Source organism: Pseudomonas sp. LABIM340, from assembly GCF_040017195.2.
GTDB lineage: Bacteria > Pseudomonadota > Gammaproteobacteria > Pseudomonadales > Pseudomonadaceae > Pseudomonas.
Genome location: NZ_CM200227.1, coordinates 6,144,562 through 6,258,846 on the forward strand (window position 1 = coordinate 6,144,562; position 114,285 = coordinate 6,258,846).

At 63.9% G+C, this 114,285-nt stretch carries 103 protein-coding genes and 2 tRNA genes (1 of these 105 only partly in view); 69 read left to right on the forward strand and 36 right to left on the reverse strand.

Going from position 1 to position 114,285, the window contains the following annotated elements; all coding sequences use genetic code 11:
* Positions 1-245: 245 nt before the first annotated feature.
* From secB to ABKS89_RS28295, 3 genes are read right to left on the reverse strand one after another with little or no spacing between them, the layout of a single operon-like run.
* Positions 246-728 (reverse strand): protein-export chaperone SecB, encoded by a 483-nt coding sequence (gene secB / locus ABKS89_RS28285; protein WP_017517171.1) that lies wholly within the window; start codon positions 726-728, stop codon positions 246-248.
* A gap of 37 nt (positions 729-765) precedes the next feature.
* Positions 766-1,020 (reverse strand): glutaredoxin 3, encoded by a 255-nt coding sequence (grxC, locus tag ABKS89_RS28290; protein ID WP_138213864.1) that lies wholly within the window; start codon positions 1,018-1,020, stop codon positions 766-768.
* Position 1,021: 1 nt separating this feature from the next.
* Complete coding sequence (locus ABKS89_RS28295; RefSeq protein WP_348588435.1) at positions 1,022-1,444, reverse strand: rhodanese-like domain-containing protein; 423 nt, start codon at positions 1,442-1,444, stop codon at positions 1,022-1,024.
* Between the two features lie 145 nt (positions 1,445-1,589).
* Here ABKS89_RS28295 and gpmI point away from each other — a divergent pair, with 145 nt between their 5' ends.
* The 4 genes from gpmI to ABKS89_RS28315 all read left to right on the forward strand — a co-directional run bounded on the left by gpmI (position 1,590) and on the right by ABKS89_RS28315 (position 6,689).
* A complete protein-coding gene (gpmI, locus tag ABKS89_RS28300) occupies positions 1,590-3,125 on the forward strand; it encodes a 2,3-bisphosphoglycerate-independent phosphoglycerate mutase (protein ID WP_348588436.1) in 1,536 nt (511 codons plus the stop codon).
* Between the two features lie 138 nt (positions 3,126-3,263).
* Entirely contained in the window at positions 3,264-4,565 is a 1,302-nt protein-coding gene (locus ABKS89_RS28305) for a murein hydrolase activator EnvC family protein (RefSeq protein ID WP_348588437.1), read from the forward strand.
* A gap of 27 nt (positions 4,566-4,592) precedes the next feature.
* Complete coding sequence (locus tag ABKS89_RS28310; protein WP_348588438.1) at positions 4,593-5,903, forward strand: S41 family peptidase; 1,311 nt, start codon at positions 4,593-4,595, stop codon at positions 5,901-5,903.
* A 3-nt stretch (positions 5,904-5,906) separates the two neighbouring features.
* Complete coding sequence (locus ABKS89_RS28315) at positions 5,907-6,689, forward strand: divergent polysaccharide deacetylase family protein (RefSeq protein ID WP_348588439.1); 783 nt, start codon at positions 5,907-5,909, stop codon at positions 6,687-6,689.
* A 139-nt stretch (positions 6,690-6,828) separates the two neighbouring features.
* Here ABKS89_RS28315 and ABKS89_RS28320 read toward each other — a convergent pair whose 3' ends face one another.
* The 7 genes from ABKS89_RS28320 to hisB form a co-directional block, all read right to left on the reverse strand.
* Positions 6,829-7,584, reverse strand: a complete 756-nt coding sequence (locus ABKS89_RS28320) for a substrate-binding periplasmic protein (RefSeq protein WP_138213858.1) — start codon at positions 7,582-7,584, stop codon at positions 6,829-6,831.
* A gap of 152 nt (positions 7,585-7,736) precedes the next feature.
* A complete protein-coding gene (locus ABKS89_RS28325; protein WP_431312044.1) occupies positions 7,737-8,492 on the reverse strand; it encodes a substrate-binding periplasmic protein in 756 nt (251 codons plus the stop codon).
* Between the two features lie 276 nt (positions 8,493-8,768).
* Positions 8,769-9,539, reverse strand: a complete 771-nt coding sequence (gene hisF / locus ABKS89_RS28330) for an imidazole glycerol phosphate synthase subunit HisF (protein WP_348588440.1) — start codon at positions 9,537-9,539, stop codon at positions 8,769-8,771.
* Positions 9,540-9,649: 110 nt separating this feature from the next.
* Positions 9,650-10,387: a 1-(5-phosphoribosyl)-5-[(5-phosphoribosylamino)methylideneamino]imidazole-4-carboxamide isomerase gene (hisA, locus tag ABKS89_RS28335; protein WP_054910490.1), complete on the reverse strand. Its 738-nt coding sequence runs from the start codon at positions 10,385-10,387 to the stop codon at positions 9,650-9,652.
* A gap of 40 nt (positions 10,388-10,427) precedes the next feature.
* Positions 10,428-10,688, reverse strand: coding sequence for a DUF2164 domain-containing protein (locus tag ABKS89_RS28340; protein WP_045215778.1), 261 nt, complete (start codon positions 10,686-10,688; stop codon positions 10,428-10,430).
* A 3-nt stretch (positions 10,689-10,691) separates the two neighbouring features.
* A complete protein-coding gene (gene hisH, locus ABKS89_RS28345; protein ID WP_081515338.1) occupies positions 10,692-11,330 on the reverse strand; it encodes an imidazole glycerol phosphate synthase subunit HisH in 639 nt (212 codons plus the stop codon).
* The gene (gene hisB, locus ABKS89_RS28350) at positions 11,330-11,923 is read right to left on the reverse strand and encodes an imidazoleglycerol-phosphate dehydratase HisB (RefSeq protein ID WP_015479330.1); all 594 of its coding nucleotides are present in this window, start codon (positions 11,921-11,923) and stop codon (positions 11,330-11,332) included. Before hisB ends, hisH begins: the two co-directional genes overlap by 1 nt.
* Positions 11,924-12,063: 140 nt before the next feature.
* Between hisB and panM the strand changes: the two genes are divergently transcribed.
* The 36 genes from panM (at position 12,064) to ABKS89_RS28530 (ending at position 54,472) form a co-directional block, all read left to right on the forward strand.
* Entirely contained in the window at positions 12,064-12,462 is a 399-nt protein-coding gene (gene panM, locus ABKS89_RS28355; RefSeq protein ID WP_138213854.1) for an aspartate 1-decarboxylase autocleavage activator PanM, read from the forward strand.
* 141 nt (positions 12,463-12,603) lie between these two features.
* Complete coding sequence (locus ABKS89_RS28360) at positions 12,604-14,838, forward strand: AsmA family protein (RefSeq protein ID WP_348588441.1); 2,235 nt, start codon at positions 12,604-12,606, stop codon at positions 14,836-14,838.
* On the forward strand, positions 14,835-15,902 hold the full coding sequence (mutY, locus tag ABKS89_RS28365) for an A/G-specific adenine glycosylase (RefSeq protein WP_138213852.1): 1,068 nt from the start codon (positions 14,835-14,837) through the stop codon (positions 15,900-15,902). Before ABKS89_RS28360 ends, mutY begins: the two co-directional genes overlap by 4 nt.
* Positions 15,899-16,171 carry an oxidative damage protection protein gene (locus ABKS89_RS28370; RefSeq protein ID WP_138213851.1) on the forward strand — a complete coding sequence of 91 codons (273 nt, stop codon included), beginning with the start codon at positions 15,899-15,901 and terminating at the stop codon, positions 16,169-16,171. Before mutY ends, ABKS89_RS28370 begins: the two co-directional genes overlap by 4 nt.
* Before the next feature lie 78 nt (positions 16,172-16,249).
* Positions 16,250-16,325 (forward strand) — tRNA-Phe (locus tag ABKS89_RS28375).
* 231 nt (positions 16,326-16,556) lie between these two features.
* Positions 16,557-18,890, forward strand: coding sequence for an LTA synthase family protein (locus tag ABKS89_RS28380; protein ID WP_348588442.1), 2,334 nt, complete (start codon positions 16,557-16,559; stop codon positions 18,888-18,890).
* A 283-nt stretch (positions 18,891-19,173) separates the two neighbouring features.
* On the forward strand, positions 19,174-19,947 hold the full coding sequence (locus tag ABKS89_RS28385) for an ABC transporter ATP-binding protein (protein WP_045215765.1): 774 nt from the start codon (positions 19,174-19,176) through the stop codon (positions 19,945-19,947).
* A 14-nt stretch (positions 19,948-19,961) separates the two neighbouring features.
* Positions 19,962-20,714, forward strand: coding sequence for an ABC transporter substrate-binding protein (locus ABKS89_RS28390; RefSeq protein ID WP_138213832.1), 753 nt, complete (start codon positions 19,962-19,964; stop codon positions 20,712-20,714).
* Between the two features lie 56 nt (positions 20,715-20,770).
* The gene (locus ABKS89_RS28395) at positions 20,771-21,466 is read left to right on the forward strand and encodes an ABC transporter permease (RefSeq protein WP_138213831.1); all 696 of its coding nucleotides are present in this window, start codon (positions 20,771-20,773) and stop codon (positions 21,464-21,466) included.
* Positions 21,463-22,155, forward strand: coding sequence for an ABC transporter permease (locus ABKS89_RS28400; RefSeq protein ID WP_138213830.1), 693 nt, complete (start codon positions 21,463-21,465; stop codon positions 22,153-22,155). Before ABKS89_RS28395 ends, ABKS89_RS28400 begins: the two co-directional genes overlap by 4 nt.
* A 69-nt stretch (positions 22,156-22,224) precedes the next feature.
* A complete protein-coding gene (locus ABKS89_RS28405) occupies positions 22,225-23,442 on the forward strand; it encodes a methyltransferase (protein ID WP_348588581.1) in 1,218 nt (405 codons plus the stop codon).
* 388 nt (positions 23,443-23,830) lie between these two features.
* Positions 23,831-24,310 carry a MarR family winged helix-turn-helix transcriptional regulator gene (locus ABKS89_RS28410; RefSeq protein ID WP_348588443.1) on the forward strand — a complete coding sequence of 160 codons (480 nt, stop codon included), beginning with the start codon at positions 23,831-23,833 and terminating at the stop codon, positions 24,308-24,310.
* On the forward strand, positions 24,307-25,788 hold the full coding sequence (locus ABKS89_RS28415) for an efflux transporter outer membrane subunit (protein ID WP_348588444.1): 1,482 nt from the start codon (positions 24,307-24,309) through the stop codon (positions 25,786-25,788). Before ABKS89_RS28410 ends, ABKS89_RS28415 begins: the two co-directional genes overlap by 4 nt.
* Before the next feature lie 14 nt (positions 25,789-25,802).
* The gene (locus tag ABKS89_RS28420; RefSeq protein WP_138213827.1) at positions 25,803-26,987 is read left to right on the forward strand and encodes an HlyD family secretion protein; all 1,185 of its coding nucleotides are present in this window, start codon (positions 25,803-25,805) and stop codon (positions 26,985-26,987) included.
* 13 nt (positions 26,988-27,000) lie between these two features.
* The gene (locus tag ABKS89_RS28425) at positions 27,001-28,539 is read left to right on the forward strand and encodes a DHA2 family efflux MFS transporter permease subunit (RefSeq protein ID WP_348588445.1); all 1,539 of its coding nucleotides are present in this window, start codon (positions 27,001-27,003) and stop codon (positions 28,537-28,539) included.
* A 74-nt stretch (positions 28,540-28,613) separates the two neighbouring features.
* Positions 28,614-28,689, forward strand: a tRNA-Thr gene (locus ABKS89_RS28430).
* Between the two features lie 321 nt (positions 28,690-29,010).
* The gene (locus ABKS89_RS28435; protein WP_348588446.1) at positions 29,011-29,988 is read left to right on the forward strand and encodes a glycosyltransferase family 2 protein; all 978 of its coding nucleotides are present in this window, start codon (positions 29,011-29,013) and stop codon (positions 29,986-29,988) included.
* Between the two features lie 4 nt (positions 29,989-29,992).
* A complete protein-coding gene (gene rfbB / locus ABKS89_RS28440; RefSeq protein WP_348588447.1) occupies positions 29,993-31,051 on the forward strand; it encodes a dTDP-glucose 4,6-dehydratase in 1,059 nt (352 codons plus the stop codon).
* Positions 31,048-31,956, forward strand: a complete 909-nt coding sequence (rfbD, locus tag ABKS89_RS28445) for a dTDP-4-dehydrorhamnose reductase (RefSeq protein ID WP_348588448.1) — start codon at positions 31,048-31,050, stop codon at positions 31,954-31,956. The genes rfbB and rfbD overlap by 4 nt, the downstream gene beginning before the upstream one ends.
* Positions 31,953-32,834 (forward strand): glucose-1-phosphate thymidylyltransferase RfbA, encoded by an 882-nt coding sequence (gene rfbA / locus ABKS89_RS28450; protein WP_348588449.1) that lies wholly within the window; start codon positions 31,953-31,955, stop codon positions 32,832-32,834. Before rfbD ends, rfbA begins: the two co-directional genes overlap by 4 nt.
* Positions 32,834-33,379 carry a dTDP-4-dehydrorhamnose 3,5-epimerase gene (gene rfbC, locus ABKS89_RS28455; protein WP_348588450.1) on the forward strand — a complete coding sequence of 182 codons (546 nt, stop codon included), beginning with the start codon at positions 32,834-32,836 and terminating at the stop codon, positions 33,377-33,379. The genes rfbA and rfbC overlap by 1 nt, the downstream gene beginning before the upstream one ends.
* Positions 33,379-34,197, forward strand: a complete 819-nt coding sequence (locus tag ABKS89_RS28460) for an ABC transporter permease (protein WP_348588451.1) — start codon at positions 33,379-33,381, stop codon at positions 34,195-34,197. The genes rfbC and ABKS89_RS28460 overlap by 1 nt, the downstream gene beginning before the upstream one ends.
* Positions 34,187-35,554 carry an ABC transporter ATP-binding protein gene (locus ABKS89_RS28465; protein WP_348588452.1) on the forward strand — a complete coding sequence of 456 codons (1,368 nt, stop codon included), beginning with the start codon at positions 34,187-34,189 and terminating at the stop codon, positions 35,552-35,554. The genes ABKS89_RS28460 and ABKS89_RS28465 overlap by 11 nt, the downstream gene beginning before the upstream one ends.
* Positions 35,551-38,865: a glycoside hydrolase family 99-like domain-containing protein gene (locus ABKS89_RS28470; protein WP_348588453.1), complete on the forward strand. Its 3,315-nt coding sequence runs from the start codon at positions 35,551-35,553 to the stop codon at positions 38,863-38,865. Before ABKS89_RS28465 ends, ABKS89_RS28470 begins: the two co-directional genes overlap by 4 nt.
* Before the next feature lie 68 nt (positions 38,866-38,933).
* Positions 38,934-40,316, forward strand: a complete 1,383-nt coding sequence (locus ABKS89_RS28475) for a DUF6056 family protein (RefSeq protein ID WP_348588454.1) — start codon at positions 38,934-38,936, stop codon at positions 40,314-40,316.
* A gap of 13 nt (positions 40,317-40,329) precedes the next feature.
* Positions 40,330-41,433, forward strand: coding sequence for an acyltransferase family protein (locus tag ABKS89_RS28480; protein ID WP_348588455.1), 1,104 nt, complete (start codon positions 40,330-40,332; stop codon positions 41,431-41,433).
* 16 nt (positions 41,434-41,449) lie between these two features.
* Positions 41,450-42,421 carry a glycosyltransferase family 2 protein gene (locus ABKS89_RS28485; RefSeq protein ID WP_348588456.1) on the forward strand — a complete coding sequence of 324 codons (972 nt, stop codon included), beginning with the start codon at positions 41,450-41,452 and terminating at the stop codon, positions 42,419-42,421.
* The gene (locus ABKS89_RS28490; RefSeq protein WP_348588457.1) at positions 42,421-42,819 is read left to right on the forward strand and encodes a GtrA family protein; all 399 of its coding nucleotides are present in this window, start codon (positions 42,421-42,423) and stop codon (positions 42,817-42,819) included. Before ABKS89_RS28485 ends, ABKS89_RS28490 begins: the two co-directional genes overlap by 1 nt.
* Before the next feature lie 491 nt (positions 42,820-43,310).
* Positions 43,311-43,484 (forward strand): adenylyl-sulfate kinase, encoded by a 174-nt coding sequence (locus ABKS89_RS28495; RefSeq protein ID WP_348588458.1) that lies wholly within the window; start codon positions 43,311-43,313, stop codon positions 43,482-43,484.
* Between the two features lie 188 nt (positions 43,485-43,672).
* Positions 43,673-45,463 (forward strand): sensor histidine kinase, encoded by a 1,791-nt coding sequence (locus ABKS89_RS28500; RefSeq protein ID WP_348588459.1) that lies wholly within the window; start codon positions 43,673-43,675, stop codon positions 45,461-45,463.
* Positions 45,460-46,854, forward strand: a complete 1,395-nt coding sequence (locus ABKS89_RS28505; RefSeq protein ID WP_348588460.1) for a sigma-54-dependent transcriptional regulator — start codon at positions 45,460-45,462, stop codon at positions 46,852-46,854. Before ABKS89_RS28500 ends, ABKS89_RS28505 begins: the two co-directional genes overlap by 4 nt.
* Before the next feature lie 586 nt (positions 46,855-47,440).
* Complete coding sequence (gene arcD, locus ABKS89_RS28510) at positions 47,441-48,892, forward strand: arginine-ornithine antiporter (protein WP_138213805.1); 1,452 nt, start codon at positions 47,441-47,443, stop codon at positions 48,890-48,892.
* Positions 48,893-48,908: 16 nt separating this feature from the next.
* The gene (gene arcA, locus ABKS89_RS28515) at positions 48,909-50,165 is read left to right on the forward strand and encodes an arginine deiminase (RefSeq protein WP_138213804.1); all 1,257 of its coding nucleotides are present in this window, start codon (positions 48,909-48,911) and stop codon (positions 50,163-50,165) included.
* A gap of 140 nt (positions 50,166-50,305) precedes the next feature.
* On the forward strand, positions 50,306-51,316 hold the full coding sequence (locus ABKS89_RS28520; RefSeq protein ID WP_065086518.1) for an ornithine carbamoyltransferase: 1,011 nt from the start codon (positions 50,306-50,308) through the stop codon (positions 51,314-51,316).
* Between the two features lie 69 nt (positions 51,317-51,385).
* Positions 51,386-52,318: a carbamate kinase gene (gene arcC / locus ABKS89_RS28525; protein WP_138213803.1), complete on the forward strand. Its 933-nt coding sequence runs from the start codon at positions 51,386-51,388 to the stop codon at positions 52,316-52,318.
* Positions 52,319-52,573: 255 nt separating this feature from the next.
* Complete coding sequence (locus tag ABKS89_RS28530) at positions 52,574-54,472, forward strand: beta-ketoacyl synthase (RefSeq protein WP_348588461.1); 1,899 nt, start codon at positions 52,574-52,576, stop codon at positions 54,470-54,472.
* Between the two features lie 74 nt (positions 54,473-54,546).
* Here ABKS89_RS28530 and ABKS89_RS28535 read toward each other — a convergent pair whose 3' ends face one another.
* A complete protein-coding gene (locus ABKS89_RS28535) occupies positions 54,547-55,371 on the reverse strand; it encodes an HDOD domain-containing protein (RefSeq protein ID WP_138214273.1) in 825 nt (274 codons plus the stop codon).
* Between the two features lie 194 nt (positions 55,372-55,565).
* Here ABKS89_RS28535 and ABKS89_RS28540 point away from each other — a divergent pair, with 194 nt between their 5' ends.
* Positions 55,566-56,105: a type 1 glutamine amidotransferase domain-containing protein gene (locus ABKS89_RS28540; protein WP_138213801.1), complete on the forward strand. Its 540-nt coding sequence runs from the start codon at positions 55,566-55,568 to the stop codon at positions 56,103-56,105.
* Positions 56,106-56,193: 88 nt separating this feature from the next.
* Positions 56,194-57,390, forward strand: a complete 1,197-nt coding sequence (locus tag ABKS89_RS28545) for a class I SAM-dependent rRNA methyltransferase (protein ID WP_081515305.1) — start codon at positions 56,194-56,196, stop codon at positions 57,388-57,390.
* A 177-nt stretch (positions 57,391-57,567) separates the two neighbouring features.
* Here the strand turns inward: ABKS89_RS28545 and ABKS89_RS28550 are convergent, their stop codons facing one another.
* Positions 57,568-57,882, reverse strand: a complete 315-nt coding sequence (locus ABKS89_RS28550) for a hypothetical protein (protein ID WP_348588462.1) — start codon at positions 57,880-57,882, stop codon at positions 57,568-57,570.
* Between the two features lie 376 nt (positions 57,883-58,258).
* On the opposite strand from ABKS89_RS28550, the gene ilvD reads away from it, so the two are divergent.
* The gene (gene ilvD / locus ABKS89_RS28555; RefSeq protein ID WP_138213799.1) at positions 58,259-60,097 is read left to right on the forward strand and encodes a dihydroxy-acid dehydratase; all 1,839 of its coding nucleotides are present in this window, start codon (positions 58,259-58,261) and stop codon (positions 60,095-60,097) included.
* A 66-nt stretch (positions 60,098-60,163) separates the two neighbouring features.
* Here the strand turns inward: ilvD and ABKS89_RS28560 are convergent, their stop codons facing one another.
* Positions 60,164-60,619 carry a pilin gene (locus tag ABKS89_RS28560; RefSeq protein WP_138213798.1) on the reverse strand — a complete coding sequence of 152 codons (456 nt, stop codon included), beginning with the start codon at positions 60,617-60,619 and terminating at the stop codon, positions 60,164-60,166.
* Positions 60,620-60,888: 269 nt separating this feature from the next.
* On the opposite strand from ABKS89_RS28560, the gene ABKS89_RS28565 reads away from it, so the two are divergent.
* Complete coding sequence (locus ABKS89_RS28565) at positions 60,889-62,280, forward strand: nucleobase:cation symporter-2 family protein (protein WP_138213797.1); 1,392 nt, start codon at positions 60,889-60,891, stop codon at positions 62,278-62,280.
* Between the two features lie 48 nt (positions 62,281-62,328).
* Complete coding sequence (locus ABKS89_RS28570) at positions 62,329-62,796, forward strand: metallophosphoesterase family protein (protein ID WP_348588463.1); 468 nt, start codon at positions 62,329-62,331, stop codon at positions 62,794-62,796.
* A gap of 256 nt (positions 62,797-63,052) precedes the next feature.
* Here the strand turns inward: ABKS89_RS28570 and ABKS89_RS28575 are convergent, their stop codons facing one another.
* Both ABKS89_RS28575 and ABKS89_RS28580 read right to left on the reverse strand, forming a co-directional pair.
* Complete coding sequence (locus ABKS89_RS28575; RefSeq protein ID WP_348588464.1) at positions 63,053-64,426, reverse strand: GTPase/DUF3482 domain-containing protein; 1,374 nt, start codon at positions 64,424-64,426, stop codon at positions 63,053-63,055.
* On the reverse strand, positions 64,419-65,804 hold the full coding sequence (locus ABKS89_RS28580) for a DUF2868 domain-containing protein (protein ID WP_348588465.1): 1,386 nt from the start codon (positions 65,802-65,804) through the stop codon (positions 64,419-64,421). The genes ABKS89_RS28575 and ABKS89_RS28580 overlap by 8 nt, the downstream gene beginning before the upstream one ends.
* A gap of 164 nt (positions 65,805-65,968) precedes the next feature.
* Here ABKS89_RS28580 and ABKS89_RS28585 point away from each other — a divergent pair, with 164 nt between their 5' ends.
* The 4 genes from ABKS89_RS28585 to ABKS89_RS28600 all read left to right on the forward strand — a co-directional run bounded on the left by ABKS89_RS28585 (position 65,969) and on the right by ABKS89_RS28600 (position 69,057).
* Positions 65,969-66,991: a hypothetical protein gene (locus tag ABKS89_RS28585; RefSeq protein ID WP_348588466.1), complete on the forward strand. Its 1,023-nt coding sequence runs from the start codon at positions 65,969-65,971 to the stop codon at positions 66,989-66,991.
* Positions 66,988-68,055, forward strand: coding sequence for a hypothetical protein (locus ABKS89_RS28590; RefSeq protein WP_138213792.1), 1,068 nt, complete (start codon positions 66,988-66,990; stop codon positions 68,053-68,055). Before ABKS89_RS28585 ends, ABKS89_RS28590 begins: the two co-directional genes overlap by 4 nt.
* 20 nt (positions 68,056-68,075) lie before the next feature.
* Positions 68,076-68,588: a dihydrofolate reductase gene (locus ABKS89_RS28595; protein WP_348588583.1), complete on the forward strand. Its 513-nt coding sequence runs from the start codon at positions 68,076-68,078 to the stop codon at positions 68,586-68,588.
* Positions 68,589-68,751: 163 nt separating this feature from the next.
* Positions 68,752-69,057, forward strand: coding sequence for a double zinc ribbon domain-containing protein (locus tag ABKS89_RS28600; RefSeq protein WP_171039391.1), 306 nt, complete (start codon positions 68,752-68,754; stop codon positions 69,055-69,057).
* A 35-nt stretch (positions 69,058-69,092) separates the two neighbouring features.
* On the opposite strand, the gene ABKS89_RS28605 is transcribed toward ABKS89_RS28600, so the two are convergent.
* Together ABKS89_RS28605 and ABKS89_RS28610 are read right to left on the reverse strand one after the other, a co-directional pair.
* Positions 69,093-70,883: an acyl-CoA dehydrogenase C-terminal domain-containing protein gene (locus tag ABKS89_RS28605; protein ID WP_348588467.1), complete on the reverse strand. Its 1,791-nt coding sequence runs from the start codon at positions 70,881-70,883 to the stop codon at positions 69,093-69,095.
* Between the two features lie 2 nt (positions 70,884-70,885).
* Positions 70,886-72,121 carry a 3-hydroxyacyl-CoA dehydrogenase gene (locus tag ABKS89_RS28610; RefSeq protein ID WP_348588468.1) on the reverse strand — a complete coding sequence of 412 codons (1,236 nt, stop codon included), beginning with the start codon at positions 72,119-72,121 and terminating at the stop codon, positions 70,886-70,888.
* Between the two features lie 104 nt (positions 72,122-72,225).
* Between ABKS89_RS28610 and ABKS89_RS28615 the strand changes: the two genes are divergently transcribed.
* On the forward strand, positions 72,226-73,125 hold the full coding sequence (locus ABKS89_RS28615; protein WP_348588469.1) for a LysR family transcriptional regulator: 900 nt from the start codon (positions 72,226-72,228) through the stop codon (positions 73,123-73,125).
* Between the two features lie 233 nt (positions 73,126-73,358).
* Here the strand turns inward: ABKS89_RS28615 and ABKS89_RS28620 are convergent, their stop codons facing one another.
* From ABKS89_RS28620 to hslO, 5 genes are all read right to left on the reverse strand, one after another.
* Positions 73,359-73,961: a nitroreductase family protein gene (locus ABKS89_RS28620; protein ID WP_348588470.1), complete on the reverse strand. Its 603-nt coding sequence runs from the start codon at positions 73,959-73,961 to the stop codon at positions 73,359-73,361.
* Positions 73,962-74,107: 146 nt separating this feature from the next.
* Positions 74,108-75,607 (reverse strand): flavin-containing monooxygenase, encoded by a 1,500-nt coding sequence (locus ABKS89_RS28625; RefSeq protein ID WP_348588471.1) that lies wholly within the window; start codon positions 75,605-75,607, stop codon positions 74,108-74,110.
* Positions 75,608-75,733: 126 nt separating this feature from the next.
* Positions 75,734-77,659, reverse strand: a complete 1,926-nt coding sequence (locus ABKS89_RS28630; protein WP_348588472.1) for a RecQ family ATP-dependent DNA helicase — start codon at positions 77,657-77,659, stop codon at positions 75,734-75,736.
* Positions 77,660-77,908: 249 nt separating this feature from the next.
* Positions 77,909-79,450, reverse strand: a complete 1,542-nt coding sequence (locus ABKS89_RS28635; RefSeq protein ID WP_138213784.1) for a phosphoenolpyruvate carboxykinase — start codon at positions 79,448-79,450, stop codon at positions 77,909-77,911.
* Positions 79,451-79,618: 168 nt separating this feature from the next.
* Positions 79,619-80,512: an Hsp33 family molecular chaperone HslO gene (gene hslO / locus ABKS89_RS28640; protein WP_348588473.1), complete on the reverse strand. Its 894-nt coding sequence runs from the start codon at positions 80,510-80,512 to the stop codon at positions 79,619-79,621.
* A 118-nt stretch (positions 80,513-80,630) separates the two neighbouring features.
* Between hslO and ABKS89_RS28645 the strand changes: the two genes are divergently transcribed.
* Together ABKS89_RS28645 and ABKS89_RS28650 are read left to right on the forward strand one after the other, a co-directional pair.
* Entirely contained in the window at positions 80,631-81,431 is an 801-nt protein-coding gene (locus ABKS89_RS28645; protein ID WP_348588474.1) for a phosphatase PAP2 family protein, read from the forward strand.
* A 150-nt stretch (positions 81,432-81,581) separates the two neighbouring features.
* Entirely contained in the window at positions 81,582-82,229 is a 648-nt protein-coding gene (locus tag ABKS89_RS28650; protein WP_348588475.1) for an HAD-IA family hydrolase, read from the forward strand.
* Here the strand turns inward: ABKS89_RS28650 and hslR are convergent.
* The gene (gene hslR, locus ABKS89_RS28655) at positions 82,220-82,612 is read right to left on the reverse strand and encodes an Hsp15 family ribosome-associated heat shock protein (RefSeq protein ID WP_192433180.1); all 393 of its coding nucleotides are present in this window, start codon (positions 82,610-82,612) and stop codon (positions 82,220-82,222) included. The two genes, ABKS89_RS28650 and hslR, sit on opposite strands and share 10 nt — an antisense overlap.
* 101 nt (positions 82,613-82,713) lie before the next feature.
* On the opposite strand from hslR, the gene rimB reads away from it, so the two are divergent.
* The 3 genes from rimB (at position 82,714) to ABKS89_RS28670 (ending at position 85,368) form a co-directional block, all read left to right on the forward strand.
* Positions 82,714-83,190 (forward strand): retropepsin-like aspartic endopeptidase RimB, encoded by a 477-nt coding sequence (rimB, locus tag ABKS89_RS28660; protein ID WP_138213779.1) that lies wholly within the window; start codon positions 82,714-82,716, stop codon positions 83,188-83,190.
* Complete coding sequence (rimK, locus tag ABKS89_RS28665) at positions 83,187-84,092, forward strand: 30S ribosomal protein S6--L-glutamate ligase (RefSeq protein ID WP_045215639.1); 906 nt, start codon at positions 83,187-83,189, stop codon at positions 84,090-84,092. Before rimB ends, rimK begins: the two co-directional genes overlap by 4 nt.
* A gap of 346 nt (positions 84,093-84,438) precedes the next feature.
* Entirely contained in the window at positions 84,439-85,368 is a 930-nt protein-coding gene (locus tag ABKS89_RS28670; protein WP_348588476.1) for a S66 peptidase family protein, read from the forward strand.
* On the opposite strand, the gene ABKS89_RS28675 is transcribed toward ABKS89_RS28670, so the two are convergent.
* Together ABKS89_RS28675 and ompR are read right to left on the reverse strand one after the other, a co-directional pair.
* The gene (locus tag ABKS89_RS28675; protein WP_081515287.1) at positions 85,365-86,684 is read right to left on the reverse strand and encodes an ATP-binding protein; all 1,320 of its coding nucleotides are present in this window, start codon (positions 86,682-86,684) and stop codon (positions 85,365-85,367) included. The two genes, ABKS89_RS28670 and ABKS89_RS28675, sit on opposite strands and share 4 nt — an antisense overlap.
* Before the next feature lie 61 nt (positions 86,685-86,745).
* A complete protein-coding gene (gene ompR, locus ABKS89_RS28680; RefSeq protein ID WP_024762186.1) occupies positions 86,746-87,486 on the reverse strand; it encodes an osmolarity response regulator transcription factor OmpR in 741 nt (246 codons plus the stop codon).
* A 221-nt stretch (positions 87,487-87,707) separates the two neighbouring features.
* Between ompR and ABKS89_RS28685 the strand changes: the two genes are divergently transcribed.
* From ABKS89_RS28685 to ABKS89_RS28700, 4 genes are all read left to right on the forward strand, one after another.
* Positions 87,708-90,050, forward strand: a complete 2,343-nt coding sequence (locus tag ABKS89_RS28685; protein WP_348588477.1) for a Tex family protein — start codon at positions 87,708-87,710, stop codon at positions 90,048-90,050.
* Between the two features lie 36 nt (positions 90,051-90,086).
* Positions 90,087-90,449: a PaaI family thioesterase gene (locus ABKS89_RS28690; RefSeq protein ID WP_405307451.1), complete on the forward strand. Its 363-nt coding sequence runs from the start codon at positions 90,087-90,089 to the stop codon at positions 90,447-90,449.
* Positions 90,450-90,614: 165 nt separating this feature from the next.
* Entirely contained in the window at positions 90,615-92,201 is a 1,587-nt protein-coding gene (gshA, locus tag ABKS89_RS28695; RefSeq protein ID WP_138213775.1) for a glutamate--cysteine ligase, read from the forward strand.
* Positions 92,202-92,344: 143 nt separating this feature from the next.
* Positions 92,345-92,791, forward strand: coding sequence for a hypothetical protein (locus ABKS89_RS28700; RefSeq protein WP_348588478.1), 447 nt, complete (start codon positions 92,345-92,347; stop codon positions 92,789-92,791).
* A gap of 7 nt (positions 92,792-92,798) precedes the next feature.
* Here the strand turns inward: ABKS89_RS28700 and argA are convergent, their stop codons facing one another.
* On the reverse strand, positions 92,799-94,097 hold the full coding sequence (gene argA, locus ABKS89_RS28705) for an amino-acid N-acetyltransferase (protein WP_138213773.1): 1,299 nt from the start codon (positions 94,095-94,097) through the stop codon (positions 92,799-92,801).
* Between the two features lie 180 nt (positions 94,098-94,277).
* Positions 94,278-95,417: an acetylornithine deacetylase gene (gene argE, locus ABKS89_RS28710; RefSeq protein WP_348588479.1), complete on the reverse strand. Its 1,140-nt coding sequence runs from the start codon at positions 95,415-95,417 to the stop codon at positions 94,278-94,280.
* A gap of 187 nt (positions 95,418-95,604) precedes the next feature.
* Between argE and ABKS89_RS28715 the strand changes: the two genes are divergently transcribed.
* From ABKS89_RS28715 to ABKS89_RS28730, 4 genes are all read left to right on the forward strand, one after another.
* A complete protein-coding gene (locus ABKS89_RS28715) occupies positions 95,605-96,969 on the forward strand; it encodes a CYTH domain-containing protein (protein ID WP_348588481.1) in 1,365 nt (454 codons plus the stop codon).
* 55 nt (positions 96,970-97,024) lie between these two features.
* Positions 97,025-98,809 carry a type IV pilus assembly ATPase TfpB gene (gene tfpB / locus ABKS89_RS28720; RefSeq protein WP_138213770.1) on the forward strand — a complete coding sequence of 595 codons (1,785 nt, stop codon included), beginning with the start codon at positions 97,025-97,027 and terminating at the stop codon, positions 98,807-98,809.
* A gap of 125 nt (positions 98,810-98,934) precedes the next feature.
* On the forward strand, positions 98,935-99,861 hold the full coding sequence (locus tag ABKS89_RS28725; protein WP_138213769.1) for an SPFH domain-containing protein: 927 nt from the start codon (positions 98,935-98,937) through the stop codon (positions 99,859-99,861).
* A complete protein-coding gene (locus ABKS89_RS28730; RefSeq protein WP_138213768.1) occupies positions 99,861-100,307 on the forward strand; it encodes an NfeD family protein in 447 nt (148 codons plus the stop codon). The genes ABKS89_RS28725 and ABKS89_RS28730 overlap by 1 nt, the downstream gene beginning before the upstream one ends.
* 166 nt (positions 100,308-100,473) lie before the next feature.
* On the opposite strand, the gene lgt is transcribed toward ABKS89_RS28730, so the two are convergent.
* Positions 100,474-101,274: a prolipoprotein diacylglyceryl transferase gene (gene lgt, locus ABKS89_RS28735; RefSeq protein WP_138213767.1), complete on the reverse strand. Its 801-nt coding sequence runs from the start codon at positions 101,272-101,274 to the stop codon at positions 100,474-100,476.
* Between the two features lie 20 nt (positions 101,275-101,294).
* Positions 101,295-102,077 carry a sulfite exporter TauE/SafE family protein gene (locus ABKS89_RS28740; RefSeq protein ID WP_348588482.1) on the reverse strand — a complete coding sequence of 261 codons (783 nt, stop codon included), beginning with the start codon at positions 102,075-102,077 and terminating at the stop codon, positions 101,295-101,297.
* 114 nt (positions 102,078-102,191) lie between these two features.
* On the opposite strand from ABKS89_RS28740, the gene ABKS89_RS28745 reads away from it, so the two are divergent.
* The gene (locus tag ABKS89_RS28745) at positions 102,192-102,938 is read left to right on the forward strand and encodes an NRDE family protein (RefSeq protein ID WP_348588483.1); all 747 of its coding nucleotides are present in this window, start codon (positions 102,192-102,194) and stop codon (positions 102,936-102,938) included.
* Here the strand turns inward: ABKS89_RS28745 and ABKS89_RS28750 are convergent.
* The 3 genes from ABKS89_RS28750 to ABKS89_RS28760 all read right to left on the reverse strand — a co-directional run bounded on the left by ABKS89_RS28750 (position 102,935) and on the right by ABKS89_RS28760 (position 106,846).
* Complete coding sequence (locus tag ABKS89_RS28750; protein WP_348588485.1) at positions 102,935-103,960, reverse strand: sensor domain-containing diguanylate cyclase; 1,026 nt, start codon at positions 103,958-103,960, stop codon at positions 102,935-102,937. The genes ABKS89_RS28745 and ABKS89_RS28750 overlap by 4 nt on opposite strands.
* A 95-nt stretch (positions 103,961-104,055) precedes the next feature.
* Positions 104,056-106,335: a phosphoenolpyruvate--protein phosphotransferase gene (gene ptsP, locus ABKS89_RS28755; protein WP_138213763.1), complete on the reverse strand. Its 2,280-nt coding sequence runs from the start codon at positions 106,333-106,335 to the stop codon at positions 104,056-104,058.
* A gap of 31 nt (positions 106,336-106,366) precedes the next feature.
* Positions 106,367-106,846: an RNA pyrophosphohydrolase gene (locus ABKS89_RS28760; RefSeq protein ID WP_017520843.1), complete on the reverse strand. Its 480-nt coding sequence runs from the start codon at positions 106,844-106,846 to the stop codon at positions 106,367-106,369.
* Positions 106,847-106,993: 147 nt separating this feature from the next.
* Between ABKS89_RS28760 and ABKS89_RS28765 the strand changes: the two genes are divergently transcribed.
* Positions 106,994-107,647 carry a histidinol-phosphatase gene (locus ABKS89_RS28765; RefSeq protein ID WP_151188673.1) on the forward strand — a complete coding sequence of 218 codons (654 nt, stop codon included), beginning with the start codon at positions 106,994-106,996 and terminating at the stop codon, positions 107,645-107,647.
* 29 nt (positions 107,648-107,676) lie between these two features.
* Complete coding sequence (locus ABKS89_RS28770; protein ID WP_348588487.1) at positions 107,677-108,207, forward strand: hypothetical protein; 531 nt, start codon at positions 107,677-107,679, stop codon at positions 108,205-108,207.
* Positions 108,208-108,224: 17 nt separating this feature from the next.
* Here the strand turns inward: ABKS89_RS28770 and ABKS89_RS28775 are convergent, their stop codons facing one another.
* From ABKS89_RS28775 to ilvA, 3 genes are all read right to left on the reverse strand, one after another.
* The gene (locus tag ABKS89_RS28775) at positions 108,225-108,692 is read right to left on the reverse strand and encodes a DUF2269 family protein (RefSeq protein ID WP_348588488.1); all 468 of its coding nucleotides are present in this window, start codon (positions 108,690-108,692) and stop codon (positions 108,225-108,227) included.
* Positions 108,693-108,702: 10 nt separating this feature from the next.
* The gene (locus tag ABKS89_RS28780) at positions 108,703-109,170 is read right to left on the reverse strand and encodes a DUF2269 domain-containing protein (protein WP_138213760.1); all 468 of its coding nucleotides are present in this window, start codon (positions 109,168-109,170) and stop codon (positions 108,703-108,705) included.
* A gap of 69 nt (positions 109,171-109,239) precedes the next feature.
* On the reverse strand, positions 109,240-110,754 hold the full coding sequence (gene ilvA, locus ABKS89_RS28785) for a threonine ammonia-lyase, biosynthetic (RefSeq protein WP_501730238.1): 1,515 nt from the start codon (positions 110,752-110,754) through the stop codon (positions 109,240-109,242).
* Positions 110,755-110,955: 201 nt separating this feature from the next.
* Here ilvA and rpiA point away from each other — a divergent pair, with 201 nt between their 5' ends.
* The 3 genes from rpiA (at position 110,956) to ABKS89_RS28800 (ending at position 114,210) form a co-directional block, all read left to right on the forward strand.
* Complete coding sequence (gene rpiA / locus ABKS89_RS28790; RefSeq protein ID WP_138213758.1) at positions 110,956-111,627, forward strand: ribose-5-phosphate isomerase RpiA; 672 nt, start codon at positions 110,956-110,958, stop codon at positions 111,625-111,627.
* A gap of 93 nt (positions 111,628-111,720) precedes the next feature.
* Positions 111,721-112,053 (forward strand): YegP family protein, encoded by a 333-nt coding sequence (locus ABKS89_RS28795; protein WP_081515266.1) that lies wholly within the window; start codon positions 111,721-111,723, stop codon positions 112,051-112,053.
* 213 nt (positions 112,054-112,266) lie between these two features.
* Positions 112,267-114,210: an autotransporter outer membrane beta-barrel domain-containing protein gene (locus ABKS89_RS28800; RefSeq protein ID WP_348588489.1), complete on the forward strand. Its 1,944-nt coding sequence runs from the start codon at positions 112,267-112,269 to the stop codon at positions 114,208-114,210.
* Between the two features lie 21 nt (positions 114,211-114,231).
* Here ABKS89_RS28800 and ABKS89_RS28805 read toward each other — a convergent pair whose 3' ends face one another.
* On the reverse strand, positions 114,232-114,285 hold the final stretch of the coding sequence (locus ABKS89_RS28805) for an SdiA-regulated domain-containing protein (protein WP_348588490.1). 870 nt of this gene lie beyond the right edge of the window; the window shows 54 of its 924 coding nt (coding positions 871-924); its start codon lies beyond the right edge, outside the window; it ends in the stop codon at positions 114,232-114,234.

A 114,285-nucleotide genomic window follows, 5' to 3' on the forward strand; every position in this document is an offset into this window, starting at 1 on the left:
CGCCGGGGATCACAGGGCCTCTCCGCCGCGGCGTTGGCTGCGCCCTGCTAGTGCGCATGCACCAAACTCGAACGCGCCGCCCTTACCCACAGCTGCCCAGAGCAACTGCGGGAACAGCCTGTGGATAAGCGTGCCTAGGCCTTGGGACCTGCAGCACGCACGACTCTGATCAAAAATCGACCACCCAAAAATCGCAGGCAAAGAAAAAGGCGCCCGAAGGCGCCTTTCTCGTTCGGCGTCAGTGATTACTGGGCCGGGATCTCGCCGGATGCCTGCATGCGGGCGATTTCCTGCGCGTACAGCGCATCGAAGTTCACCGGGGACAGCATCAGCGCCGGGAACGAACCGCGGACAACCAGGCTGTCCAGGGTTTCGCGGGCGTACGGGAAGAGGATGTTCGGGCAGAAGGCGCCCAGGGTGTGGCTCATGCTGGACGCGTCCAGGCCCTTGATCAGGAAGATGCCAGCCTGCTGCACTTCAACGATGAAAGCGGTTTCCTCGTTGTTCTTCACGGTCACCGAAACGGTCAGGACCACTTCGTAGAAGTCGCCATCGAGCTGCTTCTGACGGGTGTTGAGGTCCATGGCGATGCTCGGCTGCCACTCCTGACGGAAGATTTCCGGAGCCTTGGGGGCCTCGAAGGAGAGGTCGCGCACGTAGATGCGCTGCAGCGAGAACTGCGGGTTGTTGTCTTGTTCGGCTGCGCCGTTGCTGGCTTGTTCAGTCATTTCGGGACCTTCTTGTGCATCGTTTCAGAATGAGGAATTACGCCGAGAGCAGCGTATCCAGCTTGCCCGCGCGTTCCAGCGCGTAAAGATCGTCGCAGCCGCCGATGTGGGTTCCGTCGATCCAGATCTGCGGCACTGAAGTCCGACCCGCCTTGCTGGCCATCTCGGCGCGCACGCCAGGCTTGCCGTCCACGGAGATTTCCTCGTAGGCGACGCCCTTCCTGTCCAGCAGGGCCTTGGCGCGGATGCAATAAGGACACCACGCGCTGGTGTAGATCAAGGTCGACGACATCTCACTTCACCAGGGGCAGGTTGTCGCCACGCCAGCTGCCGATGCCGCCGGAGAGCTTGGCGGCGGTATAGCCGGCCTTCTGCAGCACGCTGCACCAGGTGCCCGAGTGCTGACCCATGCCATCGACCACGATGATGGTCTTGGCCTTGTGTTTGTCCAGCTCGCTCAGGCGGGCGTTCAGCTTGTCCGCCGGGATGTTCAGCGCGCCGACGATGTGGCCGGTGGCGAACTCCTTGGTCGGGCGGATATCCAGCACCATGGCCTGCTCGGCGTTGACCATGGCGGTCAGCTCGCGGGTGGACAGCGCGCGGCCGCCCTTGCGCATTTCGTGCAGGGCCAGCAGCACCAGCAGGATGACCAGGGCACCGACCAGCAGGTAGTGGTGGGTGGCGAATTCGATCAGACGAGGAAGAAACGAAGACATGCGCAGGACATCCAGACGTAAAAATGCCGGCCAGTATACACGCGCGTATCTGACGGCTGAACCCTGCCAATCATGGCGTCTGTCGGCACCAACCGGTAAAATGTCGGTCCTTTTCTGACCCCTATTCTCGGAAAGAGCCGTACCTATGACTGCAACGCGCAAACCGCTGGTCCTGATCATCCTGGACGGCTTCGGCCATAGCGATAGCCCTGAATTCAACGCCATCTACGCCGCGAAGAAGCCCAACTGGGACCGCCTGCTGGCCAACCAGCCGAACGGCCTGATCTCCGGCTCGGGCATGGACGTCGGCCTGCCCGACGGCCAGATGGGCAATTCCGAGGTAGGCCACATGAACCTGGGCGCCGGCCGTGTCGTCTACCAGGACTTCACCCGCGTCACCAAGGCCATCCGCGACGGCGAGTTCTTCCAGAACCCGGTGCTGACCGGTGCCGTCGACAAGGCCGCCGGTGCCGGCAAGGCCGTGCACATCCTCGGCCTGCTCTCCGATGGCGGCGTGCACAGCCACCAGGACCACCTGATCGCCATGGCCGAGCTGGCCGCACAGCGTGGCGCGCAGAAGATCTACCTGCACGCCTTCCTCGACGGCCGCGACACCCCGCCCAAGAGCGCCGAGCCTTCGCTGAAGCTGCTCGACGACGCCTTCGCCCGCATCGGCAAGGGCCGCACCGCCAGCATCATTGGCCGCTACTTCGCCATGGACCGCGACAATCGCTGGGACCGCGTCGAGGCCGCCTACAACCTGATCACCGACGGCGCCGCCGAATTCACCGCCGACACCGCCGTCGGCGCGCTGAATGCAGCCTATGAGCGCGGCGAGAGCGACGAATTCGTCAAGGCCACCCGCATTGGCGAACAGGTGCGCGTGGAAGACGGCGACGCCGTGGTCTTCATGAACTTCCGTGCCGACCGCGCCCGCGAACTGTCGCGCGCCTTCGTCGAGCCGGGCTTCAAGGAGTTCCCGCGCCAGCGCGAGCTGCACCTGGCCGAGTACGTGATGCTCACCCAGTACGCCGCGAGCATCCCGGCGCCCAGCGCGTTCAAGCCCGAATCCCTGGACAACGTCCTGGGCGAGTACCTGGCCAAGAACGGCAAGACCCAGCTGCGCATCGCCGAGACCGAGAAATACGCCCACGTGACCTTCTTCTTCTCCGGCGGCCGCGAAGAGCCCTTCGAAGGCGAAGAACGCATCCTCATCCCTTCTCCCAAGGTCGCCACCTATGACCTGCAGCCGGAAATGAGCGCGCCGGAAGTCACCGACAGGATCGTCGACGCCATCGAGCACCAGCGTTTCGACGTGATCATCGTCAACTACGCCAACGGCGACATGGTCGGCCACACCGGCGTGTTCGACGCCGCGGTGAAAGCCGTCGAGTGCCTGGATACCTGCGTCGGTCGGATCGTCGAGGCGCTGGACAAGGTCGGCGGCGAAGCCCTGATCACCGCTGACCACGGCAACGTCGAGCAGATGGAAGACGCCATGACCGGCCAGGCGCACACCGCGCACACCTGCGAGCCGGTGCCTTTCGTCTACGTCGGCAAGCGCAAGGTCAGCATCCGCGAGGGCGGCGTGCTCGCCGACGTGGCCCCGACCCTGCTGAATCTGATGGGTCTGGAACAGCCCAAAGAGATGACCGGCAAGTCGATCATCAGCCTGCTTTAAGGCCGATCATCTGGCGGGAACGTGAGCCATCTCCCGCCGGTCAGAGCAAACGCCCCACGCCATGCGGCCTGGGGCGTTTTTTTTAGCGCCCGCCACGGGCATACTAGCCCGGTCCAGAATCCAGGTGCCCGCCGCCCAATGCCCCGCGCCCTCCTCCCGCTGCTGCTGATCTGCCTCCTGAGCCCGCTCGCGGTCGTTGCCGACGAACGCGCCGACGCCCAACGTCAGCTGGAACAGACGCAGAAAGACATCAATGAGCTGAAAAAGAACCTGAAGAACATCCAGGACGAGAAGTCCGGGGTGCAGAAGCAGCTCAAGTCCACCGAGACCCAGATGGGTGACCTGGAAAAGCAGATCAAGCAGATCCAGGACGAGATGAAGAAGAACGAGGATGAGCTGCAGCGCCTCGACGGGGAGAAAAAAAAACTCCAGGGCGCACGCCTTGAGCAGCAGCGCCTGATCGCCATCCAGGCCCGCGCCGCCTACCAGAGCGGCCGCCAGGAATACCTCAAGCTGCTGCTCAACCAGGAACATCCCGAAAAGTTCAGCCGCACCCTCACCTACTACGACTACATCAACAAGGCACGCCTGGAGCAGCTCTCGGCCTTCAACGAGACCCTGCGCCAGCTGAGCAACGTCGAGCAGGAAATCACCTCGCAGAAGGACGAGCAGGTCGCCCAGCAGACCGCTCTGGAAGCCCGCCGGCAGGAACTGGCCGACGCCCGCAAGGCGCGCCAGGAGACCCTGGCCAAGCTCAACAGCGACCTGAAGGACGGCAGCAGCAAGCTCAAGGACCGCGAGCAGAGCCAGGACGACCTGAACAAGGTCCTCAAGACCATCGAGGAAACCCTCGCCCGCCAGGCCCGCGAAGCCGAGGAAGCGCGCCAGCGCGCCCTGGCCGCCGAGCGCGAGCGGGTCAAGCGCGAGCAGGAACGCGCACAGGAACTGGCCGCACGCGGCGAAAAGCCCCAGGCACCGTCAAAACGCCCCGACTACAGCGGCCCGCTGGTATCCAGCGGTTCAGGCTTCGGCGGCGCCTTCGCCGCCACCAAGGGCAAGTTGCCCTGGCCGGTGGATGGCCGCGTCCTGGCGCGCTACGGGAGCCCGCGCGGCGACGACCCCCGCGCCACCTGGGACGGCGTGCTGATCGGCGCCAACGCTGGCAGCACTGTGCGCGCCGTGCACGGCGGCCGCGTGGTGTTCGCCGACTGGCTGCGCGGCTCGGGCCTGCTGGTCATTCTCGACCACGGTGGTGGCTACCTCAGCCTTTATGGGCATAATCAAAGTCTTCTGAAGGACGCCGGCGATACCGTCAAAGCGGGCGATCCCATTGCAACCGTGGGAGCCAGCGGGGGTCAGAGTACCCCGGCGGTGTATTTTGCCATTCGCCATCAGGGCCGCCCGGCGGACCCTTCGACCTGGTGTCGCACGCAGGGATAAGCGGCGATCACGCATTAGGAGCCAAACATGTCGCAAGCTTTCCGTCTCACTACCCTGGCCCTGGCCTTGCTGCTCGGCGTCGGTGCGGTCCAGGCCGCCGACGCGCCGGCCGCATCTCCTGCGGCCAACGGCAAGGAGGCTCCGCTGCCGCTCGACGAGCTGCGCACCTTTGCCGAGGTCCTGGACCGGGTGAAGGCGGCCTACGTCGAACCGGTGGATGACAAGACGCTGCTGGAGAATGCCATCAAGGGCATGCTCAGCAACCTCGATCCGCATTCGGCCTACCTCGGCCCGGAAGAGTTCGCCGAGCTGCAGGAAAGCACCAGCGGTGAGTTCGGTGGCCTGGGCATCGAGGTCGGCAGCGAGGATGGCTTCGTCAAGGTGATCTCGCCGATCGACGACACCCCTGCAGCCAACGCCGGCATCCAGCCGGGCGACCTGATCGTCAAGATCGACGGCAAGCCGACCAAGGGCCAGTCGATGAATGAGGCGGTGGACAGCATGCGCGGCAAAGCCGGCTCGCCGATCACCCTGACCATCGTGCGCGGCGGCGGCAAGCCGTTCGACGTAACCCTCAAACGCGCTGTCATCAAGGTCAAGAGCGTGAAGAGCCAGATGCTCGAACCGGGCTACGGCTACCTGCGCATCACCCAGTTCCAGGTGAACACCGGCGAGGAGACCGTCAAGGCGCTGTCCAAGCTGCGCAACGACAACAAGGGCAAGCTCAAGGGCATTGTGCTGGACCTGCGCAACAACCCCGGTGGCGTACTGCAGTCCGCGGTGGAAGTGGCCGACGCCTTCCTCACCAAGGGACTGATCGTCTACACCAAGGGCCGCATCCCGAACTCCGAGCTGCGCTTCTCCGCTGACCCGGCCGACCCGAGCGACGGCGTCCCGCTGGTGGTGCTGATCAACGGTGGCAGCGCCTCGGCGGCGGAAATCGTCGCCGGCGCCCTGCAGGACCAGAAGCGCGCGATCCTCATGGGTACCGACAGCTTCGGCAAGGGCTCGGTGCAGACCGTGCTGCCGCTGAACAACGACCGCGCCCTGAAGCTCACCACCGCGCTGTACTACACCCCCAACGGCCGCTCCATCCAGGCCCAGGGCATCACTCCGGACATCGAGGTGGAACGCGCCAAGGTGACCCGCGAGAAGAGCGAGTTCGACGGCTTCAAGGAAGCGGACCTGCAAGGCCACCTGGCCAACGGCAATGGCGGCCAGGATCGTCCGACCACTTCCGGCAAGCCTCCGGTGGATCGTCCGCAGGATGGCGACTACCAGCTCAGCCAAGCCCTCAGCCTGCTGAAAGGACTCAGCGTCAGCCGCGGCAACAACTGACCGATGTGCCCGGCCCGGCTGCTTTTCGGCCTGTGTCTGGGCGCGCTGCTGTGCCTGCCGGTGGCCGCTGCGCCCCGGCCGGGCGGCGGCAAGCCGCTGGTCAGCATCGTCATCGACGACCTCGGGCAGAACCTGGCGCGCGACCGCCAGGTGCTCGACATCTCCCCCGCCATCGCCCTGGCGATCATCCCCGATACACCCCACGCCGCCGAGCTGGCGCGCGAAGCGCACCATCGCGGGCGCACCGTGATGCTGCACATGCCGATGGACCCGGCTGGCGGTGATTTCGCCTGGCGCCCGGAACTGACCCAGGAAGAGCGCGCGCGCCGTCTCGACGCCGCGCTGGCGAAGGTGCCCTACGTGCAGGGCGTGAACAACCATGAAGGCAGCCGCATGACCGCCGACCGCCCGGCCATGGCCTGGCTGGCCGCGGAGCTGCAGCGCCGCCATCTGTTCCTGCTCGACAGCCGCACCAGCGCCGCCACCGTGGCTGCCGCCGAGGCGCAGAAGATCGGCCTCGCCAGTCTGTCGCGGGACGTTTTCCTCGACGACGATCCGAGCGAAGCGGCGGTGCTGGAGCAGATGCAGCGCGGCCTCGCGCTGGCTCGCAAGCAGGGCACGGTGGTGATGATCGGCCACCCGAAGCCGGCGACCCTGGCGGTGCTCAAGCGCGTGCTGCCGACCCTGAAGGCTCAGGGATTCGAACTGGTGCAGCCGTCGCTGATGATCGCCGAGCGCGGCAACCGCGCCATGGCGGGGCATGGGCAGAACGGGATCTACCGCTAGACGTGGGCTTTTCGTAGGAGCGAGGGGGACGCCTAGTTCTTGCTCGCGAACAGCCCAGGCACCGGAGTGTCCGAGAGCGGTTCGCGAGCAAGCTCGCTCCTACAAAGAGCAGTCAGGCTTGGGCGCCCGGACTGCAGGCTTACAGGTAGTTATTGGTCGCCTGCTCGATGAAGCCATCGGCACGCATTTCGTCCAGCGCCTTCTGCAGCTTCGCCACCACTTCGTCCGGGGTGTCCTTGTTGATCGCCAGGTACAGCTGGGCCTCGTTGAAGCGCAGCACGGTCTGCAGCCCGGACACACCTTCCTGCTTGGCCAGGTAGCGCCCCACCGGGTCGGTGGTGGCCCACAGGTCGATCTCGCCAGTAGTCAGCTTCTTCACGTTCTCCTGGTCGCGCAGCGCGTTGAGCACCGGGATGCCCTGGCTCTCCAGGTTCTGGCTGACGGCGTCGTTCTTGTAGGCACCGAGCTTGTACTTGGCGGCGTCCTTGAGGTCCTTCACCTTGATCGAACTGCCCGGCGGCGCGAGCAGGACCCAATGGGTCTTGGCGATCGGCCCGACCCACTTGAACAGTGGCACGCGCTCAGGCGTGTAGGTGGTGGAAAACAGCCCGTAGTCGGGCTTGTCGAGGGCCAGCTTGTACAGGCGGTCCCAGGGGAAGCGCAGACTCAGGCTGTACTGGATGCCGGCGCGCTTGAACATCTCGCGGACGATGTCGGCGCTGATGCCGTCGATACCGTCGTCACGGGCAAAGTTCTTGTCATCCACCGCCATGTTGAACGGCGGGAAGTTCTCGGTGAGCAGCACCATCTTGTAATCGGCGGGCAACTCGGCGCGGGCCGTGGCGGCCCCCACTAACAGACCCAGGGTAAGGGTCTTGATCAGGACTTTCAGCATGGTCATACCGCTCGCTTGGTTATCGTTATTGGGCTTGCGGCATCCCTGCAGAGGGGACGGAATACTTTGCTCGTCTGCCTTCCGTGGCAAAACCGGCGCCGAGGGATGTCGGCGCCAAACACAAAGGCCGGCGAGTGGCCGGCCTTCGGGTGTTACAGGTAACTGTTGAGTACGTCGTCGACGAAACCTTCGGCGCGCATCTTGTCCAGCGCCGCTTGCAGCTTCTGCACCACGGCGTCCGGGGTCTCGCGGTTCAGCGCGAGGAACAGCTGGTCGCTGTTGAAACGCAGCACGGTCTTCAGGCCGGTGACGCCCACCTGCTTGGCCAGGTAGCGGCCCGCCGGGTCACCGCTGGCCCAGAGGTCGATCTGACCGTCGCGCAGCTTGGCGGCATTCTCCTGGTCACGCAGCGCCAGCACCGGCTCGAAGCCATGCTCGCTCAGGTACTGCGCCATGGCGTCACCCTTGTAGGCGCCGACGCGGTACTTCTTGGCTTCATCCAGGTTGTTCAGGCTGATGGGGCTGTCAGCCTTGGCCAGCAGGACCCAGTCGTCCGGGCCGATCGGGCCGACCCATTTGAACTGGCTCTCGCGCTCGGGCAGGCGCGCGGTGACGAACACCCCGTAGCCGGGCTTCTCCAGCGCCAGCTTGTAGATGCGGTCCCAGGGGAAGCGCAGGGTCAGGCTGTACTGCACGCCGGCACGCTTGAACATCTCCTTGACGATATCCACGGCGATGCCGTCGATGCTGTCTTCCTGGGCGAAGTTCTTGCCGTTGATGGCCATGTTGTAGGGAGGGAAGTTCTCGGTGAGCAGCACCACGCTGTAGTCCGAAGAATCCGTTTCAGCCCTTGCCGCACTGGCCAGAAGCAGGCCGCAGCCTAGCCATGCGAGCAGAATGCGCTTCAGCATCGAGATATTTCCTGCGTATGACATTTCTGAGAAGGCGCAGAGCTTACTCGGAGAATTGACGTCAATAAACCCTATGAATATGGCGATGGGACATAGATACGCCAGTATCCCGGTCCAAAAACGCCAGTACCTTGACCGGGATGCGCCATAACCTTGACCGAAGCCTTGAGCTAGCAAGCTTCGTGCGCAGGAAGGGGATGCGGCCACCGGACGCAGGAGAAGGACGGCCGAGGGTAGAGCCATCGGGCCGGGAGAACCCCGGCCCGGAAGGGATCAGCGCACGACGATGCCGCGGCTGGCCAGGTAGGCTTTTGCCTCCGGCACGCTGTACTCGCCGAAGTGGAAGATGCTCGCCGCGAGCACCGCGTCGGCCTTGCCCTCGATGATGCCGGCGGCCAGGTGCTCCAGGTTGCCGACACCGCCGGAGGCGATCACCGGCACGCCCACGGCCTCACTGATGGCGCGGGTTACGCCCAGGTCGTAGCCGCTCTTCACACCGTCCTGGTCCATGCTGGTCAGCAGGATTTCACCGGCGCCCAGGCCTTCCATCTTCTTCGCCCATTCGACTGCGTCCAGCCCGGTGGGCTTGCGGCCGCCGTGGGTGAAGATCTCCCAGCGCGGGGTTTCGCCAGGGCCCGACACTTTCTTGGCGTCGATGGCGACCACGATGCACTGCGAGCCGAAGCGCGCGGCGGCTTCGCCGACGAACTCCGGGGTGAACACCGCCGCGGTGTTGATCGAGACCTTGTCCGCGCCGGCGTTGAGCAGGTTGCGGATGTCCTGCACCGTCCTGACGCCGCCGCCCACGGTCAGAGGGATGAACACGTGGCTGGCCATGCGCTCGACGGTATGCAGGGTGGTGTCGCGGCCATCGACGCTGGCGGTGATGTCGAGGAAGGTGATCTCGTCCGCACCCTGCTCGTCGTAGCGACGGGCGATTTCCACCGGGTCACCGGCGTCGCGGATGTTCTCGAACTTGACGCCCTTCACCACGCGGCCGTTGTCCACGTCGAGGCAGGGAATGATGCGTTTAGCCAGTGCCATAGCAATGCTCTCGTAGGATGGGTGGAGCGCAGCGATACCCATGCTGCCCCACCCAGGGTCCTCATCGCCGGGCTGCACCTTGATCGCGGCGCACCCAGCCTGCGTTCAGATCAGCCTTTGAAGCTGTCGCACAGCGCCTGTGCTTCGGCGACGTCGAGGGTGCCTTCGTAGATCGCGCGGCCGGTGATGGCGCCGACGATGCCCGGAGTGCGGGCGTCCAGCAGCTTCTGAATGTCACCCAGGTTGTGGATGCCGCCCGAAGCGATCACCGGGATGCGCGTGGCGTTGGCCAGGGCCGCAGTGGCTTCGACGTTGCAGCCCTGCATCATGCCGTCCTTCGCGATGTCGGTGTAGACGATCGCCGAGACGCCATCGGCTTCGAAACGCTTGGCCAGGTCGATCACCTGCACCGAGCTCACTTCCGCCCAGCCGTCGGTGGCGACGAAACCGTCTTTCGCGTCCAGGCCAACGATCACCTTGCCCGGGAAGGCCTTGCACGCTTCGGCGACAAACTCCGGCTGCTTGACCGCCTTGGTGCCGATGATCACATAGCTGACGCCGGCACGGACATAGTGCTCGATGGTTTCCAGCGAGCGGATGCCGCCGCCGATCTGGATCGGCAGGTTCGGGTAGCGCTTGGCGATGGCGGTGACCACTTCACCGTTGACCGGCTTGCCTTCGAAGGCGCCGTTCAGGTCCACCAGGTGCAGACGGCGGCAACCGCCCTCCACCCACTTGGCGGCCATGGACACCGGGTCGTCGGAGAACACCGTGGCGTCTTCCATCAGGCCCTGGCGCAGGCGCACGCAGGCGCCGTCTTTCAGATCGATTGCGGGGATGATCAGCATGGGTTGAACCTGCTCGAATCCAAAGATGAATGGGGTCGGGTCAGCTCTTCTCGAGCGCCCACAAGTCGCTTTCGATGCTCTCGAACCGGTCTTTCAGGTGAGATTGCACGTCGAAGATCGCCTTGTTGTAGAACAGCGGGCCGAACTCGCGCAGGAAGAAGTCCAGCGCCTCTTCGGCCTCGAAGGAACCGACATCCAGCTCGAAGCGATCTTCGAGGAAGCGCTGGATCGCCCGCGCCGCACTCTGGCGCTGGGCGCCATCGAGCTCGAGGATCGCCGGCTTGTCCTTCTGGCGGGCCATGGCTTACCAGCGCCCGTCCCAGGCGGCGAAGTTCTGCAGCAGCTGCAGGCCATGGGTATGGCTCTTCTCCGGGTGGAACTGCACGGCGAAGCGCGAGCCATCGGCCAGCGCGGCGGCGAAATCGACGCCGTAATGGCCGCGACCGACCACCTGGCGCGGGTTACCGGCCTGGATGTAGTAGCTGTGCACGAAGTAGAAGCGCGCGCGGTCCGGGATGTCGTGCCACAGCGGGTGATCCACGCTCTGCGCCACCTCGTTCCAGCCCATGTGCGGCACCTTCAGGTGCTCGCCGTCCTCGTGCAGGTCCTTGCCGAAGAAGCGCACCTGGCCGGGAAACAGGCCGATGCAGTCGACACCGTCGTTCTCCTCGCTGCGTTCCAGCAGCGCCTGCATGCCGACGCAGATGCCGAGGAACGGGCGGTCCTGGCTGACCTCGCGCACCAGGCTGTCGAAGCCCAGGCGCTTGATCTCGGCCATGCAGTCGCGGATCGCGCCGACGCCGGGGAACACCACGCGGTCCGCCTCGCGGATCACGTTGGCGTCGCTGGTCACCAGCACGCGACCGGCACCCACGCGCTCAAGCGCCTTGGACACCGAGTGCAGGTTGCCCATGCCGTAGTCGATGACGGCTACCGTCTGCATTACAGGCACCCTTTGGTGGACGGCATCTGGCCGGCCATGCGCTCATCCAGTTCGATGGCCATGCGCAGCGCGCGGCCGAAGGCCTTGAACACCGTCTCGATCTGGTGGTGGGTGTTGTGCCCGCGCAGGTTGTCGATGTGCAGGGTGACGTTGGCGTGGTTGACGAAGCCCTGGAAGAACTCCATGAACAGGTCGACATCGAAGCCACCGACGCTGGCGCGGGTGAACGGCACGTGCATCTGCAGGCCGGGGCGACCGGAGAAGTCGATGACCACGCGCGACAGCGCCTCGTCCAGCGGCACGTAGGCATGACCGTAGCGGCGGATGCCTTTCTTGTCGCCGATGGCCTTGGCAAAAGCCTGGCCGAGGGTGATGCCGATGTCTTCGACGGTATGGTGGTCGTCGATATGCAGGTCGCCCTTGCACTCGATGTCCAGGTCGATCAGGCCGTGGCGGGCGATCTGGTCCATCATGTGCTCGAGGAAGGGAACCCCGGTATCGAAGCGGGCCTTGCCCGTTCCATCCAGGTCGATGGAAACCTTGATCTGGGTTTCCAGGGTGTCGCGCGCGACGGATGCCTTGCGTTCGGCCATCACCAGCTCCACAGCTAACACTGCACGTAATTATAAGAAGGGGCGGCATTATAGGCGCGCCGTGCGCTGCGCGGCTATGGGCGGTGGTCGGCGCTGGCCGATAGTCCTACACTGCGCGGCTCGCCTTTCGAGGATTGCCCATGCCCGTCGTCGTCCAGCACCTGACCCAGCCCAGCGACCAGGACCGCCAGGACCTGCTGAAGATCTACGCCGACGCGCCGCAATGGCTGCTGGCGCCCTTCGCCGATACCAATGAACTGGTCGAGCAAGGGCTTGCCGAGGGCCGGCTGTTCACCGGGCGCTTCAACGATCGCCTGCTGGGCGCCGCCTGGATCGAGCGCGACGCAGACACTTGGCGACTGTCCCGCCTGTGCGTGCGCCAGATCACCCGCAACCGTGGCGTCGCCCGGCGCCTGCTGGAAGAGGCGCAACGCCTGGCCGTCCTGCAGGGCGCTGCGCTGCGCCTGAGCGCTCCGCAAGACCAGCCCGAAGCCGTGCGCTTCGCCGAGCACCTGGGCCTGACGCTGCTGCCTGCCTGACCTGGCATCGCCGGGGAACCGCGCGGCAAGTCCCCGTTCAAACTTCGCAATAGCTGATCCCGCCTTTCCGGGCTGGGGCGCCGCTGCGTCATTGGTATACTTTCCCGCTACTCCACCCGCCGCCTGAACAAGGACCCGTACATGAAAGCGTTCGGCAAAATCATCGGCATCGTTGCCCTGGTCCTGCTGCTGCTCGTCGTCGCCGCCGGCTTCGTGCTGAGCCACTTCTTCGACCCGAACGACTACAAGGACGAGATCCGCCAGCTCGCCCGGGACAAGGCCAACCTCGAGCTGAACCTCAAGGGCGACATCGGCTGGAGCCTCTTCCCCTGGCTGGGCCTGGAGCTGCATGACACCAGCGTGGCGAGCCTGCAGACGCCGGACAAGCCGTTCGCTGATGCGCAGCTGCTGGCCATGTCCGTACGCGTGCTGCCGCTGCTGCGTAAAGAAGTGCAGATGAGCGACATCCGCGTCGAAGGCCTGACCCTGTCCCTGAACAAGGACAAGAACGGCGTCGGCAACTGGGAAAGCATCGGCAAGCCCACCCAGCCGACCACCGGCACGCCGCCCGCCGCACAACCGGCGCCGGCGCCGGCGCCGAGCGAGCCAGCCAAACCCGCAGCCGGCGAAGGCCACCAGGCGATGAAGCTGGACATCGACAGCCTCAGCGTGAAGAACGCCCGCATCGACTACGCCGACGCCCAGAGCGGCAAGAACTACAGCGTCGAAGGCATCGAGCTGACCACCGGCGCGATCCGCGAGGGCAGCAACATCCCGGTCAAACTCAGCGCCTACCTGGGCACCAACCAGCCGGTGATCCGCGCGCGCACCGAGCTGACCGGCAACCTGCGCTTCGACCGCGCGCTCAAGCGCTACCAGCTCGAAGACGCCAAGCTCTCCGGCGAAGTCTCCGGCGATCCGTTCCAGGGCAAGACCGCCAACTACAGCGCCCAGGGCCAGCTGGTACTCGACCAGGCCGCCCAGGTTGCCGAGTGGAACGGCCTACAGGTCACCGTCAACCAGTTGCGCGCCCTCGGCGAGCTGAAGGCCCGCGAGCTGGATAAAGAGCCCAAGTTCGACGGCGGCCTGTCGCTGGCGCCGTTCAACCTGCGCGAATTCCTCGAAGGCATCGGCCAGACCCTGCCGGAAATGGCCGACGCCACCACCCTCACCAAGCTGGAACTGGCCACCCGCGTCAGCGGCACCCGTAACAGCCTGGCCCTGAATGACATCATCCTGAAGCTGGACGACAGCGCCTTCAGCGGCAACCTCGGCATCGCCGACTTCGGCAAGCAGGCGATCCGCGCCCAGCTGTCCGGCGACAAGCTGAACCTCGACCGCTACCTGCCGGCCAAGGTCAAGAAAGCCCAGGACGCCACCAACAGCGCACGCAAGGCCGAAGTCGACGCCACCGCGCAGAACGCCATCAAGGGCGACACCCCGCTGCCCAACCAGCCGACCCAGCAGGCCTGGAGCGATGCCCCGCTGCTGCCCATCGCCCGCCTGCGCGCGCTGGACCTCGACGCCGGCCTGAACCTCGGCCAGCTGACCCTGGACAAGCTGCCCATCGACAACGCCGTGCTCAAGCTGCGTGGCCAGGGCGGCCTGCTCAACCTCGACGACCTGCGTGGCGAGCTTTACGACGGCAAGTTCAACGCCACCGCCACCCTCGACGTGCGCCAGGACGTACCGACCCTGCAGGCGAAGAAACACATCGCCGACGTACCGGTGGAGCGCCTGCTCGAATCCCAGGGCCAGAAGCCGCCGGTGAAGGGCCTGCTGGACCTTGACGCCGACATCACCACCCAGGGCAACAGTCAAAAGGCCTGGATCGACAACCTCAACGGCACCGCGCACTTCGTCCTGACCCAGGGGGTGCTGCTCAACGCCAACCTCGAACAGCAGCTGTGCCAGGGCATCGCCACGCTCAACCGCAAGTCGCTGACTGGCGAGCATGGCGGCAAGGACACGCCCTTCCGCGAGCTGCAGGGCAACCTGGTGTTCCGCAATGGCGTGGCCAGCAACCCTGACCTCAAGGCCAGCATCCCCGGCCTGACCGTCAAGGCCGACGGCGACCTCGACCTGCGCGTGCTGGGCATGGACTACCGCGTCGGCGTCACCATCGAAGGCGACAAGAGCGACATGCCCGACCCCGCCTGCGAAGTGAACAAGCGCTACGTCGGCATCGAATGGCCGCTGCGCTGCCGCGGCCCGCTGGAACTGGGCGCCAAGGCCTGCCGCCTGGACAAGGACGGCATCGGCAAGATCGCCGCACGTTTGGCCGGGGACCGGCTGAACCAGAAACTCGAAGAGAAGCTCGGCGACAAGGTCAGTCCCGAACTCAAAGACGCACTCAAAGGGCTGTTCAAGAAGTGACCCCGCAAAGCTTCAACTCGGCCGTGCTCGACTGGTTCGACACGCACGGCCGCCATGACCTGCCCTGGCAGCAGAACATCACGCCCTACCGGGTGTGGGTTTCGGAAATCATGCTGCAGCAGACCCAGGTCAGCACCGTGATGGGCTATTACGACCGCTTCATGACCGCGCTGCCGACGGTCGCAGACCTCGCCAACGCGCCAGAGGACGAGGTGCTGCACCTGTGGACGGGCCTGGGCTACTACACCCGCGCCCGCAACCTGCACAAGACCGCGAAGACGGTGATGGAACAGCACGGCGGAGAATTCCCCCGTGACGTCGAACAGCTCGCCGAGCTGCCCGGCATCGGCCGCTCCACCGCCGGCGCCATCGCCAGCATCTCCATGGGCCTGCGTGCGCCGATCCTCGACGGCAACGTCAAGCGCGTGCTGGCGCGCTATATCGCCTGCGACGGCTATCCGGGCGAGCCCAAGGTTGCCAGGCAGCTGTGGGAAGCCGCCGAGCGCTTCACGCCGCAGGAGCGGGTCAACCACTACACCCAGGCGATGATGGATCTGGGCGCCACCCTCTGCACCCGCAGCAAGCCGAGCTGCCTGCTCTGCCCGCTGCGCGAGGGCTGCCGCGCGCACTTCCTCGGCCGCGAGACCGACTTCCCGGTGTCCAAGCCGCGCAAGGCGCTGCCGCAGAAGCGCACGCTGATGCCGATCCTGGCCAACCGCGAGGGCGACATCCTGCTTTATCGCCGTCCGTCGACTGGCCTCTGGGGCGGGCTGTGGAGCTTCCCCGAACTGGACGACCTGGCCGCCCTCGACCCGCTGGCCCAGCGCCACGCCCTGCGCCTGGGCGAGCGCCGCGAGCTGCCCGGCCTGACCCATACCTTCAGCCACTTCCAGCTGGCCATCGAGCCCTGGCTGGTGCGCGTCGAGGACGCAGCCACCGCCGTGGCCGAGGCCGACTGGCTCTGGTATAACCTCGCCACCCCGCCGCGGCTCGGCCTTGCCGCCCCGGTGAAGAAGCTGCTCAAACGAGCCGCCGACGTGTTGAACGCAGGAGAAATGTCATGACCCGACTGGTGATGTGCCGCAAATTCAAAGAAGAGCTGCCCGGCCTCGATCGCGCGCCCTATCCCGGAGCCAAAGGCCAGGACATCTACGAGCACGTCTCGAAGAAAGCCTGGGAGGAATGGCAGAAGCACCAGACCATGCTGATCAACGAGCGTCGCCTGAACATGATGAATGCCGAGGATCGCAAGTTCCTCACCGCCGAGATGGACAAGTTCCTGTCGGGCGAGGAATACGCGCAGGCCGAGGGCTACGTCCCGCCCAGCGCGTAAGCTTCGGTATTATTTGAAAAATTTTTTCGCGGCACGCTTGACACCCCTTCCGAAAACCCTTTTAATGCGCGCCACGTTGCCCAGGTAGCTCAGTTGGTAGAGCAGGGGATTGAAAATCCCCGTGTCGGCGGTTCGATTCCGTCCCTGGGCACCAAGCCTTCCGAAAAGCCCCTGAAATCGCGAGATTTCAGGGGCTTTTTCATTCCGCTCCGCACAAGTCACTCCCCCGCCCCCGCACGCTCCCACGATTCGTATCGAATGTTTGCCTAACTGCAGTGTCTACTGGCACATAGCACATCGATCTTTCAGAATCATGACCATCCGGACGATTTCCACACTTCAGTGGGATACCCTCCGGGATTCGATGTTTCGTAGCGGAGTCACTGTGCGCAAACTCATAAGCTGGTGGAATTCCCGGGGCAACCTGGTTTCCCTGTCTGCCCTCTTCCTGCTGGTGCCGCTGATCGGCCGCTACAGCCTTGGCTGGGGCTCCCCGTTGGGCTACCTGTCGGACCTGGCGCTCGGCACCCTGCTGGTCGTCGCACTGCACAACCGACGACTGCTCATCGCCATTCCGGTCATGCTGGTCTGGGCGCTTTCGGTGATTGGCACCGCCGAGCTGGTCAGCGCCGTGGGCCGCATGCCTGCGCCGGAAGACCTGCACTTCCTCGCCGACCCGACCTTCGTCGCCAACTCCACCGAGGGCGGCGGCCTCAACCACCTGCACCTGGCGATCCTGATCGGCGCTGGCATCCTGCTCTGCGCGCTGCTCTGGCGCCGCCGCGAAAAGCCGCTGCCAGGCTACGCCTATGCTGTGCCGGCCGTGCTGCTGGCCGCCCACGCAAGCGTGCAGTACTTCCAGCCCAGCGATGCGGAAATGTGGAAGCAGTTCAACCTGCCGCACCAGCTGGTCTCCCGCGCCGTCACCAGCGGCGAAATGGCCTACCAGGACTGGCGCGACCGCGGCCAGCCGGAGGCCCGCCCGGACGTCACCGGCCTGACCCAGCACGACCTCCACGGCACTCCGCTGCTGGCTGGCCGCGGCCAGGCGAAGAACGTGCTGATCATCGCCATGGAAGGTATTCCCGGCGCCTACGTCGCCACCAACCGTGCCGCCCTGAGCAGCAGTTACGAAGAATCGATGATGCCGCGCCTGAGCACCTGGGCCGAGCGCGCCATGACCACCCCGGACTACGTGGTGCACAGCCACCAGACCATCCGCGGCCTCTACGCCATGCTCTGCGGCGACTACAGCAAGCTGGACAACGGCACGCCCAAGGGCGTCGAGCTGCTGGGCAATCCGACCCGCGCCGCCGAATGCCTGCCGGCGCAGATGCACCAGGCCGGCTTCAGCACCCACTTCCTGCAGGGCGCCGGGCTGCGCTTCATGGCCAAGGACAAGGTCATGCCAGCCATGGGCTTCGACAAGACCCTGGGCCGCGACTGGTTCAAGAAGAAGCCCTACCTGGAGTTCGCCTGGGGCATGGATGACAAGGCCTTCTTCGAAGGTGCGCTGGACTATGTCGGCCAGCTGCGCCAGAAGAAGCAGCCGTGGATGCTCACCCTGCTCACCGTCGGCACCCACCAGCCGTATTCGGCCACGCCGGAATACCTGGCCAAGTACCCGACCCCACGGCAGGCAGCCGTTGCCTACCTGGACGATGCCGTCGACGCCTTCCTCAAGGGCCTGGAAGAAAAAGGCGTGCTCAAGGACACCCTGGTGATCGTCACCTCCGACGAATCCCATGGCATCGACAACGTGCGCCTTGCCTCGGCCTGGGGCCTGAACCTGATCCTTGCACCGGAACAGGCCGCACTGCCGCCGGTGAAGGCCGGCGTCTACGGCCATGTCGACCTGGAGTCCTCGGTGCTCGACTACTTCGCGATCAAGGCGCCGCAGGATATCGCCGGTCGCTCGCTGTTCCGCGAATACACCAGCGGCCGCGAGATGGTGTCCTTCACCAACGGCATGCAGCGTTATCACGACGGCAAGGGCAACTTCACCGAGTGCGACTTCCAGCAGGTCTGCCGGCGCTACAAGAGTGACGGCTTCATCGCCGACACCGCCAAGTTCGAAGGCCGCTTCAGCGGTCGCGACGCCCGCCTGATGACTGCCCGCGCGGACATCCTCGACCAGTCGGTGACCAAGGCGCAGTCGGCCCGCGAATACCAGTTCGCGACCAAGGAACGCATCCGCCTGAAGCCGCAGATCGACAACGAGTACACCGACAACCTGATCGGCGCGCAGTACCTGGAATTCCCGGCCAACACCCACACCACGGTGCGCCTGAAGATTCGCGCGATCCAGATGGACGCCAATGGGGCGAAAGTGACGCTCAAGACGCGCTCCTTCGAGAAGCCGGTGCCCATCGAGATGCCGGACTTCCCGCTGGTGAAACGCAACCAGCCGCTGGAAGTGACCTTCGGCTTCGATAACGAAGAAGCGCGCAAGGCGTTCTCCTTCCACCTGCTTGCAGAAGGCAAGGGCGTCATCGAGATCACCGATTTCCACGTGCTGACCCAGCCGCGCAAATCGACGATCAACGCCACCGAAGGCGGCGGCACGGGCCTGGCCGACGCCAACAAGCCGCTGACGATCCCGCGCCTGTCCGGGCACCCGAACCTGATGGCCAGCCAACCACCGGATTCCCAGGACGACATCACGCCCGCCGAAGCACTCGAAGATCCGAACCCGCAGCTGCGGCAGATGATGCAGTAACCCCCACCGGCGGCCCCAGGGCCGCCGGACTTTTACTGACGGGTCTAAACTGGCACTATCCCGCCCCCGCGCCATCCGCCGACGCCCTCATCCGGCGCAGCTAGTTCAGCCCAGGCGACAACGCCGAGCGGCAATGCGACAACTTGCCACTACAGCCGACGACCGCGGCAGATGGGCGCTTGGCGCACTCCGGAGTGCGTGTTAGGTTGCCCCTCGCCAGGATGGCCCCGATTCTGCAGTGACCTGCTGCGAAAGCGTCCGAATAACAATAGAGGAGCCCCCTATGGCCACGGCCATACCCGCACTGGAAATCCGTAACCTGCACAAGCGTTACGGTGACCTGGAAGTGCTCAAAGGCATTTCCCTGACCGCCCGCGACGGCGATGTGATTTCCATTCTCGGCTCCTCCGGTTCCGGTAAATCCACGTTCCTGCGCTGCATCAACCTGCTGGAGAACCCGCACCAGGGCCAGATCCTGGTCGCCGGTGAAGAACTCAAGCTGAAGAAGACCAAGGACGGCTCGCTGGTTGCCTCGGACAACAAGCAGATCAACCGTCTGCGCAGCGAACTGGGCTTCGTCTTCCAGAACTTCAACCTCTGGCCGCACATGAGCATCCTCGACAACATCATCGAGGCGCCGCGCCGTGTGCTGGGCAAGACCAAGGCCGAAGCCACCGAGATCGCCGAGGCCCTGCTGGCCAAGGTCGGCATCTCCGACAAGCGCCACAGCTTCCCCGCGCAGCTTTCCGGTGGTCAGCAGCAGCGCGCCGCCATCGCCCGCACCCTGGCGATGCAGCCCAAGGTCATCCTCTTCGACGAGCCGACGTCGGCACTGGACCCGGAAATGGTCCAGGAAGTGCTTAACGTTATCCGCGCGCTCGCCGATGAGGGTCGCACCATGCTGCTGGTGACCCATGAAATGAACTTTGCCCGCCAGGTATCCAGTGAGGTGGTGTTCCTCCACCAGGGCCTGGTAGAAGAGCAGGGACCGCCGCAGCAGGTATTTGACAACCCGCAATCGGCACGCTGTAAACAATTCATGTCCAGCCACCGCTAACGGAGCATCACTGCATGAACAACTATAAGAAGATCGTTCTGGCTATCGCGGCCACCTTCGCACTGGGGAGCCAGGCCATCGCCGCGGACAAACTGCGCATCGGTACCGAAGGCGCCTACCCGCCCTTCAACGGCATCGACGCCAGCGGCCAGGTCGTCGGTTTCGATATCGAGATCGGCAAGGCGCTGTGCGCCAAGATGAAGACCGAGTGCGACGTCGTCACCTCCGACTGGGATGGCATCATCCCGGCCCTGAACGCCAAGAAGTTCGACTTCATCGTCGCTTCCATGTCGATCACCGATGAACGCAAGCAGGCCGTTGATTTCACCAACGCCTACTACACCAACAAGCTGCAGTTCGTGGCGCCGAAGTCGACCGACTTCAAGACCGACAAGGGCTACCTCAAGGGCAAGGTGATCGGTGCGCAGCGCGCGACCATCGCCGGTACCTGGCTTGAGGACAACATGTCCGACACCGTCACCATCAAGCTCTACGACACCCAGGAAAACGCCTACCTCGACCTGTCCTCGGGCCGCCTCGACGGCGTGCTGGCCGACAAGTTCGTGCAGTACGACTGGCTCAAGAGCGACGCCGGCAAGGACTTCGAGTTCAAGGGCGAGCCGGTGTTCGACAACGACAAGATCGGCATCGCCGTGCGCAAGGGCGACCCGCTGCGTGACAAGCTGAACGCCGCTCTGAAGGAAATCGTCGACGACGGTACCTACAAGAAGATCAACGACAAGTACTTCCCCTTCAGCATCTACTGATGCACGTGCCGCGCCGCCCCTCGCCGGGCGGCGCGCGCCTTCAGGCGTGACTCCCCATGATTTTCGACCTGCACGGCTTTGGCGATCAGTTGATCGCCGGCACCTGGATGACGCTCAAGCTTTCGCTCGCCGCAGTCTGCGTGGGACTGGTCCTGGGCCTGCTCGGCGCCATCGCCAAGACCTCGAAGAACGGCTTCCTGCGCATGCTCGGCGGCTTCTACACGACCGTAGTGCGCGGCGTACCCGAGACACTCTGGGTACTGATGATCTATTTCGGCACCGTGGCCGGCCTGAACGCCATCGGTGACCTGTTCGGCTACCCCGAGTTCGCCCTGTCGCCCTTTGCCGCGGGCACCTGCGCCCTGGGCCTGTGCTTCGGCGCCTACGCCACCGAAGTCTTCCGTGGCGCGCTGCTGGCGATTCCCAAGGGCCACCGCGAGGCCGGCCAAGCGCTGGGGCTCTCCGCTCCGCGCATCTTCTGGCGCATCGTGCTGCCGCAGGTATGGCGCGTGGCGCTGCCGGGACTGGGCAACCTCTACCTGATCCTGCTGAAAGACACCGCCCTGGTCTCGCTGATTACCCTCGACGAGATCATGCGCAAGGCCCAGGTCGCCTCCAACGCGACCAAGGAGCCCTTCACCTTCTACATGACCGCGGCCTTCATCTACCTGGGCCTGACCGTCTTCATCATGGCCGCCCTGCACTTCCTCGAGCGTCGCGCCGGCCGTGGCTTCGTGAGGAACGAGCTATGACCGATCTCGAGCTGATCCTCAAGTGGCTGCCGAAGATGCTCCAGGGCGCCACCCTGACCCTGGAGCTGCTGGCCATCGCCGTGGTCGCCGGACTTTGCCTGGCCGTACCGCTGGGCATCGCCCGCGCCTCGCGGCACTGGTACGTGCGCGCGGTGCCCTACACCTACATCTTCTTCTTCCGCGGCACGCCACTGCTGCTGCAGTTGTTCATCGTCTACTACGGCTTTGCCCAGTTCGAGAGCGTGCGCAAGGGGCCACTCTGGCCGTACCTGCGCGACCCGTACTGGTGTGCCCTGCTGACCATGACCCTGCACACCGCGGCCTACATCGCCGAGATCCTGCGCGGCGCCATCCATGCCATCCCGGTGGGTGAAGTGGAAGCCGCCCGCGCGCTGGGCATGTCCCGGCGCCAGGCGCTGTTCCACATCATCCTGCCGCGCGCCGCGCGGATCGCGATGCCAGCCTACAGCAACGAGGTGATCCTCATGCTCAAGGCCAGCGCCGTGGTGTACACCGTGACCCTGTTCGACATCATGGGCATGACCCGCACCATCATCGCGCGCACCTACGAGGCGATGCTGTTCTTCTGCCTCGCCGGCCTGTTCTACCTGGTCATCACCCTGCTGCTGACCCGCATCTTCCGCCTGCTGGAACGCTGGCTGAAGGTGGACTCCATGCAGGGCCGCTGACCGGCGCGCCGCTCGCCCAAGGGGCCGCTATAATGCGCGCCCCGTGGTTTGCCTCCGCTTCGCATCGTGATCCCGAACGACACTCCCCTGACCGGCTCCGACCTGCTCCAGCGCTTCCAGGCGCTGGATCGCTTCCTGCTGGAACATCAGGCGCTGTGGCGGCCGAAACCCTTCACGGTGCTGGAGCTGGCCTGGGAGCGCGACCACCCCGAACTGGCCGCCTGGCTGCGCAGCCGCAGCCTCGATGATGCCGAGGCGGTGCACAACGCGCCCGAGCAGCTCGACGCCCCCGCGCCCTTCCCTGCATTGGCTGCCACCGCCGTGCAGCTGTCCGTCGTCGGCGAACTCCCGGCAACGCCACTGGGCAAGTTGCCGAATCAATTGACGGTCGACGTTCCCGGTCGCAAGTGGCAACAGATCGAAGCCTTCGCCAGCCGCCTGGATTTCGCCACAGCGCCGCAACATTGGCTGGACTGGTGCGCCGGCAAAGGTCATCTGGGCCGACTGCTGGCGCGCAACGGCAAGCCATTGCTGAGCCTGGAATACGACCCTGCGCTGGTGGGCGACGGCCAGCGCCTGAGCGACCGGCTGCGATTGCAGGCCCGCCATCGTCAGCAGGATGTGCTTGCGCCGGATGCCGATGAACACCTGCAGGCCGAGCACACTGCCGTTGCCCTGCATGCCTGCGGCGACCTGCACGTGCGCCTGCTGCAACTGGCCAGCAGCCGAGGCTGCCGCCAACTGGCGGTGGCGCCCTGCTGCTACAACCGCATCGACAACGAGCACTACCGGCCGCTTTCGAAGACCGCGCAAAAATCCGCCCTGCAACTGTCGCGCAGTGACCTGCGCCTTCCGCAAGCCGAGACCGTGACCGCCGGCGCCCGCGTGCGCCGCCAGCGCGACGGCTCGATGGCGCGGCGGCTGGCTTTCGACCTGCTGCAACGGGAAGTCCGCGGCAGCAACGACTACCTGACAATCCCTTCCGTGCCGCTGAGCTGGCTGGACAAGCCGTTGGCCGACTATTGCCGCGACCTCGCCGCGCTCAGGGGACTCGACCTGCCCGTTGGCACCGACTGGCAGCAACTGGAGGCCAGAGGCTGGCAACGCCTGGCCCAGGTCCGCAACCTCGAACTGGTGCGCGGACTGTTCCGCCGCCCCATGGAACTGTGGCTGGCGCTCGACCGCGCGTTATTCCTCGAGGAACAAGGCTATCGCGCCACCCTGGGCGCCTTCTGCGCCACCCGGATGACCCCACGCAACCTGCTGTTGCTGGCCGAACGCATCTGAGACGGGCGTTCCAGGGCTTCACCCACAGACCCTGTGGATAACTCTGTTCGTAACCCCGGAAAAAACTGCCCTTCCTTACCGTCCAGACCGCCTCGCTGCGATCTGGTCATTTTCTGTACACATAAATTTAATCTTTAAAAAACAGCTGGTTACGATACTTCGTGATTGCTATCACATCTCATATGCAATTTGCGCCCTAAAGCTTTCCCCCTTGTGCATAAAGGCCGCCGACGGTGTAGGAAATCAGCCATTCCTGTTGCCAATCCTGCTCCAATGGCGCTTCGTCGAACGGATTGTTGCGTAATCGCGACAATCGAATCTTGTCAATTGCTGCCTAGGCAGTATCATTTCGAAACATTTCACTGCCTAAGCAGCTATCTGTTTTGACATGAATCACTACGACGTCGCGGATTTTCCGTTCAAAGGCTCCATCGGCCAGTTGCTGGGCGCCACCGCCATCCTCAAGGATCGCCTGCTGGACAAGCACCTTGCGCACCTGGACATCACCGCTGCGCAGTTCAAGGTGCTGTTCTTCATCGGCAACGACCGCGCCAATACCCCGGCCGAGCTGTGCCGCGAGCTGTCCATCGACAGCGGCTCGATGACCCGCATGCTCGACCGGCTCGCGCGCAAGGACCTGCTGCTCCGCGAGCCCTGCCCAAACGATCGCCGCAGCGTGCGCCTGAGCCTGAGCCCGGCCGGACAGGCCGTGAATGACGAAGCCCCGAGCATCGCCGCTGCAGCCATGAACGAGCTGGTCGGCGGTCTCTCCCGCGACGAACTGCAGACCCTCACCGGCCTTCTCGACAAGATCCTGCGCGCCCACGGCGCCGCGGCCCTTTGCGCGGCGCAGGAGAAAAGACCATGAACCACCTCCGTATCGCCCTGCTGCCGGCCGTCGTGTTTGCCGCCGTGCTGGGACTCTCCGGCTGCGTCAGCTACTCGGGCCTGGACACCAGCGGCAAGACCGTCGATCCCGCCAGCCTGAAGGCCGGCGTCAGCCTCGACGGCACTCCGCTGTCCACCGCCGCCTGGCCCAGCGAACACTGGTGGACCAGCCTGGGCGACCTGCAACTGGACGGCCTGATCGGCGAGGCCCTGCGCGGCACGCCCGACCTGGATATCGCCAGCGCACGCGCCCGCCAGGCCATCGCCGCCGCGCAAGCGCAGGACGCCGCGCGCATGCCCAGCGTGAAAGGCACCGCCAGCTACGCCGGCATCCGCGCACCGGAAAGCGTGATTCCTGCGCCCATGGGCGGTCGCTACTCGGCGGTGAAATACCTGTCGCTCAGCTTCAGCTACGACCTCGATCTCTGGGGCGGCCAGCGCGACGCCTGGGAGGCCGCCCTCGGCCAGGCCAACGCCGCCGAAGTCGACCGCCAGGCCGCCTCGATCACGCTCTCCACCAATGTCGCCCGCGCCTACAGCGACCTGGCCCACGCCTTCGTCGCCCGCGACCTGGCCAAAGACGAACTGGATCGCTCGCAGCATCTCTTCCAGCTCAGCCAGAAGCGCATGGACGCAGGCCTGGACAGCAAGGTTCAGCTGCAGCAGACGCAGTCCCAGGTCGCCAGCGCCAAGCAGCAACTGGCCGCCGCGGAACAGGACATCGCCAGCGACCGCATCGCCCTCGCCGTCCTGCTCGGCCAGGGCCCTGACCGTGGCCAGGACCTGCAGCGCCCGCAGGTGCTCAAGCCCGGCGCGCTGAGCCTGCCATCGAACCTGCCGGCCGAGCTGCTGGGGCGTCGCCCGGACATCGTCGCTGCACGCTGGCGGGTCGAGGCGGCATCGAAAAGCATCGATTCGGCGAAGACCGAGTTCTATCCCAACGTGAACCTGGGAGCGATGGTCGGTCTGGCCGCCCTGCACACCAGCGACGTGCTGAAGGCACCGAGCCGGTTCCTCCAGATCGCCCCGGCGATCTCCCTGCCGATCTTCGACGGTGGCCGCCTGCGCGCCAGCCTGGCCGGGAAGGATGCCGACTACGACCTGGCCGTCGCCCAGTACAACAAGACTCTGGTCAACGCCCTCGGCGAGGTCACCGACGACCTCGGCAAGCTGCGCTCGCTGGAGCAGCAGATCGACGACCAGCGCGAAGCCCGCGACATCGCCAAATCCAACTTCGACCTGGCCATGCGCCGTTACGGCGAAGGCGTCGGCAACTACCTCGACGCCCTCAGCGTGCAGCAACAGTTGCTCCTCGCCGAGCGCCAGCTGGCCAGTCTGGACGCCCAGCGCATCGACCTCTCGGTGCAACTGGTCCAGGCCCTGGGCGGTGGCTACCAGCCCGACACCACTTCCACCTCCGCCCCGCTCGCCCAGGCGAACGCGGCCGCCGCGCACTGAACGAGGCACCCGACATGAGCACCGCCACCCAAGAAACCCCGAACGGCAACCCCAAGCGCAAGCGCTGGCTGCTGATCCTGCTCGCCGTCGTCATCCTCGCCGGCCTTGCCAGCGTCGCCTGGGAACTCCTCTACGGCCGCTGGCACGAGGACACCGACGATGCCTACGTGAACGGCAACGTTGTGCAGATCACCCCGCAGATCACCGGCACCGTGGTCAGCATCGGCGCCGATGACGGCGACCTGGTGCGCAAGGGCCAGGTGCTGGTGAAGTTCGACCCCAGCGACGCCGACATCGCCCTGCAGCAGGCCGAAGCCAACCTCGCGCGCACCGTGCGCCAGGTGCGCGGCCTGTTCAGCAATGTCGACGGCTACAAGGCCGACGTGGCCGCGAAGAAGGTCGCCCTGACCAAGGCCGAGGCCGACTTCAAGCGCCGGCAGAACCTCGCCAACGACGGCGCCATCTCCCAGGAGGAGCTGGCCCACGCCCGCGACGCACTGGATACCGCGCGCAGCTCGCTGACCAGCTCCGAGCAGCAACTGGACACCAACCGCGCACTGGTCGACGACACCGTTATTGCCTCGCACCCGGACGTCAAAGCCGCCGCCGCCAAGCTGCGTCAGGCTTACCTGGACGACGCCCGCGCGGTCATCATCGCCCCGGTCACCGGCTACGTCGCCAAGCGCACCGTGCAGGTCGGCCAGCGCGTGCAGCCGGGCGCCGCGCTGATGGCGGTGATCCCCCTGGACCAGGTGTGGATCGACGCCAACTTCAAGGAAACCCAGCTCAAGCACATGCGCATCGGCCAGCCGGTGGAAATCCGCTCCGACCTCTATGGCGGCGAAGTGAAGTACTCCGGCACCGTCGACAGCCTCGGCGTCGGCACTGGCAGCGCCTTCTCCCTGCTGCCGGCGCAGAACGCCACCGGCAACTGGATCAAGATCGTCCAGCGCGTCCCGGTGCGCATCCGCATCAACTCCGAGGAGCTGGCGAAGAACCCGCTGCGCATCGGCTTGTCCATGGACGTCAACGTCAGCCTGCACGACCAGAGCGGACCCGCCCTCGCCCAGCAATCGCCGCACGAGGCGGTGTTCTCCACAGACGTGTACCAGGAGCAACTGGCCTCAGCCGACCAGCTGATCGAGAAGCTGATCCAGGCCAACCTGGCCGACGCCAACCACAGCACCGCGCAGCGCTGATCCGACTACCGCCATGAGCCAGCCCAACAGCAGCAGCTTCAGCCCACCCAGCCTGGTCATGGCCACCATCGGCCTGTCGCTGGCGACCTTCATGCAGGTGCTCGACACCACCATCGCCAACGTCGCCCTGCCGACCATCTCCGGCAACCTCGGGGTGAGCTCCGAGCAGGGCACCTGGGTCATCACCTCTTTCGCGGTGAGCAACGCCATCGCTCTGCCGCTCACCGGCTGGCTGAGCCGCAAGGTCGGCGAGGTGCGGCTGTTCATTGCTGCCACCCTGCTCTTCGTGATCGCCTCGTTCCTCTGTGGCGTCGCCCAGCAGATGGGCATGCTGGTGGGCTTCCGGGCCATCCAGGGCTTCGTCGCCGGGCCGCTCTACCCGATCACCCAGACCCTGCTGATCTCCATCTATCCCCCGGCGAAAAGGGGGATGGCACTGGCACTGCTGGCGATGGTGACGGTGGTCGCGCCCATCGCCGGGCCCATCCTCGGCGGCTGGATCACCGACAGCTACAGCTGGCCGTGGATCTTCTTCATCAACGTGCCCATCGGCCTGTTCGCCGCCATGGTCGTCTACCAGCAGCTGCGCGCCCGCCCGGTGGTGATCAAGCACGCACCCATGGACTACATGGGCCTGGCGATGCTGGTGATCGGCGTCGGCGCCCTGCAGATCGTCCTCGACAAGGGCAACGACCTGGACTGGTTCGAGTCCGGCTTCATCATCGGCGGCACGGTCATCGCGGCGATCGCCCTGGCGGTCTTCGTGATCTGGGAGCTGACCGACAAGCACCCGATCGTCAACCTGCGACTATTCGTGCACCGCAACTTCACGGTGGGAACCCTGGCGCTGGTCGGTGGCTACGCCGGCTTCTTCGGCATGAACCTGCTGCTGCCGCAGTGGCTGCAGACCCAGATGGGTTACACGGCGACCTGGGCAGGTCTGGCGGCAGCGCCGATCGGCATCCTGCCCGTATTCCTCTCTCCGCTGGTCGGACGCTACGCGAACAATTTCGATCTTCGCCTGCTGGCGGGGCTGGCGTTCCTGGCGATGGCGGCGACCTGCTTCATGCGCGCCGACTTCACCACCGACGTCGACTACCTGCACATCGCGCTGGTACAGCTGTTCATGGGGCTGGGCGTGGCGTTCTTCTTCATGCCGATCCTGAGCATCCTGCTCTCCGACCTGCCGCCGGACCAGATTGCCGACGGCTCTGGCCTTGCGACCTTCCTGCGGACCCTGGCCGGCAGCTTCGCCGCGTCCCTGACCACCTGGATCTGGAACCGCCGCGCGACCATGCATCATGCCTACCTGACCGAAAACCTCAGCCAGTACGACCCGGCCACCCGCGCCACCGTCGAACAGCTCGGCGGTCCCGGCCAGCACAGCGCAGCGCTGCTTGAACGGATGGTGGAAAGCCAGGCCTACATGATCAGCACCATCGACTACTTCACCCTGCTGGGCTGGGTATTCCTCGCCATGCTGGTGGTCATCTGCCTGGCCAAGCCCCCCTTCGGCGCCAAGCCCGGCGCAGCGGCTGCTGGCGGGCACTGACCCAAACTGCGGATCATTCTGACAAATCAGTGGTTTACACCAAGGGCGCCGTGACTATAATGGCGCCCCTCCTTGCCGGTATAGCTCAGCTGGTAGAGCAACTGACTTGTAATCAGTAGGTCCCGGGTTCGACTCCTGGTGCCGGCACCATAACACCAGAAAGCAAAGGCCCACCTCCATGGTGGGCCTTTGCTTTTGTGCCATTGCCTGCCGCGCTATCAGACGAATGGCCTGAACCTTGGGGCTTGTAGCCGATCCATAAGCCTTTTATATGCGCCTGCTGTTGAGAGTCGGAGCCATCCAAGTCCACTCGCGAAGACAATAGGTTTACTGCGAAGGCTGCATGAATATAATGACCGCTTTTCAACGGGGCGTAGCCCTGCTCAAGGTTGAGCTCAATCCGGCAAACACAGCGACAAGCGTCAGTAATCGTTTTTTCAATATGCGGATGGAACCGCCAGGGGCACAGCAGTGATCGCCAAGAGCGCGGTTCAGACACAACAAGGAGAAGTCATCGGCCGCGGCAGGAATGCTCGCGTGGCCATCCTGTTGTCGACGTTCAATGGCGCCCCCTTCCTGCGAGAACAACTCGACTCCCTCATCAGTCAGACCCACCAGAACTGGGTGATCTATACCTCTGACGATGGATCCAGCGACTCGACACTGGCGATCCTCACTGAGTATCAGCTCAGCCTGGGACAGGATCGACTGGTCATCTTCCCCGGCCCGCGCAAGGGCTTTTCCGCCAACTTCCTCTCCCTCCTGAAACGGCCCGAGCTGGAAGCGGACTACTACGCCTATTGCGACCAGGACGACATCTGGGAAGTCGGCAAACTCGAATGCGGCGTCCGCTGGTGCGAAACCATCGCGACCACTCAGCCAGCCCTCTTCTGCAGCAGAACCCGACTGATTGACGAAGCCGGCGAGCCTATCGGCTACTCACCGCTTTTCTCCGCGCCACCGTCATTCCGCAATGCCCTTGTACAGAGCATCGCTGGCGGCAACACCATGCTCTTCAATGCAGCAACGCGTACGTTGCTGATGAAGACCCATGAAGGCGACCAGATCATTTCGCACGACTGGTGGACCTATCTGGTGGTCGCTGGCTGCGGTGGCATCGTCCATTACGAATCCGCCCCCACCATCGGCTATCGCCAGCACGGCAGAAACCTCATCGGCTCCAATTCAGGCTTCAAGGATCGGATCGTGAGGCTGAACAAGCTCCTCGCGGGAACCTTCAAAGACTGGAACGACGCCAATCTACAAGCGATGAGGGCTATTCAGGGGCAATTGAGCAAGGACAGCCAGCAAACTCTCGCGCTGTTCGTGCAAGCCCGAAAATCCACACTTCTCAAGCGCCTTTTCCTGATATCCCGATCAGGCGTCTACCGGCAAACTCTTCTTGGCAATCTCGGCCTGACAGCTGCCGCCATTCTCCAGAGGCTATGACTCCATGACTATTCTCGTTACCGGCAGCGCCGGCTTCATCGGCGCGAACTTCGTCCTCGACTGGCTTGCCACTCATGATGAAGCGGTGATCAGCCTCGACAAGCTGACCTATGCAGGCAACCGGGAAAACCTTGCCACCCTGGAAAATGACCCGCGGCATACCTTCGTGCAAGGCGACATTGGCGATAGCAAGCTTGTTTCGCGCCTGCTCGAGGAACATCAGCCCCGCGCTATCCTCAACTTCGCCGCAGAGTCGCACGTCGACCGTTCGATCCACGGCCCGGAAGACTTCATCCAGACCAACATTGTCGGCACCTTCCGCCTGTTGGAGAGCGTGCGCTCGTACTGGGGAAACCTGCCGGAAGAACGCAAGAGCGCCTTCCGCTTCCTCCACGTATCCACCGACGAGGTGTACGGCTCGCTGGAGCCGACTGCTCCAGCCTTTACCGAGAAGCACCAGTACGAGCCCAACAGCCCGTACTCTGCCTCCAAGGCTGCATCCGACCACCTGGTACGCGCCTACCACCACACCTATGGCCTGCCGGTACTGACCACCAATTGCTCGAACAATTATGGTCCCTACCACTTCCCAGAGAAGCTGATCCCACTGGTGATCCACAATGCGCTGGGCGGCAACGCGCTGCCAATCTATGGCGATGGCCAGCAGATCCGCGACTGGCTCTATGTAAAAGACCATTGCAGTGCCATCCGACGCGTACTCGAAGCTGGGCAGTTGGGCGAAACCTACAACGTTGGTGGCTGGAACGAAAAAGCCAATATCGACGTCGTGCACACCCTCTGCGACATCCTGGACCAGGAGAAGCCGCGCCCCGACGGCCGAAGCTACCGCGAGCAGATCACCTTCGTCAAAGATCGCCCTGGGCATGATCGCCGATACGCAATCGACGCCAGCCGCCTTGAGCGCGAACTCGGCTGGAAGCCTGCAGAGACCTTCGAAACCGGTATCCGCAAGACCGTGCGCTGGTATCTGGACAACCAGGCATGGGTGAACAATGTAACGAGCGGTGCATACCGCGAGTGGGTAGGTAAGCAGTACGCATGAAAAAGATCCTGTTACTCGGCGCCAATGGCCAGGTCGGCTGGGAGCTTCAGCGCGCACTCGCGCCTCTGGGGCAGCTGCTGGTCTGCGATCGGCACAGCGCCGACCTGAGCGACCTGGGTGGCCTGTCGGCGCTGATTCGTCAAGAAAAGCCCGATACCATTGTCAATGCCGGCGCCTATACCGCGGTTGATAAAGCGGAAAGCCATGTCGCTGATGCCCGCCGAATCAATGCTGACGCTGTCAGCGCAATGGCCCAGGCGGCTCGCGAAATCGATGCCTGCCTGGTGCATTACTCCACGGACTACGTCTTTGACGGCAGCGGCAGCACGCCCTTTTCGGAGGATGCCCCCACCAATCCGCTCAGCGTGTACGGGCAGACCAAACTTGAAGGCGAGCTTGCAATCCGGGAAAGCGGCTGCCGTCATCTGATTTTCCGCACGAGCTGGGTCTATGCATCTCGCGGCGCCAACTTCGCCAAGACCATGCTGCGTCTGGCCAAGGAGCGTGAAGAGCTCCGAGTGATTGCTGATCAGTTCGGCGCCCCAACCAGCGCCGAGCTGATTGCGGACATCACGGCACTGGTATTGCAGCGCCTCGCTCACGACAGCGAGCTCAACGCCTACGCGAGCGGCACCTACCACCTTGTTGCCAGCGGCGAAACTAGTTGGCACAGCTATGCCCAGTTTGTGATTGGCGAAGCCATTCGCCTTGGCAGCGACTTGCGAGCAGCGCCCGAGCGCGTCATTCCGATCGCGACCAGCGAGTACCCGCTACCCGCCAAGCGGCCGGCGAACTCTCGTCTAGCCAATGACAAGCTGCAACGCACTTTCGACGTGCAACTCCCGCACTGGGAATACCACGCACAACGCATGATCAGAGAATTGGTCGATCAGGGAACAGTATGAAACGTAAAGGAATCATTCTCGCCGGGGGATCCGGTACCCGTCTGCACCCAGCAACCCTGGCAATTTCCAAGCAGCTGCTGCCGGTCTACGACAAACCGATGATCTATTACCCGCTGAGCACCCTGATGCTGGCAGGAATCCGGGACATCCTGATCATCTCGACCCCGCAGGACACCCCACGCTTCGAGCAGCTGCTGGGAGACGGTAGTCGCTGGGGCCTGAATCTGCAGTATGCAATACAGCCATCGCCGGATGGACTCGCCCAGGCCTTCCTGATCGGCGAGGAATTCCTCGGCAATGACCCATGCGCACTCGTGCTTGGCGACAACATCTACCACGGTCATGAATTCCAGGAATTGCTGCTGAACGCAATGAGCCGCCCAAGCGGTGCCAGCGTGTTCGCGTATCACGTGCACGATCCCGAGCGCTATGGTGTGGTCGAGTTCAACAGCGAAGGAAAAGCGATCAGCCTCGAAGAAAAGCCGGCACAACCCAAATCCAGCTATGCCGTTACTGGTTTGTACTTCTACGACAATCAGGTCGTCGACATCGCCAAGAGCATCAAGCCCTCCCCGCGTGGAGAGCTGGAAATCACCGACGTGAACAAGGCTTATCTGGAGCGCGGTGAACTCTCGGTGGAAATCATGGGCCGCGGCTACGCTTGGCTGGATACCGGAACCCACGACTCCCTGCTGGAAGCCAGCCACTTCATCGCCACCTTGGAAAACCGCCAGGGCCTGAAAGTAGCCTGCCCAGAAGAGATCGCCTTCCGCCAGAAGTGGATCAGCGCGGAACAGTTGGAAGCTCTGGCGACACCTCTGGCCAAGAACGGCTACGGACAATACCTGAAACGCCTGTTGGTTGAGACTGTTTACTAATGAAAGCCACCCGCCTTGCAATTCCTGACGTCATCCTCATCGAGCCAAAAGTATTTGGTGATGAGCGCGGTTTCTTTTTTGAAAGCTTTAACCATGCCGGTTTTGAAGAAATTATTGGCCGCCCCGTTAAATTCGTTCAAGACAATCACTCACGTTCAGTAAAAGGCGTACTGCGCGGCCTGCATTATCAGATTCAAAACCCACAAGGAAAACTGGTGCGGGTGGTGCAAGGTGAGGTGCTAGACGTTGCAGTCGACCTGAGAAGGAACTCACCTACTTTTGGGAAATGGGTGAGCGCCAAGCTAAGCGCTGAAAACAAGGCACAGCTCTGGGTCCCAGAAGGATTTGCACATGGATTCGTAGTGCTTTCCGACTCCGCTGAGTTTCTGTACAAAACAACTGACTATTACGCCCCAGCCTACGAGCGCTGCATTAGCTGGAACGATCCAACTCTTGCTATCGAATGGGAAATTTCGACAGAGCCGGCGCTTTCCCAGAAAGACTCGCAAGGAAAGTCTCTTTTGGAAGCTGAGGTCTACAGCTAATGCAAAGATTCTCTGCCTCCCCCAGAGAAATGCTTGCGAGCTTCTTGAGGAATAGAGGCCTTATAAAAGAGCTGGTCAAGCGTGAGGTTATTGGACGCTACAAGGGCTCCTACATGGGCATCCTATGGTCGTTCTTCAACCCGATTCTTATGCTGGCCGTGTACACTTTTGTATTCAGCGTTGTCTTCAAGGCGCGCTGGAATACAAACAGCGAATCCAAAGGGGAGTTCGCCCTCATTCTTTTTGCCGGCCTGATTCTGTTCAATATATTCTCAGAATGCATAACCAAAGCACCCGGCATAATTCTCTACAACGCGAACTACGTCAAAAAGGTTGTATTTCCGCTAGAAATCTTACCCTGGGTATCACTGGGCGCTGCACTTTTTCACGGCGCAATAAGCCTCGCCGTATGGCTGGCGGTCTATATCTTCACATTTGGCTTGCCCCCAGCCACCGCACTACTTCTACCAACTATTATTGTACCATTCGCCCTATTCATACTTGGCCTCTCTTGGACGCTATCTGCTTTAGGCGTCTTTCTTCGAGATACCAGCCAGTTTATCGGAATTGCCACGACAGCAATACTCTTCATGTCCCCAATATTTTACCCGATATCAGCTATCCCGGAGGACTACCGGCAGTTCCTTTTCATGAACCCTCTCACGCTGATAATCGAGCAGGGACGCAACCTCTTGTATTGGGGTATCACCCCCTCACCGTATCTAATAATCGGCTATACCGCTGGCGCAACAACTATCGCTTGGCTAGGTTTCGTACTGTTCCAGAAGACACGGAAGGGATTTGCAGATGTCATCTGAAACAGCAATAGTCGTTGAAAATATCAGCAAATCTTTCCATACCTACGAAAAGCCAAGAGACAGATTGCTGCAGTCTCTTTTTGGATCAAAGAAAACCTTTTACAAGGAATTCAAGGCGCTTCAAGACATAGGTTTCTCAATACAGAGAGGAGAGACCGTCGGCATCGTCGGTCGTAATGGCAGCGGAAAATCTACGCTACTACAGATCATCTGCGGCACCCTGAACCAGACTTCAGGAATGGTCTCCACATCTGGAAGGATTGCTGCACTTCTTGAACTCGGCTCTGGCTTCAACCCGGATTTCACAGGCCGAGAGAATGTCTTCCTCAATGCGCGAGTTCTAGGCCTGTCGCATAAGGAAATCGAAGACAGATACCAATCAATTGTCGACTTCGCAGAAATTGGCGACTTTATAGATCAACCGATCAAAACGTACTCTAGTGGAATGCTGGTGCGTTTGGCCTTTTCTGTAGCCATCAATGTCGACCCGGTAATATTAGTAGTAGATGAAGCGTTATCAGTCGGCGATGAACTCTTTCAGCGGAAATGCTTCTCCAGAATTGAGCAGATAAAAAAACAAGGATCAACAATCCTTTTTGTCTCTCATTCTGGCTCGACTGTAATTGAGCTTTGCGACCGCGCAATTCTGATCGACCATGGGGAGCTTCTGTTTGATGGCGACCCAAAAACAACCATCGGCTTGTATCAGAAACTACTCTATGCCACCGCCGATAAGCAGGTAGGTATTCGCGAAGAAATTCGTATAGCGGCCACCTCTCCGATCCTCAAAGAAGATCTGTCACGCCAAACCGAAAAGGCGTCGCAGACTAACCAGGAAAGCCTGTCGGAAGCATTTTTTGACGCCAATCTGAAGTCAAAAAGCACGATCAGCTATGAGCAAAACGGCGCCAGAATCCTCCAACCAATGATCGTTGATGACCGGGGACGTCAAGTCAACTGCTTGGTCAGAGGTGAAAGCTATCGTTACAAGTACGATGTCGAGTTTCTCGACAATGCAGAGAATGTCCGCTTTGGAATGCTACTCAAGACAACCTCCGGCATTGAGCTTGGCGGCGCGGTCTCGTCCAGTCTGGGAAACCAAGGACAGTCCTATCACTCCGGTGAAAAGATTGAAGCTGAATTCTCATTCACCTGTAATCTAAACACCGGAATTTACTACTTGAATGCCGGGGTCGTTGGCGTGCAAGCTGGAAAAGAAACTTACCTGCATCGGCATCTGGATTTAGCGATATTCAGAGTCATCCCGGTAAGCAATAACAGAGTCACGTGCCACATCGACTTTAACTGCGCATTCTCGTCCAACAAGATCGAAATACTAGAGCCGAGTCGCGAATGACTAAAAGACTTATCCTAGTTCTGGGCATGCACCGTAGTGGCACCAGCGCACTGACCAGAGGCCTCCAGGCTCTGGGTGTTTCCTTGGGTGACGAGCTTTATGCCGCGATAGCCGGAAACAACGATAAAGGTTTCTTCGAGGATATCGAGACAAACAAGCTCAATAACGAAATCCTCCAGGCATTAGGGTTCGAATGGGATTCCCTCTCAGACATCCCCGAAGATCTAATTCTGAGAAAGGCAATTCCTGCATTCGAAGAACGTGCAAAAGAGCTGATCCGAGAAAAGCTATCGAATAGCGCCGTTTTCGGACTAAAGGATCCTCGACTGTGTCGGCTGCTCCCATTTTGGCAGCATGTACTACAGGCAGACGACGTTGACGTCTCCTACATAGTATCCTTGCGCAACCCCCTGAATGTTGCAAACTCCCTCTCAAATCGAGACAACTTCGATTTTGAGAAATCCTGTTACCTTTGGCTAACTCACCTTGCCGAAGCAGTCCGCTACACCGAGGGGAAAAACAGAGTATTTGTCAGCTACGACGCCATCTTGGATGATCCGGAATTTCAGCTGCGCCGAATTGCAATCGGTCTATCCTTGAATCAGCCTTCTGCAGAGACGCTTATCGAGTACAGGGATAGTTTCCTGGATCAGGATTTAAGACGAAGTGCTTTGGGCATGAAAGAACTAGAAATGTCCTTTCAGGCGCCACCTGTTGTGAAATCACTATATCTGCGCCTGCTGGAAGAGGCTGATGTCACACAATCCAGCGACATACGCAGCATGGGAGACGTCGCCGAAGAAAGTCTCTCCATATTGAAGAACATCTACCCCGCTCTTTCACTTGTCGATCGGCAACAGGCAACCTTGAAACAACAGGCTGAGACATTATCAAAAATCGAACAACTAAACACATTGCTTGCTCAGCAACTTAAAGACTTCGAAGAACTAAGCTCATCGCTTGCTCGGAAACTGAAAGACTGCGAAGAACTAAATCTAGAATATGGAAATCAAGTAACTTGTGTCTCCGAGAAATTTGAAATGGCAAATAACGAACTGAACACTGTCCGGCATAAGCTTGAAGCCAACCAGGAAGAACTCTCCACACAAAGAGAACTCGCCCAAAAGGAGCGCGTTCAAAGGGAAGAGATTTCAAAGGAGCTCAAGCAGACCATTGAAGAAAAAGAGAAGCATATCTCCCATATTGAGCATATGCATCTTGAATACGCAATATTGGAATACAAGCTTCAGGCCGTCTACAACAGCCGTATCTGGCGAATGACTCAACCCTTACGTACAGCCGCAAACCTCTACAGATCTGACTCTGCCACGCGAACGCGTTACTTTGTAGAGATTCTGCGCACCCTGTGGCGAAAGCTCCCGCTTTCAGGGCAAACGAAAACTCAAATTCGATCATTGCTTGTAGCTAAAGAACAGGCACCAACTGCTGAAGTTGTCCAAGAGGGAGTACCACGAATCATATTTGATGATTCAAAGGACGAATTCATTCCCTTTAGAGAAAATGCCTCGATCGAACCGGCGGTGAAGCTGATTGCTTTTTACCTTCCGCAGTTCCATCCGTTCCCAGAGAATGATCAGTGGTGGGGAAAGGGCTTTACTGAGTGGACCAATGTAGGAAAAGCTCTGCCCAACTACGAAAATCACTATCAGCCGCATTGTCCGATCCACTCCGGGTATTATGATCTTCGTGTCAAGGAAGTAATGGAGGAACAGTCGGTACTTGCCAAGCAATACGGCATCCACGGCTTCAGTTATTACTTCTACTGGTTCGACAGCAAGATCCTGATGGATCGTCCTCTTGAGGATATGCTGCAAAATCCAAAAGTTGACATGCCGTTCTGCCTGACCTGGGCCAATGAGAATTGGACACGCCGCTGGGATGGCCAGGAAAACGATGTCCTTATCGGGCAAAACCATTCTGACGCCGATTCTCTTGCATTCATTCGCCATCTTGACAAATATTTCAAAGATAGCCGATACATCAGAATCGATGGGAAGCCGGTTCTAATTATATACCGCGCCAGCATCATCCCAAACATGAAGGAAACTGCCAAGCTTTGGCGCGACGAGGCGCTAAAGCTTGGCCACTCTGGCTTATATCTGATCTGCGCTCAAAGCTTTGGAATTAAGTCGCCGGTTGAGTTTGGCTTTGACGCTTCAGTTGAGTTCCCACCACATACCGTATCGAGCGGAGATATCCGGCATACGTTACAGAATGTGAATCCCAACTTTAACGGCCACGTTTTCAGCTACGAACAAGTTGTTGAGCACGCAATCAGCCAACCCGAGCCCGAATATAAGCTTTTCCGCACGGCGATGTTGTCTTGGGACAACACTGCTCGCAAGCAATTAAACAGCCATATATTCCATGGCTTTAGCCTCTTACGATACAAGCAATGGCTATCCAAGATCGCAAATAATGTCTTCAACAATAAGAAATATTCTAATGAAGAGAAGATAATCTTCGTCAACGCATGGAACGAATGGGCAGAGGGCACTCACCTCGAGCCTGATCGTCGCTTTGGGTACGGCTACCTACAGACAACCTATGATGTAATAAAGGACTATGACAACGAAACATCCGAGAAGCTCACCCCGGGTTCACTGGTGAAGAACTCAGAGAACGCTGTCATTGTGCATTTGCACTATCTTGATGTCTGGCCGGAACTGTCACGCTACCTCGAAAACTTCCCAGCCAGCTCGTTTGACCTTTACGTTACTGTGACCTCTAAAGAGCTAGCAGCGGCAGTACTGGCAGAGTACCCACATGCGATTGTTCGACTTTATGAAAATCGCGGACGGGACATCCTCCCATTCATTCGCTTGCTCACCGAAATTTCCCCATTGAACTACGAGTGCATTTGTAAGATTCACTCTAAAAAGAGCGTCTATCGCCAAGATGGGGCGGAAATTCGGGCCGAGATTCTCGACTCACTTTCCGAAAGCAAGTCTCATGTGCAAGGTATTGTGCAGGCATTCAAGAAAGATCCAGAGCTCGGCATCGTTGCACCTCGTAAGTATCTGATCCCGCACACCGACCACAACATGACCTACTGCCACGAAGTAGTTGCAGAACTGTGCAAAAATCTAGACATTCATTTTGCCTACGATGACTTCCCCGCAGGGTCAATGTTCTGGTTCCGCCCGGCGGCAATCAAGCAACTTATCAAGTTGAAGCCTGAAAGCTTTGCGCCAGAATCCGGGCTCGCTGATGGCACACTGCCCCACGCCATTGAAAGAGTATTCTGTGTACTGGCCAAAACTAACAGGTTCAAGGTTGAAGTAATCTAACGAACCTCTGCATCACATACATGCTTCTGGCTCAACCAGAGGCATGTTTGCATTAAGCGGATTCCAAGATGAACTCAAAGAGCTCCAGTTACCTCTGGACACAGCTGACAAATTCAAACTCGCCAATCAGTACCCGTCATCTGATTTCGCTGGTAGTGGCTTGTCTATTGCTCGGATTTTTCACTTTAACCTTCGCCTTTTCACCGTTGAATGGCGAAGATTATGCTCTTACCGCGCAACTAGATAGCCTCTCGGCCGCCGATCGGATCCTATGGATTATTCAGCGTTCCGCACTGCAGATAACCACTTGGAACGCTCGCTTTGGTGAACAGCTTTCCATATTTTGGCTATCCATCCCTGAGATATTTTTTACCCTGGCAAATACGCTGGCCTTTTTTGCTTTCTCCGCTCTGATTGCTATGTTTGCTGTAGAGGAAAAGTATTGGTCAGCCTCACGCCTTGGCATCGCCACGTTTGCTGCTATCGCTCTATGCTATGTGTTCTGGCCCCGCATGGAGCTTTTCTTCTGGCGCACTACTGCGGCAGGTTATCTCCAACCGTTGGTGCTCACACTTGCTATTGCCCTGCTTTTCCATTCGGAACGAGCAAGAGCATATTCGCTGGAAAGCAACACCAGAGTAGCGATAGCAATCATTCTCTGCTTCATTGGCGGGTGTTCCTTCGAGAACATACCCCCCGCACTCATTCCATACCTCGCAATCCTCGCCGCCTTGCGATTCAGGCGCAAGCGAGCAGACGGACCGTATATGGCCGCCTACATGGCTGCATATCTTGCCGGCTGGGCAGTACTCATGCTGATGCCATCGACTGAGTTCCGTACCAATTGGTATCGAACCCATATGGGCACCCCCCCCATATCTATAAGCTATCTATTACACCAGACAGCACAGATTATAAATGTTTTCCTCGGCGCCACGAAGGGTTTACTCACGGCACTAGCTCTTACCCTTATCTGGTGTACAGTTCGCTATAAGGCGAACCCACTTAGGAACACAGATATAGTCCTCCTGAGTATTCCAGCAATTCTTTGCGGCGGCGCGCTGCTAATTTCCCCCTACATAGAACCGAGGGCTTTTTCCATAGCTTGGATCCTCGGGATAATTTCCATAGTAAGACTGACCGACAAATATATACAGAGGCACTCTCCGCGCCTCTACACCTTACTACTTGTCGGATTATCCATTTCTGCCATCTCTGCAGCGTCGATAATATTCCGCGACTACCTCCAGTTTTCTCAGAAGGTCAACGCAAGAATGGAGTTCATAGCCTCAGAAGCTCATGAAGGGCGCTGCCAGAGCGGAATCAGAATACCTATTATCCAAACAAATTCAGATATTCGAATCCTGAATAATAGAGAAGAATGGGTCCGAGACAACCCTGGCCAGATCAGCACTTACTTCAAATGCAAGATTCTCATCGAAGAACAATAGGCCTAGGATAATCATGTCTGCACTCCCCCATTCTCAAATAAGACTTCACGGCCCAGATGTCCTTCGTGGGTTTGCCGCCCTCGGAGTGGTTTTTTTTCATGTCTTGTATTTATCAGGGCTCCCACAGACAGCCATTACAAACTTTCTATTCGGCAGACTTGATTTTTTGGTAAGACTCTTCTTCTCAATCAGCGCATTTTCTATCTGCTATGCCTACTACAATCGCATAGATAGCAAAGTTCAACTGAGAAGCTTCTACATAAACAGATTTTTCCGAATAGCGCCTCTCTTCTACTTCGCGCTAGCCCTATCGATAGCGATAAGCTATATCCTTGGCCGAGGCCTTCCTTCTCTATACGACTTCGTCCTCTCTTTGTCATTTCTTTTCCCATTTGTTCCTGGAAAGCATGGAAGCTTGGTTGGAGGAGGCTGGTCGTTAGGGCTCGAATGGTTGTTCTATGTATTTTTCCCTATTCTAATATGCTTCTGCAGGGGAATATTGACCTCCTTATCGGTCTGGGTTGGGCTTCTGTTTATCGCACTTTGCCGCTACACATATTTCACCCAAGGCGGAACCCCTGCCCCTCTATACGAGTATGGAATTCTATTTTTCTTATCTCATGCCCCATTCTTCCTCGTTGGTGTTCTATTATATTTTCTCTTCGAGCGCTTTTCTGGACGCCAGTACAACATTCCAGCGATATCAGGAATATCCATTATTGGAATCACACTCATTACAATGAGCTACTTTTACTTCAAGCTGGACGAGAAAATTCCTGAAGAAATATTCCTGTCTCTGGCATCGTTCTCGCTCATAGCCCTGTCCATTCTAGGCATGCCCCGAGTTCTTGACAACGCGCTGACTCGGCATCTGGGAAGCATCAGCTATAGTGTTTACCTGATGCAATTCCCTGTCATCGCCATAGTTGGCCACTTCGGGTTTTATGGATATATTCTAGACCTTTCCAAGCATCACACAGTCAACTTTCTACTGGCGGCCGTTTTCACTGCAACTGTTGTGATTTTCGTCTCGCACTTTACTCACAAACTGATCGAACTGCCCTTGATCAAGGTGGGCCGTTCCTTCGCCAAGAGACAGCAGCCGCTTAATGATTGAGACTAGAGAAACGGCAATGGAAAACATTGAAAGCAAAGCAGTCTTTTCTTCCGAGAAGAGGAAAATCTCTCTCGTTATACCTTTTTATAACGAGGAAGAGGGTATTAGGAATACGTTTCACGAGATTGAGAAGCATATTGGCGACTCGCGCTATGAATGGGAAATCATCGCCATCAATGACGGAAGTTCGGACAAAACCCTTGAAGTCCTCGGTGATATAGCCCCCAGTGGCTATACGATTTCAGTTGTGGATCTTTCGCGAAACTTCGGAAAGGAAGCAGCACTTTCCGCCGGGCTCTGCCAAGCCACGGGGGATGCGATTATTCCGCTAGACGCGGACCTTCAGGATCCCCCCTCACTCATTTCAGACATGATTCAGAAGTGGGAAGAGGGATATGACGTCGTGCTGGCGAAACGATTGGATCGCACCAGTGATAGCGTCCTGAAGCGTTATACTGCCGCCGCTTTCTACTCCGTCATCAACAAGATGTCCGAAGTAGCGATCCCTGAGAACGTGGGGGATTTCCGGCTGATGGACCGCCGGGTAGTCAACGTAATTACTTCGTTACCTGAAACTCGGCGATTCATGAAAGGCTTATTCGCCTGGGCGGGATTCAGAACTACAACTGTCGAATACGTTCGGCCAGCGCGGGCTGCAGGAGACACGAAGTTCTCCGGATGGAAGCTATGGAATCTCGCTCTAGAGGGCGTTACTTCATTCTCTACGATTCCACTGAAAATCTGGTCATACATCGGCTTCTTAGTTGCCATCGGAGCTTTCGGGTACGGTGCTCTTATTGTTATCCGAACGCTTATATTTGGAATTGACATTCCTGGTTATGCCTCTCTGATTTCTATATTGCTCTTCGTTTCCGGCTTGCAAATGGTAGGCCTTGGAATTCTCGGAGAGTATGTTGGCCGCATATATATGGAATCAAAAAATCGCCCGCCATTTATTGTTAGATCGGTTAAATCCAGGCAGAAATGATGCTTTCCAAAGGAACAATAAGGCAGTTTATAAAGTTCTCCAGTGTCGGCATCCTAAACACTGGAGTACATATTATTATCGCATTTTCCCTTATCGAAATTTCCGGACTTTCACCAACAACCGGAAATGCGCTGGCCTTTTTGTCTGCAAACCTTTTCTCTTTCTTTATCAACTCCACCTGGACATTCGGCCATCGCATTTCAGCAACTCTATACCTTCGGTTTCTTTTGGTAAGCCTAGTCGGATTATTTATTTCCTGGAGCGCAGTCTGGGCCGCTCAACAAGCAGGCTTCCACTACGCGCTTGGGATAGTAAGTTCGGTGATTTTGGTTGCCTTAGCTGGATACGTCATGAATAGATACTTCGTATTTACAGAAAAACCATCGCAACCGAGCTAGATTCAATCGCAAAATAGGGAGTTAGACTAAGAAACCGGCAGCCTTGGACATTCAACCAACGACCGTTCGGTGAAGTTCCAAGGCCTTCTACATCGATAGATCGCCCAGCAATGGCAATCCAACTTCAACGAGAGAACAAGACACTTCTTTTGCTAGCGCCTATCATTGCGGCCTGATGTACGTTGGAATTACACGCTTCGGATGCACTCCGATAAAATCCCGAATTAAGTCTCTTGATCTGGCACGCCAGCCAAGTCACTGCGCCGATCGCACCAAAAGGCTTGGGCAGCGGCCAAAGACTGGCTGGTTCATTGGCTTGAGCAGTTCTGGCAAGTCCAGTCTTGCGCTTTCGCTTGAGAGACGCCTGACCGACATGGGACTCATCGCCTCACGCTCGGCAGCAATAATATTCACCATGGTCTCTATCGCGACTCAGGGTTCTCAGCCCACATCGCTCAGCGATTATCCGACGAACAACCGAGATCACCCACTTGCTGCAAGACCCAAGGTTGATCGTCATTTCGTCATTCATCCATCCGTACCGTTCGGACAGGGAGATTGCGCGTTCCATCATCGACAAAAAACTTCACGCAAGTGTGTGCCTGTACGCCACTGACAGTCTGCGAAGAGAGATACAAAGGGCTTCTATCGGTGAGCTGGAGTGAGAGAGCTTGCCAACTCCACTTGAATTGCCGCTCGCTGCGAGGCGGCGTCTGAAGCACACGCGTCGGCTCTGGACACATCGCGAATTTCCTTAGATGAGTATATTAAGAAGCTACTCGATGTACTTGACTTCGATGGCGTGTAGAGAGATCGATCAATCCTGGTTCAGGGCACAGTGAAAACCAAAGCTATGGTTCCCTCATTCAAATGGCAATTACCATTATTCGTCTTTTCACTGGCCTTACTCTGGCCCCTCCACCACTTCGCCGAGCGCTACTACAGCGAACAACTGGCCGAGCAGAACCAGCAGACCCTCGACCTCTACGTCGCCAACCTGCTCGGCACCCTGCGCCGTTACGAGGACCTGCCGCCGATCCTCGGTGAACTGCCGACCCTGCGCACTGCGCTGCAAACGCCGGAGAGCCTGACAGCACAGAACGCCGCCAACCTGGAACTGCAGCGCATCCGCGGGCGTACCGGGGCGGACGTCATCTACCTGATCCAGGCAGACGGCATGACCCACGCCGCCTCCAACTGGGATCAGCCGGACAGCTTCGTCGGCCGCAACTTCGCCTTCCGCCCCTACTACAAGGAAGCGACACAGGGGCGACAGGGCCGTTTCTTCGGCCTGGGCACCACCTCCAAGCGACGCGGTTACTACTTCGCCAGCGACGTGCGTGACGGCGGCAAACTGCTGGGTGTGCTGGTGGTGAAGGTCGACCTCGAACACATGGAGCAGCTCTGGGGCAATACGCCCGAGCAGTTGCTGGTGATGGACTCCAACGGAGTCGTCATCCTGTCCTCCAGCAATGCGTGGCGCTTCCACACCGGCAAGGAACTCTCACCCGCCAAACAACGCGAGATTGCCGAGAACATTCCCTATCCGGTGCTGCACCCGGCGCCGCTGAAGATCGACCAGCGCCGCTGGATCAGCCAGAGCCGCCACCTGCCGGAAACGGGCTGGACGGTGAGCATCTACACCCCGCGCACCCAGGTCGACGCGCCTGTACGCAGCGTCGTACTGATCGGCGCCGCAACCCTGGTGGCCCTTCTTCTATTGCTGTCTCTACTGACCATCAGCCGCCGCCATTACCTCGAACGCATTGCCCTGGAGGCCCAGGCCAAGCACGAACTGGAACTGCGTGTGCAGGAGCGCACCCAGGAGCTTGAAGGTGCAAACACGCGACTACAGGAGGAAGTCAGCAACCGCGAACAGGCCCAGCGCGAGCTGATGCACGCCCAGGATGAAGTGGTGCAGGCCGGCAAGCTCACCGCTCTGGGCACCATGTCTGCCAGCATCAGTCACGAGCTCAACCAGCCGCTGGCGGCGATCCGCAGCTACGCCGACAACGCCCGCGTGCTGCTCGACCACGAGCGCTACAGCGACGCCCGTGGCAACCTCGAGCAGATCGGTGAGCTGACCGGGCGCATGGCCTCGATCATCGGCCACCTCAAGGCCTACGCCCGCGGCGCCCGCCGCGCACCGGAGAACGTCGCACTGCAACCGGCGATCAATGACGCCCTGGCCCTGCTCGCCCAGCGCCGCCAGGCGATGAACGTGGAGCTGCTGCGTGACCTGCCCGACGCGGCGATCTGGGTGCAGGCCGGCGAGACGCGCCTGCGGCAGATCCTTTCCAACCTGATCTCCAACGCCCTCGACGCCCTGACCGAGAAGGGACTGCCAAGGCGCATCTGGCTGACTACCGAGCAGACGCCCGAACGCATCATCCTGTCCCTGCGCGACAACGGCCCCGGCTTCTCCGAAGAGGCCCTGGCCCATGCCCGCGAGCCCTTCTTCACCACCAAGACCAGCGCAAAGGGCCTGGGGCTTGGCCTGGCCATCTGCGACACCCTGTTACGCACGCTGGGCGGACATCTTGAATTGGGCAATCACCCCGAGGGCGGCGCTCTCGTACAATTGCACCTGTTGCCGGGCATTCCCGGCGTGACCCTGACGCCGCAAGAGGAAACCCGCGCATGAGCTCGGCCGAGCCGTTCGACTCCACCACCCAGGTGCTGCTGGTCGATGACGACCCGCACCTGCGCCAGGCGCTCTGCCAGACCCTCGACCTCGCCGGCTTCAAGGTGGTCGCCCTGGGCGATGCGCGGCAGATCGATCCGCAGCAGGCACGAGACTGGCCGGGAGTGATCGTCAGCGACATCCGCATGCCGGGCATCGATGGCCTGCAGCTGCTGGAGCAACTGCACGCGCAGGATTCCGAGTTGCCGGTGATCCTGATTACCGGCCATGGCGACGTACCGCTGGCGGTGAAAGCCATGCGCTCGGGCGCCTACGATTTCCTCGAGAAGCCCTTCCCCAGCGACGCGCTGCTGGACAGCGTGCGCCGTGCGCTCGATGTGCGCCGACTGGTGCTGGAGAACCGCAGCCTGCGCCTGGCCCTGACCGAGCAGAAGGAGGTCCGTGGCCGCCTGGTTGGCCAGTCCGCGCCGATGCAGCGTCTACAGCAACAGGTCGCGTCGCTCGCGGCAATCCAGGCGGACGTGCTGGTCCTGGGCGAAACCGGCTCGGGTAAGGAAGTCGTCGCCCGCGCCCTGCATGACCTGTCGAGCCGCCGCAACGGTCCCTTCGTCGCGATCAACGCCGGCGCGCTGGCCGAGTCAGTGGTGGAGAGCGAGCTGTTCGGCCACGAGCAGGGCGCTTTCACCGGTGCGCAGAAGCGCCGCATCGGCAAGTTCGAGTTCGCCAATGGCGGTACGCTGTTCCTCGACGAGATCGAGAGCATGAGCCTGGACGTGCAGGTGAAGCTGCTGCGCCTGTTGCAGGAGCGTACCGTCGAACGCCTGGGCTCCAACCAGCTCATTCCACTGGATATCCGCATCATCGCGGCGACCAAGGAGGACCTGCGCCTGGCCTCCGATGAAGGCCGCTTCCGCGCCGACCTCTACTACCGCCTGAATGTTGCCAGCCTGCGCATTCCACCGCTGCGCGAGCGGGGCGACGACATCCTGCTGCTGTTCCAGCACTTTGCCGAACGCGGCGCGCAGCGCCATGGCCTGAACGCCCGCCCGCTGGACTCGGCGCAGCGGGCACAACTGCTGGCACACGGCTGGCCGGGCAATGTCCGCGAACTGCAGAACGCCGCGGAGCGCTACGCTCTCGGCCTGGACCTGGGGCTGGATGACAGCCACGGGCAGGCCACGGCCGCCACTCCCGGTGCTGGGCTGAACGAGCAGGTGGAATCCTTCGAGCGTTCGCTGATTGCCGCGGAAATGAGCCGCTCGCACAGCTCCCTGCGCAGCCTCGCCGAAGCGCTGGGCGTACCGCGCAAGACCCTGCACGACAAGTTGCGCAAGCATGGCCTGCTGTTCTCCGGCAGTGGCGGAAATTCCGCCGACGACAGCGACATCTGAGCAGAAATCCGCCGATGGTCTGGACTGCGACCAAGGGCGAACAGCGCTACAGAGCGCTCTGACGTAGTCTTCAGCCCTGGCACACACCTTGCTCTGCGACACGGGTGCGATTGCCTTGTGCATCACATCTCGCGACGTGCCCGCCACGTCGCGCCCGCCGGGCCACGAACCTGGCGGTGTCCTTCGGGCTTCTTGCCATCTCGCGCCGTCGTTTCGACAGGCGCATCGCCGGGTGCAGTGATCCTGCCCCGGCCAATTTTCCCCTCCCGAATCTTCGTTCAGGACTTTCCTACATAGCGGTCCTGCGCCTCTCTGCATCTGCGAATCAAGCGCAACGGCGCGCCCTGCGCGGGCCTGCGGAATCGACTGCCATTCAGCGGTCATGAAACCGCGCTCAAATCTTCACGAAATCCCCTCTAAATCGGGCGCTAATGCAAAACCTCTCCTATGGTTTATGCGGGGTGGGCAGAGCAGGAAGTACTGCCCAATACATTGGATAGCAAGCTATTGACCTGAATCAGGAGTGCCCCGCCAAGACGGGCGCTAAATAGCCTCACTCTCCAACTTCCTATAGGGAGATTCTTAAATGTCGCAAGAAAGCAGCCAAAAACTAAAGCTAGGCGCTTTGACGGCTCTTGTTGTCGGCTCGATGATTGGCGGGGGCATCTTCTCTCTCCCGCAAAACATGGCCGCCAGCGCTGACGTCGGCGCGATCCTCATCGGTTGGGCCATCACCGCGGTCGGCATGCTGACCCTGGCGTTCGTCTTCCAGACCCTGGCCAACCGCAAACCCCAACTCGACGGTGGTGTGTACGCCTACGCCAAGGCCGGTTTCGGTGACTACATGGGCTTCTCTTCGGCCTGGGGTTACTGGATCAGCGCCTGGCTCGGCAACGTCGGTTACTTCCTCCTGCTGTTCAGCACCCTGGGCTACTTCTTCCCGATCTTCGGCAAGGGCGACACCGTCGCGGCGATCATCTGCGCGTCGATCCTCCTGTGGGCCCTGCACTTCCTGGTGCTGCGCGGGATCAAGGAAGCGGCGTTCATCAACACCATCACCACGGTGGCGAAGATCGTCCCGCTGTTCCTGTTCATCCTGATCTGCCTGTTCGCCTTCAAGCTGGACATCTTCACCGCGGACATCTGGGGCAAGAGCAATCCTGACCTGGGCAGCGTGATGAACCAGGTGCGCAACATGATGCTGGTCACCGTGTGGGTGTTCATCGGCATCGAGGGCGCGAGCATCTTCTCCTCCCGTGCGGAAAAACGTTCGGACGTCGGTAAGGCCACCGTGATCGGCTTCATCACCGTCCTGCTGCTGCTGGTACTGGTGAACGTGCTGTCCATGGGCGTGATGACCCAACCGGAACTGGCCAAGCTGCAGAACCCGTCGATGGCGCTGGTGCTGGAGCATGTGGTCGGCCACTGGGGCGCAGTCCTGATCAGCGTCGGCCTGCTCATCTCCCTGCTGGGCGCCCTGCTCTCCTGGGTGCTGCTGTGCGCCGAGATCATGTTCGCCGCCGCCAAGGACCACACCATGCCGGAGTTCCTCCGCAAGGAGAACGCCAACCAGGTGCCGGCCAACGCCCTCTGGCTGACCAACATCTGCGTGCAGGTCTTCCTGGTCATCGTGTTCTTCACCTCCGGTAGCACCGACGGTGGCATGGACCCGTACACCAAGATGCTGCTGCTGGCCACCTCGATGATCCTGATCCCGTACTTCTGGTCCGCGGCCTACGGCCTGCTGCTGGCAGTCAAGGGCGAGACCTACGAGACCGACTCGGCCGACCGCACCAAAGACCTGATCATCGCCGGTATCTCGGTTCTCTACGCGGTGTGGCTGATCTACGCAGGCGGCCTGAAGTACCTGCTGCTGTCGGCGCTGCTGTACGCGCCCGGCGTCATCCTCTTCGCCAAAGCGAAACACGAAGTGGGTCAACCCATCTTCACCAATGTCGAGAAGCTCATCTTCGCGGTTGTCGTGATCGGTGCACTGATCGCGGCCTATGGCCTCTACGACGGCTTCCTCACTCTGTAACTCCTGGAGACATCTCATGAGCACGGAAAAAACCAAACTTGGCGTCCATTCTGAAGCTGGCAAACTACGCAAAGTGATGGTCTGCTCGCCCGGACTCGCCCATCAACGCCTGACCCCGAGCAACTGCGACGAGTTGCTGTTCGACGACGTTATCTGGGTGAACCAGGCGAAGCGCGACCACTTCGACTTCGTCACCAAGATGCGCGAACGCGGCATCGATGTTCTGGAAATGCACAACCTGCTGACCGACATCGTGGCGAACCCCGAAGCCCTGAAGTGGATCCTCGATCGCAAGATCACCGCTGACAGCGTCGGCCTCGGCCTGACCATCGAGCTGCGCTCCTGGCTCGAAAGCCTGGAGCCGCGCAAACTGGCCGAGTTCCTCATCGGCGGCGTGGCCTCCGACGACATCCCGGAAAGCGAAGGCGCCAAGGCGCTGAAGATGTACCGCGACTACCTGGGCCACTCCAGCTTCCTGCTGCCGCCGCTGCCCAACACCCAGTTCACCCGTGACACCACCTGCTGGATCTACGGCGGTGTGACCCTGAACCCGATGTACTGGCCGGCGCGACGTCAGGAAACCCTGCTGACCACCGCCATCTACAAGTTCCACCCGGAATTCACCAACGCCGAATACGAAGTCTGGTACGGCGATCCGGACAAGGACCACGGCATGTCCACCCTCGAGGGTGGTGACGTGATGCCCATCGGCAATGGTGTCGTCCTGATCGGCATGGGCGAGCGCTCCTCCCGCCAGGCCATCGGCCAGGTAGCCCAGGCGCTGTTCGCCAAGGGCGCTGCCGAGAAAGTCATCGTCGCCGGCCTGCCGAAATCCCGCGCCGCGATGCACCTGGACACCGTCTTCACCTTCTGCGACCGCGACCTGGTCACCGTCTTCCCCGAAGTGGTGAAAGAGATCGTTCCGTTCATCCTGCGCCCGGACGAGAAGAGCCCCTACGGCATCAACGTCCAGCGCGAAGACAAGGACTTCATGACCGTCGTCGCCGAGTCCCTGGGCCTGAAGAAACTGCGCGTCGTCGAAACCGGCGGCAACAGCTTCGCTGCCGAACGCGAGCAGTGGGACGACGGCAACAACGTGGTCTGCCTGGAACCGGGCGTGGTGGTTGGTTATGACCGCAACACCTACACCAACACCCTGCTGCGCAAGGCTGGCGTGGAAGTCATCACCATCAGCGCCGGCGAACTGGGCCGGGGCCGTGGCGGCGGTCACTGCATGACCTGCCCGATCATCCGCGACCCGATCGACTATTGATCGATCGGCACCCGATAACCGCGACTACCTCAACCAGAGCGCATTGACCTCACGAGGCGGCCCTTGCCAGGGCCGCCTGCCCCGCCAGCCACGAGCTGTACTGACGCGGGCCGAGATTGGATCCCACAAGGAGAAACACCATGGCTTTCAACATGCACAACCGCAACCTGCTCAGCCTGATGCACCACAGCACCCGCGAGTTGCGCTATCTGCTCGACCTGTCCCGCGACCTGAAACGCGCCAAGTACACCGGTACCGAGCAGCAACACCTGAAAGGCAACAACATTGCGCTGATCTTCGAAAAGACCTCGACCCGCACCCGCTGCGCCTTCGAAGTCGCCGCCTATGACCAGGGCGCCAACGTCACCTACATCGACCCGAACTCCTCGCAGATCGGCCACAAGGAATCGATGAAGGACACCGCCCGCGTACTGGGCCGCATGTACGACGCCATCGAATACCGTGGCTTCAAGCAGGAAATCGTCGAAGAGCTGGCCAAGTTCGCCGGCGTCCCGGTGTTCAACGGCCTGACCGACGAATACCACCCGACCCAGATGCTGGCCGACGTGCTGACCATGCGCGAACACAGCGACAAGCCCCTGCACGACATCAGCTATGCCTACCTGGGCGACGCCCGCAACAACATGGGTAACTCCCTGCTGCTGATCGGCGCCAAGCTCGGCATGGACGTGCGCATTGCAGCTCCCAAGGAACTCTGGCCGACCGACGAACACGTCGCCGCCTGCAAGAAGTTCGCTGAAGAAAGCGGTGCCCGCATCACCATCACCGAAGACCCGAAAGAAGCCGTCAAGGGCGTGGACTTCATCCACACCGACGTCTGGGTATCCATGGGTGAGCCGGTCGAAGCCTGGGGCGAACGCATCAACGAGCTGCTGCCCTACCAAGTCAACATGGACATGATGAAGGCCGCCGGCAACCCGCGCGTGAAGTTCATGCACTGCCTGCCCGCCTTCCACAACAGCGAGACCAAGGTCGGCAAGGAAATCGCCGCCAAGTACCCGAACCTGAAGAACGGCATCGAAGTGACCGAAGACGTCTTCGAATCCCCGTACAACATTGCCTTCGAGCAGGCGGAAAACCGCATGCACACCATCAAGGCAATCCTCGTTTCGACCCTCGCCGACATGTAATGCCGGACAGCCCCGGACCGCGACAAGGTCGCCGGTCCGGGCGCTCCCACTCTTTCGGAGGAAATGAATATGCGTATCGTCGTCGCATTGGGCGGTAATGCCCTGCTGCGTCGTGGCGAGCCCATGACTGCCGACAACCAGCGCACCAACGTACGGATCGCTGCCGAACAGATCGCCAAGGTTGCCCCGGGCAACGAACTGGTGATCGCCCACGGCAACGGCCCGCAGGTCGGCCTGCTGGCCCTGCAGGGCGCGGCCTACGAGAAGGTCAGCCCGTACCCGCTGGACGTTCTCGGCGCCGAGACCGAAGGCATGATCGGCTACATGATCGAACAGGAAATGGGCAACCTGCTGCCGTTCGAAGTACCGTTCGCCACCCTGCTCACCCAGGTCGAGGTCGACTCCAAGGACCCGGCCTTCCAGAACCCGACCAAGCCCATCGGCCCGGTCTACTCCAAGGAAGAGGCCGAAGCCCTCGCCAAGGAGAAAGGCTGGAGCATCGCCCCGGACGGCGACAAGTTCCGTCGCGTCGTGGCCAGCCCGCGTCCGAAGCGCATCTTCGAGATCCGCCCGGTCAAGTGGCTGCTGGAGAAAGGCACCATCGTCATCTGCGCAGGCGGCGGCGGTATTCCGACCATGTACGACGAATCCGGCAAGAAACTCTCCGGCGTCGAGGCAGTGATCGACAAGGACCTCTGCTCCTCGCTGCTGGCTCAGGAACTGTCGGCTGACATCCTGATCATTGCCACCGACGTGGACGCGGCCTACATCGACTGGGGCAAACCGACCCAGAAAGGCATCGCCCAGGCCCACCCGGACGAACTGGAACGCTTAGGCTTCGCCGCCGGCTCCATGGGTCCGAAGGTCATGGCCGCCATCGAGTTCGCCCGCGCGACCGGCAAGGACGCAGTGATCGGCTCGCTGGAAAACATCGTCGCCATCACCCAAGGCAAGTCCGGTACTCGCGTCAGCACCCAGAAACCCGGCATCGAATACCGCTGAGTTTTGCCGCGGTAAAAAACGGGAGCCCTTCGCGGCTCCCGTTTTCATTCATGAGCCCTGCAGGATTCGCCTAGGAACTCGTCGCCTTCTTCCGACAAATCCTGGCGCGAGCGTGACTCGGCGGTCATCATCCTCGTCAGCTAAAGCATTCCGAATCACTAGAAGCCACGCCTGGCTTTGTGCCACCGGGCTGCCCCTGCATGGGCCACCGTCGTCCGGCGCGCAAGATGCACTTGCTGAAGGAGTTTCCGAGAGATGTCTCGACTACCGGTCATCGTTGGTTTTGGTGGATATAACGCGGCTGGCCGCAGTTCCTTCCACCATGGGTTCCGCCGCACCGTCCTCGAATCCATGGAGTCCGCCGCCCGCCAGGAAACCCTCGCCGGTCTCGCGGTCATGATGAAACTGGTCAAGGTCGTCGACGGCCAGTACCAGGACGCCGACGGCAACAGCCTCGACCTGGCCGCCATCGAGCAGCGCTTCGAGCAGCAGATTCGCCAGTCCACCCTGATTCGTCGCATCGAGCTGCAATACCTCGACGTCGACGCCGCGCACTGCCACAAGAGCCTGACCGTCAGCGCCGCCGGCAGCCCGGTGACCTTCACCAGTCTGCGCAAGCAACTGCCCGAGCCGCTGCCGGCCAACTGGTCGGTGGAAGAACTCGAAGGCGGCGAAGTCCGCGTCACCCTGCACGACAGCTGCGAATTCAAGGTCGACAGCTACCGCGCGCTGCCGGTGAAATCCGCCGGCCAGCTGCCCACCGGCTTCGAGCCGAGCGAACTGTACAACTCGCGCTTCCACCCGCGCGGCCTGCAGATGTCCGTGGTCGCCGCCACCGACGCGGTGCGCTCCACCGGCCTCGACTGGCAGACCATCTGCAACGCCGTCCAGCCTGACGAAATCGCCGTGTTCTCCAGCAGCATCATGAGCCAGCTGGACGAAAACGGCTTCGGCGGCCTGCTGCAGTCGCGCCTGCGCGGCCACCGCGTATCGGCCAAGCAGCTGCCGCTGGGCTTCAACAGCATGCCCACCGACTTCATCAACGCCTACGTGCTGGGCAGCGTCGGCATGACCGGTAGCGTCACCGGCGCCTGCGCCACCTTCCTGTACAACCTGCAGAAAGGCATCGACGTCATCACCACCGGCCAGGCCCGCGTGGCCATCGTCGGCAACGCCGAAGCGCCGATCACCTCCGAGATCATCGAGGGCTACGCCGCCATGGGCGCGCTGGCCACCGAGGAAGGCCTGCGCCACATCGAAGGCCGCGACGACGTCGACTTCCGCCGCGCCAGCCGCCCGTTCGGCGACAACTGCGGCTTCTCCCTGGCCGAGTCCGCACAGTACGTGGTGCTGATGGACGACGCCCTGGCCCTGGAGCTGGGTGCCGACATCCACGGCTCGGTGCCGGACGTGTTCATCAACGCCGACGGCTTCAAGAAGTCCATCTCCGCCCCCGGCCCGGGCAACTACCTGACCATGGCCAAGGCCGTGGCCGCCGCCGCGCAGATCGTCGGCGAGAAGAGCGTGCGCCAGCACAGCTTCGTCCACGCCCATGGCTCCAGCACCCCGGCCAACCGCGTCACCGAATCGGAAATCCTCGACCGCGTCGCCACCGCCTTCGGCATCGACGGCTGGCCGGTTACCGCGGTGAAAGCCTTCGTCGGCCACTCCCTGGCCACCGCCAGCGCCGACCAGATGATCTCCGCCCTGGGCACCTTCCGCTACGGCGTCATCCCCGGGATCAAGACCGTCGACAAGTTTGCCGACGACGTCTTCAAGGACCATATCGCCCTGTCCAACAGCGACGTGCGCCGCGACGACCTGGAAGTCTGCTTCATCAACTCCAAGGGCTTCGGCGGCAACAACGCCACCGGCGTGCTGCTGTCCCCGGCCGTCACCGAAAAGATGCTGCGCAAGCGCCACGGCGACGCCGCCTTCGCCGACTACCAGGTGCGCCGCGAAGCCACTCGCGCTGCCGCCCGGCAGTACGACGAAGCCGCGACCCAGGGCCGTTTCGACATCATCTACAACTTCGGCAACGACATGATCGACGAGCAGGCCATCGAGATCAGCGACCGCGGCATCCAGGTCCCCGGCTTCAGCCAGACCATTGCCTACAAGAAGGACGCACGTTTCAGCGACATGCTCGACTGATCGCCGACGTTGAACGAAAAAGCCGGGAAGATGCCCGGCTTTTTCATATCCAGCTCCAGTGCAGGAACCTGAGGTCAGTACGTCCCCTGCCCCACGCCCAACTCGAGAATGCTCGCCTTGAGATTCTCGAAGTCGTATTCGCTGAGCCCGACGTAATCCAGAACCAGCGCGCGCACGCTCTCCCACTCGTGGTCCTCGTCCTGGTTGCCCAGCACGCGGTACGAGCCGCAGATGTGCTCGGCCATCTTGAGGATCGCCAGCAGGTTCTTCAGCTGGGTATCGCGGCAGTTGTCCTCGCTGAAGATAGACAGCGCATTGTGGTGGTTGGCGATGGCCTCGCAGACGTGCTCCGGCAGGCGCCAGGAGCGCGCGGTGAAGTAGCCGACCACCGCATGGTTGGTGTTCAGCACGCGGTTCTCGGTGTCCACCACGCGGCGCTCGTCGCTGGCGCTGGCGTAGGCCTCCTCCAGCACCGCCATGTAGTGCGGGAAGCGCTTGAGCATCAGCGGGATGCCGCAGTTGTGGAACAGCCCCAGCGCGTAGGCCTCGTCCACCGACTCGTAGCCGATGCGCTTGGCCAGGGTCAGACAGCTCATGGCCACGTCCTGGGCGGTGTCCCAGAAGCGGTTGAGGGTAACGATGGTGGCGTCGGTCATCTCGCCCTTGATCGACTGGGCGTTGATCAGGTTGATCACCGAGCGGCTGCCCAGCAGGTTCACCGCGCGCTGGATCGAGGTGATGCGGTTGGCCAGGCCGAAGAACGGCGAGTTCACCAGTTTCAGCAGCGCACCCGACAGACCCGGATCCTGGCTGATCAGCTTGGCGATCGCCTTCAGGTCCGGGTTGGGCATGAACTGCTCCATCTGCAGGTCAACCATGATCTGCGGCTGCGGCGGCACGCTGATGCCCTGCAGGGCCTGACGTATCTGTTCGGCGGAGAGTTCTTGAGACATGGGGCGCGCTGGGAAAAGTTGACGGGGCGCACAGTTTACCCAGAGCCGAGGCTTCTGGAAGTGCTGCTTTTGATTGAACTTTCATCGGCGGCTGTGTCGGAACCTTTACACCCAAGCGGACGAAATGGGAGACAAGCCACATGAGCCAGACACTCAAAGGCAAGACCATTGCCATCCTGGTCACCGACGGTTTCGAGCAGGTGGAGCTGACCGGCCCCCGCGACGCCCTGAAGGAAGCCGGCGCCAGGGTGAAGATACTCTCCGACAGCAAGGACAAGGTGCGCGGCTGGAACCACGACCAGCCGGCAGACAACTTCAAGGTCGACGGCACCTTCGAGACAGCGCGCATCGAAGAGTACGACGCCGTGCTGCTGCCAGGCGGGGTGATCAACGCCGACCAGATCCGCAACCTGCCCAAGGCCCAGGAAATCGTGCAGAAGGCCGCCGAGGCGGACAAACCCATCGCGGTGATCTGCCATGGCGCCTGGCTGCTGGTCTCCGCCGGCCTGGTGAGGGGCAAGACCATGACCAGCTGGAACTCGCTCAAGGACGACATCAACAATGCCGGCGGCCACTGGGTCGACCGCCAGGTGGTCAAGGACGGACTGCTGATCAGCAGCCGCAAGCCCGACGATATCCCCGCCTTCAACAAGCAGCTGATCGAAACCCTGGCCGCCTGAGCGCCGCCGATCAAAAGCCCGTGCGCCGCGCTCCGGCGGCGCACGCTGCTGCGCTATAATCCCGCTCTTTTTGCCGGAGCCCTTCCCCATGACCCTGCCCAGCCTGCGTCTGAAAGCCAACGCCGAGCGCCGCCTGCGCGCCGGCCACCTGTGGGTCTACAGCAACGAGGTGGACGTCGCCGCCACCCCGCTGAACGGATTCGGCGCCGGCGAACAGGCCATCCTCGAAATGGCCAACGGCAAGCCGCTGGGCATCGTCGCGATGAGCCCGAACAACCTCATCTGCGCCCGCCTGATTTCCCGCGATACCAAGCACGTTCTCGACAAATCCCTGCTGGTTCACCGCCTGAACGTCGCCCTGAGCCTGCGCGACCGCCTGTTCGACAAGCCTTTCTACCGCCTGGTCTACGGCGACTCGGACCTGCTGCCGGGCCTGGTGGTGGACCGTTTCGGCGACGTGCTGGTCGTCCAGCTCGCCTCGGCGACCATGGAGAAGCACCGCGACGACGTGCTCGCCGCCCTGCTGCAGGTGCTCAAGCCCAGCGCCGTGCTGTGGAAGAACGATTCCAGCGCCCGTGACGCCGAAGGCCTTGAGCGCTATGTCGCCAACGCGTACGGCGAAGTCCCGGAATGGGTCGCCTTGGAAGAGAACGGCGTGAAGTTCGAAGCCCCGGTGCTGGCCGGCCAGAAGACCGGCTGGTTCTACGACCACCGAATGAACCGCGCCCGCCTGCAGCCCTACGTGCAGGGCAAGCGCGTGCTCGATCTGTTCAGCTACATCGGCGGCTGGGGCATTCAGGCCGCAGCCTTCGGCGCCAGCGAAGTGATGTGCGTCGATGCCTCCGGCTTCGCCCTCGACGGCGTCGAGCGCAACGCCACGCTGAACGGCCTCGCCGAGAAAGTCGCCTGCGTGGAAGGTGACGTGTTCGACGCCCTGCGCGAGCTGAAAGCCGCCGACGAGCGCTTCGACGTGATCGTTGCCGACCCGCCCGCCTTCATCAAGCGCAAGAAGGACCTGAAGAACGGCGAGGCCGCCTACCGCCGCCTCAACGAACAGGCCATGCGCCTGCTGTCCAAGGACGGCGTGCTGGTCAGCGCTTCCTGCTCCATGCACCTGCCCGAGGACGACCTGCAGAACATTCTGCTGGGCAGCGCCCGCCACCTGGACCGCAACATCCAGCTGCTCGAGCGCGGCGGTCAGGGCCCGGACCACCCGGTCCACCTGGCGATCCCGGAAACCCGCTACATCAAGAGCCTGACCGTGCGCCTGCTGCCCAACGGTTAAGGCATCACGGCACGTCAAAGAACGGGGCGCTTCCGCGAGGGGCGCCCCGTTTTTCATTGCAGCGGCGGGTGACGGATAACGCCTGGGGCGTTATGCGCCCTACGGATCCGAAGTCGCGTAGGGCGCATAAAGCGGAACGCTTTATGCGCCGTCTTCAGCCCTGCGGGAGCACGGCCTTTACTTCATCGGCATCAATGAATCCGCCTCGCTGATCACTGCGTTGCCGGTCTTGCGCTCGAACAGGCACAGCTCGCGGCCCGGTTTACCCTTCATGTGCTTCTGCGCATAGGTCCCCCCGATCATCAGCGCCGTGTAGCCCACGCTGTCATCGAACAGCACCGGCGAGCCGAGCACCTTCTTGTTCTGCAGATGGCTCAGCGCCAGGCAGGCTTCGCGCTGCTGCTTGTCCTGCGCCTGCCAGGCCGCGTCGGACGAGGCCTGCACACTGCCGGCAAACAGCGCGACGAGCAGGGCGATGCGGGTGACTTTCATGGGGTTGCTCCTTCAACGAACGGGACGGGAAAAGCGCCAGTGGCCATTCAGACCACGCCGGGGCGGCGAAAGTCTATGCCTTGTGCCGACCGCCAGCCTTTCCCTGGCGGCAAGGCCCGGCGTAGAATCCGGGGCATTCCTGCCATTTATCCCCCGGCGGGCCTGTGAGCCCCGGCCGAGCAGGCGGTGACCCCGCCATGCCCCGCGCCGACCTCGCCCATGCAAGGCCATCTGCTGTTTGCATCCGGTGCGTACCGCGCTCACGATACGACTTAGAGTTTGCTCAAGGTCTCGCCGGCCAGCCCTACCCGCTGTACGCCGCCGCACAGAAGACCCGGATCGACTCCCACCGTGACCTGATGCGCAGGAACCTGTCATGCCCGATTACCGCTCGAAAACCTCCACCCACGGCCGCAACATGGCCGGCGCCCGTGCCCTCTGGCGCGCCACCGGGATGAAGGACGAAGACTTCAAGAAGCCGATCATCGCCATCGCCAACTCCTTCACCCAGTTCGTGCCCGGCCACGTGCACCTGAAGGACCTGGGCCAGCTGGTCGCCCGCGAGATCGAAAAACACGGCGGTGTGGCCAAGGAATTCAACACCATCGCCGTCGACGACGGCATCGCCATGGGCCATGACGGCATGCTCTATTCCCTGCCGTCGCGCGAGATCATCGCCGACTCCGTGGAATACATGGTCAACGCCCACTGCGCCGACGCCATCGTCTGCATCTCCAACTGCGACAAGATCACCCCCGGCATGCTGATGGCCGCCCTGCGCCTGAACATCCCGGTGGTGTTCGTCTCCGGTGGCCCGATGGAAGCCGGCAAGACCAAGCTGGCCAGCCACGGCCTGGACCTGGTGGATGCCATGGTCGTCGCCGCCGACGACTCCTGCTCCGACGAAAAGGTCGCCGAGTACGAGCGCAGCGCCTGCCCGACCTGCGGCTCCTGCTCCGGCATGTTCACCGCCAACTCGATGAACTGCCTGACCGAAGCCTTAGGGCTTTCCCTGCCGGGCAACGGTTCGACTCTGGCCACTCACGCCGACCGCGAGCAACTGTTCCTGCGCGCCGGCCGCCTGGCCGTCGAGCTGTGCCAGCGCTACTACGGCGAAGGCGACGAGTCGGTGCTGCCGCGCAACGTCGCCAGCTTCAAGGCGTTCGAGAACGCCATGACCCTGGACATCGCCATGGGCGGCTCGACCAACACCATCCTGCACCTGCTGGCCGCTGCCCAGGAGGCGGAGATCGCCTTCGACCTGCGCGACATCGATCGCCTGTCGCGCAAGGTGCCGCAGCTGTGCAAGGTCGCGCCGAACATCCAGAAGTACCACATGGAAGACGTGCACCGCGCCGGTGGCATCTTCTCCATCCTCGGCGAGCTGGCCCGTGGCGGCCTGCTGCACACCGACGTACCGACCGTGCACAGCCCGAGCATGGCCGACGCCATCGCCGAGTGGGACATCACCCAGACCCAGGACGAGAAGGTCCACACCTTCTTCAAGGCCGGCCCCGCCGGCATCCCCACGCAAGTGGCCTTCAGCCAGAGCACCCGCTGGGACACCCTCGACGCTGACCGCGCCGAAGGCTGCATCCGTAGCGTCGAGCACGCCTACTCCCAGGAAGGCGGTCTGGCCGTGCTGTACGGCAACATCGCCCTCGACGGCTGCGTGGTGAAGACCGCCGGCGTGGACGAATCCATCCACGTGTTCGAAGGCCGCGCGAAGATCTTCGAAAGCCAGGACGGCGCCGTGAAGGGCATCCTCGCCGACGAAGTGAAGCCGGGCGACATCGTGATCATCCGCTACGAAGGCCCGAAAGGCGGCCCGGGCATGCAGGAAATGCTGTACCCGACCAGCTACCTGAAGTCCAAGGGCCTGGGCAAGGACTGCGCCCTGCTCACCGACGGCCGCTTCTCCGGCGGCACCTCGGGCCTGTCCATCGGCCACGCCTCGCCGGAAGCCGCCGCGGGCGGCGCCATCGGTCTGGTACAGGACGGCGACAAGGTGCTGATCGACATCCCCAACCGCAGCATCAACCTGCTGGTGAGCGATGAAGAACTGGCCACCCGCCGCGCCGAGCAGGACAAGAAGGGCTGGAAGCCGGCTCAGCCCCGCGCGCGCAAGGTGAGCACCGCGCTGAAAGCCTACGCCCTGCTGGCCACCAGCGCCGACAAGGGCGCGGTGCGCGACAAGGCGCTGCTGGACGGTTGAGTCTGGTGGTGACATGAGAGAGCCCGGCAAATGCCGGGCTTTTTATTGCGTGCCGAAAGCTGAAGATCAACCTTCCTTCGCGGCGGATTTGGCGCAACCGCCTGTCCCCGGTTTGATTCCGCGGTCGGCGTCGCAGATCGAACCCTCCACTTTCCAGTTGATATTGGCAGCGCCCGGCTTGATCTCCGGAGTCATCGTCATTTCGAGATTGTTGCCAGCAGCATTGGTCGCACTGATCGTGGTTTTGATGATCCCTTTCGCGACGTCATAGGAAATGACGTTATCAGTCGCAACACTTGCCGGAATGCCAAACGTTCCCTTGTCACATTCCTCCGACTTTCCCGTTTCCGTCACGCAAAGCCCCACAGAAGTTTTCACTGCGGACAACTCCGCCATCGCCGCCGCAGCCTTGGCGCGCGACGAGTAATCCGAATACAGCGGCAAGGAAACCGAAGCCAGAATCCCGATGATCGCCACCACGATCATCAGCTCGATCAAGGTGAAGCCCTGTTGTTTGCGCATCTGCGTATCCCTCTGGGTTGAGCCGGAAACCCGAATGGCTCCGGATGCATTCCAGTGAAGCCATGCCAGCGGGCCAACACACTCAGACGCGTCCGCGCACCCTGTTGAAATTTCGGCAGTTTTCCCCAGGCCGAAAGCCTCCCGGGTACCGCCGTACAGAGACGGCGTAGGAACTCAGGCTTCCCCATTCATCCCGACTTGCCTCATGGCACTGTGCGATCCCGCCGTGGGCCAGTAAAATCGCGCTCTTTTTTCCCGGACCGCCGCCCATGAGCTCCCTCGAGAACCCGTCCGCCGCCAAGGACCAGCCCGACCTGGTCTACGGCCTGGAAGACCGCCCCGCCCTGCCCATCGCCCTGCTCGCGGCGCTGCAGCACCTGCTGGCGATCATCGTGCCCATCGTCACCCCCGGCCTGCTGATCTGCCAGGCGCTGGGCGTGTCGCCGCGCGACACCAACCTGATCGTGTCGATGTCGCTGGTGATCTCCGGCATCGCCACCTTCGTCCAGTGCAAGCGCTTCGGACCGTTCGGCGCGGGCCTGCTGATCGTCCAGGGCACCAGCTTCAACTTCGTCGGCCCGCTGATCGCTGGCGGCGCGCTGATGGTGAAGAACGGCACCCCGGTAGAAGCGGTGATGGCGGCGATCTTCGGCGTGGTCATGGCCGGCTCGTTCGTGGAGATGGGCGTGTCGCGCATCCTGCCCTTCGTGAAGCGCCTGATCACCCCGCTGGTCACCGGCATCGTGGTGCTGATGATCGGCCTCACCCTGATCAAGGTCGGCCTGATCAGCATGGGCGGCGGCTTCTCCGCCATGGGCAACGGCACCTTCGCCAACGGCGAGAACCTGATGCTGTCGGGTCTGGTGCTGGCGATCATCGTCATCCTCAACCGCATCCCGGTGGTGTGGATGCGCAGCGGCGCCATCGTCATCGCCCTCGCCGTGGGCTACGCGCTGGCCGGCTACCTGGGCCGCCTGGACTTCACCGGCATGCACGAAGCGCCGGCCTTCCAGGTCCCGGTACCGCTGCACTTCGGCCTGGGCTTCTCCTGGAGCCTGTTCATCCCGATGCTGGTGATCTACCTGGTGACCTCGCTGGAAGCCATCGGTGACGTCACCGCCACCAGCAAGATTTCCAAGCAGCCGGTCGAAGGCCCACTGTGGATGCAGCGCATCAAGGGCGGCGTGCTGGTGAATGGCGCCAACTCGCTGCTGGCCGGCCTGTTCAACACCTTCCCCAGCTCGGTGTTCGCGCAGAACAACGGCGTGATCCAGCTGACTGGCGTCGCCAGCCGCCACGTCGGTCTGTGGATCGCCGCGATGCTCGTCGTGCTGGGCCTGTTCCCCAGCGTCGCCGGGGTGATCCAGGCCGTTCCCGAGCCGGTGCTCGGCGGCGCGGTGATGGTGATGTTCGGCGCGGTCGCCGCCTCGGGCATCAACATCCTTGCCGGCACCCACCTGGACCGCCGCGCGCTGCTGATCATCGCCGTCAGCCTGGCGCTGGGCCTGGGCATCTCGCAGGTGCCGGAGTTCCTCGCGCACATGCCACACGCGATCCGCAACGTGCTGGAATCCGGCGTCGCCACCGGCGGCATCTGCGCCCTGCTGCTGAACTGGTTCCTGCCCGAATCCGACGTCGCCAAGGCCTCGCACAACGGCTGATCCGCCACGACGCCACCTTCGGGTGGCGTCGTCGTTTATGCTCCCCGGATGACCACCTCCCTGCGCATCGGCGTCATCGCCGACACCCACGGCCTGCTGCGCCCTGAAGCGCTGGCGGCGCTGCAAGGCTGCGAGCGCATCCTGCACCTGGGCGACATCGGTCCCGCCTCATTGCTGGATCAGCTGCGCAAACTGGCGCCACTGGACGTGGTGCGCGGCAACAATGACACCGACGACTGGGCCGCCGCGCTGCCGGAAACGCTGCAGCTGGAACTGGGCGGGCTGCGGCTCTACCTGATCCACGACCTCAAGCAGTTGGCCATCGACCCGCCGGCCGAAGGCATCGATATCGTGCTGGCGGGGCATTCGCACAAGCCGCTGAACGAGGTACGCGATGGGGTGCTGTACCTGAATCCGGGCAGCGCGGGACCGCGACGGTTCAAGCTGCCGATTGCGTTGGCGGTCCTGACCGTGGCCGGGGGAAAGGCCGAGGTGGAGATGATCTCGCTGGTCTGACGCAGACCTTGTAGGAGCGCGCCATGCGCGCGATCGCGGGCATGGCCCGCTCCTACAGGGATCATCGTCGCGTGTGCTTCCCCTCACCCTAGTCCGCTCCCAACGAAAGAAGGAGCAGGTCATTCCAGTCGTAGGGCGCATAACGCGCCAGCGTTATCCGCCGCACGTTCGCCGGCGGATAACCTGTTCCAGGTTATTCGCCCTACGGACTGCTTTTCGTAGGAGCGAGAATGCTCGCGCGCGCCCCGCGCGGTATTCACGGTTCGAGCAGATGCGTGGCCAACTGCGCCACCGCCTCCTGCCGCTCGGTCTTCTCGCTGCGCAGACGACCATTGAGGCCGGACCACTCCGGATGCGCTCGCGCCTTGCGCAGGGCCTCGGGCAACTTGCCCTCGCGCCATTGCTTGTCTTCGGGCGATTGCACCTGGATCGCTTCCACCGCCGCATGCCCGCGCGTCTGCAAAGCTGCCAGCAGTTGCCGCTGCCGCAGTGCCAGCAAACGCAGCACGCTGTCGTCCACCGACAACTCGCGGCTGCCCTTGAGCTTGCCCAGCAGGCGCTGGCCGTAATGGCCGACGGTCTGCCAGGCCCCGCCAGCGATGGCGCCCAGCGCAGTGGCTGCGCCAAGGGTCAGGCCACCGACCAGCAGATCGATCCCCGCCCCCGCTGCCGCGCCAGCCGCAACGCCACCGCCGAGGCGAATGCCCAGTTGGCGGAGGGTTTCCGGGTTAAACAGGTCATCGCCCCAGCGCCCATCCAGCAACGGCAGGTCGGCGGCGTGGGCGTCGTCCTTGCGGAAGGCATAGAGGCTGAGCAGCGCCTTCACGCAGGTGTCTTCGCGCTTGCGCACCTGATTGCGCAGCGTCTCGGTGGCTGCTCGAACAGCACTGTCGCCAGCGGGCACCAGTTGGCGGCAGGCAGCGACATCCACCAGCAACTCGGCGATCAGCCGCGCCCCGGCCTCACGGCGGGCGACGGCCTGGGCCTCGTGATCGGCCACCAGCCGATCAAGCTGCGGGCGCGCGCGCTCCAGCAGCAGCGCCAGGCTTTCGTACAGACGACGCTCGCCATCCAGCGGCGGCGCGACGCTGTCGAAACGCACCAGCGCGTGCAGACCGAGACGGGACAGTGCCTCGCGCCACTGCTCCTCGCGGTGCTGCGGGCTGGCGACGAAGTTGAGTACCGGCAGCAGCGGCCGCGCACAGGCGGCCAGCACTGCCAGTTCGTCGCGGTACTTGGCCAGCACCGGTTCGCGGGCGTCGATCACATAGAGGCCGGCGTCGGAGGCGAGCAACTGGCGCAGCACCTTGGCTTCTTGCTCGAAGCGGCCGCGGGCTTCACTACCATCAAGGAAACGACGCAGCTTCTCCGGCCCATCCAGGCGCTCGCCGGGGCGCTCCAGCCCATCAAGGAAGTCGCGCAGGGCGATGGCGTCCTCCAGGCCGGGCGTGTCGTACAGCTCCAGCAGCGGCTCGCCGTCCACCGACAGCCGCGCGCCCTCTACATGACGCGTTGTGCTGGGGCGATGGGATACCTCGCCAAAGCCCACGTCGCGAGTCAGGGTGCGCAGCAGGGAGGTCTTGCCGACGTTGGTGTGGCCGACCACGGCCAGTTTCAGCGCATCAGTCATGCCCGGTCTCCAGCCAGCCCAGGGGCGACGCCGAGGTGTGCGGCAGTTGCAGGCGCTCGATGCCGGCGTGCCAGTCGCCCAGGCGCTCGGCGTCCAGCGCCTCGCCCGTCGGCGCCTGCAGCAGCCAGACGCGGGTGGCGGCGGCGCAGCGCGAGAGTTCGGCGATCAGCGCCAGGGTGCCGCGATCCGGCGAGCGACGCGGGTCGCAGGCGATCACCAGGCGCGCCGGCGGGTAGCGGGTGAGTTGCTCCAGCAGCCGACGGCGCTGGGCACCGTCGTCGAGGTCGCCGGCATTGGCGATGCCTTCGGCCAGCTTCGGCGGCCAGTTGGGCCGGTCGAGCAGTTCGATGGATACCAGCACGGCGCCGTCGGCGGTGGTCGCCGGGGCCTGTGCCTGCGGCTCGACCAGTTCGTCCGGCGCAGCATCGCTGACGCCCAGGCGCTCGCTGGCCGGCATCAAACGCTCGCGCAGCAGGGCGTAGCCGGGCAGCGAGACATCCAGCGCCAGCTGCGCACGCCCGCGCTTCCAGCGCCACAGGCAGAGCAGCCAGAGCGCGCCGCGCAGCAGCACGCCGTACACCAGCAGGATGCCCACCAGCCAGCCGGCCCAGGCGTGGCGCGCGTTTTCGCTGGCCACCAGGGCATCGCCGCTGGCGCGCACCAGTTCGGCATTCGGCTGCGGGAAGCCGAGCAGCGACGGCAGCGCGCCGAGGCCGTGGGTCAGGGCGATGAAGGTGTCGCCGCCGAGGATGGTGGTCTCCCAGACGAAGCCGTAGCGCCGCGTCGCCAGCAGCGCCAGCATCACGCCGAGCGCGCTGGCCAGGGCGACGAGCCAGAGGCCGTGGACCAGCAGGCCGAGCGCCCAGCGCGTGAGCTTCTGCCGGTCCAGCAGCACCAGCAGCGCGGGCGCCAGCTGGGCGGCGTGGGCGTCGCGGGCGAACTTGCCGCTCAGCCACAACCACAGGCGGCCAAGCGCACCGGCGGCCTCGCCGCCGGCGAAGAAGGCCAGGGTCCAGCCCGTCAGGGTGATCAGGTGCAGGCCGAGCAGGCTGGCCAGGGCCCAGAACACGTTGACCGGGCGCAGGCCGTCGCCGAGGGCGGCGAAGGCCAGGCCGCCGCCGGTGAACAGCGCCAGCGCCAGCAGCAGGTACAGCGCCAGGCGTGAGCCTTGCACCCAAGTGCTCAGGGCAGCGCGCTGGCCTGAGCGTTCGGCGAGCAGCAACGCGCGGTGTTGCAGGCGGCGGGCGAGGTCGCCACCGCTGACGATGGCGCGGCGGTTGGCTTCGCTGTCTTCCAGCGGGCCGACCTGTTCCTCGCGCAGGCGCACGGCCTCGCACAGCCACAGGGATTCGAGGGCGGAAGCGGGGGTTTCGCTCACGGGGTCTCCGACAATCGGTACTCGGCACCAAGGATAACCGCTGCTCGCCGCCGCGTCCCGGCACCGCCGGTAACACCCGGTGGCGTCAACCAAACCAAGGGGGGGCTCTCGCCGTGCCCGGCCAGCCTCACACTCGGAAAAAACAACAAGAATGAGGCCTCGCCATGCTGCGCTCGATGCTCAGTGCCTTGCCCCTGCTGCTGGCCGCCGCCACCGCGGCTGCCGTGGAAACACCGCCGGTGCGCCCCTCCGCCTGGGGCCCGGACACCCCGCTGATGCAGGCCGTGCCGCCGCGCGTGCTGGACGCCAACGTCAGCGCCCGGCAGTCCGACAGCAACACCTCGCAACTGTGGATCAGCCACACCGACTTCCGCCTGCACGACGACATCGGCTTCTTCATCCGCAAGATGCTGATCCAGATGAGCCCGGTGGCAGGCGCCGGCACACCGCTGATGCTGGATGATCCGAAATCCATGGTCGCGCGCATCCAGGCCGGGGACATCTTCGTCGCCGACGCCACCCTCGCCAGCCTGCTCAACGAGGAGCTGCGCAACGCCAACGCGCCGGTGCGCAACCTCAAGCTCAGCACCCGCGCCGACGGCCAGGAGGTCCACGGCGAACTGCTGCGCAAGGGCCGCTGGCGGCCGCTGCGGATGGTCACCGGGATCGAGCAGGCGGGGCCGTTGAAGGTGGCGCTGGTGCCGCAGCGGATCTTCGTCGACGGGGTGGACGTCACGCCGTCGCTGAGCGCCGCCTCCATCGAGATGTCCGAGGTGCTGCAACTGCACACCGCGCACATGCAGCTGATCGGCAACCGCATCCTGGTCGACCTCGACGGCCTGTTCCCGCCGCCGCGCCTGGACTTCACCGTGAGCCACCTGAAGCTCGCCGACGGCGGCATGGACCTGCTGCTGGGCAGCGACCTGGCCGAGTTGAAATGGCCGCAGCTCAAGGCGCCGCAGAGCTACATGTTCATCGAGGGCGGCGACATCAAGATGGCGCGGACCATCTTGGTCAAGGCCTACGCACTGTTCACCAGCCTGAGCCCCGACGCGCCGCTGCTGTTCAACCTCTACGACTACCGCCGCCAGCTGCAGTACGGCGAAATCCGCCTGCGCGAGGACGGCATGGTGCACATCGCCGTCTCGCCGGTTAAGGCGCCGGCCCCGGAGGAGAAAGCCCTATGAGAACCCTCCTTGCTTCCCTTCTTTGCCTCACGCTGGCCGGCCAGGCCGTCGCCGAGAGCGCCATCGACAAGCAGCAGCGCGAACTGGGTGTGCTGCGCCAGGGCTGGTTCCAGCAGACGCCACCGGCGCCGGACTTCAAGGCCAGCCGGCCGGGCGGCCTGCGCGATTCCGGGCAGGACGGCGTGGGCATCCTGCTGCACAACGTGGACATGTACTTCCAGGGCAACATCGGCTTCCACAGCCCGCAGCTCAAGGGCTGGCTGGTGCCGCTCAAGGCCGGCGAGCCGATCGACTTCGACCGTCCGCAGGACATGCGCATCAACGTCTCCGAGGGCGAGGTGATCCTCAGCCCCGAGCAGCTCGCCAACCTGTTCAACCAGCACATCCTCGCCTACCCGGAAACCATGCTGCGCGAGTTCAGGCTGAGCATCGAAGGCGACCGCCTGCTGGTCTCCGGCGAGGTGCAGCCGCTGGGCGTCGGCCCTTGGCTGCCGCTACGGCTCTCCGGCACGGTGAAACTCGACGGCGACAACCTCGACTACCAGCCCGACAGCGTGAAGGTGCTCGGCGTGCCCAGCTACGGCGCCATGAGCCTGGTGGGCCTGCGCCTGGATTCGCTGGTGACCCTGGAGCGGCCCGGCGCGGTGCTGCAGGACAACGTCATGCACCTGAACTACCACCAGGTCTTCCCGCTGGTGGGCATCGACGGCCGCGTCGAATCAACCTGGCTGGACGCCAAGGGCCTGCACCTGAAGTTCACGCCCAGGGAAGGCGCCGCCTCACTGGCCTTCGAGCCGCCGCGCCAGGCCGGGCAGTCCTACATCTGGCTGCAGTCGGGCGACCTGAAGATCTTCGAGATCCTCATCACCTATTCCCAGGTGCTGCTCAAGGCCGAGCGGCCGGACCAGACCCTGGCGTTCAACCTCAAGGACTATCGCAAGGTGCTGGCCACCGGCATCACCCAGGTCAACGAGGACGGCACCTTCTTCATGCGCGTTCCGCCACCCGCCGGCCCCGCCGACGGCGAGCGGCTGGTATCCTCTGGCAACGGGAGTTCCCGCTGATGTTCACCACTGGAGTCGAGATGACCCAAGCACTGCCCCTGGCGATGATCGCCGCCCTTGCCGAGAACCGCGTGATCGGCGTCGACAACCGCCTGCCCTGGCACCTGCCGCAGGACCTCAAGCACTTCAAGGCCATGACCCTGGGCAAGCCGGTGATCATGGGCCGAAAGACCTGGGACTCCCTCGGCCGCCCGCTGCCGGGCCGCCTGAACATCGTGGTCACCCGCCAGGCGGGCCTCACGCTCGAAGGCGCGGAAGTCTTCACCAGCCTCGACGCCGCCCTGGAGCGCGCCGAGCAATGGGCCAGGGAAGAGGAAGCCGACGAGCTGATGCTGATCGGCGGCGCGCAACTCTACGGTGAAGCACTGGGCCGCGCCGACCGTCTCTACCTGACCCGCGTAGGCCTGAGCCCGGCCGGTGATGCGCACTTCCCCGAAGTGAGCGAAAGCCAGTGGCACCTGGCCTCGAGCATCGAACATGACGCGGAAGGCGAGACGCCGGCCTATGCGTTCGAGGTATGGGAGCGGGCCTGAGCCCCGTCCCGCTGATACGAGAGCGCCGCTCCTGGTCACCGGAGCGGCGTTTTTCATGGGCGCGCTTGCTCGAAATCTCCGCTCACACTCCCAAGCCTTGACCCTGTAGCAACTACAGGCTGCCCAATGACTCCACCCCACGACGGGAAACTGGAGGTACATCATGGGTTGGCTCGAACGTTTGATGATGGGCGGTCACCACGGCCGCGGCGGTTATGGCGGCGGTCATGGCGGACACGGCGGCGGTTACGGCGCACCGGGCTATCCGCCGGCACCCGCGCCACCCCCGACTGCCAATGCGGTTCCCACCCAGCCCTGCCCGCAGTGCAGCGCACAGAATCCTCAGGACAGCCGCTTCTGCCACAACTGCGGCGGCTCGCTGCAGGCCGCGCCCTGCAAGGGCTGCGGCGCCGCTGTCGCGCCCCAGGCGCGCTTCTGCGCGCAGTGTGGCCAGGAGCGCGGCAGCTGACTGAAGGGCCCGCAGAAAACCCGCGGGCCCTGCATTCAGAACGCGAAGTGCTCCGCGTCCAGCGCCATCAGGCAGTCCGCGCCGCCCAGCAGGGCCTCGCGATGCATGCTGGCGCGCGGCAGGATGCGCCTGACGTAGAACTCGGCGCTGGCGAGCTTGGCGCGGTAGAAGTCCGCGTCGCCCTCGCCGGCTGCCAGCTTCGCCTGCGCCACGCCGGCCGCCTGCAGCCAGAGGCCACCGAGCAGCACGTAGGAGCAGTACTGCAGGAAGTCCACCGAGGTGGCGCCGATTTCCTGCGGATCGCGCTGGCAGGCGGCGATCACTTCGCTGGTGAGGCTGCGCCATTCCAGTAGGCGTTGCCGCACAGTTTCCGCCAGGCTGGCCAGTTCGGTGCGCGCGCCGACGGTTTCGCAGATGGCCGCCAGTTCACCGATCAGCGCGTTCAGCTCCGCACCGCCGTCGCCCAGCAGCTTGCGGCGGATCAGATCGAGCGCCTGGATGCCGTTGGTGCCTTCGTAGATCTGGGTGATGCGGCTGTCGCGCATCAGCTGTTCCATGCCCCATTCGCGGATGTAGCCGTGGCCGCCATAGACCTGCACGCCGAGGCTGGAAACCTCCTGGCCGACGTCGGTGAAGAACGACTTCACGATGGGGATCAGCAGCGCCGCACGCTTGCTCGCGGCCTTGCGGCCATCCGCCTCGGGGTGGCCGTGCTCCAGGTCCAGTTCGCGGGCGCAGAGCGCGGCGATCATCCGGCAACCTTCGGTGAGGGTCTTCTGGGTCAGCAGCATGCGCCGCACGTCCGGATGGACGATGATCGGATCGGCGGCCTTGGACGGCTCGGCCGCACCGGTCAGCGCGCGCGATTGCAGGCGCTCGCGGGCATAGGCCAGCGCGCCCTGGCAGGAGCGCTCGGCGATGCCGAGGCCCTGCAGGCCGACCTGGAAGCGCGCGTCGTTCATCATGGTGAACATGCACGCCAGTCCCTGGTTGGCCTGGCCGATCAGCCAGCCGGTTGCGCCGTCGAAGTTCATCACACAGGTGGATGCGCCCTTGATGCCCATCTTGTGCTCGATGGCGCCGCAGCTCAGGGAGTTGCGCGCACCCGGCGTACCGTCGGCATTGGCGATGAACTTGGGCACGAGCAGCAGGCTGATGCCCTTCACCCCGGCCGGCGCATCCGGAAGGCGCGCCAGCACCAGGTGGACGATGTTCTCGGAGAGGTCCTGGTCGCCACCACTGATGAAGATCTTGCTGCCGCTGACGCTGTAGCTGCCGTCCGCCTGCGGTTCGGCACGGGTGCGCAGCAGCGCCAGGTCGGTGCCGGCCTGGGGCTCGGTGAGGCACATGGTGCCGCTCCACACGCCGCTGACCATCTTCGCCAGGTAGTCGCGCTGCAGCTCCGCTGCGCCATGTTTGTACAGCGCCAGCACCGCGCCTTCGGTGAGGCCGGAATAGACGCGGAAGGACAGCGAGGCGGCCATCAGCATCTCGTGGAAGCTGGCCGCGACCATCTGCGGGAAGCCCTGGCCGCCGAATTCGGTCGGGCCGGTCATGCTCGCCCAGCCGTTGTCGCAGTACTGCTGGTAGGCCTCACGGAAACCGTCAGGCGTGGTGACTTCGCCATTGAGCAAAGTCGCGCCCTGCTCGTCGCTATTGCGGTTCAGCGGGGCGACCACTTCGCCGGTGTAGCGCGCGCCTTCTTCCAGCACGCCGTCGATCAGTTCGCGGTCGAGGGCGTTGCCCAGCAGCTCGCAGTGGGCGCTGACATCGAACAGTTCGTGGAGGACGAAACGCATGTCGCGCAGGGGTGCCTGGTAACTCATCTTCAGTGCTCCTGTTTCACGTCGGCGAAGCGGCCATTGGCGGCGGCCAGGCGCTCGATCAGCGCGGCCGGCTGCCAGTGCGCGCCGTGCTCGCCGGCCAGGTCACGCAGGCGCGCCAGCACGCTCTGCAGGCCCTGGGCATCGGCCCAGGCCATTGGGCCGGACTTGTCCTTGGGGAAGCCATAACCATTGAGGTAAACGGTGTCGATATCGGCGCTGGTGGAGGCAATGCCTTCGTCGAGAATCTTCGCGCCTTCGTTGACCAGCGCCAGCAGGCAGCGCTCGAGGATTTCCTCGGCGCCGATGTCGCGGCGCTCGTAGCCCAGGCGCTCGGACTCGCGCAGCACCAGGGCGTCCACTTCCGGGTCGTGCTCGGCCTGGCGGCTGCCCGGCTCGTAGTGATAGAAGCCGTTGCCGCTCTTCTGGCCGAAGCGGCCCATCTCGCACAGGCGGTTGTCCACCTGCACGGTCGGCGCATCCTGGCCCTTGCCGGCCAGCTCGCGGGCGCGCCATTCGAGGTCGATGCCAACCACGTCGAACATGCGGAACGGCCCCATGGCGAAGCCGAAGCCCTGGATTGCCGCGTCGACCTGGTGCGGCAGCGAGCCTTCTAGGATCAGCCGGCGCGACTCCTGGACGTACTTCTCCAGCATGCGGTTGCCGATGAAGCCGTGGCAGTTGCCGGCCACCACGCTGACCTTGCCCATGCGCTCGCCCAGTTCCAGCGCCGCTTCGAGTACGGCGGGAGCGGTCTTTGCGCCGCGCACGATCTCCAGCAGCTTCATGATGTGCGCCGGGCTGAAGAAGTGCAGACCGAGCACCTGGGACGGCCGCGAGGTCACCGCAGCGATGGCATCGACGTCCAGGTAGGAAGTGTTGGACGCCAGGATGGCCGAGGGTTTCAGCGCCGCGTCCAGCTCGCGGAAGATCGATTGTTTGAGCTCCAGGTTCTCGTATACCGCCTCGATCACCAGGTCCGCCTCGCGGATCGCCGCGTAGTTCGCCGCCTGGGAGATGCGCGCGCGGCGACGGGCCGCTTCGGCCTCGTCAATGCGGCCCTGGCGCACGTTGTGGGCATAGGTGTCGGCCACGGCACCGAGGGCCTGGGTGAGCATCTGCGGGTTGTTGTCCAGCCACAGGACCTGCACGCCGGCGTTCGCCAGGCACATGGCAATGCCCCGGCCCATGGTGCCGGCGCCGATGACGGCGGCGCTGGCGATGCGGATGTTCTGGCTCATGTTGTTCCTCTTGTCAGCCTGAAACGCTCGTTTGAAGACCACTCACCTTAGGGAAGGCGGTACTATTTTTGAAATTTTGAGTTGTGATAAGTGGAATTCAGCCAATGAATATGACCACCTTCGACCTCAACCTGCTGCGGGTGCTGGATGCGCTGCTGCGCGAGCGCAACGTCTCGCGCGCGGCGGAGCGCCTGTCGCTGAGCCAGCCGGCGGTGAGCAATGCGCTGAACCGCCTGCGCGAGCTGCTCGATGATCCACTGCTGGTGCGCGTGGGCCGGGCGATGCAGCCGACGCCGCGGGCGCTGGAGCTGGAAGCGCCGATCCGCGACGCCCTGCAGCGCATCGGCCAGAGCCTGGCCGGTGGCGACACCTTCGACCCGGCGCGCAGCCGCCAGCGTTTCACCCTGGCGCTGACGGACTATGTGGAAGCGCTGTGCATGCCGCACCTGCTCGAAAGTCTGGGTAGCGCGGCGCCCGGCATGGGCCTGAGCATCCAGCACCTGACGCCGACGCTACCGGCCGAAGCCCTGGACAAGGGCAACCTCGACCTGGTGCTGGGCCGCTTCGAGGAACTGCCGGCACGCTTCCAGCGCCGCCCCTGGGCCAGCGAGACGCTGCGCCTGCTGGCCCGGCGCGGACATCCGCAGGTGTACGGCGGGATCGATCTGCAGACCTTCCTCGGCCAGCGGCACCTGTGGGTTTCCGGCGGGCAGACCAAGGGCATGGTCGACCAGTGGCTGGCCAGCCAGGGGCTGAAACGGCAGATCGCCTACACCACGCCCAACTACTTGCAGGCGGCGCACCTGGTGGCGACCACGGATTTGCTCACCGTGCTGCCGACGCGGCTGGCCGCGCACTTCGCCCAACTGCTGCCGTTGCAGGTGCTGGAGCTGCCGTTCGACGTGGGGCAGTTCCACCTGGAGCTGGTCTATCTCGCCCAGCGCGAGCGGGATACGGCGTTGCAGTGGCTGATCGAGCGGATTGTGGAGTCCGCGCCGGAGTGAGGTCTACAAGATCAAATGCCCCTCACCCTAACCCTGGCTGCGCGCCCCGCTCCTCAAGCGGGAGAGGGGACCGTTCGGTGCAGGATGAAACCTCAGCGTCAGCCGGGACGGACTGCCCCCTCTCCCTGAGGGAGAGGGCTGGGGTGAGGGGAGCGCCCTAGCGCTTATATTCCAGGAAAAGACAGTCACGCCTGCGTAAACAAAAACGCGCCCGGAGGCGCGTTTCGTGGGGATCAGAAGCGATCGCGAATGATCGTCTCTTCCAGCGGCAGGCGGCCGATGCGCGGGCGGGCTTCCACCGCCTGCTTGCCCACAGCGATCATCAGGCCGATGGCATGGCTGGCCGGCAGGTTGATCAGCTTGCCCACGGCGTCGAAGTCGAAACCGACCATCGGCACGCTGTCCAGGCCGCGGCCACGGGCGGCGAGCATCAGGGTCTGGGCCACCAGGCCGCTGCTGCGCATGGCTTCGTCGCGCTGGGTCTGCGGCTTGTCGCGGTAGTAGCCGTCGATGGCGCCGACCATGTAGTTCTTCACTTCGACCGGGGCGCCATCCCACACGCGCTCGGCGTTCTGCTCCCAGCTGTCGACCTGCGCGCAGACGATCACCAGCATCGAGGCGTCGGTCATCTGCACCTGGTCCCAACCTGCCGCGCGAATCTGCGCGCGCAGCTCAGGGTCGCTGACTTCCACCAGACGCACGTGCTGCAGGTTGAACGAGGTGGGAGCGAGCAGCGCCTGTTGCAGCAGGTCGTCCTTCTCCTCGCGGCTCATCACATAGGAAGTGTCGAAACCACGAATGGAACGGCGGCTGCGGATGGCGTCTTCGATCAGCATGGAAAATCCTCTGGCTGGCATGGGCGGGAATGGCGCGCATGGTAAGCCGAGAGGCCGCCGCGTTGCAGAGCGGCGTATCGATAATGTCTATCCGATGCCTCGATAGAACGAAGCCCGCCAGGGCCGGCGGGCTCCGACCGGGGAGGTCAGCTCTCCAGCGCTTCCACCGGTGCCGCCGCGGCCTGGCGCTGTTTGGGCGAGGTGAAGCTCAGGTAGCCATCCTCGACCTTGCCGAAGCGCAGCAGGGCAAGGTCCAGCGCGTAGTTCTGGTAGAGCTTCCACGGCGTGCGATCGCCCTGCTTGGGCATGCGGTCGGCGGCGCGCTGGATGTAGCCGGAGTTGAGGTTGAGGAAGGGTTCTTCCTTCACCGACCCATCGGTCTGGCGCGGCGTGCACTGGCGCATGCCGACGGCATCGAGGTGGTTGATCAGGCGACAGAAGTATTCGCTGGAAAGGTCGGCCTTGAGCGTCCAGCTGGCGTTGGTGTAGCCGACGATGGCGGCGAGGTTGGGCAGGTCGCGCAGCATGATGCCGCGGTAGCCCATGCTCTGGGTAACGTCGAAGGGCTTGCCATCAATGGCCAGTTCCGCGCCGCCGAACATCACCAGGTCCAGCCCGGTGGCGGTGACAATCACGTCCGCCTCCAGCACCTGCCCGGACTTGAGCAGGATGCCCTTCTCGCAGAAGCGCTCGATATGGTCGGTGACCACCGAGGCGCGGCCCTGGCGCAGCGTCTTGAACAGGTCGCCATCGGGCACGCAGCACACACGCTCGTCCCACGGTTTGTAGCGCGGGCTGAAGTGGCGCATGTCGAAGTCCTTGCCCAGCTGCAGGTTGGCCAGCTTGAGCATGAGCTTGCGCACCGCGCCGGGGAACGCCTTGGAGGCCATGAAGAAGATCATCTGCATGGTCACGTTGCGCGCCCGCGCCTGGCGGTAAACCCACTTCTCCGGGAGGAAATTGCGCAGGAAGTTGGAAATCGGGTCCTTCGCCGGCAGGTTGATCACGTAGGACGGCGAGCGCTGCAGCATGGTGACGTGGGCGGCCTTGTCGGTCAGCGAGGGCACCAGCGTGACGGCGGTGGCGCCGCTGCCGATGACCACGATGCGCTTGCCGCTGTAATCGAAGTTCTCCGGCCACAGCTGCGGGTGGATGACCTGCCCGGCGAAGCTCTCGCGGCCGGCGAAATCCGGGGTGTAACCAGCGTCGTAGCGGTAGTAGCCGGTACACATGAAGAGGAACTGCGCGCTCATGCGCACCGGCTCCGCCTCGTCGCCGCGCTGCACGACGAGGTTCCAGCGCGCGCTGGCGCTGTCCCAGTCGGCCTTGAGCACGCGATGGCGGTAGCGGACCTTGTCCTCGACGCGGTACTCGCGGGCGGTCTCGCGGATGTAGTTGAGGATCGACGGGCCGTCGGCGATGGCCTTGGGGTCGGTCCAGGGCTTGAAGTTGTAGCCCAGCGTGTACATGTCCGAGTCGGAGCGGATGCCCGGATAGCGGAACAGGTCCCAGGTGCCACCCATGGCCTCGCGGCCCTCGAGGATGGCGTAGGACTTGCCGGGACACTGCTTCTGCAGGTGGCAGGCGGCGCCGATGCCGGACAGGCCGGCGCCGATGATCAGTACATCCAGATGCTCGGTGGACATGCGCGGGGCTCCTTGCTGCAACGCCCTGAAGAGTCTAGGCCGAAATGCCTTTTCCACACCCTACAAGGAGCCCCGCCAGCATCACGCCGACCTTTAGTCGTGCGTGGCGCCGGCGTCTTCAGGCGGTCACTGTTGCGCCTGAACCCAGTCACGGACCTGGGCGTAGGGGTAGTCCTCCAGCGTCGCGTAGCCCGGCAGCGTGCGCGCCTTCATGCGGGTGAAGGCCGGCACGCTGATGCCGCAGAGGAAGCGCGTCACGCAGTCGGCGCTGGGCGCAAGGCCTCGGGCGCTGCGGTACTTCTCCAGGAAGGCGGCGCAGCGGCTGTGCAGCGACTGGCCATCCAGCGGCGGCAGCGCGGGCGGCTGCGGCAGCCGGGCGACGCGGCCAGCGCAGACCGAGCAGTGCCCGCACCGGCGCGGCGCCTGCTGGTCGCCGAAGTACTGGGCGAGGCGCCAGCTCAGGCACTCCGAGCTGCCCAGCAGTTCGAGCATGGCGCCGATACGGGCGATCTCGCTCTCTTCGTGGCGCTTGAAGTAGCGGTGCAGCTCCTCGCTCAGGTTGTCCACAGAGAAGGAGGCATCGCGCACCGAGTAGACCTCGGTCATCTGCTTGCTCTCCAGCTCCACCCAGCCGCGCTCCTGGAAGTAGTCCAGCGCCTTCACCACCCGCGCGCGTTCGGCGCCGTGGTGGCTGTAGAGGGTGTCGAAGTCCAGGGTGGCCCAGGTGCGCGCGCGGGCCGAAGTGGTGAGGATGGCGTCGACGAACTGCCGCCGCTCGCCCTGAAAATGGCTGAGCAACTCGGCAGAATCGATATTCAGTTTGTAGCGATATTCGGCGAAATAGGCGAAACGCGGAGCGATGATGCCGCGCAGCTCCAGCTGCACCAGCAATGTTTTCAGCGGCAACTGGCGAATGTTCGACTGGTCCGACAGCGGCACCAGCATGGTTTCCCACTGGCCGTTCGGCGCCTGGCGAATCTCTTCCAGCACATGGCGGATGCCTTCGCGCTCGGGCGTGTCGCCGTAGACGAAGTTCTCCAGCACGTTGAGGCTGTCGCGGTTGGCCAGCACCAGGCATTCCGAGCGCTGGCCGTCGCGCCCGGCGCGGCCGATCTCCTGGCTGTAGTTCTCCAGCGATTTGGGCAGGTCGTAGTGCACCACCTGGCGGATGTTGCTCTTGTCGATGCCCATGCCGAAGGCGATGGTGGCGACGATGCAGTTCAGCCGGCCCTCCATGAAGCGGCGCTGGATGCCCTCGCGCTCCGGGTGCTCCATCCCGGCGTGGTAGGCACAGGCGGGAATACCGCGCTCGGCCAGGTGCGCGGCAACTTCCTCGGCGGTCTTCTGCTGGGTGACATAGACGATGGCCGGCTGCCCGGCGCGCTCGCCCAGCCACTGCACCAGCCGCGCGCGGCGGGCGGCGCTGGCCACCGGCTCCACCTGCAGGTCGAGGTTGGCGCGGTAGAAACCTGTGGTGACCACGTCAGCCTCGGCGATGGCGAACTTGCTGCGCATGTCGGCGATCACCGCCGGCGTCGCGGTGGCGGTGAGCAGCAGCACCTGGGGGATGCGGAACTGCTTCTGGTAGTCCGGCAGCTTCAGGTAGTCGGGGCGGAAGTTGTGGCCCCATTCGGAAATGCAGTGCGCCTCGTCCACCACCAGCAGGGAAATCGGCACCTCGCTGATGAAGTTGCGGAAGCGCTCGTTCTTCAGGCGCTCCACGGAGATCATCAGCACCTTCAGCTCGCCGCTGCGCGCGCGGGCCATGGTCTGTGCGGTCTGCTCGCGGCTCTGTGCCGAATCGATGCTGGCGGCGGCGATGCCGTGGCGGGCGAGGAAGGCAAGCTGGTCCTGCATCAGCGCCAGCAGCGGCGAGACCACCAGGGTCAGGTGCGGCAGCAGCAGCGCCGGCAGCTGGTAGCACAGCGACTTGCCCGAGCCGGTGGGGAAGATCGCCGCCGCCGAGCGTCCGGCCAGCACCGCGCTGACCGCCGCCTCCTGACCAGGGCGGAACTGGCGGAAGCCGAAGACGCGTTCAAGGGTGTCGTGCATGGGGATAACTCCTTTCATGGGCGTCCACCCAGCCTAGGAAGCGCTTTTGTAGGAGAGCGCTTGCCAGCGAGTCGATCCAGGCCGTTCACCATACGCCGAAGCCGGCGTTTTTGTAGGAGCGCGCCGTGCGCGCGATCGCGCCCACAGTTCCCTTCTAAAAAGAGCGGCCCGCTCCTACAGGGGGACTCCGGCGTCGGGCCGAGAAATGAAAAAGCCGCCCGAAGGCGGCTCTTTCCAGAACGGGCTCGCTTACAGCTGCGGGCCGGCGTTCTTGATGGCGTCGCTCACGTCGAACTTCTGGAAGTTGTCGATGAACTTGGTGGCCAGGCCCTTGGCGGCTTCGTCGTAGGCAGCCTTGTCTTCCCAGGTGTTGCGCGGGTTGAGCAGGACGGTATCGACGCCCGGAACGGCCTTCGGCACGTCCAGGTTGATGATGTCCAGGTGCTCGGTTTCGGCGCCGATCAGAGCACCGCTCTGGATGGCGGCGATCACGCCACGGGTGGTCGGGATGTTGAAGCGCTTGCCGACGCCGTAGCCACCACCGGTCCAGCCGGTGTTGACCAGGTAGACCTTGGAGCCGAAGGCCTTGATGCGCTTGATCAGCAGCTCGGCGTAGACGCCGGCCGGACGCGGGAAGAACGGCGCGCCGAAGCAGGTGGAGAAGGTCGACTTGATGCCGCCGCCCGAACCCATTTCGGTGGAACCGACCAGCGCGGTGTAGCCGGACAGGAAGTGGTAGGCCGCCTGCTCGTTGTTCAGGATCGACACCGGCGGCAGAACGCCAGTCAGGTCGCAGGTCAGGAAGATCACGGCGTTCGGCTCGCCGCCCAGGTTCTGCTCGGAACGCTTCTCGACGTTCTCCAGCGGGTAGGCCGCGCGGGAGTTCTGGGTCAGGCTGTCATCGGCGTAGTCCGGGGTGCGGTTGTCGTCGAGGACGACGTTTTCCAGCACGGCGCCAAACTTGATGGCTTTCCAGATGACCGGCTCGTTCTTCTCGGACAGGTCGATGCACTTGGCATAGCAACCGCCTTCGATGTTGAAGACAACGCCTTCGCCCCAGCCGTGCTCGTCGTCGCCGATCAGGTAGCGGCTTTCGTCGGCGGACAGGGTGGTCTTGCCGGTGCCCGACAGACCGAAGAACAGGGTCACGTCGCCCTCTTCGCCGATGTTGGCGGCGCAGTGCATCGGCAGCACGTCTTTTTCCGGCAGCAGGTAGTTCTGCACGCCGAACATGGCCTTCTTCATTTCACCGGCGTAGCGCATGCCGGCGATCAGCACCTTCTTCTGGGCGAAGTTGAGGATCACGCAGCCATCGGAGTTGGTGCCGTCACGCTCGGGCACGCACTCGAAGTTGGCGACGTTGAGAACCTGCCACTCTTCGCGGCCGGCCGGGTTGTACTGCTCGGGCTCGATGAACAGCGCGCGGCCGAACAGGTTCTGCCAGGCGGTAGCGGTGGTCATCTTCACGGCCAGGTAGTGGTCGTGAGCCGAACCTACATGCACATGGGAAACGAAATGGTCCTGGGCGTCATTGAAGGCCTGGACACGGTCCCACAGGGCATCGAACTTGTCGGCCGGGAACGGACGGTTGATGGCGCCCCATGCGATGGAATCCTTGCTGCCCGGCTCTTCGACGATGAAACGGTCGGCAGGCGAGCGGCCGGTGCGGTGGCCGGTTTTCACCACGAGCGAGCCGTTGTCGGCGAGTTCGCCTTCGCCGCGGCGAATGGCTTCTTCCACCAGTTGGGCAACGCTGATATCGGTGTAAACGGCTTTATTGGCTTGCGTCATGTGGGTCCCCGTCGGCCGAAGCCGAGTCCTCCAAACATTGCGTAGTGACTTCTGATTCCCACTACCGCGGAAAAAAGTCGCGGGATTATGCCAGAAAAGAACTGTTCTCGTGCAGCCTCTGATCTGGCGAGAGCGCCATTGGTTCGGCTATCGGACAAATCGATGCGGTCAATGGCGGGTTTCTGACGGTGTCTGGCTACCGCCGCCCGAGAACAGCTGGGCAACGTCCGAACCGTCGAACTGGTAGCGCTGGTTGCAGAACTGGCAGTCGATGACGATCTCGCCATCCTCCTCGGCCAGCAGACGCTCGGCGTCTTCCTGCCCAAGACTGACCAGCGCATTGGCCGAGCGTTCCCGCGAGCAGCTGCAGCGGAACACCAGCGGCTGCGGCTCGAACAGGCGCACGTCGTCCTCGTGGTACAGGCGGTGCAGCACGGTGGCGTTGTCCAGGCCCAGCAGCTCCTCGGCCGTGAGGGTGTCGGCCAGGGTGCTGACGTGCTGCCAGCTGGCTTCCCGCGACTCGGTGTCGCGCTGGCGGTCAGCCGGCAACTGCTGCAGCAGCAGGCCACGGGCGCGACGGCTGTCGGCGTTCAGCCAGAAGCGGGTCGGCAACTGCTCGGAAGTGGCGAAGTAGGTCGACAGGCAGTCGGCCAGGGTCGCGCCTTCCAGCGGCACGATGCCCTGGTAGCGCTTGCCGTTCTTCGGATCGACGGTAAGGGTCAGTACGCCCTCGGGCATCAGCTCGGGCAGGCCGGCGGTATCGCCGATGGCGTCCGCGTCATAGCGGGCCAGGCCGCGCACTTCGCGGTTGCTCGAGCATTCCACCATCAGCAGCGGCACGGCGCCGCTGGAGCGCGCCTGCAGCACCAGCAGGCCATCGAACTTCAGGGTGCCGCAGAGCAGCGCGGCGGCGGCCAGCATTTCCCCCAGCAACTGGGCGACCGGCTGCGGGTAGGGGTGCTTGGCCAGCACTTCGGCGAAGCTGCGGTCGAGCTCTACCAGCTCACCACGGACATCGGTGTTGTCGAACAGGAAACGCTGACTTTGATCGATCTGGGACATGCTTTGCACAACGCTGCGATAGGCACAAATAAATGACAAGTTGATGGCAAAGGCCTATAAAGCGCGCTTTGCAGCACCCACCCATACTCGGGGGGTTCCGTAAGGGGGTATCGATTTTATGGACAAAACCACGCCGTTCCAAGCCACCTGGTCCTGGAAGCCCTTCATCGCCTGTCACCTGATGGCGGTCGTCCTGCTCCTGCTGTGGCTCTGGGAGCCCACTCGCAGCGCGATGGACCTCTTCGATTTCAGCCTGTTCAGCCTGCTCAATCAGCCGCTGGCGACCAACGAAGCCTGGCGACTGACCTGGGCGGTGGCGAGCACCCGGCCGTTCGACCTGCTGGTCGGGGTGATCCTGCTGCTGCTGATGATCCGTGGCGACTGGATCTTCAAGGCCACCCAGGTCCGTGCGGCGACCTTCGGCTTTTTATGCGCGGCCGTCGTGCTGGTGGTCGTGCGCATCCTCTACGCCAAGATCGCCCACAAGCTGGGCTGGCAGCACGCGAGCATTTCCAGCATCGCGCCGGATGCCATCCGCCTGGAACACTTCTTCCCGCAGTGGGAAGACACGCCCTTCGAGGTGAAGGACGAATCCGCCCGCAGCTTCCCCGGCGACCACGCCTCGGTACTGCTGATCTGGGCGCTGTTCCTCACCCTGTTCGCCCGCAACGCCCTGCAGTGGGTGGTGATCTGGGGCCTGGCGCTGCTGTTCATGCTGCCGCGCCTGGTGGCGGGCGCGCACTGGGGCCAGGACGACTACATCGGCGGCGTGCAGATGGCGCTGGTGGCCCTGGCCTGGAGCTGCTTCACCCCGTTCGCCGCCAAGGGCAGCGCCGCGCTGGTGCGCTGGACCGACCCGCTGTTCCGCCTGGCCGCGAGGATTCCGCTGGTCAACCGCCTGAGCGTCATCGCGGCCTGAGGCGAGGGCCGGCGCCCACCTGGTGCGCCGGCCGTTGCTCTCGACAAGAGCATCGGGATATATCCCACAGCGATCTTCCGCGTTTCGTCGAGGTCAATGGAGCATCATCGCTCTCTCCCGACCGGAACCCCTCAAGGAGTTCGCCCGGCCATGCTGATCGAAACCCGCGCCATCCTGCTGGACATGGACGGCACCCTGGTGCAGTCCACCGCCGCCGTCGAAGTCATCTGGAGCCTGTGGTGCCAGCGCCACGGCCTGCCGCCGGAGGCTGCGCTGTCGATCTGCCACGGCGTACGCTCGCAGGATGTGATCGGCCGCCTCGCGCCGCACCTGGACCTGACGGAAGAACTGGCGTTCCTGCACGAACTGGAACTCGAGCATGTGGCGCAGCCGTCCATCGTTGGCGGCGCCGACCGTTTCCTCGGCACCCTGACCGGCCAGCCCTGGGCGGTGGTCACCTCCGCCAGTCGCGCGATTGCCCTGGATCGCCTCGCCATCTGCGGCCTGCCGCTGCCGGACGTGCTGGTCGGTTCCGATGACGTCAGCGCCGGCAAGCCGGACCCGCAACCCTACCGGCTCGGCGCCGAGCGCCTGGGCATCGCGGCGCAGGACTGCCTGGCCTTCGAAGACGCCCCGGCCGGCGTACAGAGCGCGCTGGATGCTGGCTGCCAGGTGATCCAGATCGGCACCGGCAGCGCTTTCGATCCGCGCGTGCGCGCCGTGGTACCGGACTGGTCGCAGCTGAGCCTGAAGGTTGCGGAAGGCAAACTGCTGATCGAGCTGCCCGCTCACTCCTGATCGCGGAAGCTGAACAACTGGCGGCGCTGCTTCTTGGTCGGCCGCCCGTCGGTCTGCACGCCCAGCGCACCGGCCTTGCGCATTGCCGAAGCGTCCTCGCGGCGTTTCAGACTGTCGGCGGTCTCTTCATAGAGCAGCTGCGCCTCGGGCGCGCCACGGCGCACCATGGACAGCGCCTTCACCACCACGGTGCGCTCGTCGAAGCCGGTGCGGATCACGTACTCCTCGCCGACCTTCGGCTCCTTGCCCGGCTTGCAGCGTTCGCCCCGGCAATGCACCTTGCCACCGTCGATGGCTTCCTTGGCCAGGGAGCGGGTCTTGTAGAAGCGCGCCGCCCACAGCCACTTGTCCAGGCGGACCTTGTCGTCGTCTTTTTCGCTCACTTCACAACCTCGTCATGCGGGTCTGAGAGTGTACCCCGCGCCCCGCTGGCGGGGCACAAGCGGCCTGACTAGAATGCCGGCAAACGCCGGGGACACCAGCCTTGAAGACTTTCGACCAGCTGTCGGTAATTGGTCTGCGCGAATGGATCGCCCTGCCCGAACTGGGCATGGTCGGCCTGCGCGCGAAGATCGACACCGGCGCCAGCACCTCCAGCCTGCATGCCAGCGACATCGTGCCCTTCGAGCGCGACGGGCAGAGCTGGGTACGCTTCGTCGCCCACCTGGGCACCCAGGTGCAGCGCCGCCATCGCTGCGAAGCGCCGGTGGTGACGATGAAGACCATCAAGAGCTCCAACGGCCAGGCCCAGACCCGCTACGTGATCCGCACCCTGCTGGCGCTGGGCGACCGCGCCTGGTCGGTGGAATTCACCCTGGCCTGCCGCAAGACCATGCGTTACCGCGTGCTGCTAGGCTCCAAGGCTCTCGTACAGGGCCAGCTGGTGGTCAACCCGGGCCTCACCTACGTGCAAGACAAACCCCTCATCATGGTTCCCGCCACCCTTCCAGGTGATCAATGAAAATTGCTGTGCTGTCGCGCAATCCGCGCCTGTATTCCACCCGTCGGCTGGTAGAGGCCGGGCAGCAACGCGGCCACGAGATGGTGGTGATCGACACCCTCCGCGCCTACATGAACATCGCCAGCCACAAGCCGCAGATCCACTACCGCGGCAAGCCGCTGGAAGATTTCGACGCGGTGATCCCGCGCATCGGCGCCTCGGTGACGTTCTATGGCTGCGCCGTGCTGCGCCAGTTCGAGATGATGGGGGTGTTCCCGCTCAACGAATCGGTAGCCATCGCCCGCTCCCGCGACAAGCTGCGTTCGCTGCAGTTGCTGTCGCGCAAGGGCATCGGCCTGCCGGTGACCGGTTTCGCCCACTCCCCCGATGACGTGCCGGACCTGATCGAGATGGTCGGCGGCGCACCGCTGGTGATCAAGCTGCTCGAAGGCACCCAGGGCATCGGCGTGGTGCTCTGCGAGACGGAGAAGGCCGCCGAATCCGTACTGGAGGCCTTCATGGGGCTCAAGCACAACATCATGGTGCAGGAGTACATCAAGGAAGCCGGCGGCGCCGACATCCGCTGCTTCGTGGTCGGCGACAAGGTGATCGCCTCAATGAAGCGCCAGGCCGCGGCCGGCGAATTCCGCTCCAACCTGCACCGCGGCGGCAGCGCCAGCCTGATCAAGATCACCCCGGAGGAGCGCATGACCGCCATCCGCGCCGCCAAGGTGATGGGCCTGCACGTCGCCGGCGTCGACATCCTGCGCTCGAACCACGGCCCGCTGGTGATGGAGGTGAACTCCTCGCCAGGCCTGGAAGGCATCGAGACCACCACCGGCAAGGACATCGCCGGGGTAATCATCGAGTACCTGGAGAAGAATGGCGGGCCGCATCTGGCAAGAACGAAGGGCAAGGGGTGAGCCGGGGCTTTCGCGACGCATGCGTCGCGCCGGCGAACGCCAGGCCACGGATGGCCTGGCAGGGGTCTCAGAGAAGCACGTGTTCACGACAGGGATGTCAGGAACAAACTTTCATGAAGCACCCTTGAGCATCGCTCGGGGTCTTGCCCTCACCCCAGCCCTCTCCCGGAGGGAGAGAGGGCAGTCTGTGCCTACTGACGCCATGGTTTCATCCTGCGCCGATCGGTCCTCTCCCCCTTGGGAGAGGGTTAGGGTAAGGGGAATGCACGACACATCGTTGCCCCATTGAACCCTTCGCGAGCACGCTCGCTCCTACAGTTTCTTCTGCAGTCTTTGGAATCCAGCCATGCCCGCTCCCCGCCCCCACGCCGAACTCACCTGGTCGCCCATCGAGGGCCGCGTCGCGCTGGTCGCGCCGGCCTCGGCGATTGCCGAGGAGGTGCTGGAGGCCACCCTGCGCCAGTTGGAGGTGCAGGGCATCGACTACCACCTGGGCGAGCACGCCGACGCGCGCTATCGCTACCTGGCCGGCACGCCGGAGCAACGCCTGGAGGACTTCCACGCCGCCTTCGAGCTGGAAGACGTCAGCGCCGTCTGGTGCCTGCGTGGTGGCTACGGCTGTGGACAACTCATCCCGCAGCTGGACTGGCAGCGCCTCAAGGCCGCCTCGCCACGCCCGCTGATCGGCTTCTCGGACATCTCCATCCTGCTCAGTGCCTTCCACCGCCAGCGCCTGCCGGCGATCCACGGCATGGTCGCCACCGGGCTGGGCCTGCAGCCGCTGAGCGCGCCCAGCGAGCAGCGTGAACGTCTGGCGTCCCTGGCCTCGGTCAGCCACGTGCTGGCCGGCGGCCCCGGCAAGCTGGCGGTGCAGCACCTGGCAGGCCCGAAGGCGGCTGTGGAAGGTGAACTGATCGGCGGCAATCTCACCGCGCTGGCCTGCATGGCCGGCACCGCGGGTGCGCTGTATGTGCCGGACGGCGCGATCCTGATCCTCGAGGACGTCGGCGAGCCCTACTACCGCCTCGAGCGCAGCCTCTGGCAGCTACTGAACAGCCTGGACGGCGCACGCCTGGGCGCGATCTGCCTCGGCTCCTTCACCGATTGCCCGCGCAAGGGCGTGGCCCACAGCCTGGAAGAAATCTTTGCCGAGTACGCCGCGCAGCTGGGCGTGCCGCTCTACCACGGGCTGCCCAGCGGCCATGGCGCGCACAACCGCGCCTGGCCCTATGGGCGCCAGGCGGTTCTCGAAGGCAAATCCCTGCGCTGGGATTAGTGCGCGTCGCGCGGTAGCAACAGCCCCAGCGGCAGGCAGACGCGCGCTTCCACGCCACCGCCCTCGCGGTTGCGCAGCTCGATGCTGCCACCGTGCTGTTCGGCGATGCGCTTGACGATGGCCAGCCCGAGGCCGGTGCCCTTGCCGCCGCGCGCCTTGTCGCCACGGAAGAAGGGGTTGAAGATGTTCTCCAGCTCCTGCGGATCGACGCCCGCACCGCGGTCCAGCACGCTGAGCACCACATAGGGCGCGCCGCCACCACCGGCCACGTGGGCCGCCACTTCGACCTTGCCGCCGCCGTGGTTCAGGCCGTTCTCGATCAGGTTGCCGAGCAGGCGCTTGATCGACACCCGGCGGAAGCGGAACAGCGGCAGCGTCTCCAGGCACAGGCGCACGCGGTTGCCGCTCTGGTTGAAGGCGTCGGCCACCTCGCGGATCAGATCGGCGAGGTCGCCCTCTTCCACCGACTCGTCGCGACCATCGCGGATGAAAGCGAGGAACTGGTCGAGGATGGCGTCCATGTCCTCGATGTCGCGGACCATGTCCTCGACCATCTCGCGGTCGCTGTCGGGCATCAGTTCCAGTGACAGGCGCAGGCGCGTCAGCGGCGTGCGCAGGTCGTGGGAGACCCCCGCCAGCATCAGCTCACGCTCGCGACCGGCCTGCTCGACGTCGTCGGCCATCTGGTTGAACGCGCGGTACACCTCGGCCATCTCGCTGGGCGTTTCCGGCCCCAGCGGCAGGCGCACGCTGCGCCCCTTGCCGAACTCGCGGGAGGCGAAGACCAGGCGCTTCAAAGGCTGGCTGAGCAGGCGCACGAAGATCCAGGCGGCAGCGGTGGACAGCAGGCCGATGCCGAGGAACCAGCCCAGCACGCTCCAGATCTGCTGGCCGCGCAGCGGGTGCGGGTAGAGCGGTACGCCGATCCAGCCGTCACCCAGAGTTGGTGCGCGGACCCAGAGCATCGACGGATGGTGGATGCGCAGACGGGTCTCGGTGTCGATGCCTAGCTCCATGCGCATCTGCCGCTGGAAGATCTCGGTATACGGCCAGTGCACTTCCTCCGGCTGCCCCTGCTCGTGGGGCGCCCACTTCAGCCCGGCTGACTGGGCGATGGCCTCGCGCGACTTCTCGTCCGCCGCCCAGTAGGCGCGCACGGTCAGCGCGGCGCCGTGGCTGTACTGGCGGTCGACCAGCATGTCTTCGTTCATCAGCAGGTAGACCAGGGTCAGCGCCTTGGAGAACAGCACGACGATGAGCACCAGCCAGAGGGTGCGGGCGAAGAAGCTTTGCGGGAACCAGAGGGGTGTTTTCAAGAAGGCAGTACCAGGGAAACGCGAACGGCCGGGGCGAAGGGCTTCGCCCCGGCGGGGTCAATCACTTGCGGGCGGCGCCATCCGGAACGAACACGTAACCCACACCCCAGACGGTCTGGATATAGCGCGGCTTGGACGGATCGGGCTCGATCAGCCGGCGCAGGCGGGAAATCTGCACGTCGATGGAGCGCTCCAGGGCGTCCCACTCGCGGCCGCGGGCCAGGTTCATCAGCTTGTCGCGGGTCAGCGGCTCGCGGGCGTGCTGGACCAGGGCCTTGAGCACGGCGAACTCACCGGTGGTGAGCATGTGCACTTCCTCGCCCTTCTTCAGCTCGCGGGTGGCCAGGTGCAACTCGTAGTCGCCGAAGGTGACGATCTCGTCCTCGCCCGCCGGCGCGCCCGGCACCAGCGGCGCCTGGCGGCGCAGCACGGCCTTGATCCGCGCCAGCAGCTCGCGCGGGTTGAACGGCTTGGCCAGGTAGTCGTCGGCGCCCTGCTCCAGGCCCGAAATGCGGCTGGACTCGTCGCCCTTGGCGGTGAGCATGATGATCGGGATCTGGTTGTTCGACTCGCGCAGGCGCTTGCACGCGGAGAGACCATCCTCGCCGGGCATCATCAGGTCCAGCACCACCAGCTGGAACAGCTCGCGGGCCAGCAGGCGGTCCATCTGCTCGGTGTTTTCGACGGCGCGGACGCGATAACCCTGCTCATCGAGGAAGCGTTCCAGCAGACGGCGCAGGCGTGCGTCGTCATCGACCACGAGGATCTTTTCGCCTTCCGGCAGGGTGGCAGCGTTGCTCATGGAAACTCCCAGAATCTGATTCGGCGGGCATTATCGCCCACCAGCCGCGCTTCACGGCCTGTCCATTGTTAGCAGATTTTTCCCCGACCAGTCGCCCACCCGGTGAAATTGTCGCGGGTATAATGCGGCGCTTTTGCGGCGGGGCGTTGTCATAGACGCCTGCCCGGCGCTCCGGCGCGGCAGCCAAGCCCCGTATTTCGTTGGTTTCACCAGGTGGATTCATGGACAGCATCAACACCCGTATCGCCGAAGAGCTTTCCGCACTGCCCTCCGGCCGCGTTCAACCGCAGCAAGTCGCCGCTGCCGTCGCCCTGCTCGATGAAGGCTCCACCGTCCCCTTCATCGCCCGTTACCGGAAAGAAGTCACCGGCAGCCTGGATGACACCCAGCTGCGCATGCTCGAAGAACGCCTGCGCTATCTGCGCGAGCTGGAAGACCGCCGTGGCGCGATCCTCGCCAGCATCGAGGAACAGGGCAAGCTGACCCCGGAACTGGCCCGCGAGATCAAGCTCGCCGACACCAAGACCCGCCTCGAAGACCTCTACCTGCCTTATAAGCAGAAGCGCCGCACCAAGGGCCAGATCGCCCTGGAAGCCGGCCTTGGCGAACTGGCCGACGCACTGTTCAACGATCCGGGCCTGACGCCGGAAACCGAAGCCGCGCGCTTCGTCGATGCCGAGAAGGGCTTCGCCGACACCAAGGCCGTGCTCGAAGGCGCCAAGTACATCCTCATGGAGCGCTTCGCCGAGGACGCCACCCTGCTCGAACGCCTGCGCGGCTTCCTCAAGGACAACGCCACCCTCACCGCGCGCATGGTGCCGGGCAAGGAAACCGAAGGCGCCAAGTTCAGCGACTACTTCGAACACGACGAGCCACTGAAGAACGCCCCGTCGCACCGCGCCCTGGCGATCTTCCGTGGCCGCAACGAAGGCATCCTGAGCGTTGCCCTGAAGGTCGGCGAAGAGCTGCCGGGCACCTCGCACCCCTGCGAGATCATGATCGGCGAGCGCTTCGGCATCGCCAACCAGGGCCGCGCCGCTGACAAGTGGCTGTCCGAAGTGGTGCGCTGGACCTGGAAGGTCAAGCTCTACACCCACCTGGAAACCGACCTGCTGGGCGAGCTGCGCGACGGCGCCGACGCCGAGGCGATCAACGTCTTCGCGCGCAACCTGCACGACCTGCTGCTGGCTGCCCCGGCTGGCCCGCGCGCCACCCTGGGCCTCGACCCGGGCCTGCGCACCGGCGTGAAGGTCGCCGTGGTCGATGCCACCGGCAAGCTGCTGGACACCGCCACCGTCTACCCGCACGTGCCGAAGAACCAGTGGGACCAGACCATCGCCGTGCTCGCCGCGCTGTGCGCCAAGCACCAGGTGGAACTGATCGCCATCGGCAACGGCACCGCCAGCCGCGAGACCGACAAGCTGGCCGCCGAGCTGATCAAGAAATACCCGGCGCTCAAGTGCACCAAGATCATGGTCAGCGAGGCCGGCGCTTCGGTGTACTCGGCGTCGGAACTGGCCGCCAGGGAATTCCCCGAGCTGGACGTATCGCTGCGCGGCGCCGTGTCCATCGCCCGCCGCCTGCAGGACCCGCTGGCCGAGCTGGTGAAGATCGAGCCCAAATCCATCGGCGTCGGCCAGTACCAGCACGACGTGTCCCAGCTGCAGCTCGCGCGCAGCCTGGACGCGGTCGTGGAAGACTGCGTGAACGCCGTGGGCGTGGACGTGAACACCGCCTCCGCCGCGCTGCTGGCGCGCATCTCCGGCCTCAACAGCACCCTGGCGCAGAACATCGTCTCGCACCGTGACGCCAACGGCGCGTTCCGCACCCGCGACGACCTGCGCAAAGTCAGCCGCCTGGGCGACAAGACTTTCGAGCAGGCCGCCGGCTTCCTCCGCGTGATGAACGGCGACAACCCGCTGGACGCCTCCGCGGTGCACCCGGAAACCTACCCGCTGGTGCAGCGCATCGCCGCCGACACTGGCCGCGACGTACGCTCGCTGGTCGGCGACTCGGGCTTCCTCAAGCGCCTGGACCCGAAGAAGTTCACCGACGAGCAGTTCGGCCTGCCTACCGTCACCGACATCCTCAAGGAACTCGACAAGCCCGGCCGCGACCCGCGCCCGGAGTTCAAGACCGCCGAGTTCCAGGAAGGCGTCGAGAGCCTCAAGGACCTGACGCCCGGCATGGTGCTCGAAGGCGTGGTGACCAACGTCACCAACTTCGGCGCCTTCGTCGACATCGGCGTCCACCAGGACGGCCTGGTGCACATCTCCGCGCTGTCGGAGAAGTTCGTCAAGGACCCGTACGAAGTGGTCAAGGCCGGTGACATCGTCAAGGTGAAGGTCATGGAAGTGGACATCCCGCGCAATCGCGTCGGCCTGTCCATGCGCATGAGCGACACCCCTGGCGAGAAGGTCGATGGCCCGCGCGGCGGCGGTCGCCCCGGCAACGGTGCACCGCGTGGCGATCGCAGCGCGGCCCCGCGCCAGCAGGAGCAGGCCCCGGCGAACAACGCCATGGCCTCGCTGTTCGCCAACGCCAAGCAACTGAAGAAGAAGTAAGGAAGCCCCATGAGCGAGATGCCCGCCCGCGAGCTGATGATCAGCCGCTTCAGCGAAACCATCGGCGTGCAGCCGATTCGTGTCGCTGACGGCGAAGCCGAGGTGCTGCTGCCGATGGCCGAGCACCTGCGCAACCGCGGCAATGTCATGCACGGCGGCGCGCTCTTCACGCTGATGGACATGACCATGGGCCTGGCCTGCTCCAGCGCCCATGGTTTCGACCGGCAGAGCGTCACCCTGGAATGCAAGATCAACTACATCCGCGCGGTCGCCGAAGGCGAAGTGCGCTGTGTGGCCAAAGTCCTGCACGCCGGGCGTCGCTCGCTGGTGGTCGAGGCCGACATCCACCAGGGCGACAAGCTGGTCGCCAAGGGACAAGGCACCTTCGCCCAGCTGTAAATAGCCTCGCCGCAACTGACCTATGCTGTAGTCCGGAGCCCGCGAAAGGCGGGCGCCGGCGCGGCGTCTCCCCAAGCCAGGCGACCACGCCGGTTGTGTTCTCCCCTTGTAGACCGCCCAGTCCACCCCCATAGTGGGGCGATTGCCGTGTGAAGGACTTCCAACTTGAGCGACCAACTCTCCCGCCGCCTGGCTCTGCTTGGCGATGCCGCCAACCTGTCCCTGCTCACCCAGTGCCTGCACGGTATCGAGCGCGAATGCCTGCGCGTCGATGAACGCGGCAAGCTCGCCCTGACCCCGCACCCGCGCGCCCTGGGCTCGGCGCTGACCAACCCGCAGATCACCACCGACTACTCCGAGTCGCTGCTGGAGTTCATCACCCCGACGTCCACCAGCGTCGAGAAGACCCTGGACGAGCTGGGTGAAATCCATCGCTTCGCCAGCGGCAAGCTCGACGGCGAATACCTGTGGAGCCCGTCCATGCCCTGCGAGCTGCCGGATGAAGAGACCATCCCGATCGCCCGCTACGGCAGCTCGCACATCGGCCGCCTGAAGTACGTCTACCGCAAGGGCCTGGCCCTGCGCTACGGCAAGACCATGCAGTGCATCGCTGGCATCCACTACAACTTCTCCCTGCCCGAAGGCATCTGGGAGTTGCTGCGCGAGGAAGAAGGCAGCGAGAAGAGCGCGCGGGACTTCCAGTCGCACCGCTACATCGCGATGATCCGCAACTTCCGCCGTTACAGCTGGCTGCTGATGTACCTGTTCGGCGCATCTCCCGCCCTGGACGCCGGCTTCCTGCGCGGCCGCCCGCACGGCCTGGAGGCCTTCGACGAGCACACCCTCTACCTGCCCTACGCCACCAGCCTGCGCATGAGCGACCTGGGCTACCAGAACAACGCCCAGGCCGGCCTGACGCCCTGCTACAACGATCTGGACAGCTACATCGACAGCCTGCGCCGCGCGGTCAGTACGCCGTATGCGCCGTACGAGAAGGTCGGCACCAAGGTCGATGGCGAATGGGTTCAGCTCAACACCAACATCCTGCAGATCGAGAACGAGTACTACTCGAGTATCCGCCCGAAACGCGTCACCTACACCGGCGAGCGCCCGATCCAGGCGCTGATGGCCCGTGGCGTGCAGTACGTCGAGGCACGCTGCCTGGACATCAACCCCTTCCTGCCGCTGGGCATCGACGTCACCGAAGCGCGCTTCCTCGACGCCTTCCTGCTCTACTGCGCGCTCTCCGACAGCCCGCCGCTGGGTGGCTGCGAGTGCGGCTCGGCCACCAGCAACTTCCTCAAGGTGGTCAAGGAAGGTCGTCGCCCAGGCCTGAAGCTGGAACGTGGCGGCCAGCCGGTCGAGATGAAGGAGTGGGCGGGTGCCCTGCTCGACGCCATCGCGCCGATCATCGACCTGCTCGACCGCGCCAACGGCAGCAGCCTGCACGCGCAGAGCCTGGCCGAGCAGCGCGCCAAGGTGGCCGACGCCGACCTGACGCCTTCGGCGAAGGTCCTGGCAGAAATGCGTGAGCGTGGCGAGAGCTTCGAGGCCTTTGCCCTGCGCTACAGCCGCCAGCACGCCGAAACGCTGCAGAGCCAAACCCTGTCGACTGAAGAGCAGGCGCGCTTCGAAGGCATGGCCAGTCAGTCCCTGGCCGAACAGGCGGAGCTGGAAAAACAGCCCGAGGGCGATTTCGACACCTTCGTCGCCGCCTACCAGGCAAGCATCCTCGGCTTGATCAGCGTCTGAGACCCAGGGAATCCACTGACAGACCTTTCATACAAATCTTCTCCGCAGCTCGCTCACTCCGGGAGGAGAATCACCTCCCGCCCTGGCGTCGCCGGAAATCACCGCGCCGTCCGTGGCACCGACTCATCCCGGAGAGAGCTCCCATGCCCCCTACGAACGACTGGTCTCTGGACGATCTGGATGTGGCTTACTCCGATGGTCTCAAAGCGGGCATCGCCGGGCAGCCATTCTCTCCGCCATCAGATGAAATCCTGGCGGCCAGTTGGGAGGCGGGCTGGATCGATGCCTGCGAACAGCTGCGTCGCCGGCAGGTGCTGCCCGACATCCCTTTCGTCTGGGACCACTTTCCACCCCTGCTGAGTGTGCGCATCCAGAACCGCAGTGCCCGACCACCACTAGGCCTGCCCGACTTCGGCCTTCGCATGCAAACCCTGGTTCCCTCCAACGCCCCGGCGCCATGCTTCAGGCGAGGCTCAAACGCGCTTGAGCTGCGCATACGGATAAGCAACAGCTCATCGCGCCCGCCGCTTTCCACCCCCGACTTCGGCTTGCGTATGCAGCGCCTGACCACGCTGGCGCCACCGAGCTGAACGAGGTCTACAGAGTCTTCTCGAACACCTGCGAGTTGCGCTGGTAGTTGTACAGCGACGCTCGCGCCGCCGGCAGGCGGTCCACGCTGCTGGGCTGGAAGCCGCGCTCGCGGAACCAGTGGGCAGTCCGCGTGGTGAGGACGTAGAGGGTCTTCAAGCCGAGGTTGCGCGCGCGCTGTTCGATGCGTTCCAGCAGATCGTCGCCGCGCCCGCCGTGGCGGTACTCCGGGTTCACCGCCAGGCAGGCCAGCTCGCCCGAATCCGAATCGGCGATGGGATAGAGCGCCGCGCAGGCGATGATCAGCCCTTCGCGTTCGACGATGCTGAACTGCTCGATCTCGCGCTCCAGCACCTCGCGGGAACGGCGCACCAGGATGCCCTGCTCTTCCAACGGGCGAATCAGTTCCAGCAGTCCGCCAACGTCCTCGATGCCCGCTTCGCGCAATTGCTCGAATTGCTCCTGGGCGACCAGGGTGCCGTTGCCGGTGCGGGTGAAGAGTTCGCTGAGCAGAGAGCCGTCCTCGGTGAAGCTGACGATATGGCTGCGGCGCACGCCGGCGCGACAGGCCTGGGCGGCGGCGTCCAGCAGCTCGCCCTGGTAGCTCGCACCGAGGCGCTCCAGGTGCGCCGGGACCTGCTGCGGGCGCAGCTCGCGCACCAGTTTGCCGGCGTCGTCCATCAGGCCGCGCTCGGCTCCATAGAGGATCAGCTTGTCCGCGCCCAGGTCGATGGCCGCGCGCATGGCCACGTCCTCGCAGGCGAGGTTGAAGATTTCACCGGTGGGCGAATAGCCCAGCGGCGAGAGCAGCACGATGCTGCGCTCGTCGAGCTGGCGGTTGATGCCCTTGCGGTCGATCCGGCGGACTTCGCCGGTGTGGTGGTAGTCGATGCCGTCGACCACGCCGATCGGCCGCGCGGTGACGAAGTTGCCGGCGGTCACGCGCAGGCGCGAGCCCTGCATCGGCGAGGCGGCCATGTCCATGGACAGGCGCGCTTCGATGGAAATGCGCAGGCTGCCGACGGCGTCGATCACGCAGTCCAGGGTCGGCGCGTCGGTGACCCGCAGGCCACGGTGGAAACGCGGCGCCAGCCCGTGGGAAGCCAGGCGCGCCTCGATCTGCGGTCGCGAGCCGTGCACCAGCACCAGGCGCACGCCGAGGCTGTGCAGCAGCACCAGGTCGTGGACGATATTGCCGAAATTGGGGTCTTCGACGCCCTCGCCGGGGAGCATCACCACGAAGGTGCAGTCCCGGTGCGAGTTGATATAGGGCGAGGCGTGGCGCAGCCAGTTGACGTAGTCGTGCATTGCTTGAAAAGCCTGTCGTTCGAGTGGGCGGAAATCTGTCGGATGCGGCCGGAGTTCGGCCAGGGCGGCGCGGTTATCGTCGTCGCATGTACATCGACAGGTTTCTCCTCTTGGATAGGTGGGGCCCGTTATCGGGGCGCTCTACAGGCAACTCTTCATCAACAGTCTCGCGGACGATCCCTATAAGCAGTAATGCCGGATCAGTCCGCGCAGCAGTTCCACGCAGGGCTCGATGCGGTCGAGCTCGAGGTGTTCGTCCGGCTGGTGGGCGCAGGCGATATCGCCGGGGCCCAGCACCAGGGTCTGGCAGCCGAGCTGCTGAAGATACGGTGCTTCGGTGCCAAAGGCTACCGCTTGTGCCGTGTGCCCGGTCAGACTTTCGGCCAGCCGCACCAGCTCACTCTGCGCCGGTTCCTCGAAGGGCGGCACGGCGGGGAACAGCGGGGCGTAATCGATCTTCACGGCATGGCGTTCGGCGACCGGCTTGAGCCGCTCGCGAATGGCCTGGCGCAGGGTTTCGGGCTGCATGCCGGGCAGCGGGCGCAGGTCGAATTCCAGCGCGCACTGGCCGCAGATGCGGTTGGGGTTGTCGCCGCCGTGGATGCAACCGAGGTTCAGGGTCGGCTGCGGCACGCTGAACTGCGGGTTGTTGAACTCCTGCTGCCACTGGCTGCGCAGGCCCTGCAATTCGCCCATCACCGCCTGCATCGCCTCCAGCGCACTGCGCCCCAGGCTCGGGTCGGACGAGTGGCCGCTCTGCCCGAGGATGTCGATGCGCTCCATCATCACACCCTTGTGCAGGCGGATCGGCTTCAGGTTGGTCGGCTCGCCGATCACCGCCGCGCGGCCCAGCGGGCGCCCCGCCTCGGCCAAAGCGCGGGCGCCGGCCATGGAGCTTTCCTCGTCGCAGGTGGCGAGGATGATCAGTGGTTGTTTGAAAGGCTGCTCCAGCAGCGGCAGCAGCGCTTCGATGGCGAGGGCGAAGAAGCCCTTCATGTCGCAGGAGCCCAGGCCGAACCAGCGCCCATCGCGCTCGTCCAGACCCAGCGGGTCGCTTTTCCACAGGGCTTCGTCGTAGGGCACGGTATCGGTATGCCCGGCCAGCACCAGGCCGCCGGGGCCGCTGCCCAGGGTCGCGACCAGGTTGAACTTGCCCGGCGACACCGGCTGCATCTCGCAGGCAAAGCCCAGGTCCACCAGCCAGTTGCCCAGCAGCTCGACCACTGGGCGGTTGGACTGGTCCAGCGCAGGCTGGGTGCAGCTGACCGAGGGGATCGCTATCAGCTCGGCGAAGCGTTGTTTCAGCGGCGGCAACGGCATGGCTTTCTCCAGAAGATGGCTTCCACTATGGACCATGCGGCGGTGCGGTAAAACCTCGCGGCGCCCGGCAGGAACGCCGAAGTCCTGTAAACTGCATGACTTTGAAGCCTTTTTCGCGCCCGTCGTTCCGTCCTTCCTGCAACAGGTCGGAAAGTCGGGCGCGGCCGCTCTGAACCGGACCCCCGCCATGCAGAAAGAAACCGAAATCAAATTGCGCGCCAGCCGCGAGACCCTCGAAGCCCTGCGCGATCACCCCGCGCTGAAGAAGCGCAACAAATCCGGCTGGGAGCCCCGCGAACTGTTCAACCAGTACTACGACACCCCGGCCCGCGACCTGGCCCGCGCCCGTGTGGCGCTGCGCATGCGCAAGGATGGCGAGCAGTTCATCCAGACCCTGAAGACCCGCGGCCAGAGCGTGGCCGGCCTGTCCGAACGCAACGAGTGGGACTGGTACCTGGAGAAGAACAAGCTCGACCTGAAGAAACTCGACGACCAGTGCTGGCCGGCCGCCCTCGCCGACCTGGACAAGAAGAGCCTGAAGCCGATCTTCAGCACCGACTTCACCCGCCAGCGCGCCGAGATCGCCTGGGGCCGCGGCAAGGCCAAGGTGGTGATCGAGGCCGCGCTGGACCTGGGCAAGGTCGTCGCCGGCAAGCAGGAAGAGGAAATCTGCGAGCTGGAACTGGAACTGCGCCAGGGCGAGCCCGAGGCGCTGCTGGAACTGGCCATCGAACTGGCCGCGGACCTTGCGCTGATGCCCTGCGACATCAGCAAGGCCGAGCGCGGCTACCGCCTGTTCGACCCGGCCAGCTACAGCATCCAGCCCGATACCCAGAAACTGATGCATGAAACCCCGCTGGACGGCGCCTTCGCCGCGCTGTCCTGGGCCCTGCTGGGCAGTAGCCAGCGTCTGGCCGAGCAATACCGCTTCAACGGCCACTGGAGCCTGCTGGAAAGCTGGCTGCAGCAACTGGTCGACCTACGCGCCCTGCTCGGCAGCCTAGGCCAGGCCGTGCCACGCGCCAGCACTCGCGAGCTGCGCGCCACCCTCGACGCGCTGATCGCCGACTGGCAGCCGCGCATCGAACAGGGTCGCCACGATGACGCCGTGCGCCAGCAGATGCCGGCCGCCTTCCGCGAGGAACTGGCCAACCTGCGCTGGGGTCAGTTCTCCCTGAGTACCTCGCGCTGGCTGCTGGGCAAGGCCTGGACCACCGAGCGCAACGAACGCGCCAACCGCCTGGGCGGCTCCGCCGTCGGCAAGTGGCTGCAGCGCACCCTGGCCGAAGAGGCCCAGGCCATGCCGCTGCAACGCGCCCAGCAACTGCCCGAAGTGCTCGCCGACCAACTGCCGCGCCTGCAGCGCATGCTGGTCTGGCTGCGCCTGGCGCGCGGCGTGCTGGAGCTGCCGGAAACCGACCGCCTGTACGGCGAACTGGCCAAGCTGCAGGAGCTGCTCGTCACTCCCGACGCCGAGGGGCGCCTGGATGCCCTCGCGGCCCAGGCCCATACTGTGCTGACCCTCAAGCCGTGGAAGGCGCTTTTGAAATAAGCTGGCCCGGCAATGCCGCGGGCCTGTGACCCGCCACTGGAAGTAGGGAGTCCGCATGTCCGTCTTTGCCCCATCCGCCCAGGACCGTCCGCTCGACCTGGGCGACATCCTGCGCGAGCTGGTCACCCAGGGCCGCGTCGCCCAGGATGACGCCGAGCAGTGCCTGGCGATCCGCCGCAGCGCCGTGAAGAACCAGCAGCACCCGCTGGAGTTCCTCGCCGCGCAGCAGGTCGCGGACCGCCAGCGACCGGGGCACAAGCTGGACCTGGACAACCTGGTGAGGTGGCTGGCGGACTTTTCCGGGCAGCCCTACCTGCGCATCGACCCGCTGAAGATCGACGTCGCCGCGATCACCCCGCTGATGTCCTACGCCTTCGCCCAGCGCCACCAGATCCTCGCGGTCGCGGTGGCGCCGGACGAAGTCACCATCGCCAGCGCCCAGCCGTTCGTGCATGGCTGGGAGAGCAACCTCACCCACGTGCTCAAGCGTCCGATCAAGCGCGTGGTCGCCAACCCGGTGGATATCCAGCGCTTCACCGTGGAGTTCTACCGCCTCGCCAAGTCGGTGACCGGTGCCACTTCGCAGGACCAGAAGATCAGCGGCATCGGCAACTTCGAACAGCTGCTCAACCTGGGCGCCAGCGACCAGGAACCCGATGCCAACGACGCGCACATCGTCACCATCGTCGACTGGCTGTTCCAGTACGCCTTCCAGCAACGCGCCAGCGATATCCACATCGAGCCGCGCCGCGAGCAGGGCACCGTGCGCTTCCGCATCGACGGCGTGCTGCACAACGTCTACCAGTTTCCGCCACAGGTCAGCATGGCGGTGGTCAGCCGCCTGAAGTCCCTCGGTCGGATGAACGTCGCCGAGAAGCGCAAGCCGCAGGACGGCCGGGTGAAGACCAAGACCCCCGACGGCGCCGAAGTGGAACTGCGCCTGTCGACCCTGCCCACCGCCTTCGGCGAGAAGATGGTGATGCGGATCTTCGACCCCGAGGTGCTGCTCAAGAGCTTCGACCAGCTCGGCTTCTCCCCCGACGACCTGCGTCGCTGGGAGAGCATGACCAGCCAGCCCAACGGCATCATCCTGGTCACCGGGCCGACCGGCTCGGGCAAGACCACCACGCTCTACACCACGCTCAAGCAGCTGGCGACCGACGAGGTGAACCTCTGCACCATCGAGGACCCGATCGAGATGATCGAGCCCTCGTTCAACCAGATGCAGGTACAGCACAACATCGACCTGACTTTCGCCAGCGGCGTGCGCGCCCTGCTGCGTCAGGACCCGGACATCATCATGGTCGGCGAGATCCGCGACCTGGAGACTGCCGAGATGGCGATCCAGGCGGCACTCACCGGCCACCTGGTGCTCTCCACCCTGCACACCAACGACTCGCCCACCGCCATCACCCGCCTGCTGGAACTGGGCGTACCCTACTACCTGATCCGCGCCACCGTGCTCGGCGTCATGGCCCAGCGCCTGGTGCGCACCCTGTGCCCGCACTGCAAGGCGCCGATGGAGCTGCAGGAGGAGGACTGGCAGGAAGTCACCCGCCCGTGGAATGCCCCGCTCCCTACCGGCGCGCACCAGGCAGTGGGCTGCCTGGAGTGCCGCGATACCGGCTACCGCGGGCGCGCCGGCGTGTACGAGATCATGCTGCTGAGCGAATCGCTGAAGGAACTGATCACCGCCGACACCGACCTCATCCCGCTGCGCCGCCAGGCCTTCAAGGAAGGCATGCGCAGCCTGCGGCTGTCCGGCGCGCAGAAGGTGGCCGCCGGTCTGACGACCATCGAGGAAGTCATGCGGGTCACCCCGCAAAGCGAGCAGAAGTAGGCCGTCGGTCAGGCGCCTGAGGAAAACTCCGCGGGCGCCTGCTGGACTTTCCTGCATGCCTGCCTGGCGCGCCGGTTACACTCGATCCACACACCCATTACCCAAGCAGACAAGGAGTCCCTCGCATGGAAATCGGCAGTGTTGCCCTGCTGTTCGTCATCCTCGCCATCGTCATCGTCCTCATGGGGTTCAAGGTCGTGCCCCAGGGCTTCGAATGGACCATCGAGCGCTTCGGCCGCTACACCGTCACCCTGAAGCCGGGCCTGAGCATCATCATTCCGGTGGTGGACCGCGTCGGCCAGAAGATCAACATGATGGAGCGCGTGCTCGACGTGCCGCCGCAGGAGGCGATCAGCGCCGACAACGCTATCGTGCAGATCGACGCCGTGTGCTTCTTCCAGGTGGTCGACGCGGCGCAGGCGGCCTATGAAGTGAGCGGGCTGGAAAACGCCGTGCGCAACCTGGTGATGACCAACATCCGCACCGTGCTCGGTTCCATGGAACTGGACCACATGCTCAGCCAGCGCGACGCGATCAACGAACGTCTGCTGCGCACCGTCGACGAGGCCACCGCCCCCTGGGGCCTGAAGGTCACCCGCATCGAGATCAAGGACATCAGCCCGCCGGCCGACCTGGTGGAAGCCATGGCCAGCCAGATGAAGGCCGAACGCCTCAAGCGCGCGCAGATCCTCGAAGCCGAAGGCCGCCGCGCCGCGGAAATTCTCACCGCCGAGGGCAAGAAGCAGGCGCAGATCCTCGAGGCCGAGGGCCTGCGCCAGTCGGCCTTCCTCGAATCCGAAGCGCGCGAGCGCCAGGCCGAGGCCGAAGCCAAGGCGACCCAGGTGGTCTCCGAGGCCATCGCCAGCGGCAACGTGCAGGCGATCAACTACTTCGTCGCGCAGAAGTACGTCGACGCTCTCGGCCGGCTGGCCAGCTCCAACAACAGCAAGATCGTGCTGATGCCGCTGGAAGCCAGCCAGGTGATCGGCGCAGTCGGCGGCATCGGCGAGATCGTCAAGGCCACCTTCGGCGAAACCAAGGGCCATAGCTGATGGCCGCCTTTCTCCAGAACCTCGGTTTCTGGGACTGGCTGGGCCTGGGCATCGTCCTGCTGATCCTGGAAATCTTCGGTGCCGGCGGCTACCTGCTGTGGATCGGCATCGCCGCCGCTCTGACCGGCGTGCTGTCGTTCCTGCTGCCGGGGCTGGACTGGGTCTGGCAGTGCCTGGCCTTCGGCGTGCTGGCGATCCTCACCGCGCTGTACTGGTGGAACCACCAGCGCCTCAACAAGCGCCAGGCCGTCCCCTCCAGCCTCAACCGTCGCGGCAGCGAATTGGTCGGCCGGCAGTTCGTCCTGCATGACGCCATCGTCGGCGGTCGTGGCAAGATCCGCGTGGGCGACAGCGTCTGGCTGGTCAGCGGACCGGACCTGCCCGTCGGCGCGCAGGTGCGCGTGACCGGACAGGACGGAGTCCTGCTGCTGGTGGAACCCGCCTGACCGGCGCGACAGCGCTTCTGTAGGAGCGCGCCATGCGCGGGATCGCGGGCATGGCCCGCTCCTACAAATGCCACCCATCCCGCATGTGAATGGAACTACCGGCACGGATTACCCGCGACCATGAAAAAGCCCGCCAATCGGCGGGCTTTTTTCATTCAGGCGAAACTCAGCTCGCGGCCGGGTGCGCCGGGGCGCGGCGGTACGCCCAGACCATCAGCGCGATGCCGCCCAGGACCATCGGCACGCACAGTACCTGGCCCATGGTCAGCCAGCCCCACGCCAGGTAGCCCAGCTGGGCATCCGGCACGCGGACGAACTCGACGATGAAGCGGAAGATGCCGTAGCACAGCACGAACAGGCCGGACACCGAGGCGGTCGGGCGCGGCTTGCGGGTGAACAGCCAGAGCACGACGAACAGCGCCACGCCTTCCAGCGCGAACTGGTACAGCTGCGACGGGTGGCGCGGCTCCGGGCCGCCGGTGGGGAAGATCATCGCCCAGGGCACGTCGGTCACCTTGCCCCACAGCTCGCCGTTGATGAAGTTGCCGATACGCCCGGCACCCAGGCCGATCGGCACCAGCGGCGCGATCAGGTCCATCAGCTGGAAGAAGCTCTTGTTGTTGCGCTTGCCGAACCACCAGGTGGCCAGCATCACGCCGATCAGCCCGCCGTGGAACGACATGCCGCCCTTCCACACCTCGAAGATCAGCGTCGGGTTGGCGATGTACTCGTCCAGGTTGTAGAACAGCACGTAGCCCAGGCGACCGCCCAGGACCACGCCGCACGCCACCCAGAAGACCAGGTCGGAGAGTTTCTCCTTGGTCCAGGTCGGGTCGAAATCCTTCAGCTTGCGCGACGCCAGCAGCCAGGCGCCACCGATGCCGATCAGGTACATCAGGCCGTACCAGTGGATTTTCAGCGGCCCGAGCGCTACGGCAACCGGGTCGATCTGTGGATAAGGCAGCATCCGCTTCTCCTAGCAGGAACTCAGATCAGGAAACTCAAGCCCACGCTGAACAGCAGCAGGGCGAACAAACGCTTGAGCACCAGGGGTGGCAGGCGATGGGCCAGCCGTGCCCCGATGCGGGCGAAGAACATGCTGGTGACGGCAATGCCCACCAGCGCCGGCAAATAGACGAAGCCCAGGCTCAGCTCCGGCAGCTTGTCGTTGTGCCAGCCGACGGCGATGAAGGATATCGCGCCGGCAATGGCGATCGGCAGGCCGCACGCCGAGGAAGTCGCAACCGCCTGTTGCATGGAGACGCCACGCCAGGTCAGGAAAGGCACGGTCAGCGAGCCGCCACCGATGCCGAAAATGGCCGAAGCCCAGCCCACCACACCGCCGGCCACGCCCAGGCCAAAGCGCCCCGGCAGGTCCCGCGCGCCCTTGGGCTGCAGGCCCAGCGCCATCTGCAGCGACACCAGGATGGCGAAGGTACCGATGATCTTCTGCAGCACCGGCCCCTGAATCTTCGACGCGGTGATCGCCCCCAGCGCGCTGCCGACCAGGATGCCGACGGTCATCCAGCCGAACACCGGCCAGCGCACCGCGCCACGGCGATGGTGCTCGATGATCGAATTGATCGAGGTGAAGACGATGGTCGCCAGAGAAGTGCCGACCGCCATCTGGGTCAGCACGTCGGGCGAGAAACCGTGGGCACCGAAGCTGAACACCAGGGCCGGGACGATGATCAACCCGCCGCCGACGCCGAACAGACCGGCGAGCACGCCAGCGCAGGCGCCAAGCACCAGGTAGAGCACGAACTCCATGGGCAACCTCGGGCAACAAAGCGGGCATGGTAGCCGAAGGCTCCCGGGCGCTCCAGCCACTCCGGGACATCGGCGGATGTTGATAGACTGCCGGAACACCACGGAGTTCGACCCATGTGCCTGATCGTCTTCGCCTGGCGTCCCGGCCACGCCACGCCCCTGATCGTCGCGGCCAACCGCGATGAGTTCTACGCCCGCCCCACCCTGCCGCTGGCAGCCTGGGAGGAATACCCCGGCGTCTATGCCGGCCGCGACCTGGAGGCCGGCGGTACCTGGCTGGGCGTGGCGCCGGACGGCCGCTTCGCCGCCCTGACCAACGTGCGCGACCCCGGCCAGCCGCTGGGCCCGCGCTCCCGCGGCGAACTGGTGGCGGCCTTCCTGCAGGGCCGGCAGGCGCCGCTGGAGTACCTGCAGCAAGTCGCCCGCCGCGCCACGGATTACAGCGGCTTCAACCTGCTGGTGGGCGACAGTGCGCAGCTCTGCTACTTCAACCCCCGCGTCGGCCCGCCGGTGGCGGTGGCGCCGGGTGTACACGGGCTCTCCAACGCCGCGCTGAACACGCCCTGGCCCAAGCTGCTGAATGCCCGCAACGGGCTGGAGGCCGCGCTGCAGAGGCCAGACACCGGCTCACTGGTGGCGCTGCTGGCCGACAACCGCCAGCCCAGCGAAGCCGAGCTGCCGGATACCGGCGTCGGCCTGGCCACGGAGCGACTGCTCTCCAGCGTATTCATCGCCAGCCCGACCTACGGCACCCGCGCCAGCACCGCACTGATCGTCCACGGGGACGGCCGCCGCGAGCTGCTGGAGCACAGCTTCGGCCCCAGCGGAGCTCGTCTGGGCGAAGTGGCCCTGGCTCTCTAGCAGCTGACGATGCAGTCGCGCTGGGCCTTGGCGCGGTAGAGCCCTTCGTCCAGGCGACGCAGCATCACCGACAGGTCCTCGCCGGGCTGCATCGCCGTCACCGAGAAGCTGGCGGTGAGCTGGGTCGGCAGCGAGATATCGGCCCGGCGCAGGCTCAGGCGCAGCCGCTCGGCCAGTTCGCGCGCCGCTTCGCAGGTGGTTTCCGGCAGCAGCACGATGAACTCCTCGCCGCCCCAGCGGGCGAAGCAGTCCTCCTCGCGCAGCCGCCGCCGCACAACTTCGGCCACCGCCACCAGCACGCGGTCGCCGGCCGGGTGGCCGAGGCTGTCGTTGATGCGCTTGAAGTGATCGAGGTCGAACATCATCAGCGAGCAGCCATGGCCATGGCGCTGCAGACGCTGCCATTCGGCGTGCATCTGCTGCTCGAAACGCCGGCGATTGGCGATCTGCGTCAGCGGGTCGATCTCGGAAAGGCGCACGGCAACGGCGGCCTGTTCGGCCAGCGCCTGGTTGGCCTGGCGCAGGGCTTCGGTGCGCTGCAGCACCAGGTATTCCAGGCTCAGGTTGAGCTGGTGCAGCTCGTGGTTCTTCTCCTGCAACTCCAGCTCCGCGAGCTTGCGCTCGTGGATGTTGCGGTGCGCGCCGATCATCCGCGTTGGCTTGCCCTCCTCGTCGAACTCGAAGAAGCGCCCGTGATCGCTGACCCACAGGTAGTTGCCATCCAGGCAGCGGCAGCGGTACTCCTCGCGGTAGACACCGCTGCGCCCCTGCACATAGGCATCGAAGGCGAACATCACGCGGGAGAAGTCCTCGGGATGGATGATCTCGTGCCAGGTGGCGACGTTTTCCGGAAGACTGTCGGGGTCATGGCCGAGCATGGCGTACCAGCCCGGACTGCGGGTGACGTGGTTGGTGCGGATGTCCCAATCCCAGATGCCATCGCTAACGATGCTCAGGGCATAGCGCAGGGTGCGGGCGCTGGCGCCGGTGTCCGTGCAAGGCGGCTGGTCGAGCTCTTCCATAAGCTGCGTCCTGGCCGGAGATCCGGCCCTGTTACTTCATCTGCCCTGCGGTCATGCACGGTTCCGCAGGGGTCTTTCGCAAGCAGGTGCCGCAGTCAGGCCTGGATGGTCGCGGCCGGGTTGATCACACGGCCCAGCCCCAGGTTACGCAGGGCCAGGTGCAGCGAGCTGTGGATAACCTGCGGGTTGTCGAAGGTCATCAGCTGGCTGAGCAGTTCTTGGGCCCTGGACAGGGTCATCTGGCGCAGCAGCCATTTAACCTTAGGCAAGTTCGTGGCGTTCATCGACAGGGAATCGAAGCCCATGGCCATCAGCAGCACGGCGGCCGCCGGATCACCGGCCATTTCGCCGCAGATGCTCACCGGCTTGCCTTCGGCGTGGGAGTCATCGACCACCTTCTTCAGCGCCTGCAGCACGGCCGGGTGCAGGTAGTCGTAGAGGTCGGCGACGCGCGGGTTGTTGCGGTCCACCGCCAGCAGGTACTGGGTCAGGTCGTTGGAGCCGACCGAGAGGAAGTCCACCTGGCGCGCCAGTTCGCGGGTCTGGTACACGGCCGCAGGGATCTCCACCATCATGCCGATCGGCGGCATGGGGATGTCGACGCCTTCGTCGCGCACTTCGCCCCAGGCGCGGTGGATCAGGTGCAGCGCCTCTTCCAGCTCGTGGGTGCCGGAGATCATCGGCAGCAGGATGCGCAGGTTGTCCAGGCCTTCACTGGCCTTGAGCATGGCGCGGGTCTGCACCAGGAAGATTTCCGGGTGGTCGAGGGTGACGCGGATGCCGCGCCAGCCGAGGAAGGGGTTGTCTTCCTTGATCGGGAAGTAGGACAGCGCCTTGTCGCCGCCAATGTCCAGGGTGCGCATGGTCACCGGCAGCGGGTGGAAGGCGGAGAGCTGCTCGCGGTAGATGGCGAGCTGTTCCTTCTCGCTGGGGAAGCGGTCGTTGATCATGAACGGCACTTCGGTGCGGTACAGGCCAACACCTTCGGCACCGCGCTCCTGGGCGCGTGCCACATCGGCCAGCAGGCCAGTGTTGACCCACAGCGGCATGCGATGGCCGTCCAGCGTTTCACAGGGCAGTTCGCGCAGCGCGGCCAGGCCCTTGCTCAGTTCCTTCTCTTCGGCGACCACTTCGCCGTACTGCTTGACCAGCTGTGGCGACGGGTTGGTGTAGATCTCGCCGTGGTAGCCGTCGACGATCAGGTCGATGCCGTCGACCTTGGAATACGGCAGGTCGACCGCGCCCATGACGGTCGGGATGCCCATGGCGCGGGCGAGGATGGCGACGTGGGAGTTGCCCGAGCCGAGTACCGAGATCAGGCCCACCAGCTTGCCTTCGGGCACTTCGCCGAGCATGGCCGGCGACAGCTCCTCGCTGACGATGATGGTCTGGTCGGGGTAGGTCAGCGACTGCTTACGCTCTTCCTGGAGATACGCCAGGATGCGCCGGCCGATGTCCTTCACGTCCGATGCACGCTCGCGCAGGTAGGCGTCGTCCATCAGCTCGAAGCGCTGCACATGCTCCATGACCACCTGGCGCAGGGCACCCTGGGCCCACTGGCCGGTGCGGATGATGCGTTTGACTTCCAGCCCGATGGAGGCGTCGTCGAGCATCATCAGGTAGACGTCGAACAGCGCGCGCTCTTCCTTGCGCAGCTGGGTAGCCAGCTTGCTGGAGAGGTTGCGCATGTCTTCACGGACCGATTCCAGCGCCTGCTTGAAGCGCTCGACCTCCGCCTCGACGTCGTCGATGGGTTTGTCCGGGACGACTTCGAGATCAGCCGGTGGCAGCACCACCACGGCCTTGCCCACGGCCACGCCGGGGGCGCCGGGGACGCCGACGAACTTGGCTTCGCTGATGCCTTTGCCCATCTTGCCCAGGCCGCGGATCGAGCCGGTGGCCTCGGCGTGGGCGATAACGCCGGCGAGCTGCGCGCTCATGGTAACGAGGAAGGCTTCCTCGCCTTCGTCGAACTGGCGCTTTTCCTTCTGCTGCACGACCAGAACACCCATCACCCGACGGTGGTGGATGATCGGCGCGCCGAGGAAGGAGGCATAGCGTTCCTCGCCGGTCTCGGCGAAGTAACGGTAACGGGGGTGTTCGGAGGCGTTCTCGAGGTTCAGCGGCTCTTCGCGGGTGCCGACCAGGCCGACCAGGCCCTCGTTGGGCGCCATGCTGACCTTGCCGATGGAGCGCTTGTTCAGGCCCTCGGTGGCCATCAGCACGAAGCGGTTGCTCTCCGGGTCGAGCAGGTAGACCGAGCACACCTGGCTGCCCATGGCCTCCTTGACCCGCAGCACGATGATGCCCAGCGCCGCCTTGAGGTCCTTGGCGGAGTTCACTTCCTGGACGATCTTACGCAGCGTGTTGAGCATGGCGTGGGGGTCTAACTCCTTGAACTTCGTGCTAGTCGCGCGCCAGCAGGCGCGGTGCCAATTCCTTCAGAGCCCGGCGGTAGACCTCGCGCTTGAAGGTCACGACCTGGCCCAGCGGGTACCAGTAGCTCACCCATTTCCAGCCGTCGAATTCGGGCTTGCCGGTGACATCCATGCGCACCCGGCTTTCCTCGCCGGTCAGGCGCAGAAGGAACCACTTCTGTTTCTGCCCGATGCACAGCGGCTGGCTGTTGGTACGCACCAGACGTTGCGGCAGGCGGTAACGCAGCCAGCCCCGGGTACAGGCGAGGATCTTGACGTCCTGCTCTTCCAGGCCGACTTCTTCGTTCAGTTCGCGGTACAGCGCTTCCTCAGGGGTTTCTCGGGCGTTGATGCCGCCCTGGGGAAATTGCCAGGCTTCCTGGTTGATGCGCCGTGCCCACAGTACCTGTCCGACATCGTTGCAAAGGATGATGCCGACATTGGGGCGAAAACCATCGGGATCGATCACGGCGGTACATCCTCGAAATCGCGTGTGCCCGCATTGTTCCACAAAGCTTGTGACAGCGGCAACGCGGGCTGCGGCGTCCTGTGCCGGGTGGGCAAAAGCCGTTACTCTAGGCGACTTTTCCGTATTGGCAACTGGCGGTAATCCATCGTGCGACTGGCTCTCTTCGATCTCGACAACACCCTTCTGGCCGGCGACAGCGACCACAGCTGGGGCGAATGGCTGTGCCAGCGCGGGCTGGTGGACGCCGGCGAGTACCAGGCGCGCAACGATGCCTTCTATGCCGACTACATGGCCGGCACCCTCGATGTGTTCGCCTACCAGGCCTTCACCCAGGCGATCCTGGGCCGCAACAGCCTGGACCAGCTGGACACCTGGCACCGCCAGTTCATGCAGGAGGTGATCGAGCCCATCGTCCTGGCCAAGGGCGAGGCCCTGTTGGCCGAGCACCGTGCCGCGGGCGACAAGCTGGTGATCATCACCGCCACCAACCGTTTCGTCACCGGTCCGATCGCCGCGCGCCTGGGCGTGGAGACGCTGATCGCCACCGAGTGCGAGATGCTCGATGGCCTCTACACCGGCCGCACCTTCGACGTGCCCTGCTTCCAGGGCGGCAAGGTGACCCGCCTCAACCGCTGGCTCGAAGAGACCGGCCTGAAGCTGGACGACGCCTACTTCTACAGCGACTCGCGCAACGACCTGCCGCTGCTGGAACTGGTGGCCAACCCGGTGGCCGTCGACCCCGACGACACCTTGCGCGCCACCGCCACCGAGCGCGGCTGGCCGGTGATCAGCCTGCGCTGATTCGCAGCTGCCAAACCGGAGTTTCAAGGATGACATGCAGACTGCTGCCTCTATTTACCCTGCTGGCACTGACAGCCTGCAGCACAGGCCCATACCTGCAACCCGAGTCGCAATCGGGTCAACCTCGCGGAATTGACAGAACTTGTCCCGGCGCCAAGCAGGCACTGCAGTACTTCAATGCCAAGCGCTCAGAGAGCCTGCTCATCTACGTTGCCTTGCCCACCGCCAGCAGGGACAGCACCGAGCTTAGGCTGCTCGTATGGAGCTACGGTGCGAGTGACGCCGAGCCTGCAATGATCAGCGCCGATTCCGCAGATGTCGAACTGGAACTCCCCTCAGGAGAACGCCGGACAATTCGCGTTCCCCTGCTGGAGAATGGTTTCCCGAGCAACGACCCACGAATCAGTAGTCGATCCAGTGGGGCAAAGCTCTACGACGGCGCCTTGGAAGACTTCATCCTGACCCTGCCAGTCATTCGAGTGAACGGCGAAGCGCTCGATATCCAGCCCGTTCGCTTCCACAAGACGGAATCCCGCTACGCCCCCGTCTTCAACTGCTGACGGCCGAGCGCTTGAACCTACAGCGTCTTGTTGACCATCAGGTAGAAGATCGCCAGAAAGGCCAGGAACGCTGGCCAGCCCAGGGCGAACCACCAGCGCATATAGAGGAAGGCCCTGGGCGGCAGCGCTGCACCATCGCGGTGCGCCGCCTCGGCCATGTCGCGCACGCGGATCTGCAGCCACACCACTGGCAGCCAACAGATGCCCGCGAACACGTAGAGCACCAGGCTCCACAACAGCCAGCCCGAATCCAGCGGCCAGCCGGCCATGTGCGCCATGGCGATGCCGCTCAGCGGCTGGAATACCGCCGTGGTGGCGATGAACAGCCAGTCGGCGGTCACCAGATGGCGGAAGGTGATGCGGATGGCTTCCAGGTTGCCGCTGCGCCAGGCGCGCCAGCTGTAGTAGGCCGAGCCCAGCCCGGTGCCGAACAGCAGCGTGGAAGACAGGATGTGCAGGGTCTTGAGCAGCAGGTAGAGGTTCACGCGGCGGGCATCACACCGGCTTGCTGATCATCAGCACCAGGATCGCGATCACACAAAGCAGCGCCAGCACGAAGAACGCCAGACCGAACTTCCACTGCCGCGCCGCGCCCGCGGCAATCGGCTCGCCACTGCTCTGCGCGACCAGCGCCAGGTCGCGGATGCGCCACAGGCGGGTGGTGAACAGCAGCCAGAAGATAGTCGCGACGATCAGCAGGCACGCGCTGCCCAGCAGCCAGGTCTGCCCCAGCGGCCAGCCGACGGTCTGCACCATGCGGTAGCCGGTGACCGGCAGGCTGGCGACGCTACCGGCCACCAGTACCCAGCCGATCAGGCCGATGCGCTGCAGCGCCTTGGCTATCACCCCGGCGTCGCCGCCACGCCAGCTGCGCCAGCCGTACCAGGCCAGGCCGATGATGGCCAGGAACGGCAACACCGCGGCGATGCCGTGGAGGATGCGGAAGGTCTGCAGGCTTTCCATTTCAATTCCCTGTGAAGAAGGCGGCGTTCCGACAAGCCTAGCAGCAGTCGCGCCGCCCCTGCCCGATCCTCAGCCGAGGAACAGGCGGTACGCCGGGTTGTCCGTCTCGTCCCAGTAGGGGTAGCCGATCTCTTCCAGCGCGGCCGCCACCAGGTGACGCTCATCTTCCGGCACCTGCAGGCCCGCCACTACGCGACCGTCGGCGGCGCCGTGGTTGCGGTAGTGGAACAGGGTGATGTTCCAGCGCCCGCCCAGGCGGTTGAGGAAGTTGAACAGCGCGCCGGGCCGCTCGGGGAACTCGAAGCGGAACACCTGCTCGCCAGAGACCCGCGGCGAATGGCCGCCGACCATATGGCGGATGTGCAGCTTGGCCAGTTCGTTGTCGGTCAGGTCGAGCACCGGGAAGCCCTGCTCCTGCAGCTGCTGCACCAGTGCCGCGCGCGGGTCGTTCTCCGGGTGCGTCTGCACGCCGACGAAGATGTGCGCTTCGCTGTCGGTGTTGTAGCGGTAGTTGAACTCAGTGATCTGGCGCTTGCCGATGGCCTCGCAGAAGGCCTTGAAGCTGCCCGGACGCTCGGGGATGGTCACCGCGATGATCGCTTCGCGCTTCTCGCCCAGCTCCGCACGCTCGGCCACGTGGCGCAGGCGGTCGAAGTTGATGTTGGCGCCCGAGTCGATGGCGACCAGGGTCTCGCCCTTCACGCCTTCGCGCTCGACGTACTTCTTGATCCCGGCCACCGCCAGAGCGCCGGCCGGCTCGGTGATCGAGCGGGTGTCGTCGTAGATGTCCTTGATCGCCGCACAGATTTCGTCGGTGCTGACGGTGATCACTTCGTCGACGTAGTCCTTGCACAGCTCGAAGTTGTGCTTGCCGATCTGCGCCACGGCCACGCCGTCGGCGAACAGCCCGACCTGACCGAGCACCACGCGCTCGCCGGCGGCCATGGCGGCCTGCAGGCAGTTGGAGTCGTCCGGCTCGACGCCGATAACCTTGATCTCCGGACGCAGGTACTTCACGTACGCAGCAATGCCGGCGATCAGGCCGCCGCCGCCGACGGGCACGAAGATCGCGTCGATGCGGCCGGGGTTCTGGCGGAGGATTTCCATGGCCACGGTGCCCTGGCCGGCGATCACGTCCGGATCGTCGTAGGGATGGATGTAGACGTAGCCCTTTTCTTCCACCAGCTTCAGCGAGTGCGCCAGCGCATCGGGGAAGGCGTCACCGTGCAGCACGGCCTTGCCGCCACGGGCGCGTACGCCCTGGACCTTCAGCTCCGGCGTGGTGCGCGGCATCACGATGGTGGCCTTGATGCCCAGCTCGCGGGCGGCCAGCGCCACGCCCTGGGCATGGTTGCCGGCGGAGGCGGTGACGACGCCGCGGGCGAGTTCTTCCGGGCTCAGCTGCGCCAGCTTGTTGTAGGCGCCGCGAATCTTGAAGGAGAACACCGGCTGCAGGTCTTCGCGTTTCAGCAGAATCTGGTTGCCCAGGCGCTCGGAGAGCTGGCGGGCGGGCTGCAGGGGCGTTTCCACGGCAACGTCGTAGACACGCGAGGTGAGGATCTTCTTGACGTATTGTTCGAGCATCGGAGGGGCTATATCGGCGGCTTTTCGAGGAACCGCGAGTCTACTCCAGCCGGCGCGGCGCGGGCCACCGAACAATCCGCGCGTAGATGACCATAACAGTTGCCCGGCGGCGCAACACCGGCGCGCCGTCGACCGCTATAATCCGCCCTTTCGACTATCCCCCGGCGCCGTTGCGCCCATCCAGGTAAGAAGACCCCCGCCATGAACCAGGATCAGCTCAAGCAGGCTGTGGCCCAGGCCGCCGTCGACCACATCCTTCCGCACCTCGACAGCAAGAGCATCGTCGGCGTGGGCACCGGCTCCACCGCCAACTTCTTCATCGACCTGCTGGCCAAGCACAAGGCCGAGTTCGACGGCGCCGTGGCCAGCTCCGAAGCCACCGCCCAGCGCCTGAAGGGCCACGGCATTCCGGTCTACGACCTGAACACCGTCAGCGAGCTGGAGTTCTACGTGGACGGCGCCGATGAAACCAACGAGCGCCTGGAACTGATCAAGGGCGGCGGCGCCGCGCTGACCCGCGAGAAGATCGTCGCCGCGGTGGCCAAGGAATTCATCTGCATCGCCGACGCCAGCAAGCTGGTGCCGATGCTCGGCGGCTTCCCGCTGCCGGTGGAAGTCATTCCCATGGCCCGCAGCCACGTGGCGCGCCAGCTGGTGAAACTGGGCGGCGACCCGGTGTACCGCGAGGGCGTGCTGACCGACAACGGCAACATCATCCTCGACGTGCACAACCTGCGCATCGACAGCCCGGTACAGCTGGAAGAGGCCATCAACAACATCGTCGGCGTGGTCACCAACGGCCTGTTCGCTGCACGCCCGGCCGACCTGCTGCTGCTGGGCACCGCCGAAGGTGTGAAGACCCTCAAGGTCTGACGCCTCAAGGCGCCATCCGCCGGATGGCGCCTTCCAGAGCGCCTGCTGCCGTCTACGCTGGGATGACCCAACCCTCCCGGAAGGAGATGCAGCATGGCCGCCAAGTACCATCTGAAGAAGGCCAGTGATGGCCAGTTCCACTTCAACCTGCACGCCAGCAACGGCGAGATCGTCCTGACCAGCGAGCTGTACAAGGCCAAGACCTCGGCCATCGACGGCATCGAGTCGGTGCGCAAGAACTCCCAGCGCGAAGGCGCCTTCGAGGTCAAGGTCGCCACCAACGGCAAGCACTACTTCGTGCTCAAGGCCACCAACGGCCAGGTCGTCGGGCAGAGCCAGATGTACGCCAGCAAGGCCACCGCCGATGCCGGCGTGGCGGCGGTCAAGCGTTACGCGCCGGAAGCTCCGATCAGCGACGACACCTGACAGCGCACCATTTCGGTGAGCGCTCCCTCACGCTCGCTCAGCACGGCCGGCCTTGCCGCCGGCCGTGTATCACCATTGTTACAGTGTCGCGACACCCTCGGTCACTGACGCGTCAAATTCCGCCCATCTCCGGCGAACCGGTCCACATCCTGCTTTCCTCCGGCGCACGCATCAAAGACCGATGCGATCCCAATCGACACAGAGGAAAGTGCCGTGTTCAGACCCTTAGCCGTTGCGGTCAGCCTGGGCTGTGCTGCGCTGGCAACCGACGCCAACGCCTACGAATACGGGGAGTATGCCGGGGACACCCTCGACACCCTGATCAACGATTACCCCGGCCGCTACCGCGGCACTGCCAGCTTCGCCGGCGCCACCGCGCTGATGCAGTCGCGCCTGGGCTTCGGCTACCAGACGCAGGTCCAGGACTTCACCTGGGCGGGCAACCGCAGCTCGCAGAACGTCATCGCCAGCGCGCCGGGCAGCAGCGGCCAGTACGTGGTACTGGGCGCCCACTACGACACCTATTACGGCCGTCCGACCCTGCAGGGCCTGGATGACAACGGCTCCGGCGCCGCCGTGCTGACCGAGATCGCCCGCAACCTGGGCGGCGTCGCCCTGGAGAACGGCCTGGAAGTGGTCGGCTTCGGCGCCGAGGAGGAAGGCCTGCGCGGTTCGCGCGCCTATGTCGCCTCACTCAGCGACGAGCAGCGCAGCAACCTGCTGGGCATGATCAACCTCGACAGCCTGATCACCGGCGACAAGATGTACGCCCACGCTGGCCTCAACAGCGTCGACAACCCCGCACTGGGCGCCTACCGCGACCAGCTCCTGCGCATCGCCCAGGAACTGAAGATCCCACTGTTCACCAACCCCGGCCTGAACGAGGAATACCCCGCCGGCACCGGTTGCTGCAGTGACGGCGAAAGCTTCGAGGGCCTGAACGTCCCGGTGCTGTTCATCGAGGCCACCAACTGGGAGCTGGGCGATCTCGACGGCTACGAACAGACCGACAACCCCGCCATCCCCGGCGGCGCCACCTGGCACAACCCGGCGCTGGACAACGAGCAGGTGCTCACCGGCGCTTTCGGTCAGGAACGCATCGACCAGCGCCTGCGCGACTTCTCGCGCCTGCTCACGCGCCTGGTGCTGGAGCTGACCAACGCCGACCTGCTTGCCTCCACTGCCTCCGGCGGCGCCATGGCACGGCAGATGGAAGACCAGCTGCAACGCCAGCACCTGGCCCTGACCCGCCTGCACGACCGCCGCTGGCTGACGCTGCTGGGTAGCTCGCGCCCGGTCGGCAGCTTCGACGGCGCCGTCGGCGTGGAAGGTGAAACCACCCCCGAAAGCGGCTTCGACATGCCCGGCGACCCCCGCTCGCACCGCGCCGGCGTGAACCTGCTGGGCGACTACCGCGCCAGCGAGGCGGTGACCGTCGGCGGCAGCCTGAGCTTCCAGCGCAGCCGCGACAACCTCGACCACAGCGCCCGCCTGGAAGCGGAAACCTGGCAACTGGGGCTCTACGGCCTGCTCAACGACGGCGGCCCAGCCTGGCTGGGCGGCGAGCTGAGCGCCGGCTATGCCGACTTCGACAGCAAGCGATCGGTGTACCTGAAGGCGAACAACGGCCCGGTGCTGCTCGACCAGCGCATCGACGGCGACACCAACGCCTGGTTCTGGGGTGCGCGGGTCGACGGCGGCTACGACTTCGACATCGCCGGCATCAAGACCGGGCCGCAGGGCGGGCTGGACTTCGTGCACTACCGCATCGACGACTTCAATGAGGACGACGACCTGCGTACTGCGCTGGGCTACGAGAAGCAGGACTACGACTCGGTGGAAGCCAGCCTCGGCTGGGGCCTGCGCGGCGAGCTGCCGCTGGGCGGTCGTATGGCCGTGCAGCCATACGCCAGCGTGCGCTGGGTGAAGGAACTGGCCGACGGCCGCCTTGACGACATCGCGCTGACCGCCCTGGGCGATGGCCGCACCCGCGTCGCCGACCTGGGCGACGTGGACAAGGACTTCGGCCGCGCCCAGGCCGGCGCCCTGCTGGCAGTCACCGAGCAGTTGGGCGTGTTCGCCGAGGCCAACTCGCGCTTCGCCCACAGCGAAGGCAGCCAGGCGTCCTATTCCCTCGGCGTGCAGTGGCAGTTCTGATCGACAGAGAGCGAGGCGCCGTCAGTGCGCCTCGCGCTTCTTGAACACGTAGAAGAGATTGGGCTCGCTGACCAG

What these genes read in the sequence shown, in the direction of transcription:
- ABKS89_RS28420 (WP_138213827.1), top strand. Translation starts at nt 25,803, where the DNA reads ATGAGCACCGCCACCCAAGAAACCCCGAACGGCAACCCCAAGCGCAAG.
- gpmI (WP_348588436.1), top strand. Translation starts at nt 1,590, where the DNA reads ATGACTGCAACGCGCAAACCGCTGGTCCTGATCATCCTGGACGGCTTC.
- rfbC (WP_348588450.1), top strand. Translation starts at nt 32,834, where the DNA reads ATGAAAGCCACCCGCCTTGCAATTCCTGACGTCATCCTCATCGAGCCA.
- ABKS89_RS28645 (WP_348588474.1), top strand. Translation starts at nt 80,631, where the DNA reads ATGGACAAAACCACGCCGTTCCAAGCCACCTGGTCCTGGAAGCCCTTC.
- ABKS89_RS28475 (WP_348588454.1), top strand. Translation starts at nt 38,934, where the DNA reads ATGAACTCAAAGAGCTCCAGTTACCTCTGGACACAGCTGACAAATTCA.
- ABKS89_RS28750 (WP_348588485.1), bottom strand. Translation starts at nt 103,960, where the DNA reads ATGGAAGAGCTCGACCAGCCGCCTTGCACGGACACCGGCGCCAGCGCC.
- ABKS89_RS28635 (WP_138213784.1), bottom strand. Translation starts at nt 79,450, where the DNA reads ATGACGCAAGCCAATAAAGCCGTTTACACCGATATCAGCGTTGCCCAA.
- ABKS89_RS28690 (WP_405307451.1), top strand. Translation starts at nt 90,087, where the DNA reads ATGATCAGCCGCTTCAGCGAAACCATCGGCGTGCAGCCGATTCGTGTC.
- ABKS89_RS28770 (WP_348588487.1), top strand. Translation starts at nt 107,677, where the DNA reads ATGACATGCAGACTGCTGCCTCTATTTACCCTGCTGGCACTGACAGCC.
- ABKS89_RS28575 (WP_348588464.1), bottom strand. Translation starts at nt 64,426, where the DNA reads ATGACTGATGCGCTGAAACTGGCCGTGGTCGGCCACACCAACGTCGGC.
- hisB (WP_015479330.1), bottom strand. Translation starts at nt 11,923, where the DNA reads ATGGCCGAACGCAAGGCATCCGTCGCGCGCGACACCCTGGAAACCCAG.
- hisA (WP_054910490.1), bottom strand. Translation starts at nt 10,387, where the DNA reads ATGCTGATCATCCCCGCAATCGATCTGAAAGACGGCGCCTGCGTGCGC.
- ABKS89_RS28570 (WP_348588463.1), top strand. Translation starts at nt 62,329, where the DNA reads ATGACCACCTCCCTGCGCATCGGCGTCATCGCCGACACCCACGGCCTG.
- hisH (WP_081515338.1), bottom strand. Translation starts at nt 11,330, where the DNA reads ATGCAGACGGTAGCCGTCATCGACTACGGCATGGGCAACCTGCACTCG.
- ABKS89_RS28780 (WP_138213760.1), bottom strand. Translation starts at nt 109,170, where the DNA reads ATGGAAAGCCTGCAGACCTTCCGCATCCTCCACGGCATCGCCGCGGTG.
- rfbD (WP_348588448.1), top strand. Translation starts at nt 31,048, where the DNA reads ATGAAAAAGATCCTGTTACTCGGCGCCAATGGCCAGGTCGGCTGGGAG.
- ABKS89_RS28740 (WP_348588482.1), bottom strand. Translation starts at nt 102,077, where the DNA reads ATGGAGTTCGTGCTCTACCTGGTGCTTGGCGCCTGCGCTGGCGTGCTC.
- ABKS89_RS28605 (WP_348588467.1), bottom strand. Translation starts at nt 70,883, where the DNA reads ATGAGTTACCAGGCACCCCTGCGCGACATGCGTTTCGTCCTCCACGAA.
- ABKS89_RS28360 (WP_348588441.1), top strand. Translation starts at nt 12,604, where the DNA reads ATGAAAGCGTTCGGCAAAATCATCGGCATCGTTGCCCTGGTCCTGCTG.
- ABKS89_RS28500 (WP_348588459.1), top strand. Translation starts at nt 43,673, where the DNA reads ATGGTTCCCTCATTCAAATGGCAATTACCATTATTCGTCTTTTCACTG.
- ABKS89_RS28425 (WP_348588445.1), top strand. Translation starts at nt 27,001, where the DNA reads ATGAGCCAGCCCAACAGCAGCAGCTTCAGCCCACCCAGCCTGGTCATG.
- argA (WP_138213773.1), bottom strand. Translation starts at nt 94,097, where the DNA reads ATGCACGACTACGTCAACTGGCTGCGCCACGCCTCGCCCTATATCAAC.
- ABKS89_RS28410 (WP_348588443.1), top strand. Translation starts at nt 23,831, where the DNA reads ATGAATCACTACGACGTCGCGGATTTTCCGTTCAAAGGCTCCATCGGC.
- ABKS89_RS28520 (WP_065086518.1), top strand. Translation starts at nt 50,306, where the DNA reads ATGGCTTTCAACATGCACAACCGCAACCTGCTCAGCCTGATGCACCAC.
- ABKS89_RS28700 (WP_348588478.1), top strand. Translation starts at nt 92,345, where the DNA reads ATGCCCCCTACGAACGACTGGTCTCTGGACGATCTGGATGTGGCTTAC.
- ABKS89_RS28470 (WP_348588453.1), top strand. Translation starts at nt 35,551, where the DNA reads ATGACTAAAAGACTTATCCTAGTTCTGGGCATGCACCGTAGTGGCACC.
- ABKS89_RS28620 (WP_348588470.1), bottom strand. Translation starts at nt 73,961, where the DNA reads ATGCTGATCGAAGACGCCATCCGCAGCCGCCGTTCCATTCGTGGTTTC.
- ABKS89_RS28340 (WP_045215778.1), bottom strand. Translation starts at nt 10,688, where the DNA reads ATGGCCCGCCAGAAGGACAAGCCGGCGATCCTCGAGCTCGATGGCGCC.
- ABKS89_RS28795 (WP_081515266.1), top strand. Translation starts at nt 111,721, where the DNA reads ATGGCCGCCAAGTACCATCTGAAGAAGGCCAGTGATGGCCAGTTCCAC.
- ABKS89_RS28540 (WP_138213801.1), top strand. Translation starts at nt 55,566, where the DNA reads ATGAGCCAGACACTCAAAGGCAAGACCATTGCCATCCTGGTCACCGAC.
- ABKS89_RS28600 (WP_171039391.1), top strand. Translation starts at nt 68,752, where the DNA reads ATGGGTTGGCTCGAACGTTTGATGATGGGCGGTCACCACGGCCGCGGC.
- ompR (WP_024762186.1), bottom strand. Translation starts at nt 87,486, where the DNA reads ATGAGCAACGCTGCCACCCTGCCGGAAGGCGAAAAGATCCTCGTGGTC.
- ABKS89_RS28595 (WP_348588583.1), top strand. Translation starts at nt 68,076, where the DNA reads ATGACCCAAGCACTGCCCCTGGCGATGATCGCCGCCCTTGCCGAGAAC.
- ABKS89_RS28310 (WP_348588438.1), top strand. Translation starts at nt 4,593, where the DNA reads ATGTCGCAAGCTTTCCGTCTCACTACCCTGGCCCTGGCCTTGCTGCTC.
- ABKS89_RS28630 (WP_348588472.1), bottom strand. Translation starts at nt 77,659, where the DNA reads ATGCACGACACCCTTGAACGCGTCTTCGGCTTCCGCCAGTTCCGCCCT.
- ABKS89_RS28610 (WP_348588468.1), bottom strand. Translation starts at nt 72,121, where the DNA reads ATGAGCCAGAACATCCGCATCGCCAGCGCCGCCGTCATCGGCGCCGGC.
- ABKS89_RS28415 (WP_348588444.1), top strand. Translation starts at nt 24,307, where the DNA reads ATGAACCACCTCCGTATCGCCCTGCTGCCGGCCGTCGTGTTTGCCGCC.
- grxC (WP_138213864.1), bottom strand. Translation starts at nt 1,020, where the DNA reads ATGTCGTCGACCTTGATCTACACCAGCGCGTGGTGTCCTTATTGCATC.
- ABKS89_RS28670 (WP_348588476.1), top strand. Translation starts at nt 84,439, where the DNA reads ATGCCCGCTCCCCGCCCCCACGCCGAACTCACCTGGTCGCCCATCGAG.
- ABKS89_RS28465 (WP_348588452.1), top strand. Translation starts at nt 34,187, where the DNA reads ATGTCATCTGAAACAGCAATAGTCGTTGAAAATATCAGCAAATCTTTC.
- ABKS89_RS28305 (WP_348588437.1), top strand. Translation starts at nt 3,264, where the DNA reads ATGCCCCGCGCCCTCCTCCCGCTGCTGCTGATCTGCCTCCTGAGCCCG.
- hisF (WP_348588440.1), bottom strand. Translation starts at nt 9,539, where the DNA reads ATGGCACTGGCTAAACGCATCATTCCCTGCCTCGACGTGGACAACGGC.
- ABKS89_RS28585 (WP_348588466.1), top strand. Translation starts at nt 65,969, where the DNA reads ATGCTGCGCTCGATGCTCAGTGCCTTGCCCCTGCTGCTGGCCGCCGCC.
- ptsP (WP_138213763.1), bottom strand. Translation starts at nt 106,335, where the DNA reads ATGCTCAACACGCTGCGTAAGATCGTCCAGGAAGTGAACTCCGCCAAG.
- rfbB (WP_348588447.1), top strand. Translation starts at nt 29,993, where the DNA reads ATGACTATTCTCGTTACCGGCAGCGCCGGCTTCATCGGCGCGAACTTC.
- ABKS89_RS28745 (WP_348588483.1), top strand. Translation starts at nt 102,192, where the DNA reads ATGTGCCTGATCGTCTTCGCCTGGCGTCCCGGCCACGCCACGCCCCTG.
- lgt (WP_138213767.1), bottom strand. Translation starts at nt 101,274, where the DNA reads ATGCTGCCTTATCCACAGATCGACCCGGTTGCCGTAGCGCTCGGGCCG.
- argE (WP_348588479.1), bottom strand. Translation starts at nt 95,417, where the DNA reads ATGCCGTTGCCGCCGCTGAAACAACGCTTCGCCGAGCTGATAGCGATC.
- ABKS89_RS28505 (WP_348588460.1), top strand. Translation starts at nt 45,460, where the DNA reads ATGAGCTCGGCCGAGCCGTTCGACTCCACCACCCAGGTGCTGCTGGTC.
- ABKS89_RS28730 (WP_138213768.1), top strand. Translation starts at nt 99,861, where the DNA reads ATGGCCGCCTTTCTCCAGAACCTCGGTTTCTGGGACTGGCTGGGCCTG.
- ABKS89_RS28315 (WP_348588439.1), top strand. Translation starts at nt 5,907, where the DNA reads ATGTGCCCGGCCCGGCTGCTTTTCGGCCTGTGTCTGGGCGCGCTGCTG.
- ABKS89_RS28625 (WP_348588471.1), bottom strand. Translation starts at nt 75,607, where the DNA reads ATGTCCACCGAGCATCTGGATGTACTGATCATCGGCGCCGGCCTGTCC.
- ABKS89_RS28460 (WP_348588451.1), top strand. Translation starts at nt 33,379, where the DNA reads ATGCAAAGATTCTCTGCCTCCCCCAGAGAAATGCTTGCGAGCTTCTTG.
- ABKS89_RS28385 (WP_045215765.1), top strand. Translation starts at nt 19,174, where the DNA reads ATGGCCACGGCCATACCCGCACTGGAAATCCGTAACCTGCACAAGCGT.
- ABKS89_RS28550 (WP_348588462.1), bottom strand. Translation starts at nt 57,882, where the DNA reads ATGAAAGTCACCCGCATCGCCCTGCTCGTCGCGCTGTTTGCCGGCAGT.
- ABKS89_RS28685 (WP_348588477.1), top strand. Translation starts at nt 87,708, where the DNA reads ATGGACAGCATCAACACCCGTATCGCCGAAGAGCTTTCCGCACTGCCC.
- ABKS89_RS28560 (WP_138213798.1), bottom strand. Translation starts at nt 60,619, where the DNA reads ATGCGCAAACAACAGGGCTTCACCTTGATCGAGCTGATGATCGTGGTG.
- arcA (WP_138213804.1), top strand. Translation starts at nt 48,909, where the DNA reads ATGAGCACGGAAAAAACCAAACTTGGCGTCCATTCTGAAGCTGGCAAA.
- tfpB (WP_138213770.1), top strand. Translation starts at nt 97,025, where the DNA reads ATGTCCGTCTTTGCCCCATCCGCCCAGGACCGTCCGCTCGACCTGGGC.
- secB (WP_017517171.1), bottom strand. Translation starts at nt 728, where the DNA reads ATGACTGAACAAGCCAGCAACGGCGCAGCCGAACAAGACAACAACCCG.
- panM (WP_138213854.1), top strand. Translation starts at nt 12,064, where the DNA reads ATGCCCGTCGTCGTCCAGCACCTGACCCAGCCCAGCGACCAGGACCGC.
- ABKS89_RS28480 (WP_348588455.1), top strand. Translation starts at nt 40,330, where the DNA reads ATGTCTGCACTCCCCCATTCTCAAATAAGACTTCACGGCCCAGATGTC.
- rimK (WP_045215639.1), top strand. Translation starts at nt 83,187, where the DNA reads ATGAAAATTGCTGTGCTGTCGCGCAATCCGCGCCTGTATTCCACCCGT.
- ABKS89_RS28390 (WP_138213832.1), top strand. Translation starts at nt 19,962, where the DNA reads ATGAACAACTATAAGAAGATCGTTCTGGCTATCGCGGCCACCTTCGCA.
- arcD (WP_138213805.1), top strand. Translation starts at nt 47,441, where the DNA reads ATGTCGCAAGAAAGCAGCCAAAAACTAAAGCTAGGCGCTTTGACGGCT.
- ABKS89_RS28490 (WP_348588457.1), top strand. Translation starts at nt 42,421, where the DNA reads ATGCTTTCCAAAGGAACAATAAGGCAGTTTATAAAGTTCTCCAGTGTC.
- ABKS89_RS28545 (WP_081515305.1), top strand. Translation starts at nt 56,194, where the DNA reads ATGACCCTGCCCAGCCTGCGTCTGAAAGCCAACGCCGAGCGCCGCCTG.
- ABKS89_RS28395 (WP_138213831.1), top strand. Translation starts at nt 20,771, where the DNA reads ATGATTTTCGACCTGCACGGCTTTGGCGATCAGTTGATCGCCGGCACC.
- ABKS89_RS28725 (WP_138213769.1), top strand. Translation starts at nt 98,935, where the DNA reads ATGGAAATCGGCAGTGTTGCCCTGCTGTTCGTCATCCTCGCCATCGTC.
- arcC (WP_138213803.1), top strand. Translation starts at nt 51,386, where the DNA reads ATGCGTATCGTCGTCGCATTGGGCGGTAATGCCCTGCTGCGTCGTGGC.
- rpiA (WP_138213758.1), top strand. Translation starts at nt 110,956, where the DNA reads ATGAACCAGGATCAGCTCAAGCAGGCTGTGGCCCAGGCCGCCGTCGAC.
- ABKS89_RS28590 (WP_138213792.1), top strand. Translation starts at nt 66,988, where the DNA reads ATGAGAACCCTCCTTGCTTCCCTTCTTTGCCTCACGCTGGCCGGCCAG.
- ABKS89_RS28320 (WP_138213858.1), bottom strand. Translation starts at nt 7,584, where the DNA reads ATGCTGAAAGTCCTGATCAAGACCCTTACCCTGGGTCTGTTAGTGGGG.
- rfbA (WP_348588449.1), top strand. Translation starts at nt 31,953, where the DNA reads ATGAAACGTAAAGGAATCATTCTCGCCGGGGGATCCGGTACCCGTCTG.
- ABKS89_RS28370 (WP_138213851.1), top strand. Translation starts at nt 15,899, where the DNA reads ATGACCCGACTGGTGATGTGCCGCAAATTCAAAGAAGAGCTGCCCGGC.
- ilvA (WP_501730238.1), bottom strand. Translation starts at nt 110,754, where the DNA reads ATGCTCGAACAATACGTCAAGAAGATCCTCACCTCGCGTGTCTACGAC.
- ABKS89_RS28400 (WP_138213830.1), top strand. Translation starts at nt 21,463, where the DNA reads ATGACCGATCTCGAGCTGATCCTCAAGTGGCTGCCGAAGATGCTCCAG.
- ABKS89_RS28485 (WP_348588456.1), top strand. Translation starts at nt 41,450, where the DNA reads ATGGAAAACATTGAAAGCAAAGCAGTCTTTTCTTCCGAGAAGAGGAAA.
- ABKS89_RS28295 (WP_348588435.1), bottom strand. Translation starts at nt 1,444, where the DNA reads ATGTCTTCGTTTCTTCCTCGTCTGATCGAATTCGCCACCCACCACTAC.
- ilvD (WP_138213799.1), top strand. Translation starts at nt 58,259, where the DNA reads ATGCCCGATTACCGCTCGAAAACCTCCACCCACGGCCGCAACATGGCC.
- ABKS89_RS28530 (WP_348588461.1), top strand. Translation starts at nt 52,574, where the DNA reads ATGTCTCGACTACCGGTCATCGTTGGTTTTGGTGGATATAACGCGGCT.
- ABKS89_RS28650 (WP_348588475.1), top strand. Translation starts at nt 81,582, where the DNA reads ATGCTGATCGAAACCCGCGCCATCCTGCTGGACATGGACGGCACCCTG.
- hslO (WP_348588473.1), bottom strand. Translation starts at nt 80,512, where the DNA reads ATGTCCCAGATCGATCAAAGTCAGCGTTTCCTGTTCGACAACACCGAT.
- ABKS89_RS28715 (WP_348588481.1), top strand. Translation starts at nt 95,605, where the DNA reads ATGCAGAAAGAAACCGAAATCAAATTGCGCGCCAGCCGCGAGACCCTC.
- ABKS89_RS28615 (WP_348588469.1), top strand. Translation starts at nt 72,226, where the DNA reads ATGAATATGACCACCTTCGACCTCAACCTGCTGCGGGTGCTGGATGCG.
- ABKS89_RS28565 (WP_138213797.1), top strand. Translation starts at nt 60,889, where the DNA reads ATGAGCTCCCTCGAGAACCCGTCCGCCGCCAAGGACCAGCCCGACCTG.